Origin of the sequence: Geodermatophilus africanus, from assembly GCF_900107105.1 — a bacterium.
In the GTDB taxonomy this organism is placed as follows: Bacteria; Actinomycetota; Actinomycetes; order Mycobacteriales; family Geodermatophilaceae; genus Geodermatophilus; species Geodermatophilus africanus.
The window spans coordinates 115344-227952 of the sequence record NZ_FNOT01000006.1; the positions used below are offsets into that span (position 1 = coordinate 115344).

118 protein-coding genes and 5 tRNA genes (2 of these 123 only partly in view) are annotated in these 112609 nt (G+C 72.9%); 23 read left to right on the forward strand and 100 right to left on the reverse strand.

Going from position 1 to position 112609, the window contains the following annotated elements:
• The 3 genes in view from guaA to guaB are tightly spaced (at most 3 nt apart) and all read right to left on the reverse strand, a layout consistent with a single transcriptional unit that may run on beyond the window.
• On the reverse strand, positions 1-874 hold the 5' portion of the coding sequence (gene guaA / locus BLW63_RS12855) for a glutamine-hydrolyzing GMP synthase (protein ID WP_091156576.1). The gene continues 689 nt to the left of window position 1, outside the view; 874 of the gene's 1563 nt are visible here — the first part of the coding sequence; it begins with the start codon at positions 872-874; its stop codon lies beyond the left edge, outside the window.
• On the reverse strand, positions 874-2049 hold the full coding sequence (locus BLW63_RS12860) for a GuaB3 family IMP dehydrogenase-related protein (protein ID WP_091156578.1): 1176 nt from the start codon (positions 2047-2049) through the stop codon (positions 874-876). Before BLW63_RS12860 ends, guaA begins: the two co-directional genes overlap by 1 nt.
• A 3-nt stretch (positions 2050-2052) precedes the next feature.
• Positions 2053-3558, reverse strand: a complete 1506-nt coding sequence (guaB, locus tag BLW63_RS12865) for an IMP dehydrogenase (RefSeq protein ID WP_091156582.1) — start codon at positions 3556-3558, stop codon at positions 2053-2055.
• A gap of 122 nt (positions 3559-3680) precedes the next feature.
• Here guaB and BLW63_RS12870 point away from each other — a divergent pair, with 122 nt between their 5' ends.
• Positions 3681-4085, forward strand: coding sequence for a DUF5319 family protein (locus BLW63_RS12870; protein ID WP_091156586.1), 405 nt, complete (start codon positions 3681-3683; stop codon positions 4083-4085).
• A 201-nt stretch (positions 4086-4286) separates the two neighbouring features.
• On the opposite strand, the gene BLW63_RS12875 is transcribed toward BLW63_RS12870, so the two are convergent.
• Positions 4287-5048: a response regulator transcription factor gene (locus tag BLW63_RS12875; protein ID WP_091156589.1), complete on the reverse strand. Its 762-nt coding sequence runs from the start codon at positions 5046-5048 to the stop codon at positions 4287-4289.
• 342 nt (positions 5049-5390) lie between these two features.
• Between BLW63_RS12875 and BLW63_RS12880 the strand changes: the two genes are divergently transcribed.
• The gene (locus BLW63_RS12880) at positions 5391-5690 is read left to right on the forward strand and encodes a WhiB family transcriptional regulator (protein WP_091156592.1); all 300 of its coding nucleotides are present in this window, start codon (positions 5391-5393) and stop codon (positions 5688-5690) included.
• Positions 5691-5856: 166 nt separating this feature from the next.
• On the opposite strand, the gene groL is transcribed toward BLW63_RS12880, so the two are convergent.
• A complete protein-coding gene (groL, locus tag BLW63_RS12885; protein WP_091156595.1) occupies positions 5857-7500 on the reverse strand; it encodes a chaperonin GroEL in 1644 nt (547 codons plus the stop codon).
• Positions 7501-7654: 154 nt separating this feature from the next.
• Positions 7655-7963 carry a co-chaperone GroES gene (gene groES, locus BLW63_RS12890; protein ID WP_089303764.1) on the reverse strand — a complete coding sequence of 103 codons (309 nt, stop codon included), beginning with the start codon at positions 7961-7963 and terminating at the stop codon, positions 7655-7657.
• A gap of 190 nt (positions 7964-8153) precedes the next feature.
• Here groES and BLW63_RS12895 point away from each other — a divergent pair, with 190 nt between their 5' ends.
• Entirely contained in the window at positions 8154-9371 is a 1218-nt protein-coding gene (locus BLW63_RS12895; RefSeq protein ID WP_091156599.1) for a THUMP-like domain-containing protein, read from the forward strand.
• Positions 9372-9426: 55 nt separating this feature from the next.
• A complete protein-coding gene (locus BLW63_RS12900; protein WP_091156602.1) occupies positions 9427-9840 on the forward strand; it encodes a DUF1761 domain-containing protein in 414 nt (137 codons plus the stop codon).
• Positions 9841-9863: 23 nt separating this feature from the next.
• On the opposite strand, the gene tsaD is transcribed toward BLW63_RS12900, so the two are convergent.
• The 15 genes from tsaD to BLW63_RS12980 form a co-directional block, all read right to left on the reverse strand.
• The gene (gene tsaD / locus BLW63_RS12905) at positions 9864-10898 is read right to left on the reverse strand and encodes a tRNA (adenosine(37)-N6)-threonylcarbamoyltransferase complex transferase subunit TsaD (protein ID WP_091156605.1); all 1035 of its coding nucleotides are present in this window, start codon (positions 10896-10898) and stop codon (positions 9864-9866) included.
• Complete coding sequence (gene rimI / locus BLW63_RS12910) at positions 10895-11341, reverse strand: ribosomal protein S18-alanine N-acetyltransferase (protein WP_211517107.1); 447 nt, start codon at positions 11339-11341, stop codon at positions 10895-10897. Before rimI ends, tsaD begins: the two co-directional genes overlap by 4 nt.
• A gap of 73 nt (positions 11342-11414) precedes the next feature.
• Positions 11415-12053, reverse strand: coding sequence for a tRNA (adenosine(37)-N6)-threonylcarbamoyltransferase complex dimerization subunit type 1 TsaB (tsaB, locus tag BLW63_RS12915; protein WP_091156608.1), 639 nt, complete (start codon positions 12051-12053; stop codon positions 11415-11417).
• A 541-nt stretch (positions 12054-12594) separates the two neighbouring features.
• Entirely contained in the window at positions 12595-13014 is a 420-nt protein-coding gene (locus BLW63_RS12925) for an NUDIX domain-containing protein (protein ID WP_091156612.1), read from the reverse strand.
• Positions 13011-13466 (reverse strand): tRNA (adenosine(37)-N6)-threonylcarbamoyltransferase complex ATPase subunit type 1 TsaE, encoded by a 456-nt coding sequence (tsaE, locus tag BLW63_RS12930; RefSeq protein WP_091156615.1) that lies wholly within the window; start codon positions 13464-13466, stop codon positions 13011-13013. The genes BLW63_RS12925 and tsaE overlap by 4 nt, the downstream gene beginning before the upstream one ends.
• On the reverse strand, positions 13463-14086 hold the full coding sequence (locus BLW63_RS12935; protein ID WP_091156622.1) for a uracil-DNA glycosylase: 624 nt from the start codon (positions 14084-14086) through the stop codon (positions 13463-13465). Before BLW63_RS12935 ends, tsaE begins: the two co-directional genes overlap by 4 nt.
• Positions 14083-15288: an alpha/beta fold hydrolase gene (locus tag BLW63_RS12940; protein WP_244522546.1), complete on the reverse strand. Its 1206-nt coding sequence runs from the start codon at positions 15286-15288 to the stop codon at positions 14083-14085. Before BLW63_RS12940 ends, BLW63_RS12935 begins: the two co-directional genes overlap by 4 nt.
• On the reverse strand, positions 15288-16424 hold the full coding sequence (alr, locus tag BLW63_RS12945) for an alanine racemase (RefSeq protein WP_091156628.1): 1137 nt from the start codon (positions 16422-16424) through the stop codon (positions 15288-15290). Before alr ends, BLW63_RS12940 begins: the two co-directional genes overlap by 1 nt.
• Positions 16421-17950 carry an NAD(P)H-hydrate dehydratase gene (locus tag BLW63_RS12950; RefSeq protein WP_244522547.1) on the reverse strand — a complete coding sequence of 510 codons (1530 nt, stop codon included), beginning with the start codon at positions 17948-17950 and terminating at the stop codon, positions 16421-16423. Before BLW63_RS12950 ends, alr begins: the two co-directional genes overlap by 4 nt.
• Positions 17947-18339: a holo-ACP synthase gene (locus tag BLW63_RS12955; protein ID WP_091157190.1), complete on the reverse strand. Its 393-nt coding sequence runs from the start codon at positions 18337-18339 to the stop codon at positions 17947-17949. The genes BLW63_RS12950 and BLW63_RS12955 overlap by 4 nt, the downstream gene beginning before the upstream one ends.
• Before the next feature lie 269 nt (positions 18340-18608).
• Positions 18609-20468 (reverse strand): glutamine--fructose-6-phosphate transaminase (isomerizing), encoded by a 1860-nt coding sequence (gene glmS, locus BLW63_RS12960; RefSeq protein ID WP_091156632.1) that lies wholly within the window; start codon positions 20466-20468, stop codon positions 18609-18611.
• A gap of 310 nt (positions 20469-20778) precedes the next feature.
• The gene (glmM, locus tag BLW63_RS12965) at positions 20779-22122 is read right to left on the reverse strand and encodes a phosphoglucosamine mutase (protein ID WP_091156636.1); all 1344 of its coding nucleotides are present in this window, start codon (positions 22120-22122) and stop codon (positions 20779-20781) included.
• Positions 22123-22133: 11 nt separating this feature from the next.
• Positions 22134-22553 carry a 30S ribosomal protein S9 gene (gene rpsI, locus BLW63_RS12970; protein WP_091156639.1) on the reverse strand — a complete coding sequence of 140 codons (420 nt, stop codon included), beginning with the start codon at positions 22551-22553 and terminating at the stop codon, positions 22134-22136.
• On the reverse strand, positions 22550-22993 hold the full coding sequence (gene rplM / locus BLW63_RS12975; protein ID WP_091156643.1) for a 50S ribosomal protein L13: 444 nt from the start codon (positions 22991-22993) through the stop codon (positions 22550-22552). Before rplM ends, rpsI begins: the two co-directional genes overlap by 4 nt.
• 150 nt (positions 22994-23143) lie before the next feature.
• Positions 23144-23638 carry a beta-class carbonic anhydrase gene (locus BLW63_RS12980; RefSeq protein ID WP_091157193.1) on the reverse strand — a complete coding sequence of 165 codons (495 nt, stop codon included), beginning with the start codon at positions 23636-23638 and terminating at the stop codon, positions 23144-23146.
• A gap of 153 nt (positions 23639-23791) precedes the next feature.
• Between BLW63_RS12980 and moeA the strand changes: the two genes are divergently transcribed.
• The 3 genes from moeA to BLW63_RS12995 are packed head-to-tail and all read left to right on the forward strand — an operon-like array spanning position 23792 to position 25946.
• Positions 23792-24985 (forward strand): molybdopterin molybdotransferase MoeA, encoded by a 1194-nt coding sequence (gene moeA / locus BLW63_RS12985; RefSeq protein WP_091156646.1) that lies wholly within the window; start codon positions 23792-23794, stop codon positions 24983-24985.
• A complete protein-coding gene (moaC, locus tag BLW63_RS12990; RefSeq protein ID WP_091156652.1) occupies positions 24982-25452 on the forward strand; it encodes a cyclic pyranopterin monophosphate synthase MoaC in 471 nt (156 codons plus the stop codon). Before moeA ends, moaC begins: the two co-directional genes overlap by 4 nt.
• Complete coding sequence (locus BLW63_RS12995; RefSeq protein WP_091157197.1) at positions 25449-25946, forward strand: MogA/MoaB family molybdenum cofactor biosynthesis protein; 498 nt, start codon at positions 25449-25451, stop codon at positions 25944-25946. Before moaC ends, BLW63_RS12995 begins: the two co-directional genes overlap by 4 nt.
• A gap of 144 nt (positions 25947-26090) precedes the next feature.
• Here the strand turns inward: BLW63_RS12995 and fdhD are convergent, their stop codons facing one another.
• Positions 26091-26921 (reverse strand): formate dehydrogenase accessory sulfurtransferase FdhD, encoded by an 831-nt coding sequence (gene fdhD, locus BLW63_RS13000; protein ID WP_091156655.1) that lies wholly within the window; start codon positions 26919-26921, stop codon positions 26091-26093.
• 41 nt (positions 26922-26962) lie between these two features.
• On the opposite strand from fdhD, the gene mobA reads away from it, so the two are divergent.
• Together mobA and BLW63_RS13010 are read left to right on the forward strand one after the other, a co-directional pair.
• Positions 26963-27568, forward strand: coding sequence for a molybdenum cofactor guanylyltransferase (gene mobA / locus BLW63_RS13005; RefSeq protein WP_091156658.1), 606 nt, complete (start codon positions 26963-26965; stop codon positions 27566-27568).
• Between the two features lie 9 nt (positions 27569-27577).
• Positions 27578-28240: an SDR family oxidoreductase gene (locus BLW63_RS13010; RefSeq protein WP_091156661.1), complete on the forward strand. Its 663-nt coding sequence runs from the start codon at positions 27578-27580 to the stop codon at positions 28238-28240.
• Positions 28241-28316: 76 nt separating this feature from the next.
• Here BLW63_RS13010 and truA read toward each other — a convergent pair whose 3' ends face one another.
• The 37 genes from truA to rpsL form a co-directional block, all read right to left on the reverse strand.
• Positions 28317-29165: a tRNA pseudouridine(38-40) synthase TruA gene (gene truA / locus BLW63_RS13015; protein ID WP_091156664.1), complete on the reverse strand. Its 849-nt coding sequence runs from the start codon at positions 29163-29165 to the stop codon at positions 28317-28319.
• 7 nt (positions 29166-29172) lie between these two features.
• Positions 29173-29556 carry a hypothetical protein gene (locus tag BLW63_RS13020; protein WP_091156668.1) on the reverse strand — a complete coding sequence of 128 codons (384 nt, stop codon included), beginning with the start codon at positions 29554-29556 and terminating at the stop codon, positions 29173-29175.
• Positions 29553-30254, reverse strand: a complete 702-nt coding sequence (gene rplQ, locus BLW63_RS28935) for a 50S ribosomal protein L17 (RefSeq protein WP_091156671.1) — start codon at positions 30252-30254, stop codon at positions 29553-29555. The genes BLW63_RS13020 and rplQ overlap by 4 nt, the downstream gene beginning before the upstream one ends.
• Positions 30255-30514: 260 nt before the next feature.
• Positions 30515-31591, reverse strand: coding sequence for a DNA-directed RNA polymerase subunit alpha (locus tag BLW63_RS13030; protein ID WP_091156674.1), 1077 nt, complete (start codon positions 31589-31591; stop codon positions 30515-30517).
• A gap of 207 nt (positions 31592-31798) precedes the next feature.
• Positions 31799-32425 (reverse strand): 30S ribosomal protein S4, encoded by a 627-nt coding sequence (gene rpsD / locus BLW63_RS13035; protein ID WP_091156677.1) that lies wholly within the window; start codon positions 32423-32425, stop codon positions 31799-31801.
• A 35-nt stretch (positions 32426-32460) separates the two neighbouring features.
• Positions 32461-32868 (reverse strand): 30S ribosomal protein S11, encoded by a 408-nt coding sequence (gene rpsK, locus BLW63_RS13040; protein WP_014377968.1) that lies wholly within the window; start codon positions 32866-32868, stop codon positions 32461-32463.
• 100 nt (positions 32869-32968) lie between these two features.
• On the reverse strand, positions 32969-33349 hold the full coding sequence (gene rpsM / locus BLW63_RS13045) for a 30S ribosomal protein S13 (protein WP_091156680.1): 381 nt from the start codon (positions 33347-33349) through the stop codon (positions 32969-32971).
• A 14-nt stretch (positions 33350-33363) separates the two neighbouring features.
• Complete coding sequence (gene rpmJ, locus BLW63_RS13050) at positions 33364-33477, reverse strand: 50S ribosomal protein L36 (RefSeq protein ID WP_012950458.1); 114 nt, start codon at positions 33475-33477, stop codon at positions 33364-33366.
• A 71-nt stretch (positions 33478-33548) separates the two neighbouring features.
• Positions 33549-33770 carry a translation initiation factor IF-1 gene (gene infA, locus BLW63_RS13055; RefSeq protein ID WP_012950459.1) on the reverse strand — a complete coding sequence of 74 codons (222 nt, stop codon included), beginning with the start codon at positions 33768-33770 and terminating at the stop codon, positions 33549-33551.
• A 278-nt stretch (positions 33771-34048) separates the two neighbouring features.
• Complete coding sequence (gene map / locus BLW63_RS13060; RefSeq protein ID WP_244522548.1) at positions 34049-34909, reverse strand: type I methionyl aminopeptidase; 861 nt, start codon at positions 34907-34909, stop codon at positions 34049-34051.
• 16 nt (positions 34910-34925) lie between these two features.
• Positions 34926-35540, reverse strand: a complete 615-nt coding sequence (locus tag BLW63_RS13065) for an adenylate kinase (RefSeq protein WP_091156683.1) — start codon at positions 35538-35540, stop codon at positions 34926-34928.
• Positions 35540-36850 (reverse strand): preprotein translocase subunit SecY, encoded by a 1311-nt coding sequence (gene secY / locus BLW63_RS13070; protein ID WP_091156687.1) that lies wholly within the window; start codon positions 36848-36850, stop codon positions 35540-35542. The genes BLW63_RS13065 and secY overlap by 1 nt, the downstream gene beginning before the upstream one ends.
• Before the next feature lie 112 nt (positions 36851-36962).
• Positions 36963-37406: a 50S ribosomal protein L15 gene (rplO, locus tag BLW63_RS13075; protein ID WP_091156689.1), complete on the reverse strand. Its 444-nt coding sequence runs from the start codon at positions 37404-37406 to the stop codon at positions 36963-36965.
• Positions 37407-37419: 13 nt separating this feature from the next.
• The gene (rpmD, locus tag BLW63_RS13080) at positions 37420-37602 is read right to left on the reverse strand and encodes a 50S ribosomal protein L30 (protein ID WP_072919085.1); all 183 of its coding nucleotides are present in this window, start codon (positions 37600-37602) and stop codon (positions 37420-37422) included.
• Between the two features lies 1 nt (position 37603).
• Entirely contained in the window at positions 37604-38218 is a 615-nt protein-coding gene (gene rpsE / locus BLW63_RS13085; RefSeq protein WP_072919083.1) for a 30S ribosomal protein S5, read from the reverse strand.
• A 73-nt stretch (positions 38219-38291) separates the two neighbouring features.
• Positions 38292-38702: a 50S ribosomal protein L18 gene (gene rplR / locus BLW63_RS13090; RefSeq protein WP_091157203.1), complete on the reverse strand. Its 411-nt coding sequence runs from the start codon at positions 38700-38702 to the stop codon at positions 38292-38294.
• Positions 38702-39241 carry a 50S ribosomal protein L6 gene (gene rplF, locus BLW63_RS13095; RefSeq protein ID WP_091156698.1) on the reverse strand — a complete coding sequence of 180 codons (540 nt, stop codon included), beginning with the start codon at positions 39239-39241 and terminating at the stop codon, positions 38702-38704. Before rplF ends, rplR begins: the two co-directional genes overlap by 1 nt.
• Before the next feature lie 12 nt (positions 39242-39253).
• On the reverse strand, positions 39254-39658 hold the full coding sequence (rpsH, locus tag BLW63_RS13100) for a 30S ribosomal protein S8 (protein WP_425284243.1): 405 nt from the start codon (positions 39656-39658) through the stop codon (positions 39254-39256).
• Between the two features lie 162 nt (positions 39659-39820).
• Positions 39821-40006 (reverse strand): type Z 30S ribosomal protein S14, encoded by a 186-nt coding sequence (locus BLW63_RS13105; protein WP_012950469.1) that lies wholly within the window; start codon positions 40004-40006, stop codon positions 39821-39823.
• Positions 40007-40027: 21 nt separating this feature from the next.
• Complete coding sequence (rplE, locus tag BLW63_RS13110; protein ID WP_091156705.1) at positions 40028-40612, reverse strand: 50S ribosomal protein L5; 585 nt, start codon at positions 40610-40612, stop codon at positions 40028-40030.
• 4 nt (positions 40613-40616) lie between these two features.
• Complete coding sequence (gene rplX / locus BLW63_RS13115) at positions 40617-40970, reverse strand: 50S ribosomal protein L24 (RefSeq protein WP_425284244.1); 354 nt, start codon at positions 40968-40970, stop codon at positions 40617-40619.
• 2 nt (positions 40971-40972) lie between these two features.
• Positions 40973-41341 (reverse strand): 50S ribosomal protein L14, encoded by a 369-nt coding sequence (rplN, locus tag BLW63_RS13120; RefSeq protein ID WP_012950472.1) that lies wholly within the window; start codon positions 41339-41341, stop codon positions 40973-40975.
• 221 nt (positions 41342-41562) lie between these two features.
• A complete protein-coding gene (rpsQ, locus tag BLW63_RS13125) occupies positions 41563-41877 on the reverse strand; it encodes a 30S ribosomal protein S17 (protein ID WP_342028711.1) in 315 nt (104 codons plus the stop codon).
• Positions 41874-42107: a 50S ribosomal protein L29 gene (rpmC, locus tag BLW63_RS13130; RefSeq protein WP_040338545.1), complete on the reverse strand. Its 234-nt coding sequence runs from the start codon at positions 42105-42107 to the stop codon at positions 41874-41876. The genes rpsQ and rpmC overlap by 4 nt, the downstream gene beginning before the upstream one ends.
• Positions 42107-42523 (reverse strand): 50S ribosomal protein L16, encoded by a 417-nt coding sequence (rplP, locus tag BLW63_RS13135; RefSeq protein WP_091156708.1) that lies wholly within the window; start codon positions 42521-42523, stop codon positions 42107-42109. The genes rpmC and rplP overlap by 1 nt, the downstream gene beginning before the upstream one ends.
• A 4-nt stretch (positions 42524-42527) precedes the next feature.
• On the reverse strand, positions 42528-43457 hold the full coding sequence (rpsC, locus tag BLW63_RS13140) for a 30S ribosomal protein S3 (RefSeq protein ID WP_091156711.1): 930 nt from the start codon (positions 43455-43457) through the stop codon (positions 42528-42530).
• Positions 43457-43933 carry a 50S ribosomal protein L22 gene (gene rplV, locus BLW63_RS13145; RefSeq protein ID WP_091156714.1) on the reverse strand — a complete coding sequence of 159 codons (477 nt, stop codon included), beginning with the start codon at positions 43931-43933 and terminating at the stop codon, positions 43457-43459. The genes rpsC and rplV overlap by 1 nt, the downstream gene beginning before the upstream one ends.
• Before the next feature lie 20 nt (positions 43934-43953).
• Positions 43954-44235: a 30S ribosomal protein S19 gene (gene rpsS, locus BLW63_RS13150; protein WP_012950478.1), complete on the reverse strand. Its 282-nt coding sequence runs from the start codon at positions 44233-44235 to the stop codon at positions 43954-43956.
• Positions 44236-44258: 23 nt separating this feature from the next.
• Positions 44259-45092 (reverse strand): 50S ribosomal protein L2, encoded by an 834-nt coding sequence (gene rplB, locus BLW63_RS13155; protein ID WP_091156717.1) that lies wholly within the window; start codon positions 45090-45092, stop codon positions 44259-44261.
• A 44-nt stretch (positions 45093-45136) separates the two neighbouring features.
• Positions 45137-45439, reverse strand: a complete 303-nt coding sequence (gene rplW / locus BLW63_RS13160) for a 50S ribosomal protein L23 (RefSeq protein ID WP_091156721.1) — start codon at positions 45437-45439, stop codon at positions 45137-45139.
• Entirely contained in the window at positions 45436-46413 is a 978-nt protein-coding gene (gene rplD / locus BLW63_RS13165) for a 50S ribosomal protein L4 (protein WP_170856751.1), read from the reverse strand. Before rplD ends, rplW begins: the two co-directional genes overlap by 4 nt.
• The gene (gene rplC / locus BLW63_RS13170) at positions 46410-47075 is read right to left on the reverse strand and encodes a 50S ribosomal protein L3 (RefSeq protein WP_091156726.1); all 666 of its coding nucleotides are present in this window, start codon (positions 47073-47075) and stop codon (positions 46410-46412) included. Before rplC ends, rplD begins: the two co-directional genes overlap by 4 nt.
• 15 nt (positions 47076-47090) lie before the next feature.
• On the reverse strand, positions 47091-47396 hold the full coding sequence (gene rpsJ, locus BLW63_RS13175; RefSeq protein WP_012950483.1) for a 30S ribosomal protein S10: 306 nt from the start codon (positions 47394-47396) through the stop codon (positions 47091-47093).
• A 165-nt stretch (positions 47397-47561) separates the two neighbouring features.
• The gene (gene tuf / locus BLW63_RS13180) at positions 47562-48755 is read right to left on the reverse strand and encodes an elongation factor Tu (RefSeq protein WP_091156729.1); all 1194 of its coding nucleotides are present in this window, start codon (positions 48753-48755) and stop codon (positions 47562-47564) included.
• Between the two features lie 173 nt (positions 48756-48928).
• Positions 48929-51028: an elongation factor G gene (fusA, locus tag BLW63_RS13185; RefSeq protein ID WP_091156733.1), complete on the reverse strand. Its 2100-nt coding sequence runs from the start codon at positions 51026-51028 to the stop codon at positions 48929-48931.
• A gap of 99 nt (positions 51029-51127) precedes the next feature.
• A complete protein-coding gene (gene rpsG, locus BLW63_RS13190) occupies positions 51128-51598 on the reverse strand; it encodes a 30S ribosomal protein S7 (RefSeq protein WP_012950486.1) in 471 nt (156 codons plus the stop codon).
• A gap of 1 nt (position 51599) precedes the next feature.
• The gene (gene rpsL, locus BLW63_RS13195; protein WP_012950487.1) at positions 51600-51974 is read right to left on the reverse strand and encodes a 30S ribosomal protein S12; all 375 of its coding nucleotides are present in this window, start codon (positions 51972-51974) and stop codon (positions 51600-51602) included.
• Between the two features lie 534 nt (positions 51975-52508).
• On the opposite strand from rpsL, the gene BLW63_RS13200 reads away from it, so the two are divergent.
• The 3 genes from BLW63_RS13200 (at position 52509) to BLW63_RS13210 (ending at position 54953) form a co-directional block, all read left to right on the forward strand.
• A complete protein-coding gene (locus tag BLW63_RS13200) occupies positions 52509-53483 on the forward strand; it encodes a chymotrypsin family serine protease (RefSeq protein ID WP_091156736.1) in 975 nt (324 codons plus the stop codon).
• A 153-nt stretch (positions 53484-53636) separates the two neighbouring features.
• Positions 53637-53852, forward strand: coding sequence for a hypothetical protein (locus BLW63_RS13205; protein WP_091156739.1), 216 nt, complete (start codon positions 53637-53639; stop codon positions 53850-53852).
• A gap of 60 nt (positions 53853-53912) precedes the next feature.
• On the forward strand, positions 53913-54953 hold the full coding sequence (locus tag BLW63_RS13210) for an LLM class F420-dependent oxidoreductase (protein WP_091157213.1): 1041 nt from the start codon (positions 53913-53915) through the stop codon (positions 54951-54953).
• A 269-nt stretch (positions 54954-55222) separates the two neighbouring features.
• Here BLW63_RS13210 and BLW63_RS13215 read toward each other — a convergent pair whose 3' ends face one another.
• The 9 genes from BLW63_RS13215 to BLW63_RS13260 all read right to left on the reverse strand — a co-directional run bounded on the left by BLW63_RS13215 (position 55223) and on the right by BLW63_RS13260 (position 67884).
• Complete coding sequence (locus BLW63_RS13215; RefSeq protein ID WP_091156743.1) at positions 55223-59128, reverse strand: DNA-directed RNA polymerase subunit beta'; 3906 nt, start codon at positions 59126-59128, stop codon at positions 55223-55225.
• A gap of 99 nt (positions 59129-59227) precedes the next feature.
• A complete protein-coding gene (gene rpoB / locus BLW63_RS13220) occupies positions 59228-62737 on the reverse strand; it encodes a DNA-directed RNA polymerase subunit beta (RefSeq protein WP_091156746.1) in 3510 nt (1169 codons plus the stop codon).
• Between the two features lie 609 nt (positions 62738-63346).
• Positions 63347-63742, reverse strand: coding sequence for a 50S ribosomal protein L7/L12 (gene rplL, locus BLW63_RS13230; protein ID WP_091156753.1), 396 nt, complete (start codon positions 63740-63742; stop codon positions 63347-63349).
• Between the two features lie 17 nt (positions 63743-63759).
• Positions 63760-64383, reverse strand: a complete 624-nt coding sequence (gene rplJ / locus BLW63_RS13235; protein ID WP_091156757.1) for a 50S ribosomal protein L10 — start codon at positions 64381-64383, stop codon at positions 63760-63762.
• A gap of 471 nt (positions 64384-64854) precedes the next feature.
• Positions 64855-65574, reverse strand: a complete 720-nt coding sequence (gene rplA, locus BLW63_RS13240) for a 50S ribosomal protein L1 (RefSeq protein WP_091156762.1) — start codon at positions 65572-65574, stop codon at positions 64855-64857.
• 154 nt (positions 65575-65728) lie between these two features.
• The gene (rplK, locus tag BLW63_RS13245; protein ID WP_012950499.1) at positions 65729-66157 is read right to left on the reverse strand and encodes a 50S ribosomal protein L11; all 429 of its coding nucleotides are present in this window, start codon (positions 66155-66157) and stop codon (positions 65729-65731) included.
• 79 nt (positions 66158-66236) lie between these two features.
• Positions 66237-67127, reverse strand: a complete 891-nt coding sequence (nusG, locus tag BLW63_RS13250; protein WP_170856752.1) for a transcription termination/antitermination protein NusG — start codon at positions 67125-67127, stop codon at positions 66237-66239.
• A 39-nt stretch (positions 67128-67166) separates the two neighbouring features.
• Complete coding sequence (secE, locus tag BLW63_RS13255) at positions 67167-67703, reverse strand: preprotein translocase subunit SecE (protein ID WP_244522549.1); 537 nt, start codon at positions 67701-67703, stop codon at positions 67167-67169.
• 108 nt (positions 67704-67811) lie between these two features.
• Positions 67812-67884: transfer RNA gene (locus BLW63_RS13260), tRNA-Trp, on the reverse strand.
• Positions 67885-68172: 288 nt separating this feature from the next.
• Between BLW63_RS13260 and BLW63_RS13265 the strand changes: the two genes are divergently transcribed.
• Positions 68173-69429, forward strand: coding sequence for a pyridoxal phosphate-dependent aminotransferase (locus tag BLW63_RS13265; RefSeq protein ID WP_091156766.1), 1257 nt, complete (start codon positions 68173-68175; stop codon positions 69427-69429).
• Positions 69430-69534: 105 nt separating this feature from the next.
• Here the strand turns inward: BLW63_RS13265 and BLW63_RS13270 are convergent, their stop codons facing one another.
• The 8 genes from BLW63_RS13270 to BLW63_RS26125 form a co-directional block, all read right to left on the reverse strand.
• Positions 69535-70950 (reverse strand): M1 family aminopeptidase, encoded by a 1416-nt coding sequence (locus BLW63_RS13270; protein WP_244522550.1) that lies wholly within the window; start codon positions 70948-70950, stop codon positions 69535-69537.
• Positions 70947-71375, reverse strand: a complete 429-nt coding sequence (locus tag BLW63_RS13275; RefSeq protein WP_091156770.1) for a MaoC family dehydratase — start codon at positions 71373-71375, stop codon at positions 70947-70949. Before BLW63_RS13275 ends, BLW63_RS13270 begins: the two co-directional genes overlap by 4 nt.
• Positions 71376-71454: 79 nt before the next feature.
• A complete protein-coding gene (locus BLW63_RS13280) occupies positions 71455-71901 on the reverse strand; it encodes an FAS1-like dehydratase domain-containing protein (RefSeq protein ID WP_091156774.1) in 447 nt (148 codons plus the stop codon).
• A gap of 32 nt (positions 71902-71933) precedes the next feature.
• Positions 71934-72098: a 50S ribosomal protein L33 gene (gene rpmG, locus BLW63_RS13285; RefSeq protein ID WP_091156778.1), complete on the reverse strand. Its 165-nt coding sequence runs from the start codon at positions 72096-72098 to the stop codon at positions 71934-71936.
• A gap of 81 nt (positions 72099-72179) precedes the next feature.
• Positions 72180-72253, reverse strand: a tRNA-Met gene (locus tag BLW63_RS13290).
• Between the two features lie 60 nt (positions 72254-72313).
• Positions 72314-72386, reverse strand: a tRNA-Thr gene (locus BLW63_RS13295).
• Positions 72387-72454: 68 nt separating this feature from the next.
• Positions 72455-74995, reverse strand: coding sequence for a putative bifunctional diguanylate cyclase/phosphodiesterase (locus BLW63_RS13300; RefSeq protein WP_091156782.1), 2541 nt, complete (start codon positions 74993-74995; stop codon positions 72455-72457).
• Positions 74996-75691: 696 nt separating this feature from the next.
• The gene (locus BLW63_RS26125; RefSeq protein ID WP_139263535.1) at positions 75692-75904 is read right to left on the reverse strand and encodes a hypothetical protein; all 213 of its coding nucleotides are present in this window, start codon (positions 75902-75904) and stop codon (positions 75692-75694) included.
• A 383-nt stretch (positions 75905-76287) separates the two neighbouring features.
• On the opposite strand from BLW63_RS26125, the gene BLW63_RS13305 reads away from it, so the two are divergent.
• Entirely contained in the window at positions 76288-76719 is a 432-nt protein-coding gene (locus BLW63_RS13305) for a pilus assembly protein TadG-related protein (protein WP_091156785.1), read from the forward strand.
• Between the two features lie 55 nt (positions 76720-76774).
• Here the strand turns inward: BLW63_RS13305 and BLW63_RS13310 are convergent.
• A tRNA-Tyr gene (locus BLW63_RS13310) sits at positions 76775-76856 on the reverse strand.
• Positions 76857-76959: 103 nt separating this feature from the next.
• Between BLW63_RS13310 and BLW63_RS13315 the strand changes: the two genes are divergently transcribed.
• Entirely contained in the window at positions 76960-77451 is a 492-nt protein-coding gene (locus tag BLW63_RS13315) for a YajQ family cyclic di-GMP-binding protein (protein WP_091156789.1), read from the forward strand.
• 19 nt (positions 77452-77470) lie between these two features.
• Here the strand turns inward: BLW63_RS13315 and BLW63_RS27965 are convergent, their stop codons facing one another.
• Positions 77471-78022 carry an ANTAR domain-containing protein gene (locus BLW63_RS27965; RefSeq protein ID WP_170856768.1) on the reverse strand — a complete coding sequence of 184 codons (552 nt, stop codon included), beginning with the start codon at positions 78020-78022 and terminating at the stop codon, positions 77471-77473.
• Positions 78023-78601: 579 nt separating this feature from the next.
• Between BLW63_RS27965 and BLW63_RS13325 the strand changes: the two genes are divergently transcribed.
• From BLW63_RS13325 to BLW63_RS13340, 4 genes are all read left to right on the forward strand, one after another.
• Complete coding sequence (locus BLW63_RS13325) at positions 78602-79351, forward strand: GAF and ANTAR domain-containing protein (protein WP_091156793.1); 750 nt, start codon at positions 78602-78604, stop codon at positions 79349-79351.
• Positions 79352-79705: 354 nt separating this feature from the next.
• The gene (locus BLW63_RS27970) at positions 79706-80401 is read left to right on the forward strand and encodes a recombinase family protein (protein ID WP_244522551.1); all 696 of its coding nucleotides are present in this window, start codon (positions 79706-79708) and stop codon (positions 80399-80401) included.
• A gap of 197 nt (positions 80402-80598) precedes the next feature.
• A complete protein-coding gene (locus tag BLW63_RS13335; RefSeq protein ID WP_091156797.1) occupies positions 80599-81249 on the forward strand; it encodes a hypothetical protein in 651 nt (216 codons plus the stop codon).
• Positions 81249-81671 carry a hypothetical protein gene (locus tag BLW63_RS13340; RefSeq protein ID WP_091156801.1) on the forward strand — a complete coding sequence of 141 codons (423 nt, stop codon included), beginning with the start codon at positions 81249-81251 and terminating at the stop codon, positions 81669-81671. The genes BLW63_RS13335 and BLW63_RS13340 overlap by 1 nt, the downstream gene beginning before the upstream one ends.
• A 330-nt stretch (positions 81672-82001) precedes the next feature.
• Here BLW63_RS13340 and BLW63_RS13345 read toward each other — a convergent pair.
• Together BLW63_RS13345 and BLW63_RS26810 are read right to left on the reverse strand one after the other, a co-directional pair.
• Positions 82002-82074: transfer RNA gene (locus tag BLW63_RS13345), tRNA-Trp, on the reverse strand.
• 287 nt (positions 82075-82361) lie between these two features.
• Positions 82362-82691, reverse strand: coding sequence for a serine integrase family protein (locus BLW63_RS26810; protein ID WP_170856753.1), 330 nt, complete (start codon positions 82689-82691; stop codon positions 82362-82364).
• Positions 82692-83294: 603 nt separating this feature from the next.
• On the opposite strand from BLW63_RS26810, the gene BLW63_RS13360 reads away from it, so the two are divergent.
• A complete protein-coding gene (locus tag BLW63_RS13360; RefSeq protein WP_139263536.1) occupies positions 83295-83792 on the forward strand; it encodes a hypothetical protein in 498 nt (165 codons plus the stop codon).
• A 218-nt stretch (positions 83793-84010) separates the two neighbouring features.
• Here BLW63_RS13360 and BLW63_RS13365 read toward each other — a convergent pair whose 3' ends face one another.
• Positions 84011-85372, reverse strand: coding sequence for an aminotransferase class V-fold PLP-dependent enzyme (locus BLW63_RS13365; protein WP_170856754.1), 1362 nt, complete (start codon positions 85370-85372; stop codon positions 84011-84013).
• Positions 85373-85500: 128 nt separating this feature from the next.
• Between BLW63_RS13365 and BLW63_RS13370 the strand changes: the two genes are divergently transcribed.
• Positions 85501-87285 (forward strand): putative bifunctional diguanylate cyclase/phosphodiesterase, encoded by a 1785-nt coding sequence (locus tag BLW63_RS13370; RefSeq protein WP_091156812.1) that lies wholly within the window; start codon positions 85501-85503, stop codon positions 87283-87285.
• Between the two features lie 188 nt (positions 87286-87473).
• Here BLW63_RS13370 and htpX read toward each other — a convergent pair whose 3' ends face one another.
• A complete protein-coding gene (gene htpX / locus BLW63_RS13375) occupies positions 87474-88346 on the reverse strand; it encodes a zinc metalloprotease HtpX (RefSeq protein ID WP_091156816.1) in 873 nt (290 codons plus the stop codon).
• A 202-nt stretch (positions 88347-88548) separates the two neighbouring features.
• On the opposite strand from htpX, the gene BLW63_RS13380 reads away from it, so the two are divergent.
• Both BLW63_RS13380 and BLW63_RS13385 read left to right on the forward strand, forming a co-directional pair.
• Complete coding sequence (locus BLW63_RS13380; RefSeq protein ID WP_091156820.1) at positions 88549-90507, forward strand: 2-oxoacid:acceptor oxidoreductase subunit alpha; 1959 nt, start codon at positions 88549-88551, stop codon at positions 90505-90507.
• Positions 90504-91595 carry a 2-oxoacid:ferredoxin oxidoreductase subunit beta gene (locus tag BLW63_RS13385; protein ID WP_091156823.1) on the forward strand — a complete coding sequence of 364 codons (1092 nt, stop codon included), beginning with the start codon at positions 90504-90506 and terminating at the stop codon, positions 91593-91595. Before BLW63_RS13380 ends, BLW63_RS13385 begins: the two co-directional genes overlap by 4 nt.
• A 51-nt stretch (positions 91596-91646) precedes the next feature.
• Here the strand turns inward: BLW63_RS13385 and BLW63_RS13390 are convergent, their stop codons facing one another.
• The 18 genes from BLW63_RS13390 to BLW63_RS13475 all read right to left on the reverse strand — a co-directional run.
• A complete protein-coding gene (locus BLW63_RS13390; RefSeq protein WP_091156827.1) occupies positions 91647-92870 on the reverse strand; it encodes a PQQ-dependent sugar dehydrogenase in 1224 nt (407 codons plus the stop codon).
• Between the two features lie 50 nt (positions 92871-92920).
• Positions 92921-93979 (reverse strand): polyprenyl synthetase family protein, encoded by a 1059-nt coding sequence (locus tag BLW63_RS13395; protein WP_091156831.1) that lies wholly within the window; start codon positions 93977-93979, stop codon positions 92921-92923.
• Positions 93979-95526 (reverse strand): NADH-quinone oxidoreductase subunit NuoN, encoded by a 1548-nt coding sequence (gene nuoN / locus BLW63_RS13400; RefSeq protein ID WP_091156834.1) that lies wholly within the window; start codon positions 95524-95526, stop codon positions 93979-93981. Before nuoN ends, BLW63_RS13395 begins: the two co-directional genes overlap by 1 nt.
• Entirely contained in the window at positions 95526-97163 is a 1638-nt protein-coding gene (locus BLW63_RS13405; RefSeq protein ID WP_091156838.1) for an NADH-quinone oxidoreductase subunit M, read from the reverse strand. Before BLW63_RS13405 ends, nuoN begins: the two co-directional genes overlap by 1 nt.
• A 34-nt stretch (positions 97164-97197) precedes the next feature.
• Positions 97198-99093: an NADH-quinone oxidoreductase subunit L gene (gene nuoL, locus BLW63_RS13410; protein WP_170856755.1), complete on the reverse strand. Its 1896-nt coding sequence runs from the start codon at positions 99091-99093 to the stop codon at positions 97198-97200.
• Positions 99094-99106: 13 nt separating this feature from the next.
• Positions 99107-99406, reverse strand: a complete 300-nt coding sequence (gene nuoK / locus BLW63_RS13415; RefSeq protein WP_091156841.1) for an NADH-quinone oxidoreductase subunit NuoK — start codon at positions 99404-99406, stop codon at positions 99107-99109.
• Positions 99407-99479: 73 nt separating this feature from the next.
• Entirely contained in the window at positions 99480-100304 is an 825-nt protein-coding gene (locus BLW63_RS13420; protein ID WP_091156845.1) for an NADH-quinone oxidoreductase subunit J, read from the reverse strand.
• Positions 100301-101008, reverse strand: a complete 708-nt coding sequence (gene nuoI, locus BLW63_RS13425) for an NADH-quinone oxidoreductase subunit NuoI (protein ID WP_280140520.1) — start codon at positions 101006-101008, stop codon at positions 100301-100303. The genes BLW63_RS13420 and nuoI overlap by 4 nt, the downstream gene beginning before the upstream one ends.
• The gene (gene nuoH, locus BLW63_RS13430) at positions 101001-102476 is read right to left on the reverse strand and encodes an NADH-quinone oxidoreductase subunit NuoH (RefSeq protein WP_091156849.1); all 1476 of its coding nucleotides are present in this window, start codon (positions 102474-102476) and stop codon (positions 101001-101003) included. The genes nuoI and nuoH overlap by 8 nt, the downstream gene beginning before the upstream one ends.
• The gene (locus BLW63_RS13435) at positions 102473-104992 is read right to left on the reverse strand and encodes an NADH-quinone oxidoreductase subunit G (RefSeq protein ID WP_244522552.1); all 2520 of its coding nucleotides are present in this window, start codon (positions 104990-104992) and stop codon (positions 102473-102475) included. The genes nuoH and BLW63_RS13435 overlap by 4 nt, the downstream gene beginning before the upstream one ends.
• Positions 104993-105065: 73 nt before the next feature.
• The gene (gene nuoF / locus BLW63_RS13440) at positions 105066-106394 is read right to left on the reverse strand and encodes an NADH-quinone oxidoreductase subunit NuoF (RefSeq protein ID WP_091156853.1); all 1329 of its coding nucleotides are present in this window, start codon (positions 106392-106394) and stop codon (positions 105066-105068) included.
• Position 106395: 1 nt separating this feature from the next.
• Positions 106396-107451 (reverse strand): NADH-quinone oxidoreductase subunit NuoE, encoded by a 1056-nt coding sequence (nuoE, locus tag BLW63_RS13445; protein ID WP_091156856.1) that lies wholly within the window; start codon positions 107449-107451, stop codon positions 106396-106398.
• Between the two features lie 73 nt (positions 107452-107524).
• Positions 107525-108856: an NADH-quinone oxidoreductase subunit D gene (locus BLW63_RS13450; RefSeq protein ID WP_091156859.1), complete on the reverse strand. Its 1332-nt coding sequence runs from the start codon at positions 108854-108856 to the stop codon at positions 107525-107527.
• Positions 108853-109590 carry an NADH-quinone oxidoreductase subunit C gene (locus tag BLW63_RS13455; protein WP_091156862.1) on the reverse strand — a complete coding sequence of 246 codons (738 nt, stop codon included), beginning with the start codon at positions 109588-109590 and terminating at the stop codon, positions 108853-108855. Before BLW63_RS13455 ends, BLW63_RS13450 begins: the two co-directional genes overlap by 4 nt.
• Complete coding sequence (locus tag BLW63_RS13460; RefSeq protein WP_091156866.1) at positions 109587-110267, reverse strand: NuoB/complex I 20 kDa subunit family protein; 681 nt, start codon at positions 110265-110267, stop codon at positions 109587-109589. The genes BLW63_RS13455 and BLW63_RS13460 overlap by 4 nt, the downstream gene beginning before the upstream one ends.
• A 10-nt stretch (positions 110268-110277) precedes the next feature.
• The gene (locus BLW63_RS13465) at positions 110278-110640 is read right to left on the reverse strand and encodes an NADH-quinone oxidoreductase subunit A (RefSeq protein ID WP_211517108.1); all 363 of its coding nucleotides are present in this window, start codon (positions 110638-110640) and stop codon (positions 110278-110280) included.
• A gap of 46 nt (positions 110641-110686) precedes the next feature.
• Positions 110687-111946, reverse strand: coding sequence for a geranylgeranyl reductase family protein (locus BLW63_RS13470; protein WP_091156875.1), 1260 nt, complete (start codon positions 111944-111946; stop codon positions 110687-110689).
• Positions 111947-112117: 171 nt separating this feature from the next.
• A protein-coding gene (locus BLW63_RS13475; RefSeq protein WP_091156877.1) for a demethylmenaquinone methyltransferase crosses the window boundary here: on the reverse strand, positions 112118-112609 show its 3' portion. Its footprint extends 234 nt past the window's final position; only the last 492 of its 726 coding nucleotides appear in the window; the start codon falls outside the window, past its right edge — the gene reads right to left on this strand; it ends in the stop codon at positions 112118-112120.

The following is a 112609-nucleotide window of genomic DNA, read 5'->3' on the forward strand; positions in this document are numbered from 1 at the left end:
GGTCGCTGATCCCGGCCAGCGCGCCGAGGAACTGCTCGCGGGCGTCGACGACCCGCAGGTCGGCGCCGGTGACGGCGACGAAGTCCCGCTCGATCTGCTCGGTCTCGCCCTCGCGCATCAGGCCGTGGTCGACGTAGACGCAGGTCAGCCGGTCGCCGATGGCGCGCTGCACCAGCGCCGCGGCGACCGCGGAGTCGACCCCGCCGGACAGCGCGCACAGCGCCCGCCGGTCACCCACCTGGGCGCGGATCCGCTCGACCTGTTCCTCGACGACGTTGGCCATCGTCCAGGTCGGCTCCAGCCCGGCGATGTCGAACAGGAAGTGCTCGAGCACCGTCTGCCCGTGCGCGGTGTGCCGGACCTCGGGGTGGAACTGCACGCCGGCGAGCTTGCGGTCGACGTCCTCGAACGCGGCCACCGGCGCACCGGTGGAGGTGGCGGTGACGGTGAAGCCGGGCGGGGCGGCGCTGACGGCGTCCCCGTGGCTCATCCACACCGACTGCTCGACCGGCAGCGCGCCGAACAGCCGGCCCTGCGTGGTGACCGTCAGGGGCGTGCCGCCGTACTCGCGGTCGCCGGTGCGCGCGACGGTGCCGCCGAGCGAGGCGGCCATCGCCTGGAAGCCGTAGCAGATGCCGAACGCCGGGACGCCGGCCCCGAACAGCGTGGGGTCGACCTGCGGGGCGTCCTCGGCGTAGACGCTGGACGGGCCGCCGGACAGGACGATCGCCGCCGGCTTGCGGGCGACGATCTCCTCGGCCGGGACGTCGGAGGGGACGATCTCGGAGTAGACCCCCGCCTCCCGGATCCGCCGCGCGATGAGCTGGGCGTACTGGGCGCCGAAGTCGACGACGAGGACGGTCGGGAAGTCCATCACGACCCGCCGATGCCCTGCTGCCCGGGGGTCCCCTCCCGGGGGGTCCCTCCCCCTATCACGAGGTCGACCCGCTGGAACTCCTTGAGGTCGCGGTAGCCGGTCTTGGCCATCGTCCGCCGCAGCGCGCCAAAGAGGTTGGTGCGGCCGTCGGCGGCCCGCGCGTCGCCCAGGAGGACGTCGTGCAGCGAGCCGGCGGGGGAAACCGGAGCCGACGTCCCGCCGCGGGGCAGCCGGGGGTGCGCGGCCACGGAGTCCCACCACACGCCGCCACCCGGGGCCTCGGCCGCGGCCCGCAGCGGCTCGCCGAGCTGCACGGCGTCCGCGCCGCAGGCCAGCGCACGGGCGATGGCCCCGCTGGTCTCGATCCGGCCGTTGGCGATGACGTGCACGTAGCGGCCGCCGGTCTCGTCGAGGTAGTCGCGGCGAGCGGCCGCGGCGTCGGCGATCGCGCTGGCCAGCGGCAGCCGGATGCCCATGACAGCGTCGGTGGTCGAGTAGCTGTCGGCACCCACGCCGACGATCACGCCGGCCGCACCGGTGCGCATCAGGTGCAGCGCGGTCTGGTAGTTCGCCGCGCCGCCCACGATCACCGGGACGTCGAGGTCGGCGATGAACTCCTTGAGGTTGAGCGCGTCGCCCTGGGCCGTGACGTGCTCCGCGGACACGATGGTGCCCTGGATGACCAGCAGGTCGACCCCCGCGGCGAGCACCGTCGGCGCCAGTGCGACGGTGTGCTGCGGCGAGACGCGGACGGCGGTGGTCACCCCGGCGTCACGCACCTCCTTGATGCGCGCGGTGACCAGGTCGGGCTCGACCGGTCGGCAGTAGACCTCCTGCAGCAGGCCCACGGGGGGCGGGCCGTCGCCGGCCGCCTCACGCAGCCGGCGGTAGAGCGGCGTGGGGTCGTCGTAGCGCGTCCACAGCCCCTCAGCGTTGAGCACCCCCAGACCGCCGGCCTGGCCGACGGCGATGGCGGTCGCCGGGCTGACGACGGCGTCCGAGGGGCTGGTGACCAGCGGGATGTCGAAGCGGAAGGCGTCGATCTGCCAGGCGGTCGAGACGTCGTCCATGTCTCGCGTGCGCCGGGACGGCACGATCGAGACCTCGTCGAGGTCGTACCCCCGGCGGGCGAAGCGGTTGAGGCCGATCTCCACGGTGTCGCGCGCGCTCATGGCTCAGCGCCCCCGGTAGTTGGGGGCCTCGACGGTCATCTGGATGTCGTGCGGGTGGCTCTCCACGAGCCCCGCCGAGGTGATCCGGGTCAGCTGGCCGCGCTCCTGCAGCTCGGCGATGGTCTGCGCCCCCGCGTACCCCATCGAGGCGCGCAGGCCGCCGACGAGCTGGTGGGCCACGCCCGCGAGCGGGCCGCGGTAGGGCACCTGCCCCTCGATGCCCTCGGGGACCAGCTTGTCGTCGGAGAGGACGTCGTCGGCGAAGTAGCGGTCCCGGCTGAAGGACTGGTTGCCGCGCTTCTGCATCGCGCTGAGCGACCCCATGCCGCGGTAGGTCTTGTACTGCTTGCCGTTGACGAAGACGAGCTCGCCCGGCGCCTCCTCGACGCCGGCGAACAGCCCGCCGATCATCACCGTGTCGGCGCCGGCGACCAGCGCCTTGGCGATGTCGCCGGAGTACTGCAGCCCGCCGTCGGCGATCACCGGGACGCCGGCCGGCCTGGCCGCCAGCGCCGCCTCGTAGATCGCGGTGACCTGCGGGACGCCGACACCGGCCACCACCCGGGTGGTGCAGATGGAGCCCGGGCCCACGCCCACCTTGACCGCGTCCACCCCGGCGTCGACGAGCGCCTGCGCGCCGGCGCGGGTGGCGACGTTGCCGCCGACGACCTGCACGCCGAAGTCGCCCCTGACCCGCGCCACCATCTCCAGCACGGCCCGCTGGTGGCCGTGCGCGGTGTCGACGACGAGCACGTCCACGCCGGCGTCCACCAGCAGGCCGGCGCGCTTGTAGGCGTCGTCGCCGACGCCGAGGGCCGCGCCCACCACGAGGCGGCCGTCGGCGTCCTTGGTGGAGTCGGGGTACTGGTCCCGCTTGACGAAGTCCTTGACGGTGATCAGTCCGCGCAGCCGGCCGGCGCCGTCGACCAGCGGCAGCTTCTCGACCTTGTGCCTGCTCAGCAGCTGCAGCGCGGTGTCGGCGTCCACACCGACCGGTGCGGTGACCAGCGGCATCGGCGTCATGACGTCGCGGACGAGGCGGTTCTTGTCGGTCTCGAACCGCATGTCGCGGTTGGTGCAGATGCCGACCAGGACGCCGTCGGCGTCCACCACCGGAGCGCCGGAGATGCGGTAGCGGGCCGACAGCGCGTCGAGCTCGGCGAGGGTGTTGTCCGGGGAGGCGGTCACCGGGTTGGTGACCATGCCGGCCTCGGAGCGCTTGACCAGGTCGACCTGGCCGGCCTGCTCCTCGGCGGCGAGGTTGCGGTGCAGGACGCCGACGCCGCCGACGCGGGCCATCGCGATCGCCATGCGGGCCTCGGTGACGGTGTCCATCGCGCTGGAGAGCAGCGGCACGGCCAGCCGGATGCCGCGGGTCAGCCGGCTGCTGGTGTCCACCTCGGCCGGCACGACGTCGGACGCGCCCGGGATGAGCAGGACGTCGTCGTAGGTCAGTCCGAGCGGCGCGAACTTCGCCGGCAGCTCGGGGACGAACTCATCGGGCTGCATCGGTTGCCGCCACCCCTCCGGTCGGCCGGCGCCCTCCTGGGCGCGCGGGGAGCCGCACCCGATCGTAGGCGGCACCCCGCGGGGCTCTGTGTGATGCCCGTCCGGCCACTACCGTGGCACCCGTGAGTTCTTGGGACGACGCCTCCGGGCCCGACTTCGGGTCCGCCGACCAGCCAGGTCCGCCGCCGCTGACCATGGAGGAACGGGCCGGCGTCCTGGACGACCTCGCCGAACTGGAGGTGTTCCGGACGCTGCTCGAACCGACCGGCATCAAGGGCATCGTCGTCGACTGCCCGGACTGCGACGAGGAGCACCACGTCGACTGGGCCCTGATGCAGGCCAACCTCCGCCAACTGCTCGAGGAGGGGCAGACCGGCCGCCACGAGCCGCCGTTCGACCCCGACCCCGACGACTACGTCAGCTGGGACTACGCCAGCGGCTACGCCGACGGGATCGCCGCGATGGCCGAGCGCGAGGAGCCCGGCGGGGACGGCGGCCGCGCCGGCAAGCACGCCCGCGACGACTGAGACGCGGCCGCTCGGGTCGAACACACGCTGAGCGCCCCCTCCCGCTGCGGGAGGGGGCGCTCGACGTGTGTTCAGCACGGCACCCGAGCCGCGTGTCCTGAGGAGCGAGGGCCCGGAGGGTCCCCCGACGAAGGACGGGCCGGGCTCAGCGCCGGTCGGGTACGGCACCTGGCCGCGGTGCGGTCCGGTAGGACCGCAATGTCACTGCATCATGCCGCGGCGGAAGCCGGTGGCCACCGCCTCGGCGCGGTCCTTGGCGCCCAGCTTGCGGAACAGCCGCCGGGCGTGGGTTTTGATGGTGTCCTCGGACAGGTACAGCTCGCGGCCGATCTGGGCGTTGCTCTTGCCCTGGCTCATGCCGGTGAGCACCTGCATCTCCCGCATCGAGAGGCTCACCGGCGCGGGCTCGCGGACCGTCGAGCGCACCGTGGCCGGCGCGGCGCCGGTCAGCGGGGAGGCGCCGTTCCACGCCGGCGTCCCGTTGGGGTGGCCCGCGTGCGCGCCGACCGAGGCCAGCGGCACCGGCTGCGGCGGGATGGCCGGCGCGGGACCGCGGCCGTCGACCCGCAGGCCGACTCGCGACAGCCCCAGGCCCATCTCCAGCGCGGTCGCGTCCCAGCGCAGGTAGCCGCGCGCACCGGCCGCGACCGCCGCCCGGACGGTCTCACCGTCGTCGGGGGCGCCGAGGACCAGCACCGGCAGCCGCGGGTTCGCCCGCAGCGCCTGGGTGGCCACGGTGAGCCCTGAGTCCGTGGCGCGCTGGGTGCCGATGAGCAGGACGTCGGGCTGGCGCGTGGCCAGCCGGGCCATGAGAGCGGCGGCGTCCCCGACGACCTCGACCCGTCCCACGAACGGCAGTGCCACCAGGCGGCCCGCGATGTCGTCGCGGACCCGCCGGCGCTCGTCGTAGACCCACACGCACGTCGTGCCGTGGCCGGGTCCGCGCATCCTGTCGTCGATCACGCCTGCTCCTCGCTCGCCGACCCCACGTCGTGAGGCCGGGTCCCACCGCCCGGGTGCCCCGGCCGGGTGTCGCTCGGACGTGCGGTCCCCGTCCGGGGACCTGTCGTCGTCGCTCCGGCCGGAACCGGCACCACCGACGGGTGTCCCGCGGCGGTGTTCGGCACGGCCTGCAGCCACCTTGATCGACTACGGGGGGCGGCGACACCCGCTCTCACCCAGCGGGGGGAGAGCGGAGCCGACAAAATGCAGGGTCGCCGCGGGTTTGACCCACAGAGGCCTCGGGCACCGGCCCCCATGCAGCCGGACCGCCCCCTCCGGCTCGCACCGAGCCGAGGAGGACGAATGGCCGACATCCGCCGCCTGCCCACCCCCGTCGCCGAGGTCTGGGACTGGCAGCTGCACGGCGCCTGCCGCGGGGAGAGCACGGCTCTCTTCTTCCACCCGGACGGCGAGCGTGGTCCGGCCCGAGCCCGTCGCCAGGCGGCCGCCAAGGCGGTCTGCGCCCGCTGCCCCGTCGTCGAGTCCTGCCTGAAGCACGCACTGTCGGTACGCGAGCCCTACGGGGTGTGGGGCGGCATGAGCGAGGAGGAGCGGGCCCGGCTGATCGCCGCGGAACCCGCCGCCGTCGCCGCGGGGGTCTAGCGTCACGACGCCGAGAGGGCCGGTCCAGCAGCTGCTGGACCGGCCCTCTCGCGTGTGCGGGGTGAGTGGACGGCGTCCTGGCTCACGGCCGCGGCTCCTGGCTCACGACCAGTGGTGAGCCAGGAGCCGCGGTGATCAGCTCAGCTGATCACCGAGCGGGTCAGCGTCAGTGGCTGTGCCCGTGGCCGTGCGAGTGGCCGTGCGTGTGGTGCCCGGCGCCGGCGTGGTCGTGCTCCTCCTCGGGAGCCTCGACGACGGCGGAGTCGGTGGTCAGCACCATCGCGGCGATCGAGACGGCGTTGCCCAGCGCGGCCTTGGTGACCTTGACCGGGTCGATGACGCCCTGCGCGGCCAGGTCGCCGTACTCGCCGGTCTCGGCGTTGAAGCCCTGACCGGCGCCGGCCTCCCGGACCCGGGCCACGACGACCTGGCCCTCGAAACCGGCGTTGGCGGCGATCCGGACCAGCGGGGCGTCCAGCGCCCGCCGGACCACGCGGGCACCGGTCAGCTCGTCACCGGAGAGATTCAGCGCGTCGACCGCCGCGGCCGCGTGGACCAGCGCCGAGCCACCACCGGGGACGACGCCCTCCTCCACCGCGGCGCGGGTGGCGGCGATGGCGTCCTCGATCCGGTGCTTCTTCTCCTTCATCTCGACCTCGGTGGCCGCGCCGACGCGGATGACGCCGATGCCGCCGGCGAGCTTGGCCAGCCGCTCCTGCAGCTTCTCGCGGTCCCAGTCGGAGTCGGTGGCCTCGATCTCGCGGCGGATCTGCGCGACCCGGTCGCCGATGGCCTCACCGGTGCCGCCGCCGTCGACGATCGTCGTGTCGTCCTTGGTGACGGTGACCCGGCGCGCGGTGCCGAGCACCTCGAGGCCGACCTGGTCGAGCTTGAGGCCGACGTCCTCGCTGACGACCTGGCCGCCGGTGACGACGGCGAGGTCGGTCATGAAGGCCTTGCGGCGGTCGCCGAAGTACGGCGACTTCACCGCGACGACCTTGATCGTTTTGCGGATCGAGTTGACGACGAGGGTGGACAGCGCCTCGCCCTCGACGTCCTCGGCGACGATCAGCAGCGGGCGGCCGCCGGTCGAGAGCACCTTCTCCAGCAGCGGGAGCAGGTCGGCCAGGGCGCTGATCTTGCCGCTGACCAGGAGCACGAGGGCGTCCTCGAGGACGGCCTCCATCGCCTCCTGGTCAGTGACGAAGTACGGCGAGAGGTAGCCCTTGTCGAACTGCACGCCCTCGGTGACGTCGAGCTCGGTGGAGAGGGTGGTGCTCTCCTCGACGGTGATGACGCCGTCCTTGCCGACCTTCTCCATGGCCTGACCGATGAGCTCGCCGACCTCGGCGTCCTGTGCGGAGACGGTCGCGACGCCGGCGATGGCGGCCTGGTCGGCGACCGGGATGGCGACCTCGTCGAGGGCCGTGGCGACCGCGTCGGCGGCGGCGCGCATGCCGGCGCCCAGCGCCGTCGGGCTGGCGCCCGCGGCGACGTTGCGCATGCCCTCGTGCACCAGGGCCTGGGCCAGCACGGTCGCGGTGGTGGTGCCGTCGCCGGCGACGTCATTGGTCTTGGTGGCGACGTTCTTGGCCAGCTGGGCGCCGAGGTTCTCGTACGGGTCCCCGAGCTCGACCTCACGGGCGATGGTCACGCCGTCGTTGGTGATGGTCGGGGCGCCGAACTTCTTGTCGAGGACGACGTTGCGCCCGCGCGGGCCGAGGGTCACCTTGACCGCGTCGGCGAGCTTGTCCACACCGCGCTCGAGCGCGCGGCGGGCGTCCTCGTTGAACTTGATGATCTTGGCCATGGGGCCCTTTCCGATCCGGGAACGACAGGTGGGACGACGACCGCCCCGGGACCCGGTCAGTTCGGGTCGCCGGGGCGGTCGCGTCAGGCTGGGCGGTGCGGCCCCCTGCAGGGGCCCGCGGCGAGCGGGCGAGCCGTGGGGGCAGGGGGTCCTTCTACTTCTCCACGACGGCGAGCAGGTCGCGGGCGGAGAGCACCAGGTACTCCTCGCCGGCGTACTTGACCTCGGTGCCGCCGTACTTCGAGTAGATGACCACGTCGCCGACGGAGACGTCGAGCGGGACGCGGTTGCCGTTGTCGTCGACGCGACCAGGGCCCACGGCCACGACCGTGCCCTCCTGCGGCTTCTCCTTGGCGGTGTCCGGGATGACCAGACCGGAGGCGGTGGTGGTCTCGGCCTCGTTGGCCTGGACCACGACGCGGTCCTCCAGCGGCTTGATGTTGACCTTGGTAGCGGTCGTCACGTCGGTGACGCCCCCTTCGGGATCGGACGGCTGGTGGGTCTTGCTCTGATGCTGTGGCACGGTGCCGGTGCCTGCCGTCGCGGGGGTCAGGCGCCCGTGCCCGTGTCGATTGGCACTCTACCTATGAGAGTGCCAGCCACTCAACCGGGTCCCCGGGGAGGGCGCCGCACCCGTGCGCCACCCTGGTCCCGTGTCCGACGACGCCCTCGCGCAGCTCCACCGGCTACGGACGCCCGAGGGGGTGGCCGCCACCGCGCTCGCCGCCGAGCTGATGGCCCAGGGCCTCGACGTCCTCCCCGCGCTGGCCCGGCTGCGGAGTCGGGTCGGAGCGGAGCACGCCGGCCCGGCCTGGGAGCTGGCGCGGCTGCGGGCGCGGGCCCGACCGGTGTTCGGCGCCGACGCCGACGTCCTGTTCCTCACCGCCGACACCCTCGAGCAGGCCGGCCGTCCGGCGCTGGCCGCGCGGCGGGCGCGGCGACTGCTGTCCGGGGAGGTCGACTCCGCGGCCGACCTCGGCTGCGCCTCGGGCACCGACACGATCGCGCTGGCGCGGGCCGGGGCCACCGTGCTCGCCGTCGACACCGACCCGCTGGCCCGCGAGCTGACCGCCGCGAACGCCGAGGCCCTCGAGGTGGCCGACCGGGTGTGGGTGGTCGCCGGGGACGCCGTCGACCTGGTGGCCGCGGCGCGCGGCGGCGAGGTGGCCGGCTGCGGCGCCGCCGTCCTGGACCCGGCCCGACGGGCCGGTGGACGACGGCAGCTGGACCCCGACCGGTGGTCGCCGCCCTGGTCGACGGTCGCCACCCTGCTGGACCGGGTGCCCCACGCGGTGGTCAAGGTGGCGCCGGGCCTGGACCACGAGCGGGTGCCCGCCGGCGTCGAGGCGGAGTGGGTGTCGGCCGGCGGCTCGATCGTCGAGGCGCTGCTGTGGGGCCGGGCGGTGTCTGTGGCCTGGCGGCGGGCGTCCCTGGTGCGTGGGGACGACGTCCTGGAGCTGACCGCCGACGCCGACCCCGGGCCGGCACCACCCGGGCCGGTGCGTGGTTGGCTGCACGAACCGGACCCGGCGGTGATCCGCTCGGGGCTGGTGTCGCTGGTCGCCGCCGACGTCGGCGCCACGCTGGTCGACCCGACGATCGCCTACCTGACCTCGGACGCGCCGACCGGCTCCCCGTGGGTGTCCTCGTACCGCGTCGACGAGGTGCTGCCCTTCAACCTCAAGAGGCTCAAGGCGCTGCTGCGGACCCGCGGCGTCGGCCGGGTGGTGGTCAAGAAGCGCGGCTCGGCGATCGAACCGGAGACCCTCGCCGGCCGGCTGCGCGGCCCGGGCGCGGGGACGGCGACCGTCGTCGTCACCCGCGTCGCCGGGGCCCCGACCGCCCTGGTGTGCGACCTCTCCGACCGATGAGTCCGTACGGCCGCCCGGGTCCACACCCCCGAGGACCCGGATCCGAGGAGGACGCATGGACGGACGAGGCACGCACGTCGACCTGCGGAGGATCGGCCTCGCGGCCGGCGGATCCGTGCTGGCCAGCGCCGCCTGGTACACGGCCTGGGGCGACCGGCTCGCGGAGCTGGACGAGGCCTACGCCGACGGCGGAGCAGCCGCGGCGTGGGTGCTGCCAGTGGAGCTCGCCCGCAGCGGGGCGGTGGCCACCGCCGTGGCTCTCCTGTTCGAGTCCACCGGGGCGCGGAACCCGGCCAGCGCGGCACGCCTGGGGCTGGGCCTCTGGGGAGCGTTCCCCATCGTGCTGCTCACCGGCTCGGTCGTGCACGAGAAGGTGCCCTGGCAACAGGCCGCGATCCACGCCGGCGACTGGCTGGTCAAGCTCCTGCTGATCTCCGTCACGGTCGGCCGCGGGCCGAAGCGGCGCTGACCCACCTCGCGCGGAGGCGCCGCTCAGCGGGTGACGACGTCGATCGGCAGCGAGCTGTCCGCGCCGACGTCCGGGGACGAGGGCGCGACCCCTGACGAGACCAGCCGCGACCCCAGCGCCGCGACCATCGCGCCGTTGTCGGTGCACAGCCGCGGGCTGGGCACGCGGAGCACGATCCCCGCGGCGGCGCAGCGCTCCTCGGCCAGCGCGCGCAGCCGCGAGTTGGCCGCCACGCCACCGCCAAGCACCAGGTGGTCGACGCCGTGGTCGCGGCAGGCGCGCACGGCCTTGGCGGTGAGCACGTCGGCGACGGCCTCCTGGAAGGACGCCGCGACGTCGGCCACCGGCACCGGCTCCCCCGCCCGCTGCCGGGCCTCGACCCACCGGGCGACGGCGGTCTTCAGGCCGGAGAACGAGAAATCGTACGGCGCGTCGCGGGGGCCGGTGAGCCCGCGCGGGAAGCCGATCGCCTGCGGGTCGCCCTCGCGCGCGGCCCTGTCGATGGGCGGGCCGCCAGGGAAGGGCAGGCCGAGCACGCGGGCCACCTTGTCGAAGGCCTCCCCCGCCGCGTCGTCGATGGTGCGGCCCAGCGACTGCACCTCGCGGGCGAGGTCGGGCACCAGCAGCAGCGAGCTGTGCCCGCCGGACACCAGCAGCGCCAGCGACGGCTCGGCCAGCGTCCCGTGCTGCAGCTCGTCGACGGCGACGTGCGCGGCCAGGTGGTTGACGCCGTACAGCGGCGTGTCCAGCGCCAGCGCGTAGGCCTTCGCCGCGGCCAGGCCGACCAGCAGCGCGCCGGTGAGCCCGGGCCCCGCGGTGACCGCGACCGCGTCGACGTCCGAGGCGCGCACCCCGGCCTCGGCCAGCGCCCGGTGCACGGTCGGCACCATCGCCTCCAGGTGCGCCCGCGAGGCGATCTCGGGGACCACCCCGCCGAAGCGCTCGTGCTCGGCCACCGACGTGGCCAGGGCGTCCGACAGCAGCGTCTGCCCGCGCACCAGGCCGACACCCGTCTCGTCGCACGAGGTCTCGAACCCCAGTACCAGCGGCTCGCTCACAGCTTCTCTCTCCTCATCACGACGGCGTCCGTGCCGCTCGGCTGGTAGTACCGCGGCCGCCGGCCGATCTCGGTGAAGCCGCGCCGCCGGTAGAGCCCCTGGGCGACCTCGTTGTCGGCGCGCACCTCGAGCAGCACCACGGGGCTGCGCCGGTCGGCCTCGGCGAGCAGCGCGTCGAGCAGCTGGGCACCGATCCCCTCGCCCTGCCGGTCCGCGGCGACCCCGATGGTGGCCACGTGCGCCTCGTCGTCGTAGGCGATCAGCCCGGCGTAGCCGATGACCCGGTCGCCGTCCTCGGCCACCAGGTAGAAGCGGGTGTCGGTGCGCGAGAGCTCGTCGCGGTACATCGCCCGGGTCCAGGTGTCCGGGGCGAACAGCTGCTCCTCGAGCTCGAGGACGGCGTCCAGGTCGGCCAGGCGCATCGGCCGCAGCCGGGCGCTCACCTGCCTTCCTCGCTGGCGCTCGTCAGCCGGGTGCGCGCCGCTGCCCTGCTCGTGCGTGAGCTCGCACGCTCGCTCACGAGGTGGTCACCGGCTTGAACGACGTGGGCGGGACGGCGTCCGGGCGGCGCAGGTACAGGGGCACGAGCGGGGCGGCGGACGACGGGTCGGCCAGCTGCGGCGCCGCGGCCCGGACCAGCCCCGCCGTCGTCACCTCGGCCGGGGTGACCTCGACGCCCAGCCGCTCGGCGAACCGGGCGTCGCCGACGACCGGCCCGGTCACGGCCAGCTCCTCGGGGCGCACCACGCCCGGGCCGTCGGTGCGCGCACCGGCGGCGTCGTAGGCGGCCCAGTAGACCTCCTTGCGGCGGGCGTCGGTGACCACCGTGCGGACGCCGGAGCCGACGGCGTCCAGCGAGCAGACGCCGACCACGGGCAGCCCTCGGGCGTCGCCGATCGCCGCTGCCGTGACCACCCCGACGCGCAGCCCGGTGAAGGGCCCGGGGCCGAGTCCGGTCACCACGGCCGTGACGTCGGCGAGCGCCAGCCCGGCGTCGCGCAGCACGTCGGTGACGGCGACGGTGAGCAGCTCGGCGTGCCGGTTGCCCGAGGGCACCGCCCGCTCGGCGAGCACCTCGGTCGCGCCGTCCGGGGACCACCGGGCGAGGCCGGCGACCAGCGTCGGCGTGGCCGTGTCGAGGGCGAGGACGAGCACGACCGCCCAGGGTAGTGGCCCCAGCGCCTCCTCCTGGACGAGCGTCCGTCGATGCGGTGGCATCACCTCGTTCCCGCCACCCTGGACCTGGATGACGAGGTCGTGGCGGCCGCCCGCGAGCTGGCCGCGGAACAGCGTCGCTCGCTCGGCTCGGTGGTGTCCGAGCTCGCCCGGCGAGGGCTCACCCCGGCGCGGGTGGGGACGGGGGGGACGGCCTCCCGGTCATCCGCGTCCCCTCCGGGAGTCCCCCCTTGTCCGCCGCGATGGTCCGCCGGGCGCGACGACGACTGACTGCGAGACGCCGCGGCCCTGCTGGACGTGCACGCCCTCGTCGCCATCCGCTCTGGTTCGCCGCCCATGCTGCCGACGGGTGGGCGACGCGCCCGGCCACCGGGAGCGGTCCCGTCCGGGCGTCGTCCGACCCGAAGGTGCTGCCCCACGCCATCGCCACGTCGACCGCCCGCGAGGTCCTCGCAGCCCTGCGCCGGGCACCGGCCACCGGGACGTCAAACTGCTCATGGCCCTGTAGTCGCGGGAGCGCTCACTCGCCGGGGGGCGCTGCGTTCCCGAACTCGACCAGCCGGTGGACGACCTCGACGTAGGCCGGGTGGGCCAGGCGCAGTCCGGACAGGTCCGCGGCGCCCACCCAGCGCAGCGCGTCGTGCTCGTGCGGCTGCCGGTTGCGCGGCTCGCCGTCCCACGCCCGGACCACCCACAGGGACAGCACCAGCTCGTCGCCCTCGAACCGGGTCAGCAGCACCGGGTCCCGGGGGACGACGCCGACCTCCTCCTGCAGCTCCCGGGCCAGCGCGGCCGGCTCGTCCTCCCCCGGCTCGACGTGGCCGCCGGGGAGGTCCCACACGTCGGGGCACCAGCGCCGGTCCGGCGACCGGTGGCCCAGCAGCACCGTGGCCCCGCGGACGAGGACCCCCGCGACGACGTGGTGCCGGCCGGGCGTCACGCGGCGCCGTCGAGGCGCTGCTCCCAGCCGAGACCGTGCGGCACAAGCTCCGCCGTCCGGACGTCGTCGTCACGCCGGTCCAGCCGCACCTCGAGGTGCTCGTCGGCCAGCCGCTCGACCAGGCCCTGCCCCCACTCGACGACGGTCACCGACTCCTCGGTGGACGCGTCGAGGTCGAGGTCGTCGACGTCGGCGACCCCGCCGAGGCGGTAGGCGTCGACGTGCACCAGCGGCAGCCGGCCGCCGCGGTGCACGCGGGAGATGACGAACGTCGGGGAGGTGACGGGCTCGCGGACCCCGAGCGCCTCGCCCAGCCCCTGGGTCAGCGCCGTCTTGCCCGCGCCGAGCGGGCCGACCAGCACGACGAGGTCGCCGGCGCGCACCAGGCCCGCGAGCGCGGCGCCCAGCGCCCGGGTGTCCGCCGGGGTCGGCAGCACGTGCTCGCGCCTCACGCCAGGGTCCCCGCGACCGCGGTGAGGTCGGCCAACAGCCCGGCCCGCGGCGCCCCGTTCGGGCCGAACCGGATCGCCGCCGACGGGTGGTAGGTGGCCCAGACCGCCCGGCCGTCGACGTCGTGCGCCCGGCCGCGCGCCTCGGCCAGCACGGTGCGCGGGCCGAGGAACCACTTGGCCGACGACAGCCCCAGTGCGACGACGACCGGCGGGTCCAGCAGCTCCAGCTGGCGCCGCAGCCAGCCGCTGCAGCGGGCCACCTCGGGGGCCTTCGGCGTCCGGTTGCCCGGCGGGCGGCACTTCACGATGTTCAACACGGCGGCCTCGGCGCGGGCCAGCCCGGCCTCGGCCAGCAGCTGGTCGAGCAGCTGACCGCTCTTCCCCACGAACGGCCGGCCGGTCTGGTCCTCATTCGCCCCCGGCGCCTCCCCGACCAGCGCGAAGCGCGGCCGCCCGCCGGCCGGGGCGTCGCCCACCACCACGTGCTGCCGGGTGGCCGCCAGCTCGGGACAGGCCACGCAGGGGCGGGCCGCGGCGGCCAGGGCGTCCCAGTCGAGCGCGGCCGCGGCGACGCGGGCGACCTCCTCGGCGGCGGCGTCGAACCGGGGCGGCCGGGTCACCCGTCCACCCCTGCGGAGAGGTCCGCGCACACCCGGCGCAGCAGCGCCGACAGCGCCGCGGTCACCTCGCCGGGCTTCTCCAGCGGCACCATGTGCCCGGCCTCGGCGACGACGACGTACTCGACGTCGAGCGCGTCCGTCCCGCCGAGCAGCTGCACGAGCATGTCGCTGTGCCGCGGCGGGATCAGCGTGTCCTCGTCCCCGGTGAGCACCAGCGTCGGGACGGCGCGCAGCGGCTCCAGCGACGCAGTCCCGTCCAGACCGGCGAGGGCCGGGTAGAACTCCGCGATCACCTCGACCGGCGTGCCGGCGATCATCGAGTCGACGTAGCGGCCGAGCGCCGGGTCGACGTCGGTCGAGGCGAACGACAGCGACCAGGTGACGTGCGAGATGAGGTCGGCGGCCAGCCGGCGGGTGCGCTCGGCGAAGCCGGGACGGCGGCGCATGGTGAACGCCGCGACCGGCAGGAGCGCCGCGCGCACCCGGGTGAGGAACTCCGGCATGCCGAAGTCGAGCTCGGCCAGGTTGCCGCTGGAGGTGCTCAACAGGGCCGCGCCGACGACCCGCGTCCCGAACAGCTCCGGTCGCAGCCCGGCCAGGGACATGACGGTCATGCCGCCCATGGAGTGACCGACCAGCACCACCGGCCCGGACGGCACCCGCGCCCGCAGCACCGCGTCCAGGTCGCGGCCGAGCTGCTGCATCGTCGAGTGCTCGCCCGGCCCGCGCGCGGAGGCGCCGTGCCCGCGCTGGTCGTAGAAGACCAACCGCGCCTTGGGGCGCGAGCCGTTGGCGGTGGCCAGCTCGGCGCCGAGGGCCAGCCGCTGAAAGGTCCACGACGCCATCGACAGGCAGTAGCCGTGCGCGAAGACCACCGTGAGCGGGGCGTCGGTGGGGCCGACCTCCTCCACCGCCAGCAGCACGCCGTCGTCGGCGGCCACCAGCGCGGTCCGGTCGGCGCGCCGGGAGGCCGGGCCGAGCGGGTCGTCCTCGCGCAGCTCGGCGTCCGTGGCGCCCGCCGGCAGCCCGGCCGCCGAGCCCAGCCGCTCGGCACCCACCCGCCGGGCGGCGGCCCGGCTGACGGCGACGCCGACGGCGGTGCCGGCCGCGGCCAGGCCGAGGACCGCGCCGAGCAGACCGGCCTTGTGGTGCGGCCGGCGGACGCCCATCCCCGGGCGCGGCCTCGGGTGCCGGTGCGCCATCAGACCGCCCCCGCCGAGCCGACGTACCGGCGGGTGAAGCGGCCGCCGATCCGGGTGACCAGCTCGTAGTGGATGGTGTCGACCGCGTCCGCCCAGTCCTGCGCCGTCGGCTCCCCGCCGTCCCCCGGCCCCCAGAGCACGACCTCGTCACCCGCGCGGACCTCGGCGTCGCCGACGTCCAGCACGAACTGGTCCATGCAGACGCGCCCGGCGATCCTGCGCTGCACCCCGGCGGCCAGGACCGGCGCGCGGTTGCCCGCCGCCCGCGGCACCCCGTCGGCGTAGCCGACCGGCACCAGCAGCAGCGTCGTCTCGGCCTCCGGGAAGTAGGTGTGGCCGTAGGAGACGCCGACGCCGGCAGGCACCCGCTTGGTCAGCGCGGCGCGGGCCCGCACCGTCATCGCCGGCCGCAGACCGTGCGCGGCCGGGTCCCCACCGAGCGGGTCCAGGCCGTAGACGGCGATCCCCGGGCGGACCATGTCGTACCAGGTATCCGGCAGCGCGACCGTCGCCGCGGAGTTCGCCAGGTGCAGCCGGGCGTCGGTCAGCCCGGCCGCCCGGGCCACCGCGACCGCCGCCTCGAACACCCGCACCTGCACGCCGATCGTCGGGTGGGTCGGGGCGTCGGCGTAGGCCATGTGGCTCCACAGCCCCACCACGGCCACCTCGCCGTCGGCCTGCGCCCGCGCCGCCGCGGCGACCAGGTCCGGCCAGTCGGCCTCGGTGGCGCCCTCCCGGGAGAGCCCGGTGTCGGCGAACAGGTGGACACGGGCGGTGCCGCCGGTCGCGCGGGCCGCGGCGACGACCTCGGCGAGGGCCCACTCCGCGTTGACCGACACCTCGACGTCGGCGGCCAGCGCGGCGGCGTAGTCGCTGCCGGGGGTGTGCAGCCAGGCCAGCAGCGGCGCGGCGACGCCGGCCGCGCGCAGCGCCAGCGCCTCCTCCAGCACCGCGACGCCCAGCGCGTCGGCTCCCCCGGCCAGCGCCGCACGCGCGGCCGGGACCAGGCCGTGGCCATAGCCGTCGGCCTTCACCACCGCCATCAGCGGCCGGTCGACGCGCTCGCGCAGCGCGGCGGTGTTGGCGGCGATGGCGTCGAGGTCGACCACCACCTCGGCCCGGGCTCGATCGCTCACGTCCCCTCCTCGCTGGCGCTCGTCGGGAACGTGCCCGTCGCTGCTCTGCCCACGCGTGACCTCGCAAGCTCGGTCCCCGAGTCTCCCAGCCGCTCCGCGGGCGCCCGACGCAGGCGGGCCAGCGTGGCCGGCAGACAGCGGACGAGGTCGCTGGCGATCAGCGGCCCCTCCTCCGCGGCGAGCTGCCCGGCGCGCCCGTGCACGTGCGCCCCCACCGCCGCGGCCTCCGCGGCCGGCAGTCCGGTGGCCAGCAGCGCGCCGGTGAGGCCGGAGAGGACGTCGCCGGTGCCGGCCGTGGCCAGCCACGGTGTGCCGGTGGCGTTGACGTAGGCGGTCCCCTCCGGGGCGGCCACCACGGTCGCATCGCCCTTGAGCAGGACGACGGCGCCCAGGTCGGCGGCCAGCCGGCGGGCCGCGCCGACCCGGTCCCCGCCCACCTCGGCCCCGAACCGCGCGAACTCGCGGTCGTGCGGGGTCAGCACGGTCGGCGCCGCCCGCCGCCGCACCAGGTCCGGCTGCTGCGCGGCCATCGTCAGCGCGTCCGCGTCCACGAGCACCGGCAGGTCCGTGGCCAGCACCTCGGCCAGCACGCTGCGGGCGTCGTCGTCGGTGCCCAAGCCGGGGCCTACCACCCACGCCTGCACCCGCCCCGCGTCGGCGGGCCGCCCCTCGGTGACGATCGTCTCCGGCCAGGCGGCCCGCACGCCCGCGGCCGCCGTCCCCGCGTAGCGGACCAGCCCCGGCCGGGCGCGCAGCGCGGCGCCCGTGCACAGCACGGCCGCCCCGGGGTAGGTCGAGGACCCGGCGACGACCCCCACCACGCCCTGCGTGTACTTGTCGTCGCCGCTGCCCGGAGGGCGGAGGCGCGCCGCGACGTCGGCGTCGGTGAGCTGGTGCACCCCGGCCGCCGGCAGGTCGAGCCCGATGTCGACCAGGTGGACCCGGCCCGCGTAGCCGCGGCCCTCCCCCACGACCAGGCCGGTCTTGAGCGCGCCGAACGTGACCGTGTGCAGCGCCGGGAACGCCGCCCCGGGAACCGCGCCGGTGTCGGCGTCCACCCCGCTGGGGACGTCGACGGCGACCGTCAGCCCCGGCCCGGTGGCGGCCCGCTCGACCAGCGCGGCAGCCGCCGGACGCAGGCCCCCGTGAACGCCGATGCCGACGATCCCGTCGAGCACGAGGTCGGCGCGCTCCAGCCCGGTCGGCCCGTCGGGTCCGGTGACCCAGCCCCCCGCGGCGCGCAACGCGGCCAGCCCGGCGACGTGCGCCCGCTCCGGGTCGAGCAGGACGGCGGTCACCCGGGCGCCGCGGCGGGCCAGGTGCGCGCCGGCGAAGAGCGCGTCCCCGCCGTTGTTGCCGGCGCCGACGAGGGCGGTGACGCGGCTGCCGTGCGCCCGGCCGAGCAGACCCAGGCAGACGGTGGCCAGGCCGGTCGCCGCCCGCTGCATCAGCGTGCCCTCCGGCGTGGCGGCCAGCAGCGGCTCCTCGGCGGCACGCACCTCCGCCGCCGTGTACAGCCCGATCACGTCTCCACCTCCCCACGCAGCACGCCCTCGGCGACCACCACCGCCGAGGCGATGCCGCCGTCGTGGCTCAGCGAGACGTGCCAGGAGGTGACCCCGAGCTGGGCCGCGCGGCCGGCCACCGTGCCGCGGACCGTCAGGTGCGGCCGCCCGTGGTCGCCGACGGTGACCTCGGCGTCGTGCCAGCGCAGGTCGCCGGGCGCGCCCAGGGCCTTGGCGACGGCCTCCTTGGCGGCGAACCGGGCGGCCAGCGACTCGCCGGTCCGGACGCCGCCGCGGGGCGTGCGCTGCTCCTCGGCGGTGAAGAGCCGGTCGCGCAGGCCCGGGGTGCGGATCAGGGACTCGGCGAAGCGGTCGACGGGCACGACGTCGATCCCGACCCCGATGATCACCGGGCCAGTCTGCCGTGCCACGGTCTGCCGCGCCGTCCGGCGGGGGGTCCTCGGCAGGCCGGCCGGAACGGTCGCGGGTCACCGGTCCCGGTCCTGGCTCACCGTCCCCAGTCCTGGCTCACCGTCCCGGGTCCTGGCTCACCTCCGGAGGTGAGCCAGGGCCTACGACGACCAGCTCAGCTGATCATCGCGGCGACTCACTCGACGGTGACCCTGCGTCGGTTCTGCTCCCGCTTCGCTCCCCGCTCGCTGCGGTGCTCACGGGAGCGTCACTCGACGGTGACGCTCTTGGCCAGGTTTCGCGGCTGGTCGACGTCGAACCCGCGGCTGTCCGCGATCTCGCACGCCAGCACCTGCAGCGGCACGGTCGTGACGACGGGTGCCAGCAGGGTCGGCGTCCGGGGCACGCGGATGACGTGGTCGGCGTACGGGACGACGTCCTCGTCCCCCTCCTCGGCGATCACGATCGTGCGGGCACCGCGGGCGCGGACCTCCTGGATGTTCGAGACGACCTTGCCGTGCAGCAGGTCGCGAGCCCGTGGCGGGACGACCACGACCACCGGAGTGCCCTCGTCGACGACCGCGATCGGGCCGTGCTTGAGCTCGCCGGCGGCGAACCCCTCGGCGTGGATGTACGCGAGCTCCTTCAGCTTCAGCGCACCCTCGAGCGCCACCGGGAAGCTCACGTGCCGACCCAGGAACAGCATGCGGTCCGCCTCGGCCATCGAGCGGCCGAGCTCGCGGACCGGCTCCATCTGCTCGAGCACCTGGGCGACGGCCTCGGGGAGCCGGTGCAGCTCGGCGACGACCGCCGCCACCTCGTCCTCGTACTTGATGCCGCGGATCTGGGCGAGGAACAGGCCGACCAGGTAACAGGCCACGAGCTGGGTGAGGAAGCCCTTGGTCGAGGCGACCGCGACCTCCGGGCCGGCGTGCGTGTACAGGACGGCGTCGGACTCGCGCGGGATGGTCGATCCGTTGGCGTTGCAGATCGCCAGCACGCGGGCCTTCTGGTCCTTGGCGTGCCGGAGCGCCATGAGGGTGTCCATCGTCTCGCCGGATTGGCTGATGACGACGACCAGCGTCGAGCGGTCGAGCACCGGGTCGCGGTAGCGGAACTCGCTGGCGACCTCCACCTCGACCGGGATGCGGGTCCAGTGCTCGATGGCGTACTTCGCGATGAGGCCGGCGTGGTAGGCGGTGCCGCAGGCCACGACGAAGATCTTGTCGACGTCGCGCAGGTCCTGGTCGGTCAGCCGCACCTCGTCGAGGACGAGCTTCCCCTGCCCGTCGGTGCGCCCCAGCAGGGTGTCGGCGATCGCCCGCGGCTGCTCGGCGATCTCCTTGAGCATGAACCAGTCGAAGCCGCCCTTCTCGGCGGCGGCGGCGTCCCAGTCGACCGTGTACGCCTTCGGCTCGGCCGGGGCGCCGTCGAAGGTCGTGACCGTGACCCCGCGCTGCCGGTGGATCTCGACGACCTGGTCCTGGCCGAGCTCGCGAGCCTCACGGGTGTGCGCGATGAAGGCGGCGACGTCGGAACCCAGGAAGTACTCGCCGTCGCCGACGCCCACGACCAGCGGGCTGTTGCGGCGGGAGGCGACGAGGGTGTCGGGCTCGTCGGCGTGCGAGGCGACCAGCGTGAAGGCGCCCTCCAGCCGGCGGCTGACCGTGCGCATCGCCTCGGCCAGGCGTCCGGGGCCCTCCGGCGTCCCCTGGTAGGTCGCCGCCAGCAGGTGCGCGGCGACCTCGGTGTCGGTCTCGGAGGCGAACTCGACGCCGGCCGCCTCGCACTCGGCGCGCAGCGTGGCGAAGTTCTCGATGATGCCGTTGTGGATGACCGCGACCCGGCCGTCCGCGGACAGGTGCGGGTGCGCGTTGCGGTCGGTCGGCCCGCCGTGGGTCGCCCAGCGCGTGTGCCCGATGCCGATCGTCGACTCGGGGAGCGGCGAGTCGGCGAGGACCTTCTCCAGGTTCGCCAGCTTGCCGGCCTTCTTCGCCGTCGACTGCCCGCCGTCGGCGAGGACGGCGACGCCCGCCGAGTCGTACCCCCGGTACTCCAGCCGGCGCAGGCCCTCCAGGACGACGCCCAGGGCGCTCTGCGGGCCGACGTATCCCACGATGCCGCACATTCCTCCGAGGCTACCGGGGGGACCCGCCGGACCCCTCCCTCACACGAGTGGGAGGGACGAATCACGCCCCAGCAGTCGACGCCCGTCACACCGTCGTCCTGCCGACGCCCCCGCGCCCAGGCGCCGCCCCCGCCGCGAGCCCGGTGACGTCCTGGAACGGCCACCCTCCAGGGGCCGGCGCCGAGCCCGGTGACGTGCTGGAACGGCCCCCTTGCAGGGTCCCGCCGCGAGCCCGGTGACGTCCTGGAACGGCCACCCTTCAGGGGCCCGCGCCGAGCCTGCGAGGCGTGGGGGGAAGGGTGGTCCTTCCTCAGTCGACGGCGGCGACCACGTCGGCGAGGCGCCTGGCGATGGCGTCGGCCCGCTCCTGGGTGGGCGCCTCGACCATCACGCGCACGAGCTGCTCGGTGCCCGACGGCCGCAGCAGCACCCGGCCGTCGTCCCCGAGGTCGGCCTCGCACCGGTTGACCGCGGCGGCGACCTCGTCGCTCTCCACGACCGCCAGCCGGTCGCGCACCGGCACGTTGACCAGGGTCTGCGGCAGCCGGTGGACCACCGAGGCGAGCTCGGCCAGCGACGAGCCGGTCTCCGCCATCCGGGACAGCAACGACAGGCCGGTGAGCAACCCGTCGCCGGTCGTCGCGTGGTCGAGGAACACCAGGTGGCCGCTCTGCTCGCCACCCAGGCTCAGGCCCTGCGTCCGCAGCGCCTCGAGCACGTACCGGTCGCCGACGGCGGTGGTGTGCACGGCGATGCCGGCGTGGCGCATCGTGTGGTGGAAGCCGAGGTTGCTCATGACCGTCGCGACGACGGTGTCGCCGGTGAGCCGGCCGTGCTCGTGCAGCCCCAGCGCGCAGATCGCGAGGATCGCGTCGCCGTCGACGACGTGGCCCTCGGCGGTGACGGCCAGGCAGCGGTCGGCGTCGCCGTCGTGGGCGATGCCGAGGTCGGCCCCGTGCGCGCGCACGGCCTCGGTCAGTGGGCCGAGGTGGGTGGAGCCGATGCCGTCGTTGATGTTCCAGCCGTCGGGCTCGCCACCGATGACGTGCACGGTGGCCCCGGCCCGCCGGTAGACCTCGGGCGCGCACACCGCGGCCGCGCCGTGGGCGCAGTCGACGACGAGGGTGAGGCCGGACAGCGGCCGCTCGACGGTCGCGAGCAGGTGCTCGACGTATGCCGCCCCGGCGTCGGCGAGGTCGGAGACCCGGCCGATCTCGGCGCCGGTGGGGCGTGGGCCGTCGGTCTGGCCGGCGGTCACGGCCTGCTCGATGGCGGCCTCGACCGCGTCGGGCAGCTTGTGGCCGCCGCGGCTGAACAGCTTGATGCCGTTGTCGGGCATCGGGTTGTGGCTGGCGGAGATCATCACGCCGAGGTCCGCGCCGGTGTGCGCGGTGAGGTGCGCGATCGCCGGGGTGGGCAGCACCCCGGCCCGCAGCACCTGCGCCCCGGCGCTCGCGAGGCCCGCCACGACGGCGGCCTCGAGCATCTCCCCGCTGGCGCGGGGGTCGCGGCCGACGACCGCGACGGGACGCTGGGTCCCGTCGCGGTCGGCGAGCACGCCGGCGGCAGCACGTGCCACCGAGAGGGCCAACTCCGGCGTGAGGTCGGCGTTGGCCCGACCCCGGACGCCGTCGGTCCCGAAGAGGCGACCCACGGACGTACCGGTCAGCGCTTCGAGTACTGAGGCGCCTTGCGGGCCTTCTTGAGCCCGTACTTCTTGCGCTCGGTGACGCGGGGGTCGCGGGTGAGGAAGCCGGCCTTCTTGAGGGCCGGACGGTCCTCGGCCTCGACCTGGATCAGCGCGCGGGCGATCGCCAGGCGCAGCGCGCCGGCCTGACCGCTGACGCCGCCGCCCCTGAGGATGCCGACGACGTCGTACTGCTCGGTCCGCTCGACGGTCACGAACGGCTCACGGATGAGCTGCTGGTGCACCTTGTTCGGGAAGTACTCCTCGATGGTGCGGCCGTTGAGGCGGAACTGACCGGTGCCCGGCAGCAGGCGCACCCGGACGATGGCCTCCTTGCGCCGGCCGACGGTCTGCACCGGACGCCCCTCGGCGTCGGTCACGTTGAGGGCGGTCGTCACTGGGCCACCTGCTTGATCTCGAAGGGCTGGGGCTGCTGAGCGGCGTGCGGGTGCTCGGGCCCGGCGTACACCTTCAGCTTCTTGAGCATCTGACGACCCAGGCTGTTGTGCGGCAGCATGCCCTTGATCGCGCGCTCGATGACGCGGTCGGGGTGGGTGCGCAGCTGGTCGCCGACGGGGATCCGCTTGAGGCCACCCGGGTAGCCGGAGTGGCGGTAGGCGACCTTCTCGTCCCGCTTGGAGCCGGTCAGGGCCACCTTGCCGGCGTTGACGATGACGACGAAGTCGCCGACGTCCACGTGCGGGGCGTACTGGGGCTTGTGCTTCCCGCGGAGCAGGACCGCGGTCTGGCTGGCGAGTCGACCGAGCACCACGTCGGTGGCGTCGATGACGTGCCAGGCCCGGCTGATGTCGCCGGGCTTGGGGGTGTACGTGCGCACGGCGCTCGTGTCCTCCGTCGTCGTCGGATCGGCTGGTGGGATCGCCTCACCGAGCACGGGAGACAGGGCAGGACACGCGGGCACCAGCCGGCCGCGCGCGCCAGCCGACCACGATACCAGCCGGACCTCGGGCCTCTCCCCGGCCGGAGGTCAGCCCTCGACTGCGACCTCACGCAGCAGCCCGGTGTGGACGTCGTAGACGGTCCCGCGCACCTCCGTGGCGACCAGGTACGGGGACGCCCGCAGTCGCCGGACCGACTCCCGCACGTCCTCGTCGACGTCCGCGAAGCCCTGCACGGCCCACTCGGGCCGGGCCCCCGTGGCCTGCTCGACCTGGTCCAGGACGGCGGTCTCGTCGGCGTCCTGCATGCCGCAGCGGGTGTGGTGGACGAGCAGCACCTCCCGGGTGCCGAGCAGGTGCTGTGAGATCGCGAGCGAGCGCAGGGTGTCCTCGGTGACGACGCCGCCGGCGTTGCGGATGACGTGGGCGTCGCCGGGTGCCAGGCCGAGGATCCGGTAGAGGTCCATCCGCGCGTCCATGCAGGCCACCACGGCGACCCCTCGAGCCGGCCGCGCCGGGAGTTCCCCGGGCGACTGCGACGCCCCCTGCGCGTTCGCCGCCAACATCCGGTCGATCTCGCTCATGCCCACCCCTCGGTCACCTCGTCGGGTCCGCACGGACCCTAACCGGGCGGGTCAACCGGTCCGGCCCGCGCGGAGCGCCGGCGCCGGGCGCACGTCGCCCCCCCCCGCTCGCCCTCCCCGGTGCACAGCGGGTCGATCGGTCAGGATGGCCCCGTGCGCACGGTCGAGGAACACCAGGCGGTCGTCGCGGCGCTCCTCGCCCCGCTGGGCGAGGAGGAGGTGCCGCTGGCGGCCGGGCACAACCGGGTGCTCGCCCGGGACGTGACCGCGCAGGTGTCGCTGCCCGGCTTCGACAACTCCGCGATGGACGGGTACGCCGCGCGCTCGGTGGAGGTCGCCGGCCTCCCGGTGCGGCTGCCGGTCGCCGATGACATCCCGGCCGGACGCACCGACGTCCATCCGCTGGGGCCGGGCACCGTCCAGCGGATCATGACCGGTGCGCCGCTCCCCGCGGGCGCGGACGTCGTCGTCCCGGTCGAGCTCACCGACGGCGCCACCGACGTCGTGGAGATCCGCGACGCGCCCGCTCCCGGGACGCACCTGCGGCGGGCCGGCGAGGACATCACCGCCGGCACCGTCGCCCTCACCGCCGGCACCCCGCTGGGCGCCGCACAGCTCGGTCTGGCCGCCGCCGTCGGCGCGCGGACGCTGTGGGTCCGCCGCCGGCCGCGCGTGCTGGTGCTCTCCACCGGCAGCGAGCTGGTCGAGCCCGGCGAGCCGCTGCGGCCCGGCCAGATCTACGAGTCCAACTCCGCGCTGCTGGTCGCCGCCGTGGAGGACGCCGGCGGGACGGCCCGGCGGCTGCACTTCGTGCCCGACGACGTCGACCAGTTCCTGGCCACCGTCCGCGCCGAACTGGCCGGCGCCGACCTGCTGGTCACCAGCGGCGGGGTCAGCGCCGGCGCCTACGAGGTGGTCAAGGACGCCTTCCGGGCGCTGGGCACCGTCGAGTTCGTCAAGGTCGCGATGCAGCCCGGCGGTCCGCAGGGGGCCGGCACGGTGGACGGCGTCCCGGTGGTCACGCTGCCCGGCAACCCGGTGAGCTCGTTCGTCTCCTTCGAGGTGTTCGTCCGGCCGGCGCTGCGCCGGGCGCTGGGCCACGCCGCCCCCGGCCGGTTGCGCGCTCCGGCGACGCTCACCGCCCCGCTGCGCTCCCCCGCCGGGCGCCGCCAGTTCCTGCGCGGCCGCTACGACGACGGCACCGTCTCGCAGGTCGGCGGCCCCGGGTCGCACCTGGTGGCGCACCTGGCCCGCGCCAACTGCCTGGTCGTCGTCCCCGAGGACGTCACCGAGCTGCCCGCCGGCGCCCCGGTGGACGTCGTGCTGATCGAAGGAGCGCTGCAATGAGGGACAGGCTCACGCACGTCGACGAGGCCGGCGCCGCCCGCATGGTCGACGTCTCGGCCAAGCCGGTCACCGCCCGGGAAGCGACCGCGGCCGGCCGGGTGCTGGTCAGCCCCGAGGTGGTCGCCCTGCTGCGCGGCGAGGGGGTCCCCAAGGGCGACGCCGTCGCGGTCGCCCGCATCGCGGGCATCGCCGGGGCCAAGCGGACGCCGGACCTCGTCCCCCTGTGCCACCCCATCGCCCTGCACGGCGTCACCGTGGACGTGACCGTGGCCGACGACGCCGTCGAGATCACCGCCACCGCCCGGACCGCGGACCGCACCGGCGTGGAGATGGAGGCGCTCACGTCCGTGGCCGTCGCCGGGCTGACCGTGATCGACATGGTCAAGGCCGTGGACCCGCGCGCCGCGATCACCGACGTCCGGCTCCTGGCCAAGTCCGGCGGGAAGAGCGGGGAGTGGCGGCGGTGAACGCCGCGCTGCCCGGCGACGCGCGGGCCGTCGTCGTCACCGCCTCCAACCGGGCGTCGGCCGGGGTCTACGAGGACCGCAGCGGACAGGCCCTCGCCGAGGGGCTGCGCGCGCTGGGGTTCGCCGTCGAGGGGCCGCACGTGCGGCCGGACGACGTCGCGGAGCTGGAGGTGGTGCTGCTGGCGGCCATCGGCTCCGGCGCGGACGTCGTCCTCACGACCGGCGGCACCGGGCTCTCCCCCACCGACGTGACCCCCGAGGCGACCCGCCGGGTGCTCGAGCGCGAGGCGCCCGGCATCGCCGAGGCGGTCCGCCGGTACGGGGAGGGGAAGGTGCCGACCTCGGTGCTGTCCCGCGGGATCGCCGGCACCGCCGGGCGGACGCTGGTGGTGAACCTGCCCGGGTCGACCGGTGGGGTGAGGGACGGCCTGGCGGTGCTGGGCCCGCTGCTCCCCCACGTCGTCAGCCAGCTGCGCGGCGGCGACCATGCCTGATGTCGCGCTACCGCGCTCCGACCGCGGTCAGGTGCCGTCCCCCCGTGGCGCTGAGCCCTGCCTGACGGCTCGTCGCGGGAGCCTCCGGCCCCCACTCCTCGCGTCACCTGCGCAGGGCGGCTCCCGTGACCGAGTAGCCCGGCATCACTCCGGCAGGGCGATCCGCTCGGTGCGGGTGTAGACGTTGCAGCCGTCGCCGCGGAGGAAGCCGACGAGGGTGATGCCGACGTCGGCGGCCAGCTCCACCGCCAGGGACGACGGCGCCGACACCGCGGCCAGCACCGGGATGCCGGCCATCGCGGCCTTCTGGGTGAGCTCGAAGCTCGCCCGCCCGCTGACCATGAGCACGTGGCCGCTCAGCGGGAGCCGCCCCCCACGCACCGCGTCGCCGACCACCTTGTCGACGGCGTTGTGCCGGCCGACGTCCTCCCGCAGGGCCACCAGCTCGCCGTCGGCCGTGAACAGGCCGGCCGCGTGCAGCCCACCGGTCTTGTCGAACACCTGCTGGGCCGCGCGCAGCCGGTCGGGCAGCGCGAGCAGCGTCGGCAGCGGCAGCCGGACGTCGTCTCCCGCGACGTCGTGCCGCGTCTTCGTGCGGATGGCGTCGATGCTGGCCTTGCCGCACACCCCGCAGGAGCTCGACGTGTAGAAGTTCCGGTCCAGCGCGGTGTCCGGGGGCTCCACGCCGGGCGCGAGGTCGACGTCGACGACGTTGTACGTGTTGCGGCCGTCCTCGTCGACGGAGTTGCAGTAGCGCAGCCCGGCGACGTCGTCGGCCGACCCGATGACCGCCTCGGTGGCGAGGAAGCCGTGCACCAGGTCGAAGTCGTCGCCGGGGGTGCGCATCGTGACCGCCAGCGGCGTGCCCGCCAGCCGAATCTCCAGCGGCTCCTCGGCCGCCACGGTGTCCGGGCGGGTGCTGTGCACCGCGCCACGGATGCGCAGCACCGGTGTCCGGCTCGTCACTCGTCCCACGGACGGCGACGGTACCCACGTCCGGGCCCTACGGTCGCAGCGTGCCCGCGCTGCCGCCCTACGCCGCCGTCGTCCTCGCCGGCGGTCGCGCGGCGCGGATGGGCGGGCAGGCCAAGCCACAGCTCGAGGTGGGCGGCCGCGCCATCCTCGAGCGGGTCCTGGCCGCCGTGCCCGACGCCGCCCCGCGGATCGTCGTCGGCCCCCCGCAGCCGGTGCCGCCGGACGTCCTCGTCGTCCGGGAGGACCCGCCCCGGGGCGGCCCCGTGGCCGCCATCAAGGCGGGGCTCGGGCACGTCCCCGGCGAGGTGGTCGCCCTGCTCGCCGGCGACCTGCCGTTCCTCACCGCCGGGCTGGTCCGGGCACTGCGGGACCGGCTGACCGGTGACGGCGTGCTGGTCGTCGACGACACCGGCCGCGACCAGCTGCTGCTGGGGGTGTGGCGGACGGCGGCGCTGCGGGCGGCGGTCGCCGACGTCGACGGGCCCACCTCGGTGCGCCGGGTGCTCGCCCCGCTGGCGGTCCGGCGGCTGCACCCGGAGGTCGCGCCCGGTCAGCCGCCGCCGTGGATCGACTGCGACACCCCGGCCGACCTCGCCCGGGCCCGGGCGGCCGCCGTGCGCCGGGTTCCCCGCCGACCCGGGGGGTAGGGCTGCTCAATGCGCATCGTCATCGCCGGGGCCCACGGGCAGGTCGCCCGTCGCCTCGGCCGCCTGCTGTCCGGCCGGGGCGACACGGTCGCCGGGATCGTCCGCAACCCCGCGCACGCCGACGACCTGCGCGCCGACGGGGTGGAGCCGGTCGTCCTCGACCTCGAGCAGGCCGGCGTGGACCAGGTCGCCGAGGTGGTGTCCGGGGCCGACGCCGTGGTCTTCGCGGCGGGGGCCGGCCCGGGCAGCGGCGGGGCCCGCAAGCACACCGTCGACAAGGGCGCGGCCCTGCTGCTCGCCGACGCGGCCGAGCGGGCGGGCGTCCGGCGGTACCTGCTGGTGTCCTCGATGGGGGTCGAGCAGGCCCGCCAGGGGACGCCGCAGGGCATGGACCCGGTCTTCGCCGCCTACCTGCAGGCCAAGCTCGCCGCCGAGGACGCGATCCTGCCCCGGCCCGCCCTGGACACGGTGATCCTGCGGCCCGGCCGGCTCACCGACGAGCCCGGCACCGGCCGGGTCACCCTCGCCCACGGCGTGGCCTTCGGCGACGTGCCGCGGGACGACGTCGCCGCGGTGCTGCTCGCGCTGCTGGACGCCGGGAAGACCGACGAGGTCGTCGAGCTCGTCAGCGGCGACACCCCGATCGACGAGGCCGTCGCCGCGCTCCCCTGAGAAGGGACCCCGTCCTCCCCACCCTTTGCGACGGCAGCGCGGTGCCCGGGACGGGGCCACACCGGGGCGTCGTCCCTCAAGAGCGGAGGCCCCGCGTGACCACCGCCCGGGCGGCCAGCTCGTCGTCGGGCGGGTAGTCGACCGCCAGCAGCGTCAGCCCGCCGGGCGGGACGACCGGCACCTCGCTGGAGCGGGCGCCGGCACCGAGCAGCGCCGCCGGCCACTCCGGCGGACGCCGCCCCTCCCCCACCGCGGTGAGCGCACCGACCAGGCTGCGCACCATCGAGTGGCAGAAGGCGTCGGCCGAGGCCCGCACGGTCACCAGGTCGCCGTCGCGCGCCACGTCGAGGGCGAGCAGGGTGCGGATGGTCGTCGCGCCCTCCCGGCGACGGCAGAACGCGGCGAAGTCGTGCAGGCCCAGCAACGACCCCGCGGCGGCCGCCATCGCCGCGGCGTCCAGCTGCCGGGGCCAACCGACCGTGTCGGCGCGGCGCAGGGGCGGCGGCCCGCTGTCGGCGTCGGTCAGCCGGTAGACGTAGTGCCGGCGTAGCGCCCCGAAGCGGGCCTCGAACTCCGGCGGCGCCTCCTCGACCGCGTGGACGGCGATGTCGGGGGGCAGCACGCCGCGCAGCCGGCGCACCAGCCTGGCGCGCTGCCCCTCCCACACCGCCCGGGGGACGTCGGCGTGGGCGACCTGGCCGGTGGCGTGCACCCCGGCGTCGGTGCGCCCGGCGACGGTCAGCGCGACCGGTTGCCGCAGCACCCGTGCCAGGGCCTCCTCGAGGTCTCCCTGCACGGTGCGCTGGGCGGGCTGCCGGGCCCAGCCGTGCAGCGCGGTCCCGTCGTAGGCGATCCCGAGCCGGAGACGGACGAGCCCGCCACCGGGCGGGGTGACGGGCTCGTCGGTACGGCGTGGAGTGGTCAGCGACCGCTCACCGGGGGTCGGGAGCGGCCTCGCCCCCGGGCGCGTGCGTGCCGGCGGTCGCGGCGTCGCCCAGCTCGGCGGCCTCGACCTCGGCGGCAGCCGCGCGGGCCACGTCCGGGGACAGCGCCGGGTCGTCGACCACGGCGACGTTCTCGGCGGTCGGCTCCGGGGTCACGTCGGCGTCGTCCTGGCGCTCACCGTCGGGGGTGAACACGTCGGTGACGACCTGCTGGGCCTGCGCGTCGACGTTCCCGGAGGTCACGGCCGGCGAGGTGTCCCCGCCGGGGCCGGTGGTCTCCCCCACGAAGGTCGCCCCCTGGTCGCCGCCGCTGGCAGGGACCCCGGCCGCGCCGGCCTTGGCGCCCTCGCCCGGGTTCTCCCGGTCGCTCACCGGGCGCCGTCCGTGCCCTCGGCGTCGTCCGAGGACGTGTCGGCGTCCGCGGTCACCTCGGTGTCCACGGCGTCGCCACTGGTGTTGCTGCCGGCCTCGGTCGCACCCTCGTCGGACGCGGTGTCGTCGGACGCGGTGTCGGCGTCCGCGGTCACCTCGGCGTCCACGGCGTCGCCACTGGTGTTGCTGCCGGCCTCGGTGTCCTCGGCGACCTCGGCGCTCTCCAGCGCGTCGGCGGTGACCTCACCGGCGGCGGCAGCGGCGCCCGCGCCCGAGGCGGCACCGGCGAAGCGGGTGCCACGGGCGCGCTCGGCCTCGCCGACGGCCTGCTGGGCCACGGTCTGACCCTCGACCAGCTCGATGACCGCCATGGGGGCGTTGTCACCCTTGCGCGGCCCCACCTTGGTGATGCGGGTGTAGCCGCCCGGACGGTCCGCGAAGCGCGGCCCGATCTCGGCGAACAGCGTGTGCACGACGTCCTTGTCCCGGATCGTCGTCATCACCTGACGGCGGGCGTGCAGGTCACCGCGCTTGGCGAAGGTCACCAGCTTCTCGGCCAGGGGACGCAGCCGCTTGGCCTTCGCCGCGGTGGTCGTGATCCGCCCGTGCTCGAACAGCGACGTGGCCAGGTTGGCCAGCATCAGCCGCTCGTGCGAAGGGGAACCGCCGAGACGGGGGCCCTTGGTGGGGGTGGGCATGTCGGTCCTTCCTCAGGCTGCCGGGCCGCGGTGCCGGCTGCGTTCCATGGTGATGCTGACGTCTCGTGAGCGAGAGCGCGGGTGGTGCCTCCGGGCCAGTGTGGCGGGCCCGGGAGCGGTGCCGGACGGCGGGTCGCCCCGCCGTCCGGGCCGGCCCCGCTGCAGGGTCCCGCCGCCGGCCCCGTCCCGGATCCCGCCCTGAGCGTGCGAAGGGTGGGGAGGACGGGGTCCTGCCACGGCGGGGGCAGCGGGCTCCTTCGTCAGAGCTGCTCGGTCTCCTGGTAGGAGCCGTCGTCGTACTGCGCCTGGTCGTAGCCGGCGGCGAACTCGCCGTGGCCCTGGTAGGCGTCGGTCTCGTAGCCCTCGTCGTAGCTCTCGATCGAGGTGGGGATGAACCCGGGCGGGCTGTCCTTGAGGGCCAGACCCATGGCCGCGAGCTTCATCTTGACCTCGTCGATCGACTTGGCCCCGAAGTTGCGGATGTCCAGCAGGTCGGCCTCGGAGCGGGTGACGAGCTCCCCGACGGTGTGGACGCCCTCGCGCTTGAGGCAGTTGTAGGACCGCACGGTGAGGTCCATGTCCTCGATCGGCATCGAGAAGTTCGCGATGTCGGCGGCCTCGGCCGGGCTCGGCCCGACCTCGATGCCCTCGGCGTCGATGTTGAGCTCGCGCAGCAGGCCGAACAGCTCGACGAGGGTGGAGCCGGCACTGGCGATCGCGTCGCGCGGGGCGATCGACGGCTTGGTCTCCACGTCGACGACCAGGCGGTCGAAGTCGGTCCGCTGCTCGACACGGGTGGCCTCGACGGCGTAGGTCACCTTGAGGACGGGCGAGTAGATCGAGTCGACCGGGATGCGGCCGATCTCCTGGCCGGGCTGCTTGTTCTGCGGCGCCGGCACGTAGCCGCGGCCCCGCTCGACGACCAGCTCGATCTCAAGCCGGCCCTTGCCGTTCAGCGTGGCGATGTGCAGCTCGGGGTTGTGCACCTCGACACCGGCCGGCGGCGCGATGTCGGCGGCGGTGACCTCACCGGGGCCCTGCTTCCGCAGGTACATGGTCACCGGCTCGTCGGAGTCGGAGCTGACGACCAGGCCCTTGAGGTTGAGGATGATCTCGGTGACGTCCTCCTTGACCCCCGGCACGGTGGTGAACTCGTGCAAGGTGCCCTCGATCCGGATGCTGGTGACGGCCGCACCGGGGATCGAGCTGAGGAGCGTGCGCCGCAGGGAATTGCCGAGGGTGTAGCCGAAGCCGGGCTCGAGCGGCTCGATGACGAACCGCGAGCGCTGCTCGGAGATGGTCTCCTCGGTCAGCGTCGGACGCTGTGCGATGAGCATGGTGGTGTTCTCCTCGAGGTCCTCCGGCGCCCGCCATATGACGCCGTGAGGGGGTGGTGCGGGCCCCGGCGGACATCTGTCCGACCGCCGGAGCCGTTGGCCCCCCTGCAGGGTCCCGCCGCCGGCCCCGTCCCGGGTCCCGCCCCGACGTGCGAGGGGTGGGGAGGACGGGGTCCTTCTACGGTGGGGGCAGGGGGGCCCTCCTGCTTACTTCGAGTAGAGCTCGACGATCAACTGCTCCTGGACCGGGGTGTCGATCACCTGACGGGCCGGGACACTGTGGACCAGCACGCGCAGCTGGCTGCTGATGACCTCCAGCCACGGCGGCACGGGGCGCTCGCCGGCGCGGGCCTGGGCGACCTCGAAGGGCAGCATGCGCCGCGACTTCTCGGCGACCTCGATGATGTCGTTGGAGCTGACCCGGTACGACGGGATGTCGACCTTGCGGCCGTTGACCCGGATGTGACCGTGGCGCACCAGCTGACGGGCCATGTCACGGGACTCGGCGAAGCCGGCCCGGTACACGACGTTGTCGAGACGCGACTCGAGGATCTGCAGCAGGACCTCACCGGTCTTGCCCGACTTCTTGTTGGCCTCTTCGTAGTAGCCGCGGAACTGCTTCTCCAGGACGCCGTAGATGCGGCGCGCCTTCTGCTTCTCTCGCAGCTGCAGCAGGTATTCGCTGTCCTTACTGCGGCCCCGGCCGTGCTCGCCCGGCGGGTAGGGCCGGATCTCGATCGGGCACTTCGGGGACTCGCACTTGCTGCCCTTGAGGAACAGCTTCATCTTCTCGCGCCGGCACATGCGGCAGTCGGCTCCGGTGTAACGGGCCACGTCAGGTACTCCTCGTCAGTCTCGTCCGTGGCCGGTCAGACCCGGCGACGCTTCTTCGGGCGGCAGCCGTTGTGCGGCTGCGGGGTCACGTCCTGGATCTGGCCGACCTCGAGGCCGGTGGCCTGGAGGGACCGGATGGCGGTCTCGCGGCCGGAGCCGGGGCCCTTGACGAAGACGTCGACCTTGCGCATGCCGTGCTCCTGCGCCTTGCGCGCGGCGTTCTCGGCGGCCATCTGCGCGGCGAACGGCGTGGACTTGCGCGAGCCCTTGAAGCCGACGTGGCCGGCGGAGGCCCAGCTGATCACGTTGCCGTTGGGGTCGGTGATCGACACGATCGTGTTGTTGAACGTGCTCTTGATGTGCGCGGCGCCGTGGGCGACGTTCTTCTTCTCCTTGCGGCGGACCTTCTTGGCACCAGCCGCGGCGCGAGCCCTGGGAGGCATGTCTCTCCGGTTTCCTTCTGAACGATCAGTGGCCAGATGAGCACGAGCGGCGCGCCGTCGCTCCCGCCCTCACGGGTCGTGCGACGACGCGCCTCACGGCTTACTTCTTGCCGGCCTTCTTCTTGCCGGCGATGGTCTTGCGCGGGCCCTTGCTCGAGCGCGCGTTGGTGCGGGTGCGCTGCCCGTGGACGGGCAGGCCGCGGCGGTGACGCAGGCCCTGGTAGCAGCCGATCTCCACCTTGCGGCGGATGTCGGCGGCCACCTCGCGGCGCAGGTCACCCTCGACGCGGAAGTGCTCGTCGATGTAGTCGCGCAGCTTGAGCAGGTCCTCGTCCGTGAGGTCCCGGGCGCGCAGGTCGGGGCTGACGCCCGTCGCGGCCAGGGTCTCCTTGGCGTGGGTCTTGCCGATGCCGTAGATGTAGGTGAGCGCGATCTCCATCCGCTTCTCGCGGGGCAGGTCGACGCCGGCCAGTCGTGCCATGTCCAGGTACTCCCTCAGCCCTGCCGCTGCTTGTGGCGGGCGTTGTCGCAGATGACCATGACCCGGCCGTGCCGGCGGATCACCTTGCACTTGTCGCAGATCTTCTTCACCGACGGCTGGACCTTCACCGGTGCCGCCCCTCATTCCTGTCGATCGTGCGCCGAGCGCGCCCGCCCCTCGGGGCTGCGCGCGGCGGCGGTTACTTGTACCGGTAGACGATGCGACCGCGGGTCAGGTCGTAGGGCGAGAGCTCCACGACCACGCGGTCCTCGGGCAGGATGCGGATGTAGTGCTGGCGCATCTTGCCGCTGATGTGGGCGAGCACCCGGTGCCCGTTCTGCAGCTCGACCCGGAACATCGCGTTGGGCAGCGGCTCGACGACGCGACCCTCGACCTCGATGGCCCCGTCCTTCTTCGCCATGCCCGACACGGCCTCCCTGACTCGGTGGTGCTGGTGTCCCTCGCGCGCCCAGGCCGGGACCCGGCGGACGCACTCGGAGGTGTACAGAACGGGTGGTTCAGGCGCTCCCGCGAGGGCGCCCCGGGTCGTACGGCCACAGCACGACAGCAGGGCGGCGCGAACGCCGTCGGCCACTGTACCCCGCTCCGGCGCGCCGCTCCAACCCGCCCGCGGTGACCGCGCTCATGGCCTCGTCCCGAGGCCTGCCCTGAGCTCGCGAAGGGTGGGGACGGGGTCCTTCACGTACGGGGGGTGATCCCGAAGGGGGCCAGCCCCGCGACGCCGCCGTCCTCCGCCGTGAGGACCCACGGGCCCTCCGGGGTGATGGCGACGGTGTGCTCGAAGTGGGCCGCGCGCGATCCGTCCTTGGTGACCACGGTCCAGCCGTCCTCGAGTTCGACGGTGGCCGGGTCGCCCACGGTCACCATCGGCTCGATGGCCAGTGCCAGCCCCGGGACCAGCCGCGGCCCGCGCCCCGCCCGGCCGTAGTTCAGCACGTGCGGGTCCTGGTGCATCTCGGTGCCGATGCCGTGCCCGCCGTAGTGGTCGACGATCCCGTACGGGTGCCGCTCGGCGGTGATCGACTGCTCGACGGCGTGGCTGATGTCGGTGAGCCGCCCGCCGGCCAGCGCCTTGGCCAGGCCCGCCCACATCGACCGCTCGGTGACGCCGATCAGCGCCGCGTCCTCGGCCGACGGCGGCCCGACGGTGACGGTGACCGCGGAGTCGCCGTGCCAACCGTGCAGGATCGCGCCGCAGTCGATGGAGATGTTGTCGCCCTCGGCGAGCGCCCGGCCGCGGTCGGGGATGCCGTGGACGATCTCGTCGTTGATGGACGCGCAGATGCTGCCGGTGAAGCCGTGGTAGCCCAGGAAGGACGGCACCGCGCCGGCGCTGCGGATGTGGTCCTCGGCGATGGCGTCCAGCTCACCGGTGGTGACACCGGGGCGGACGGCGGCGCGGACGGCGGCGATCGCACCCGCCACGACGAGGCCCGCACCGCGCATGAGCTCGAGCTCGTGCGGCGTCTTGATCTGGATCATCCGTCCACTCCACTTCGCCAGCAGCGGGAGCCGGCCGAGGATCCCCGCGGCCGTCATCTGCGCCCGCCTGCCCTCAGCCCGCGTCCGGCCCGTCGGGACGCGTGCCCCCGCAGGCCGCCAGCGCGTCCATCGCCCGCTCGGTGACCTCCTCGACCGCGCCGATGGCGTCGATGCGCGTGAGCAGACCCTCGGTCTCGTACCAACCCGACAGCGGGGCGGTCTGTTCCCGGTACACCTGCAGCCGGTGCCGCACGGTCTCGGGCTTGTCGTCGTCCCGCTGCGCCCACTCACCGTCGACGAGCACCCGGCGGCCGGAGAGCCGGCGCACCAGCTCGTCCTCGTCCACGACCATCTCGAGCACGCAGTCGAGGCCGTGGCCCAGCTCGCGCAGCGAGTCCCGCAGCTGCTCGGCCTGGGCGATCGTCCGGGGGAAGCCGTCGAGCAGGAACCCGCCCTTGGCGTCGGTCTGGGCCAGCCGGTCCTTGACCATGGCCACGGTGATCTCGTCGGGGACGAGGTCGCCGGCGTCCATGTAGCTCTTGGCCTGCAGGCCGAGCTCGGTCTTGCCGCTCACGTTCGCGCGGAAGATGTCACCGGTCGAGATGGCCGGGGCGCCGAGCCGGCCGGCGATGATCTGCGCCTGGGTCCCCTTGCCCGCACCGGGAGGGCCCAGCAGCACGACGCGCACTACTTCAGGAACCCTTCATAGTTGCGCTGGTTGAGTTGCGTCTCGATCTGCTTCACCGTCTCCAACCCCACTCCGACCATGATCAGCACCGCGGTGCCACCGAACGGGAAGTTCTGGTTCTGCCCCTCCTGCGTGATGGAGAGGAACAGGTTGGGCAACACTGCCACCAGACCCAGGTAGATCGACCCCGGCAGGGTGATCCGGGACAGCACGTACTGCAGGTACTCGGCGGTGGGTCGGCCGGGGCGGATGCCCGGGATGAAGCCGCCGTAGCGCTTCATGTCCTCGGCCCGCTCCTCCGGGTTGAACGTGATCGACACGTAGAAGTACGTGAAGAAGACGATCAGGCCGAAGTAGATCGCGATGTGCACCGGGCTGCTCTGGTCGATGACGTAGTTCTCGACGAACTGGCGCACCGGGCCGGTCTCGTCCCCCTGCAGCTGGGTGATCAGCTGCGGGAGGTAGAGCAGCGAGGAGGCGAAGATGACCGGGATGACGCCGGCCTGGTTGACCTTCAGCGGCAGGTAGGTCGACGTCCCGCCGTACATCCGGCGGCCGACCATGCGCTTGGCGTACTGCACCGGGATGCGGCGCTGGGCCTGCTCGACGTAGACGACCGAGCCGATGACCACCAGCGCCAGCAGGCAGACCAGCGTGAACACGACGCCACCGCGGGTCTGCAGGATCGCGCCGCCCTCGGCGGGGATCCGGGCGGCGATCGAGGTGAAGATCAGCACGGACATGCCGTTGCCGATCCCCTTCTCGGTCAGCAGCTCGCCCAGCCACATGATCACGGCGGTTCCGGCGGTGAGCGCGACGACCAGGACGACCGTCGTCCAGATGGAGTCCGACGGGATGATGTCCTGCGAACAGCCCGGGAACAGCTGGCCGCTGCGGGCCAGGGCGATGATGCCGGTGCTCTGCAGGACCGCGAGCGCGATCGTCAGGTAGCGGGTGTACTGGGTCAGCTTGGCCTGACCCGACTGCCCTTCCTTCTTCAGCTGCTCGAAGCGCGGGATGACCACGACGAGCAGCTGGACGATGATGCTCGCGGTGATGTACGGCATGATGCCGAGCGCGAAGACCGACAGCCGCAGCAACGCACCGCCGGAGAACAGGTTCACCAGCGAGTAGAGGTCCCGCTGGTCGGATGCCTGCGCCTGCTCCAGACAGCTGTTGATGGCCTCGACCGAGACGCCCGGTCCCGGGATGGCGGCCCCCAGGCGGTACACGGCGATGATTGCCAGGGAGAACAGCAGCTTGCGCCGGAGGTCTGGCGTCCGGAACGCCGCGGCGAACGCCTGCAGCACGTGCCCTCCCCTGCTCGGTCGGATGAGATTAGCAACGAGCCCGGCCGCTCGACGGGAGGACCGGGCAGCAGATGACCCCGGGGCGCCGTGGGCGCCCCGGGGTCATCTGCCTTCAGATGCGGGTGGTGCTGCCCCCGGCCGCGCCGATCTTCTCGGCGGCCGACGCCGAGAAGGCGTGCGCGTGCACGTGCACCTGGACACCGCCCAGGTCGCCGGTGCCGAGGACCTTCACCGGCTGGCCGCGGCGTACGGCGCCGGCCTCGGCGAGGCTGTCGGGGTTCACCGAGCCGCCCTGGGGGAACAGGGCCGCGATCCGGTCGAGGTTGACGACCTGGAAGACGACCTTGTTCCGGTTCTTGAAGCCCGCGAGCTTGGGCAGCCGCATGTGCAGCGGCGTCTGCCCGCCCTCGAAGCGCGCGGAGGTGTTCCCGCGCGCGCCGGTGCCCTTGGTGCCGCGACCGGCGGTCTTGCCCTTGGAGCCCTCTCCGCGACCCACGCGGGTCTTGGGGGTGTGGGCGCCGGGGGCCGGACGCAGGTGGTGGACCTTCAGAGTCATGTGGTGTCCCTGCTCAGCTGATCTCTTCGACGGTGACCAGGTGCGGCACCGTCGCGACCATCCCGCGGATCTCGGGACGGTCCTCCTGGACGACCGAGTCGTTGATCCGCTTCAGGCCCAGCGAGCGCAGCGTCTGCCGCTGGTTGGGCTTGGTGCCGATGACCGACCGGATCTGGGTGACCTTCAGCTGCGCCATCTCAGACCCCCTGGCCCGCGCGCGCCCGCAGCATGGCGGCGGGAGCGACGTCCTCGAGCGGCAGGCCGCGGCGGGCCGCGATCTCCTCCGGACGGACGAGGTCCTTCAGCGCCTGCATGGTGGCGTGCACGATGTTGATCGGGTTGGACGACCCGAGGCTCTTGGAGAGCACGTCGTGGATGCCGGCGCACTCGAGCACGGCACGCACCGGGCCACCGGCGATGACACCGGTACCGGGGCTGGCCGGCTTGAGCAGCACCACGCCGGCCGCCGCCTCACCCTGCACGGGGTGCGGGATGGTGCTGGCGATCCGCGGCACCTTGTAGAAGTGCTTCTTGGCCTCCTCGACGCCCTTGGCGATCGCCGCGGGCACCTCCTTGGCCTTGCCGTAGCCGACGCCCACGGTGCCGTCGCCGTCGCCCACGATGACCAGGGCGGTGAAGCTGAAGCGCCGACCGCCCTTGACGACCTTGGACACGCGGTTGATGGCCACCACGCGCTCGATGAAGTTGCTCTTCTCGGCAGGCGCGCCGCCGGGCCCCCGCCCGCCGTCACGACGGTCGCGGCGGTCGTTGCCGCCGCCGGCGCCGCCGCCGCGTCGCTGTGGTCCTGGCATCAGACGTCCCTCTCGATCTGCTCTGTCTTCTCGTGGAGCTCGCTCAAGCCGGTGGGCCTGCGGTCCCTTGCCATCAGAAGTCCAGCCCACCCTCGCGGGCGCCGTCGGCCAGCGCCGCGATGCGGCCCTGGTACCGGTTGCCGCCCCGGTCGAAGACGACCGCGGTGATGCCGGCGGCCTGGGCGCGCTCGGCCACCAGGGCGCCGACCCGGCGGGCCAGCGTGGACTTGTCGCCCTCGGCGCTGCGCAGGCTGGCGTCCAGCGTCGAGGCACTGACCAGGGTGCGGCCGACGGTGTCGTCGACGACCTGGACGTGGATGTGCCGCGAGCTGCGCTTGACCACCAGGCGCGGCCGCTCCGGGGTCCCCGCCACGCGCTTGCGCAGACGGGTGTGCCGGCGCAGGCGGGAGACCCGCCGCGCGGTGCTGACGTCGGTGCCCACGGGCTTGTGCACCCGAGCACCGCTCTTCTCGGTCTGTGCCATCACTTACCCGTCTTCCCGACCTTGCGCTTGACGACCTCGCCCTGGTACCGCACGCCCTTGCCCTTGTAGGGGTCCGGACGGCGCAGCCCACGGATGTTGGCCGCGACCTGGCCCACCAGCTGCTTGTCGATCCCGGTCACCCGCAGGCGGGTCGGGGACTCGACCGTGAAGGTGATGCCCTCGGGGGCCCTCACCGGCACCGGGTGGCTGTAGCCCAGGGCGAACTCGAGGTCCGACCCGCGGGCCTGCACGCGGTACCCGACGCCGACGATCTCGAGGGTCTTGGTGTAGCCCTCGGTGACGCCGGTGATCATGTTGGCGATGAGCGTGCGCGACAGCCCGTGCAGGGCCCGGCTCTCACGCTCGTCGTCGGGGCGCTGCACCTGCAGCACGCCGTCCTCGCCGCGCTCGACGATGATCGGCGAGGCGACGGTGTGGCTCAGCGTGCCCTTGGGGCCCTGGACGCTCAGCGTCTGGCCGTCGATGGTGACGTCCACGCCACCGGGCACGGGAATCGGCAGTCGTCCGATCCGCGACATGTCACTCGCTCCTCACCAGACGTAGGCGAGGACTTCCCCACCCACGCCCTTCTTGTTCGCCTGGCGGTCGGTCAGCAGCCCGGTCGAGGTGGAGATGATGGCCACCCCGAGGCCGCCGAGCACCTTCGGCAGCGCGGTGGACTTGGCGTACACCCGCAGACCGGGCTTGGAGACGCGCCGGACGCCGGCGATGCTCCGCTCACGGTTGGGGCCGTACTTGAGGTCCACCACCAGCTCCTTGCGGGTGGCGCCGTCCCGCTCGACCTCGTTGACGGCCCAGCCGGCGATGTAGCCCTCCTGCTGGAGGATCTCGGCGATGTGCGTCTTCAGCTTGGACGACGGCATGGTCGTGGAGTCGTGGTACGCCTGGTTGGCGTTCCGGATCCGCGTCAGCATGTCCGCGATCGGGTCGGTCATCGTCATGTCGGGTGTTGCCTCTCTCGCCGCGGTTCCTCGTGCGCCGGGTCGCGGGGACTTGGCGCCGGGCCTCTCGGCGATCAGTGGTGAGGGGATGGAACGGCCCTGCTGCAGGGTCCCGAGCCGAGCTCGCGAGGCGTGGGGGGCAGCGGGGACCTTCTCTTACCAGGAACTCTTGCTGACGCCCGGCAGCTCGCCGGCGTGCGCCATCTCCCGCAGGCAGATCCGGCACAGGCCGAACTTGCGGAAGACCGAGTGCGGGCGACCGCACCGCTGGCACCGGGTGTAGCCGCGGACCGCGAACTTGGGCTTGCGGGCCGCCTTGTTGATCAGCGCCTTCTTGGCCATGTGGGTGTCTCCTCCCCCGGCTCAGCGGGTGGTGGTGACGACGGGCTGGCCGGCGAACGGGAAGCCCAGCAGGCGGAGGAGCTCGCGACCCTCCTCGTCGTTCGTGGCGGTGGTGACCAGCGTGATGTCCATGCCGCGCGGACGGTCGATCTTGTCCACGTCGATCTCGCGGAACATCGACTGCTCGGTCAGGCCGAACGTGTAGTTGCCGTGACCGTCGAACTGCTTGGCGTTGAGACCGCGGAAGTCACGGATGCGAGGCAGGGCCAGCGACAGCAGCCGGTCCAGGAACTCCCACATGCGGTCGCCGCGGAGGGTGACCTTCGCGCCGATCGGCATGCCCTCGCGCAGCTTGAACTGGGCGATGGACTTGCGGGCCCGCACGACGGCCGGCTTCTGGCCGGTGATGGCGGTCAGGTCGCGGACCGCGCCGTCCATCAGCTTGGCGTCGCGGGTGGCCTCGCCGACGCCCATGTTGACGACGATCTTGGTCAGCCGCGGGATCTGCATGACGTTCTCGTAGCCGAACTCGCCCTGCAGGGCCGGGACGATCTCGTCGCGGTAGCGGGCGAGCATGCGGGGCAGCTCACGGGTGGGTGCACTCATGGCGTCAGAGGTCCTTACCGGTGCGCCGCGAGACCCGGATGCTGCGGCCTTCCTCGTCCTTGCGGTAGCCGACCCGGGTCGGCTTGTCCTCGGAGTCGATCACCATCACGTTGCTCACGTGGATGGGAGCCTCCTGCGTGACGATCCCGCCCGACTGGGCACCACGCTGGTTCGAGCTGATCCGGGTGTGCTTCTTGACCCGGCCCACGCCCTCGACGAGGACCTTCTGCAGCTTCGGGTAGGCGGCGATCACCCGGCCCTTGGCGCCCTTGTCCTTGCCGGACAGCACCACGACGGTGTCGCCCTTCTTCACCTTCATCGACGGCGCCTTGGCCGTCGTGTCCTTCTTGGCAGCCATGGTCACAGCACCTCCGGAGCGAGCGAGATGATCCGCATGAAGCGCTTGTCGCGGAGCTCACGGCCGACCGGGCCGAAGATGCGCGTACCGCGCGGGTCGCCGCTGTCGCGGATGATGACGGCGGCGTTCTCGTCGAAGCGGATGTAGGAGCCGTCCGGACGACGGCGCTCCTTCACCGTGCGGACGACGACGGCCTTGACGACGTCGCCGCGCTTGACCCCCGCACCGGGCAGCGCGTCCTTGACGGTGGCGACGATGACGTCGCCGATGCCCGCGTAGCGTCGCCCGGAACCGCCGAGCACCCGGATGCAGAGGATCTCCTTCGCACCGGTGTTGTCGGCGACCCGCAGTCGCGACTCCTGCTGGATCACGTCCTACTCCCTGATCTCAGTTGTGACAGCCGGGCCGGAACGGTGAACCGGCTGTCCGGCACCCACGTGCGGACGCACCGGCAGCGTTCGCCGCCGGTGCGTCCGAGCACGGGTACCGGGATGGGCGCACCCGCGAGGGCGCGCCAGTCGTCCAGGGTACTCGCTCCTGGACCTGCCCCGGAGGGCGCCTCCGACGGGGGCCGGTGGGCCCCCACGAGGACCTACTTGGCCTTCTCGACGACCTCGACCAGCCGCCACCGCTTGGTGGCCGACGTCGGCCGGGTCTCCATGATCTGCACCCGGTCACCGATGCCGGCGACCTGCTGCTCGTCGTGCGCCTTCAGCTTGCTGGTGCGACGGATGACCTTGCCGTAGAGGCCGTGCTTCACGCGGTCCTCGACCTCGACGACGATGGTCTTGTTCATCTTGTCGCTGACCACGAGGCCCTCGCGGACCTTGCGGTAGCCACGGCCGGCCAGGCCGGGGCCCGACGCGGCGGCAGCGTTCGGCGTCTCCGCCGACTGGGGCTCACTCATGCCACACCCTCGTTCGGGGCGACCGAGAGGCCCAGCTCGCGCTCGCGCATGATCGTGTAGATCCGCGCGATGTCGCGGCGGACGGTCTGCAGCCGCCGGTTGTTGTCCAGCTGGCCGGTGGCCACCTGGAACCGCAGGTTGAACAGTTCTTCCTTGGACTCGCGCAGCCGCGTGGCGAGCTCGTCGGCGGAGAGCTCACGCAGCTCGGGAGCGGTCAGACCGGCGGCCATCACACCTCTCCTTCACGAGTGATGAAGCGGCACTTCATCGGCAGCTTGTGGATCGCGCGGCGCATCGCCTCGCGGGCCACGGGCTCGGCCACGCCCGACAGCTCGAACATGATCCGGCCCGGCTTGACGTTGGCCACCCACCACTCGGGCGAGCCCTTGCCGGAGCCCATGCGGGTCTCGGCAGGCTTCTTGGTGAGCGGGCGGTCCGGGTAGATGGAGATCCAGACCTTGCCGCCACGACGGATGTGGCGGGTCATGGCGATACGAGCGGACTCGATCTGCCGGTTGGTCACGTACGCCGGCTCGAGCGCCTGGATGGCGTAGTCACCGAAGTTGATCTCGGTGCCGCCCTTGGCACGACCCGAACGGCTCGGGTGGTGCTGCTTGCGGTGCTTGACGCGCCGTGGGATCAGCACGGTGTCAGACCCCCTGCTCAGTCGACGTGGTGGTGTTCTGCGCGGCCGTGTTCTCGGCCGCGGCGGTGGCCTCCGCGCCCGCACTCTCGGCGACGGTCTGCTCGGCCGCGACCTCGCCCGAGGTCGCGGCCACCGAGCTCTCCGTGGTGTCGACGGCCGGGCCGGTCGAGGACGCGGCGGCGCGGCCGGCCTCGGTGCCGCCGGCGGTGGTGCCGGACGAGCCGGAGCGGCGCTGCGGCCGCTGAGCCCGCTCGCGGCGCTGCTGACGCGCGGCGAGGGCCTCGAGGGCCTCCCGCTCGGCACGCGAGCCGCTGACGTCGCCCTTGTAGATCCAGACCTTCACGCCGATGCGGCCGAAGGTGGTCCGGGCCTCGTAGATGCCGTAGTCGATGTTCGCCCGGAGGGTGTGCAGCGGCACCCGGCCCTCGCGGTAGAACTCCGACCGGCTCATCTCGGTGCCGCCCAGGCGACCGGAGCACTGCACCCGGATGCCCTTGACCTGCGGGCTGCGCTGGGCCGACTGCATGGCCTTGCGCATGGCGCGGCGGAAGCTGACCCGGCTGGAGAGCTGCTCGGCGACGCCCTGGGCGACCAGCTGCGCGTCGGCCTCGGGGTTCTTCACCTCGAGGATGTTCAGCTGCACCTGCTTGCCGGTGAGCTTCTCCAGCTCCCCGCGGATGCGGTCGGCCTCCGCGCCGCGGCGGCCGATGACGATGCCCGGCCGGGCGGTGTGGATGTCGACGCGGACCCGGTCACGGGTGCGCTCGATCTCCACCTTGGAGATGCCGGCCCGCTCCATGCCCTTGGACATGAGCTTGCGGATCGCGACGTCTTCCTTGACGTAGTCCTTGTAGAGCTTGTCGGCGTACCACCGGGACTTGTAGTCGGTGGTGATGCCCAGCCGGAACCCGTGCGGGTTGACCTTCTGCCCCACTAGCGGGTCCCTCCCCTCGTGTTGCTCTTCTGCTGCCCTGTCTGCTGCGTCGCCGGGCCGGACTGCCCGGTGCGGCGGCGGGCCGTGCGCGACTTGCCGGCGAGCTCGGTGCTGGAGGAGACCTCCGCGACCTCGACGGTGATGTGGCAGGTCCGCTTGTTGATGCGGTAGGCGCGGCCCTGGGCGCGCGGACGGATCCGCTTGAGCGTCGGGCCCTCGTCGACGTACGCCGCGCTGACGACCAGCGCCGCGGGGTCGAGCCGCAGGTTGTGCTCGGCGTTGGCGACCGCGCTGGCGACCACCTTGAGGACCGGCTCGCTGGCGGCCTGCGGCGCGTAGCGCAGCAGTGCCAGGGCCTCGTCGGTCGGCAGGTAGCGGACGAGGTCCACCACCCGGCGTGCCTTCATGGGCGTGACGCGGACGAACCGGGCGGTGGCCCGGGCGGTCGGCGTCTCCTCTCCCAGCTGGGAAGTCATCGGTATCTCTCTCTACCTGGTCAGCCGCGCCGGGACCGGCGGTCGTCCTTCACGTGCCCACGGAAGGTGCGGGTGGGCGCGAACTCGCCGAGCTTGTGCCCGACCATCGCCTCGGTCACGAAGACCGGCACGTGTTTGCGGCCGTCGTGGACGGCGATCGTGTGGCCAAGCATGTCCGGGATGATCGTCGAACGGCGCGACCATGTCCGGATCACATTCTTGGTGCCCTTGTCGTTCTGCGCGTCCACCTTCTTGAGCAGGTGGTCGTCGACGAACGGGCCCTTCTTCAGGCTGCGTGGCATGTCTGTCGGACTCCTCTACCCGCTCAGCGCTTCTTGTTGGTGCGCCGGCGGCGCACGATCAGGGCGTCACTGGCCTTGCGCTTGCGCGTGCGGCCCTCCGGCTTGCCCTTCGGGTTCACCGGGTGGCGACCACCGGAGGTCTTGCCCTCACCACCACCGTGCGGGTGGTCCACCGGGTTCATGGCGACACCGCGGACGGTCGGGCGCTTGCCCTTCCACCGCATGCGGCCGGCCTTGCCCCAGTTGATGTTCGACTGCTCGGCGTTGCCCACCTCGCCGACGGTCGCGCGGCAGCGGACGTCGACGTTGCGGATCTCGCCCGACGGCATGCGCAGCTGCGCCAGCCGGCCCTCGCGGGCGACCAGCTGGACGCTGGTGCCGGCCGAGCGGGCGATCTTGGCGCCGCCGCCGGGCCGCAGCTCGATGGCGTGGACCACCGTGCCGACGGGGATGTTGCGCAGCGGCAGGTTGTTGCCCGGCTTGATGTCGGCCGCGGGGCCGCACTCCACCGTGTCGCCCTGCTTGAGACGGGCCGGCGCGATGATGTAGCGCTTCTCCCCGTCGGCAAAGTGCAGCAGCGCGATGCGCGAAGTGCGGTTCGGGTCGTACTCGATGTGCGCGACCTTGGCCGGCACGCCGTCCTTGTCGGCCCGGCGGAAGTCGATCACCCGGTAGGCGCGCTTGTGCCCGCCGCCCTGGTGCCGCGCCGTGACCTTCCCGTGGACGTTGCGCCCGCCGCGACCGTGCAGCGGCCGGACCAGCGACTTCTCGGGATGGTCGCGGGTGACCTCGGCGAAGTCGGCGACGCTCGAGCCGCGGCGGCCCGGCGTCGTCGGCTTGTACTTGCGGATAGCCATTGCTGACTCAGTTCCTCTGTCTCTGGTCCGATCGGTCGCGGCGCTCAGGCGCCGGGACCACCGAAGATCTCGATGCGGTCGCCGGGTGCCAGCGAGACGATGGCGCGCTTGGTGTCCTTGCGCTTGCCGAGCTTGTTGCCCCGGCTGCGCTTCCGCTTGCCCTGGCGGTTGACCGTGTTCACGCCGAGGACCTTGACGTTGAAGATCTGCTCGACCGCGATCTTGATCTGCGTCTTGTTGGCCTCGGGCAGGACGACGAACGTGTACTGGTTCTCGTCGAGCAGGCCGTAGCTCTTCTCCGAGATGACCGGGGACAGCAGGACGTCCCGGGGGTCGCGGACGCTCACTTGGTCTCCTCGGGGGTCGCGTCGGTGGTGCCGTCCTCGGTGGGCGGCGTGGCGTCGACACCGGCGTTGGCGGCCTCGGCCTGCGCGACCGGAGCTGCGGCGGCCTCGGCGGCAGTGGCCGGGGCGGCCTCCTGCGGCGTGGTGGCCGTGGGCGCGGCCGTCCTCGCGGCGGACGTCGTCTCCGGGGCCGGCTCGGCCGGGCTCTCGCCCAGGTCGAGGTCGGTGGTGCCCTCGACCGGCTGGATCGACGGGATGGCGCCCGGCACGTCCGGCGTCGTCAGGTCGGGCTTGGCGACCTGACGGCCCCGGGCCGAACCGGCGACGAACTCGGCGAGCGCGGCCTCGGTGAAGACGACCTCGTCGGCGACCAGCACGTCGTAGGTGTTGAGCTGGCCGGCCTCGAGCAGGTGCACCTGCGGCACGTTGCGCAGGCTCACCCAGTTGAGCGTGTCGTCCCGGTCGAGGACCACGAGCACCCGCTTGGCCTGGGTGATCGACTGGAGGGTCGCCAGCGCCGCCTTGGTCCTGGGGGCGTCGCCGTCGACGAAGGTGCTCACCACGTGCACGCGGTCCTCGCGGGCCCGGTCGGAGAGGGCGCCGCGCAGCGCGGCGGCCTTCATCTTCTTCGGGGTCTTCTGCGAGTAGTCGCGCGGCTGGGGGCCGTGGACGGTGCCACCGCCCTCGAACTGCGGCGCGCGGGTCGAGCCCTGCCGGGCGCGGCCGGTGCCCTTCTGGCGGTAGGGCTTGGCGCCACCACCGCTGACCTGACCACGGGTCTTCGTCGCGTGCGTGCCCTGGCGCGCGGCGGCCAGCTGGGCCACCACGACCTGGTGCATGAGCGAGACGTTGGCCGACGCGTCGAAGATCTCACCGGGCAGCGTGACGCTGCCGAAGGTCTCTCCCGCCGGGGTCCGGACGTCGACCTGCCGGTCGCTCCGAGTCTCGGTCGCCCCGCCGTTGATGGACGTGGTCACTGGTTCTCACTCCCCACGGGGCCACCCTTGACGGCCGAGCGGACGAGCACGAGGCCGCCCTTCGGGCCGGGGATCGCGCCCTTGATCAGCAGCAGCCCGCGCTCGGCGTCCACCTTGTGGACGGTGAGCGACAGGGTCGTCGTCTTGACCGCGCCCATGCGGCCGGCCATGCGCAGGCCCTTGAAGACGCGGCCGGGGGTCGAGGCCCCGCCGATGGAACCGGGCGACCGGTGCTTGCGCTGGGTGCCGTGCGCGGCGCCCAGCCCACGGAAGCCGTGCCGCTTCATGACACCGGCCGTGCCCTTGCCCTTGCTGGTGCCGATGACGTCGACCTTGGCCACGCCGTCGAAGACCTCGGCGGTCAGCTCCTGGCCGACCGTGTAGTCCGACGCGTCCTTCGTGCGCAGCTCGACCAGGTGCCGGCGCGGCGTCACGCCCGCCTTGGCGAAGTGCCCGCCCTCGGGCTTGTTCACCTTGCGCGGGTCGATCTCACCGAAGCCGAGCTGGACGGCGCTGTAGCCGTCGACCTCGGGGGTGCGCACCTGGGTCACCACACACGGGCCCGCCTTGACGACGGTCACCGGCACGATGCGGTTGTTCTCGTCGAAGACCTGGGTCATGCCCAGCTTCTCGCCGAGGAGACCACGGAATGTGCTCGCCATGTCTGCTGACTGCCCTTACTGGATGTTGACGTCGACCGAGGCCGGCAGGTCGATGCGCATCAGCGCGTCGACCGTCTTCGGCGTCGGGTCGAGGATGTCGATGAGGCGCTTGTGCGTGCGCATCTCGAAGTGCTCGCGCGAGTCCTTGTACTTGTGCGGCGAGCGGATGACGCAGTACACGTTCTTCTCCGTCGGCAGCGGCACCGGGCCGACGACGCGCGCACCGGTCTTGGTCACCGTCTCGACGATGCGCCGCGCCGAGGCGTCGATCGCCTCGTGGTCGTAGGCCTTCAGCCGGATGCGGATCTTCTGTCCCGCCATCGCTGTCTTCTGCTCCTGCCGATCGGTGTCAGTTCTTGCTGGGAACGCCGGGTCGTCCGGACCTCATCCGGTCTGGCCCAGCGTGCTGGGTGGCCGTGCACACAGGCAGGGCCACCCTGGGACGGGCGGCGGCGCAGGGGCGCGCCACCGCCCGTCAGGGAGGTGTTACTTGACGATCTTGGTGACGCGACCGGCGCCGACGGTCCGGCCACCCTCACGGATGGCGAACCGCAGGCCCTCCTCCATGGCGATCGGCTGGATGAGCTCGACCGTCATCTCGGTGTTGTCGCCCGGCATGACCATCTCGGTGCCGGCCGGCAGGGTCACGACGCCCGTGACGTCCGTGGTCCGGAAGTAGAACTGCGGACGGTAGTTGTTGAAGAAGGGCGTGTGACGGCCACCCTCGTCCTTCGAGAGGATGTAGACCGAACCCTCGAAGTTGGTGTGCGGGGTGATCGAACCCGGCTTCACGACGACCTGACCGCGCTCGACGTCCTCGCGCTTGATGCCGCGGAGCAGCAGACCGACGTTGTCGCCGGCCTGGCCCTGGTCGAGCAGCTTGCGGAACATCTCGACGCCGGTGACGGTCGTCTTGGTCGAGTTCGGACGGATGCCGACGATCTCGATCTCCTCGGACACCTTGACGATGCCGCGCTCCACGCGACCGGTGACGACGGTGCCGCGACCGGTGATGGTGAAGACGTCCTCGACGGGCATGAGGAAGGGCTTGTCGATCTCACGCTGCGGCTCGGGGATCGCGGTGTCGACCGCGTTCATGAGCTCCATCAGCTTGTCGCCCCATTCGGCGTCGCCCTCGAGGGCCTTCAGCGCCGAGACGCGGACCACGGGGACGTCGTCGCCCGGGAACTCGTACTCGGACAGCAGCTCACGGACCTCGAGCTCGACGAGCTCGAGGATCTCCTCGTCGTCGACCATGTCGGCCTTGTTGAGCGCCACGACGATGTAGGGGACGCCGACCTGGCGGGCCAGGAGGACGTGCTCCTTGGTCTGCGGCATCGGGCCGTCGGTCGCGGCGACCACCAGGATGGCGCCGTCCATCTGCGCCGCACCGGTGATCATGTTCTTGATGTAGTCGGCGTGCCCGGGGCAGTCGACGTGCGCGTAGTGACGGTTCTCCGTCTGGTACTCGACGTGGGCGATCGAGATCGTGATGCCGCGGGCCTTCTCCTCGGGCGCCTTGTCGATCTGGTCGAAGGCCGACGCCTCGTTGAGGTCCGGGTACTTGTCGTGCAGCACCTTGGTGATCGCCGCGGTCAGCGTGGTCTTGCCGTGGTCGATGTGCCCGATGGTGCCGATGTTGACGTGCGGCTTGGTCCGCTCGAACTTGGCCTTGGCCACTGGGTTCCTCTCCTCGTGGTGTCGCAGTCGTGCGCGAACTCTGGGGTGGGCTTGCTGGGGGCCGGGCGGGGACGTACCCCGCCCGGCGGGTCACTCGCCGGTCGCCGTGGCGATGTCCATGGCTCGGCCCCGGGACGCTTGAGCTCCTCGGGCCGTGGACGGCCCTGCGATGCTCACTCTCCCGTCGCCTTCGCGATGATCTCCTTGGCGACGTTCTGCGGGACCTCGGCGTACGAGTCGAACACCATGGTGTAGCTCGCCCGCCCCTGGGTGCGGCTGCGCAGGTCGCCCACGTAGCCGAACATCTCCGAGAGCGGGACCAGGGCCCGGACGACACGAGCGCCGGAGCGCTCCTCCATCGCCTGGATCATCCCGCGCCGGGAGTTGAGGTCGCCGATGACGTCACCCATGTAGTCCTCGGGCGTGACGACCTCGACGGCCATCATCGGCTCGAGCAGGGCCGGGTTGGCCTTGCGCGCGGCCTCCTTGAAGACCATCGAGCCGGCGATCTTGAAGGCCATCTCCGAGGAGTCGACCTCGTGGTACTGGCCGTCGATCAGGGTCGCCTTGACGCCCACCACCGGATAGCCGGCGAGGATGCCGTACTGCATGGCGTCCTGCATGCCCTGGTCGACCGAGGGGATGTACTCCCTGGGGATGCGACCACCGGTGACGGCGTTGACGAACTCGTAGGTGGCGGAGTCACCGCTGATCTCCAGCGGCTCCAGCGTCACCTGGACCTTCGCGAACTGACCGGACCCACCGGTCTGCTTCTTGTGGGTGTAGTCGTACTTCTCGACGGCCTTGCGGATCGTCTCGCGGTAGGCCACCTGCGGCTTGCCGACGTTGGCCTCGACCTTGAACTCGCGCCGCATGCGGTCGACGAGGATCTCCAGGTGCAGCTCGCCCATGCCGGAGATGACCGTCTGGCCGGTCTCCTCGTCGAGGCGCACCTGGAAGGTCGGGTCCTCCTCGGCCAGCTTCTGGATGGCCGTGCCCAGCTTCTCCTGGTCGCTCTTGGTCTTCGGCTCGATGGCGACCGAGATGACCGGCGCGGGGAAGGTCATCGACTCCAGGATGACCGGGTTCTGCGGGTCGCTGAGCGTGTCACCCGTGGTGGTCTGCTTCAGCCCGACGACGGCGACGATCTGGCCGGCGCCCACGCCCTCGCGCTCCTCGCGCTTGTTGGCGTGCATCTGGTAGATCTTGCCGATCCGCTCCTTGCGGTCCTTGGTGCTGTTGAGCACCGGGGACCCGGAGGAGAGCCGACCCGAGTACACGCGGATGTAGGTCAGCTTGCCCAGGTGCTGGTCGGTCTGGATCTTGAAGGCCAGCGACGAGAACGGCTCGCTCTCGTCGGCGTGCCGGAGCACCTCGGTCTCGCCGTCGAGGGCGGTGCCGACGATCGCCTCGACGTCCAGCGGGCTGGGCAGGTAGTCGGTGACCGCGTCGAGCAGCGGCTGGACGCCCTTGTTCTTGAAGGCCGTCCCGGTGAGGACCGGGTTGACCTGTGCGGCGATGGTCGCCTTGCGGATCGCGGCCTTCAGCATCTCGACGGAGATGTCCTCACCGCCGAGGTAGGTCTCCATGAACGCGTCGTCGGTCTCGGCGACGGTCTCCAGCAGCTTCTCGCGGTACTCGGCGGCCTGGTCGGCCAGCTCGGCGGGGATCTCCTCGATGGCGTAGTCCTCGCCCATCTGCGTCTCGCCGCGCCAGGTGAGCGCGCGCATCTGGACCAGGTCCACGACGCCGATGAAGTCGGCCTCGGCACCGATCGGCAGCTGCAGCACCAGCGGGTTGGCACCGAGCCGCTCGACCATCATGTCGATGCAGCGGAAGAAGTTCGCCCCGGTGCGGTCCAGCTTGTTGACGAAGCACATGCGCGGGACGCCGTACTTCTCCGCCTGCCGCCACACCTGCTCGGTCTGCGGCTCCACGCCGGCGACACCGTCGTACACCGCGACCGCACCGTCGAGCACCCGCAGCGACCGCTCCACCTCGACGGTGAAGTCGACGTGCCCGGGGGTGTCGATGATGTTGATGTCGTAGCCGTTCCAGGAGCACTTCGTCGCCGCGGACGTGATGGTGATGCCGCGCTCCTGCTCCTGCTCCATCCAGTCCATCGTGGCCGCGCCGTCGTGGACCTCACCGATCTTGTAGTTGATACCGGTGTAGAAGAGGATGCGCTCGGTCGTCGTGGTCTTGCCGGCGTCGATGTGCGCCATGATCCCGATGTTGCGGGTCTTGGCGAGGGTGGCCTGGGTGTCGGCCATGGATCTCTCCTCCGTGGATCGGGTCCGCGTGCGGGCTCCGGGGGGTGGCCCGGGTTCCCCGCCGGCCGCGGGGGCTGGCAGAGCCAGCCGGGGTGGCACCTACCAGCGGTAGTGCGCGAAGGCCTTGTTCGACTCGGCCATCTTGTGGGTGTCCTCGCGGCGCTTGACCGCGGCGCCCAGACCGTTGCTCGCGTCGAGCAGCTCGTTCATCAGGCGCTCGGTCATCGTCTTCTCGCGACGGGCGCGGCTGTACTGGATCAGCCAGCGCAGGCCGAGCGTGGTGCTGCGCGAGGCGCGGACCTCGACCGGGACCTGGTAGGTCGCACCACCGACGCGGCGGCTGCGGACCTCGAGAGCCGGCTTGACGTTGTCCAGCGCGCGCTTGAGCGTGACCACCGGGTCGGTGTCGGTCTTGGTGCGGCAGCCCTCGAGGGCGCCGTAGACGATCGCCTCGGCGACCGAGCGCTTGCCGTCGACGAGCACCTTGTTGACCAACTGGGTCACCAGCGGCGACTGGTACACCGGGTCGGCGACCAGCGGGCGGCGCGGTGCGGGGCCCTTGCGCGGCATGTCAGCTCTTCTCCTTCTTCGCGCCGTACCGGCTGCGAGCCTGCTTGCGGTTGCGGACACCCTGGGTGTCGAGCGAGCCGCGAATGATCTTGTAACGCACGCCGGGGAGGTCCTTCACACGGCCGCCGCGCACGAGCACCATCGAGTGCTCCTGCAGGTTGTGGCCGACGCCCGGGATGTAGGCGGTCACCTCGATGCCACTGGTGAGGCGGACGCGAGCGACCTTGCGCAGCGCCGAGTTCGGCTTCTTCGGCGTCGTCGTGTACACGCGGGTGCACACGCCTCGACGCTGAGGGGAGCCCTTCAGCGCCGGGGTCTTGGTCTTCTCGACCTTGTCCTCGCGGCCCTTGCGGACCAGCTGGTTGATCGTGGGCATGGGTGGCCTGGATCTCCTACCTGCGCTGGGTCGTGCTGCGGACGGTGCTCTGCTGTGCCGGGTGCCGGTCCTGCCGGGGCCGTACCCACCTCCGGCCGCGGTCCACCACCGGTCCCCGCGGTCGGGCGTGTCGCCCTCCCCAGGACCGGCCGGCGAGTCGAACCGGATCGGTCGCCCCCCGCGAGTCGGCGCCACCACCTGCCGGCAGGCGCACCGCGAACGGGAGCAGGCCCAGGGCACCCTGGGCACGGCTGACCACGATACCCGCGTGCCGGAGACCGGTCAAAGCCGGGTCCACCACAGCTCGGCGGGCAGGGTCGAGCCTCTCCACCGGGGTACGCGGGGTCAACGCCGTCCGAGCACCCGGATGTTCCCGGGGCGGCGGAACCGGTGCGGCCCGGTGGTGGCGCGACTGTAGCGGCCGGGACGGGCGTGGAGGCCGCGTCGCCGGGCCGACACCCCGGACCACACGACTGTCGTACCCCGGCCCTACGGTCGGTGTCAGGACGCCCACCCACCGCCACCGGAGGATCCGTGCACGTCGACCTCGCACGCGAGCTCAAGGCCCACCTGTCGGCACAGCTGGACCGGTCGACCGGGCCGGTCACGGCCAGCGACGCCGGCGGCCGCCGGTGGGCGCGCCCGGCCCTCGGCCTGGCGCCCGTCGGCCCGGACCGGGCCCACCTGGCCATCCGGCTGGCCGTGAAGGAGGACGCCGACGTCCTGCTGTCCGGTCTGGACGACGCGGTGCTCGGCGAGGTCGACGTCCGCGTCATCGGCCCCGTCCGGGCACTGGCCTCCCTCACGTCGGAAGCACTGCAGCAGCGCACCCGGCCGCTGGCCCCGGGCCTGTCCGTGGGCCACCCGGCGGTCTCCGCCGGGACGCTCGGCGGCTTCGTCCGGGTCGGCGGGAGGCTGGCCATCCTGTCCAACAACCACGTGCTCGCCGCCAGCGACACCGCCGCGGTGGGTGACCCGGTGCTGCAGCCCGGACCGTTCGACGGCGGGGACCCGGCGACCGACCGGGTCGCGACCCTGGCCGCCTTCGAGCGCTTCACCGCCGACGGACGGGCCAACCGGGTCGACGCCGCGGTCGCCGTCGTCGACGCCGAGGTCCCGCTGGAGCCGGGCCGGTTCCCCGGCGGGCCGCTGGGCGACGACCCGCTCGAGGTGGACGACGTCGACCCCGACGAGCGGGTGGAGAAGGTGGGGCGGACCACCGGGCACACGGTCGGCCGGGTGAGCGCCGTGGAGGTCGACGGCGTGGCCGTCCAGTACGACCAGGGCGTCTACACCTTCGACGACCAGATCGAGATCGACGGCGTCGCGGGTGGTTTCAGCGCCGGCGGCGACAGCGGCTCGGTGATCTGGCGCAGCGCCGACCGGGCGCCGCTGGGGCTGCTCTTCGCCGGCAGCGAGACCGGTGGGCGCGTCGGAGGCGGGGTCACCTTCGCCAACCCCCTGGCGACCGTGCTGTCGGTCCTCGACCTCCGCTGGGTCGCCTCTTAGCGGGAGGACTCCCCTGCCCCCACCACTCGCGAGCTCGCGGCGGGGTCCTGCAGGGGAGCCGCCCGTCCTCCCCACCCCCCGCGAGCTCGGGGCGGTGCCCCGGACGGGGCCTACGGCCTGTTCTCCGGCCACTCGACAGGGCACCATGGGTGCATGACCGACCGTGCGTCCGCCCGAGCCGCCAAGAGCGCCCTCAGCCAGCGGCTCGCGGCCGACCCGGACGTCGTCGGCGTCGGGCTGGCTCGCCGGGACAGCGGCTACGTCGTGAAGGTCGACCTCGCCGACGCACACGCCGTCGCGCGGGTGCCCGGCGACGTGGACGGCGTCCGCGTGGTCACCGAGGTCATCGGGGTCGTCCGTCCCCTCTGAGCGCGGCCGATAGCGTGCACGCGGCGCCGACGAGGGCGCCGCGGGACGACGGGAGTGCACGTGCGCATCGGCATCCAGGCCAGCTACAGCGGGGGTTTCCAGGAGACCGCAGCGGAGGTCCGTGACCTCGAGGCGGCCGGCCTCGACGTGGCCATGGTGGCCGAGGTCTACACCTTCGACGCGGTGTCCCAGCTGGGCTACCTCGCCGCGGTGACCGAGCGGGTGGAGCTGATGAGCGCCATCCTGCCGATCTACAGCCGCACCCCCACGCTGACCGCGATGACCGCCGCAGGGCTGGACTTCGTCTCCGGTGGCCGGTTCACCCTGGGCCTGGGCGCGTCCGGCCCCCAGGTGATCGAGGGCTGGCACGGCGTCCCCTACGACGCCCCGCTGCAGCGCACCCGTGAGGTCGTGGAGATCTGCCGCAAGGTGTGGCGCCGCGAGCGCCTCGAGCACGAGGGCACGAAGTACCGGCTGCCCCTGCCGGCCGACCAGGGCACCGGCCTGGGCAAGCCGCTCAAGCTCATCAACACGCCGGTGCGGGACCGCATCCCGGTGATGCTCGCGGCGCTCGGGCCGAAGAACGTCGAGCTGGCCGCGGAGATCGCCGAGGTGTGGGAGCCGATCTGGTTCCACCCGGAGAAGGCGCAGGACGTGTGGGGCGACTCGCTGGCCGCCGGCAGGGCGAAGCGGGATCCGGCGCTGGGCGACCTCGACGTCATCGTCGGCGTCCCGGTGGCCATCGGGGACGACGTGGACGCGATGCACGACCGGGTGCGGCCGGCGCTGGCGCTGTACGTGGGCGGCATGGGTGCCAAGGGCAAGAACTTCTACAACGACCTCGCCCGCCGGTACGGGTTCGAGGCCGAGGCCGAGCTGGTGCAGGACCTCTACCTGGACGGCAGGAAGGACGAGGCCGCGGCGGCGCTGCCCGAGGAGCTGGTGCGGGCGGTCTCGCTGATCGGGCCGGAGTCCCACGTCGCCGAGCGGATCGCCGCCTTCGCCGAGGCGGGTGTCACCATCCTGGCGCTGCAGCCGCTCGACGACAGCCGGGAGAGCCGGCTGCGCACGGTGGAGACGATGAAGAGGCTGGCCGGCTGATGACACCGTCGTCCTCCGGACGACACCGCGGCCAGGTGCCGTCCCCGAACGCCATGGGGCCACAGCCCGGGTCCCGATCGGGGACCCTGCGGGCCCCACGATCGGTCCACCCCGGCTCCCCAGCAGATCCCGGCTGACGCTGACCCGTCACCGGATGCGAGAGGGCCCCGCAGGCGGCGTGCCTGCGGGGCCCTCCTCACGTTGCTGGAACGGCCTCCCTCAGGGGCCCACCGCGAGCGTCCGAGCGGTGGGGGAAGGGAGGTCCTTCCTCAACCCCGCCAGTCGTACTCCTCCAGGCGCACGGCCTCGCCGCTGCCCTGACCGAAGACGTCCGGGCTGTAGTACTGCCCGTCGTCGTACCCGGCCATCGTGTAGACGGCGGCGCGGGCCTCCTCGGTCGGCTCGACCGTGATGTTCCGGTAGCGGCTGATGCCGGTGCCGGCCGGGATCAGCTTCCCGATGATCACGTTCTCCTTGAGGCCGAGCAGGCTGTCGCTCTTCCCCTGGATGGCGGCGTCGGTCAACACCTTGGTCGTCTCCTGGAAGGAGGCGGCCGACAGCCACGACTCGGTCGCGAGCGAGGCCTTGGTGATGCCCATGAGCACCGGGCGGGCCGAGGCCGGCTCGTTGCCCTCGGCGACGACCCGACGGTTCTCGGTCTCGAACAGCGTCCGCTCGACCAGGGCACCGGGCAGGAACTCCGTGGCGCCCGAGTCGATGATGGTTACCCGCTTGAGCATCTGGCGGATGATCACCTCGATGTGCTTGTCGTGGATCGACACGCCCTGGCTGCGGTAGACCTCCTGGACCTCGCGCACCAGGTGCAGCTGCACCTCGCGCGGGCCCATGATCCGCAGCACCTCGTGCGGGTCCACCGCACCCTCGGTGAGCTGCTCGCCGACCTCGACGTGGGCGCCGTCCTCGACCCGCAGCCGCGACCGGCGCGACAGCTTGTCGTAGACGACCTCGTCGGAGCCGTCGTCCGGGGTGATCGTGAGCTTGCGGAACTGCTCGCCGTCCTCGATGCGGACGGTGCCGGCCAGCTCGGCGATCGGGGCCTTGCCCTTGGGGACACGGGCCTCGAAGAGCTCCACCACACGCGGCAGACCGTGGGTGATGTCCTCACCCGCGACGCCACCGGTGTGGAAGGTGCGCATCGTCAGCTGGGTGCCGGGCTCACCGATCGACTGGGCGGCGATGATGCCGACCGCCTCGCCGACGTCCACCAGCTTGCCGGTCGCCAGCGACCGGCCGTAACAGGTGGCGCAGGTGCCGAGCAGCGACTCGCAGGTCAGGACGCAGCGGACCTTGACCTCCGAGACGCCGGCCTCGACCAGCTGACTGATCAGCACGTCGCCGAGGTCCGACCCGGCCTGGGCGATCAGCGTGCCGTCCTCGGCCGTCACGTCGGTGGCCAGCGCACGGGCGTAGACGCTGGTCTCCGCGTGCGGGTCACGGGTGAGCACGCCGTCCACCGCGGTGGCGATCGGCATGAACACGCCGCGCTCGGTGCCGCAGTCCTCCTCGCGGATGATGACGTCCTGGGAGACGTCGACCAGCCGGCGGGTGAGGTACCCGGAGTCCGCGGTGCGCAGCGCCGTGTCGGCCAGACCCTTGCGGGCACCGTGCGTGGAGATGAAGTACTCCAGCACGGACAGACCCTCCCGGAAGTTGGCCTTGATCGGCCGGGGGATGATCTCGCCCTTCGGGTTCGCGACCAGACCACGCATGCCGGCGATCTGGCTGATCTGCATCATGTTGCCTCGGGCACCCGAGTTGACCATGACCCAGACCGGGTTGGTGGTCGGGAAGTTGTCCACCATCGCCTGGCTGACCTCGGCCCGCGCGCGGGTCCAAATCTCGATCAGCTCGCCACGACGCTCGGCGTCGGTGATGACACCGCGCTCGTACTGGCGCTCGATCTGCCGGGCCTCGGCCTCGTGCCGGTCGAGGATCTCCTGCTTGGCCGGTGGGGTGACGACGTCGTCGATGGCGATCGTGACGCCCGAGCGGGTGGCCCAGCGGAAGCCGGCCGACTTGAGGGCGTCCAGCGTCGCCGCGACCTGCACCTTGGGGTAGCGCTCGGCGAGGTCGTTGACGATCGCCCCGAGCTCCTTCTTCGGCACCTGGTAGTTGACGAAGCGGTAGTCCTCGGGCAGGGCCTCGTTGAACAGCACCCGGCCCAGGCTGGTCTCGACCAGCGCCGGGGCGCCCGGAGCCCAGTCCGCGGGCTGCTCCCACGCGGGGTTGACCTTGCCGTTGTCGACGCCGAACACCTCGTCGAGGCGGATCAGCGCCCGCTCCTGCAGACCCAGCGCACCCTTGTCGAAGGCCATGATCGCCTCGGCGGTCGAGCCGTAGGCGGCCGGCCGGCCGCCGTCGGCCTCGTGCTGGCTCGGCACCAGGGTGGTCAGGTGGTACAGGCCCAGCACCATGTCCTGGGTCGGCGCGGTGATCGGGCGACCGTCGGCCGGGCTCAGGATGTTGTTGCTCGACAGCATCAGGATGCGGGCCTCGGCCTGCGCCTCGGCCGACAGCGGCAGGTGCACCGCCATCTGGTCACCGTCGAAGTCCGCGTTGAACGCGGTGCAGACCAGCGGGTGGATCTGGATGGCCTTGCCCTCGACCAGCTGCGGCTCGAAGGCCTGGATGCCGAGGCGGTGCAGCGTCGGTGCGCGGTTCAGCAGCACCGGGTGCTCGGTGATGACCTCCTCGAGCACGTCCCAGACGACCGGCCGCGCGCGCTCCACCATCCGCTTGGCGGACTTGATGTTCTGCGCGTGGTTGAGGTCGACCAGCCGCTTCATGACGAAGGGCTTGAACAGCTCCAGCGCCATCTGCTTGGGCAGGCCGCACTGGTGCAGCTTCAGCTGCGGGCCGACGACGATGACCGAGCGGCCGGAGTAGTCGACGCGCTTGCCGAGCAGGTTCTGGCGGAACCGGCCCTGCTTGCCCTTGAGCAGGTCCGACAGCGACTTGAGCGGGCGGTTGCCCGGGCCGGTGACCGGCCGGCCGCGGCGGCCGTTGTCGAACAGCGCGTCCACGGACTCCTGCAGCATCCGCTTCTCGTTGTTCACGATGATCTCGGGAGCGCCGAGGTCGAGCAGCCGCTTGAGCCGGTTGTTCCGGTTGATCACGCGGCGGTACAGGTCGTTCATGTCGCTGGTCGCGAAGCGCCCACCGTCGAGCTGCACCATCGGGCGCAGGTCCGGCGGGATGACCGGCACGCAGTCGAGCACCATGCCCATGGGCGAGTTGCGCGTCTGCTGGAACGCCGCGACGACCTTGAGCCGCTTGAGGGCCCGCAGCTTGCGCTGGCCCTTGCCGCTGCGGATGGTCTCGCGCAGCGAGGCGGCCTCGGCGTCGAGGTCGAAGTCGGTGAGCAGCTTCTGCAGCGCCGCGGCACCCATGCCGCCCTCGAAGTACTCACCGAAGCGGTCGCGCAGCTCGCGGTAGAGGCCCTCGTCGGCGATGAGCTGCTTGACCTCGAGCTTGCGGAAGGTGTCGAGCACCTCCTCGAGGCGGTCGATCTCGCGCTGGGCGCGGTCGCGCAGCTGGCGCATCTCGCGCTCGCCGCCCTCGCGCACCTTGCGGCGGACGTCGGACTTGGCACCCTCGGCCTCGAGCTCGGCGAGGTCGGCCTCCAGCTTCTGCTGGCGGGCCTCCACGTCGGCGTCGCGGCGGCTCTCGAGGTTGTGCTTCTCCGCGCTGATCTCGGCCTCGATGGTCGGGAGGTCGCGGTGGCGCGTCTCGTCGTCGACCGAGGTGATCAGGTAGGCAGCGAAGTAGATGATCTTCTCGAGGTCCTTGGGCGCCAGGTCGAGCAGGTAGCCCAGGCGCGAGGGGACGCCCTTGAAGAACCAGATGTGGGTGACCGGCGCGGCCAGCTCGATGTGGCCCATCCGCTCACGGCGCACCTTGGCGCGGGTGACCTCGACGCCGCAGCGCTCGCAGATGATGCCCTTGAAGCGGACCCGCTTGTACTTGCCGCAGTAGCACTCCCAGTCCCGGGTGGGACCGAAGATCTTCTCGCAGAAGAGACCGTCCTTCTCCGGGCGGAGGGTGCGGTAGTTGATGGTCTCGGGCTTCTTCACCTCACCGTGCGACCACTGGCGGATGTCGTCGCCGCTGGCCAGACCGATGCGGAGCTCGTCGAAGAAGTTGACGTCGAGCACTGAGTGGACCCCTTTCCCGGGGCTCGGTTACTGCACTTCTTGCTGATGGTCGTGGGGGGCGCCGGCCGGCCCCGGTGACCGGGGCCGGCCGGCGGCCGATCAGACGTCCTCGACGCTGGAGGGCTCGCGGCGGGACAGGTCGATGCCCAGCTCCTCCGCGGCCCGGAAGACCTCGTCGTCGGTGTCGCGCAGCTCGATCGCCTGGCCGTCGCCGGAGAGGACCTCCACGTTCAGGCAGAGCGACTGCAGCTCCTTGAGCAACACCTTGAACGACTCCGGGATGCCCGGCTCGGGGATGTTCTCGCCCTTGACGATCGCCTCGTACACCTTGACGCGGCCGAGGATGTCGTCGGACTTGATGGTGAGCAGCTCCTGCAGCGCGTAGGCCGCGCCGTAGGCCTGCATCGCCCAGCACTCCATCTCACCGAAGCGCTGGCCACCGAACTGCGCCTTACCACCCAGCGGCTGCTGCGTGATCATCGAGTAGGGGCCGGTCGACCGAGCGTGGATCTTGTCGTCGACCAGGTGCAGCAACTTGAGGATGTAGACGTACCCCACCGAGATCGCCTCGGGGAAGGGCTCCCCGGAGCGGCCGTCGAACAGCCGCGCCTTGCCGGTGGGCTGCACCATCCGGTTGCCGTCGCGGTTCGGGACCGTCGAGCTGAGCAGGCCGACGATCTCCTCCTCGCGGGCGCCGTCGAACACCGGCGTCGCCGTCCGGGTGCCCGGGGCGGCCGAGCGGGCGGCGTCGGGCAGGTTGGTCGCCCACCCCGGGCTGCCCTCGACCTGCCAGCCGGACTTGGCGACCCACCCGAGGTGGGTCTCCAGGACCTGGCCGACGTTCATCCGGCCGGGGACGCCCAGCGGGTTGAGCACGATGTCGACCGGGGTGCCGTCCTCGAGGAACGGCATGTCCTCCTGCGGCAGGATCTTCGCGATGACGCCCTTGTTGCCGTGGCGGCCGGCGAGCTTGTCACCGTCGGAGATCTTGCGCATCTGGGCGACGTAGACCCGGATCAGCTCGTTGACGCCGGCGGGCAGCTCGTCGCCGTCCTCGCGCGAGAACACGCGGACGCCGATGACCTTGCCGGACTCACCGTGCTTGACCTTCAGCGACGTGTCGCGGACCTCGCGGGCCTTCTCGCCGAAGATGGCCCGCAGCAGCCGCTCCTCGGGGGTCAGCTCGGTCTCGCCCTTGGGCGTGACCTTGCCGACGAGGATGTCGCCGGGGACGACCTCGGCACCGATGCGGATGATGCCGCGCTCGTCGAGGTCGGCGAGGACCTCCTCGGAGACGTTCGGGATGTCCCGGGTGATCTCCTCGGCACCGAGCTTGGTGTCACGCGCGTCGACCTCGAACTCCTCGATGTGGATCGAGGACAGGACGTCGTCCTGCACGAGGCGCTGCGACAGGATGATCGCGTCCTCGTAGTTGTGGCCCTCCCACGGCATGAAGGCGACGAGCAGGTTCTTGCCCAGCGCCATCTCGCCCTGGTCGGTGCACGGGCCGTCGGCGATGACCTGGCCGACCTCGACGCGCTGCCCCTCCTCGACCACCGGGGACTGGTTGATCGAGGTGCCCTGGTTCGAGCGGCGGAACTTCAGCAGCCGGTAGGTCTGCCGGGTGCCGTCGTCGGCCATGACGGTGACGTAGTCGGCGGTGGAGTCCTCGACCACACCGGCCTTCTCCGCCACGACGACGTCGCCGGCGTCGACGGCGGCCCGCAGCTCCATGCCGGTGCCGACCAGCGGGGCCTCGCTGCGCAGCAGCGGGACGGCCTGACGCTGCATGTTGGCGCCCATGAGCGCGCGGTTGGCGTCGTCGTGCTCGAGGAACGGGATCATCGCCGTCGCGACCGAGGTCATCTGCCGCGGGGAGACGTCCATGTAGTCGACCTGCTCGGGCGAGAGGTAGTCGACCTCGCTGCCATGGGTGCGGACGAGGACGCGCTCCTCGGCGAACCGGCCCTGGGCGTCCAGCGGCGAGTTGGCCTGGGCGACGACGAAGCGGTCCTCCTCGTCGGCGGTCAGGTAGTCGATCTGGTCGGTGACCACACCGTTCTCGACCTTGCGGTACGGCGTCTCGATGAAGCCGAACGGGTTGACCCGGCCGTAGGCCGACAGCGAACCGATCAGGCCGATGTTCGGGCCTTCCGGCGTCTCGATCGGGCACATCCGGCCGTAGTGGCTCGGGTGCACGTCGCGGACCTCCATGCCGGCCCGCTCACGGGACAGACCACCCGGGCCCAGCGCCGAGAGACGGCGCTTGTGGGTCAGGCCCGCGAGCGGGTTGGTCTGGTCCATGAACTGGGACAGCTGGCTGGTGCCGAAGAACTCCTTGATGGAGGCGACGACGGGCCGGATGTTGATCAGGGTCTGCGGCGTGATCGCCTCGACGTCCTGGGTCGTCATCCGCTCGCGGACGACGCGCTCCATGCGGGAGAGGCCGACCCGGATCTGGTTTTGGATCAGCTCGCCGACGGTGCGCAGCCGCCGGTTGCCGAAGTGGTCGATGTCGTCGACACCGTGCTCGGGCTCGCCGGCGTGCAGGCGCACCACGTACTCGATGGTGGCGACGATGTCGTCCTCGGTCAGCGTCAGCGTGCCCTGGGGGACGTCGACGCCGAGCTTCTTGTTGACCTTGTAGCGGCCGACCTTGGCCAGGTCGTAGCGCTTGGAGTTGAAGAACAGGTTCTCCAGCAGCGCCTGGGCGCTCTCCCGCGTCGGCGGCTCGCCCGGCCGCAGCTTGCGGTAGATGTCGAGCAGCGCCTCGTCCTGACCGGCGATGTGGTCCTTCTCGAGGGTGGCCAGCACCGTGGGCGACCACTGGAAGTGCTCGCGGATGCGGTCCTCGGTCCAGCCGAGCGCCTTGAGCAGCACGGTGACCGGCTGGCGGCGCTTGCGGTCGATGCGGACGCCGACGGTGTCGCGCTTGTCGACGTCGAACTCCAGCCACGCACCACGGCTGGGGATGACCTTGGCGCTGAAGACGTCCTTGTCGGAGGTCTTGTCCAGCGTCTTGTCGAAGTAGACGCCCGGGCTGCGGACGAGCTGGGAGACCACGACGCGCTCGGTCCCGTTGATGACGAACGTGCCCTTGTTCGTCATGATCGGGAAGTCGCCCATGAACACCGTCTGCGACTTGATCTCGCCGGTGGTGTTGTTCATGAACTCGGCGGTGACGAACAGCGGCGCCGCGTAGGTCATGTCCTTGTCCTTGCACTCCTCGAGGGACGCCTTGACGTCCTCGAAGCGCGGGTTGGAAAAGGACAGCGACATCGAGCCGCTGAAGTCCTCGATCGGGGAGATCTCCTCGAGGATCTCGGCCAGGCCGCCGACGGCGTCGGCCTGCTCCTCGGGGGCGAGGGTGGCCCGCCACTCGGGGCTGCCGATGAGCCAGTCGAAGGAGGCGGTCTGCAGCGCCAGGAGGTCCGGCACCTCGAGCGGCTCGGAGATCTTGGCGAACGAGACGCGCAGCGGCGCGCCCGGGATCTTCTGCTGGTCGGCCTCGCCGGTGCGGGGGCCGGACTGGGGGGCCTGCTGGATCTTGCCGGTGGTGCCTGACTCAGTGGTGCCGGGGTTGATGCTGGTGGGGCGAGAGCCTGCCAAGATGCGTCCTTCCAAGGACCTCACGACGTGCGGGCGGTGGGTGCTTGTTCGTCCTGGGTCGTCGTCGGTAATGGCGGGGCTGTCCGCATTCGTCCTGCCCGGACGGTCGACGGGCGTCCGGAGGACCGGTCCCCCGGGCACCCCAGGCGACCCGTCTCGGCGGGCAGGAAGTCAGGGGGCAGCGCAACAGATAACCCTACCCCTGCTGGAGCGGGCTGTCCACGTCGGGGTCCGCACGCGACGGGGACCACACCCGGGAGGAGCAGCCGGCCGGCGGGGCCGGGGTCGGGCCGTCCGGTGACGGCCCGACCATGATGCCAGCCGAAGGGCGGTCGTGGGGCCGCCACGCCGCGCGGACTCCCCCGGGTCCCGCCCGGAGGTGCGAGGGGTCCGTCGTCAGCCGGTGGATCGCGGCGTCGGCTCGCCGGTCCCCCGGGTACCGCGGACGACGGCCGGCGCTGACCTCGGCGAGCAGCCGGCGGACCTCCCGCTCGCCGGGCCACCCGGACGGCGGACGCACGGACGACGCAGGGGCCGCCCTCCGGCTGAGGACGGCCCCTGCGGGTCGTGCGGGTGGCGCGTTCCCCGGTCAGCGGACCGGGGAGGGGGTCACTTGACGGTGACGGTGGCGCCGGCGCCCTCGAGGGCGGCCTTGGCCTTCTCGGCGGCGTCCTTGTCGACCTTCTCCAGGACCGGCTTGGGCGCGCCGTCGACCAGGTCCTTGGCCTCCTTGAGGCCGAGCGAGGTCAGGCTGCGCACCTCCTTGATGACCTGGATCTTCTTGTCGCCGGCGCTCTCGAGGACGACGTCGAACTCGTCCTGCTCCTCGGCGGCGGGGGCGCCACCGTCGCCGGCACCACCGGCGGCCGGGGCGGCCGCGACGGCGACCGGGGCGGCAGCGGTGACCTCGAAGGTCTCCTCGAACTGCTTCACGAACTCGGACAGCTCGAGCAGCGTCATCTCCTTGAACGCGTCGAGCAGCTCCGCGGTGGACAGCTTGGCCATGATCTCTCCTTCTGGGGTCAGTCGGTGCTGGCCGCGGCGTCCGCAGCGGCCGATTCGTCGGTGGCCTGGGCGGCCGTGGTGGTGTCAGCAGCAGCAGCGGTGTCGTCCGCGGCGGAGTCGGCGCCCTCGGCGGGCTTCTTCTCCTGCAGCGCGGCGGCCAGCCGGGCGACCTGCGAGAGCGGGGCCTGGAACAGACCCGCGGCCTTGCTCAGGTTGCCCAGCATCGCGCCGGCCAGCTTGGCCAGCAGGACCTCGCGCGGCTCGACGTCGGCGAGGGCGGTGACCTCGGCGGCGCCGACCGTGCGGCCCTCGACCACGCCGCCCTTGACGACGAGCAGCGGGTTGGCGCGCGCGAAGTCACGGATGGCCTTGGCCGCGGTGACCGGGTCGCCCTCGATGAAGGCGATCGCGGTCGGGCCGTTGAGCAGCGGCGCCAGGTCGGCGTGGCCGACCTGCTCCGCGGCCCGCTTCGTCAGGGTGTTCTTGACGACGGCGTAGCTGCTGCCCTCACCGAGGGAACGGCGCAGCTGGGTCAGCTGGGCCACGGTCAGCCCGCGGTACTCGGTGAGCACCGCCGCGCTGGACGACTGGAACCGGTCGGTGATCTCGTCGATCACCGCGGCCTTCGCCTGCGTGGGCATGGGCCTCCTCTCGTCTGTCGGGCGGACCACCGGCCGGTGCACGACGGCGGGCGATCGACCGGGCCCGGAGACGAGGAACGCCCCGGCGCAGGCGCACGGGGCGAGGGACGCGGGCACACGGCACCGCGCCGATCGGACCGTCCTCCTGCGCGGGCCGCCCGGGTCTCCGGGACCTTCGATCGCACGCGGACGTGCGACGACCAGCGGTCTTGGGGGAACGAGAACGAGCATACGTCATGCGGCGAGGTCGCCGTCTGTCGCCGTCCTCACCCCGGCGAGATCGGCGGTCTCGCCCACCCGGCAGGCCGGAACCGTGCGAGATCGGCGATCTCGCCGGGGAGGGCGGCCCTGGCAGACGAAGGAGGCCCCGTCGCGCAGTGCGCGACGGGGCCCCGGGACCGTCCGTGGGTGGCCCCCTCGCAGGGCTCCACCGCGAGCGTCAGCGAGCGGAGGGGGCGAGGGGGTCCTCTTTCAGGCGGTGGTCTCGTCCACCGTCAGGTTGCGGGTGCGGTTCGGGTCGACCGGGATGCCCGGGCCCATGGTGGTGGAGATGGTGACCTTCTTCAGGTACCGGCCCTTGGCGGCGGCCGGCTTGGCGCGCAGCACCTCGTCGAGGGCCGCGGCGTAGTTCTCCACCAGCTTGGTCTCGTCGAACGAGGCCTTGCCGATCACCAGGTGCAGGTTGGCCTGCTTGTCGACGCGGAAGTTGATCTTCCCGCCCTTGATGTCGTTGACCGCCTTGGTGACGTCGGGGGTCACCGTGCCGGTCTTCGGGTTCGGCATCAGGCCGCGGGGACCGAGGATGCGCGCGATCCGGCCGACCTTGGCCATCTGGTCCGGGGTGGCGATCGCGGCGTCGAAGTCCAGGAAGCCGCCCTGGATGCGCTCGATCAGGTCGTCCGAGCCGACGACGTCGGCGCCGGCGGCCTCAGCCTCGGCGGCCTTGTCGCCGGTCGCGAACACGATGACGCGGGCGGTCTTGCCGGTGCCGTGCGGCAGGTTGACCGTGCCGCGCACCATCTGGTCGGCCTTGCGCGGGTCGACGCCCAGGCGCATCGCCACCTCGACGGTGGCGTCGTAGGTCGTCGGCGACGTCTCCTTGGCCAGGTTGGCCGCCTGCAGCGGGGTGTAGAGGTTGTCGCGGTCGACCTTCGCCGCGGCCTCGCGGTACTTCTTGCCGTGCTTCGCCATGGTGGTGTCCTCTCCCCCGGCACCTGGGCCGGGAGTCGTGTGGTGTGCGGGCCTGGCGTGGCCCTCCCACGAAGGACCCCGCTGCCCCCCACACCTCGCAAGCTCGGCGCGGGTCCCTGCAGCGGGGCCACAGGGGTTGCTTGTCCTCGTTGTTTTACTGGACGGTGATGCCCATCGACCGGGCGGTGCCGGCGATGATCTTCTCCGCCTCGTCGAGCGAGTTGGCGTTGAGGTCGGCCATCTTGGTCTGGGCGATCTCGCGGACCTGGTCGCGGGTGACGGTGGCGACCTTGGTCTTGTGCGGCTCGCCGGAGCCCTTCTCCACGCCGGCCGCCTTGAGCAGCATGCGGGCCGCCGGTGGCGTCTTGGTGACGAAGGTGAACGAGCGGTCCTCGTAGACCGAGATCTCGACCGGGATCACGTTGCCGCGCTGCGACTCCGTGGCGGCGTTGTACGCCTTGCAGAACTCCATGATGTTGACGCCGTGCTGGCCCAGCGCCGGACCGACGGGCGGCGCGGGAGTGGCCGCACCGGCGTTGATCTGGAGCTTGATGACCGCGGTCAACCGCTTCCTGGGGGGCATGACTTCCTTCTGGTGAGGTGGTGGAACGGCCTCGGTGCAGGGCCCCGGACCGAGCGGAGCGAGGGCCGAGGCCCTTCTACTACAGCTTCTGGACCTGGTTGAACGAGAGCTCGACCGGCGTCTCCCGGCCGAAGATGGAGACCAGCACCTGCAGCTTCTGCTGCTCGGCGTTGATCTCGTTGATCGTGGCCGGGAGGGTCGCGAACGGGCCGTCCATGACGGTGACCGACTCGCCGACCTCGAAGTCGACGACGGCGGTCGGTGCGGCGGCCGCGGCGGCGCTGGTCGTCTCCGCCGCGCGGGTCGTCTGCGGGCCGGCCGCGGGCGCGAGCAGGCCGACGACCTCGTCGATGCTCAGCGGCGAGGGGCGCGACGTCGCCCCGACGAACCCGGTGACCCCGGGGGTGTTGCGCACCGCGCCCCAGGACTCGTCGTTGAGGTCCATGCGGACGAGCAGGTAGCCGGGCAGCTTCTTGCGGTTGACCTGGGTGCGCTTGCCGTTCTTGATCTCGGTGACCTCCTCGGTGGGCACCTCGATCTGGAAGATGTAGTCCTCCATGTCCAGCGACTGGATGCGCGACTCCAGGTTGGTCTTCACCTTGTTCTCGTAGCCGGCGTACGAGTGGATGACGTACCAGTCGCCGAACTGGCTGCGCAGCACCTTGCGCATCGCCTCGGCGGGGTCGGTCTCCTCCTCGTCCTCGGCCTGGTCGAGGTCGGAGGACGCCGCGGGGGCGGCCAGCGGGTCGGTGATCAGGCTGTCGGGGTCGCCGCTCTCGACCTCGGGCACCACGTCGGCCACGCCGGTGAGGGCGTCCTGGTCGGCGGTGTCGACGGAGCCCTCAGCGGCGCCGGTCTCGCCGGCGCCGGTCTCGACGTCCGTCGTGCCGCGCACGTCGAAGCGGTCGTCGTCGAGCTCGGTTGTCTCGACCGCGCTGTCGGTCTCGAAGGGCTCGCGGGGGTCGGTCACGGTGTCTCTTCCTTGTCGGTGGTGCAGGCGCGGGTGGGCTCAGCCGAAGACGGCGAGCACGCCCTGGGCGAAGAGGAGGTCCAGGCCGGCCACCAGCGCGACGATGAAGGCCACGAACACGATGACGACGGTCGTGTACGTGATCAGCTCACGACGTCCGGGCCAGATGACCTTGCGCAGCTCGGCGACGACCTCGCGGAGGAAGCGCCGGAGGCTGCGGCGCTCCCGCGCCTCGGCGGCGCGGTCGCGCTCCGCGGCGGTCCGCGACCGGGTCGGCCCGCCCTCGGCGTGCCGGCCGGCCGGACGGGACGGCGTGCGCTCGCGGGCGGCCCGGCGGGAGCGGGGAGCCGTCTCGTCGTCCTCGTCGTCCCCGGCGGTGATCCGGCCACCCCGGCGGGCGCCCGTCGGCCGAGCGGCCACGACCTTGTCCTCGTCGCTCTCGGCCTCGGCGGCGACCTCGGCCTCGGCGGCCTCCAGCTCTGCGGCGTCGTCGACGCCCGGCGCCTCGCGGTCGAGCTGCTCGTCGGTCGGCTCGGCGCGGGGGTCGCCCTCGCGTGCCGGCTTCTCGTCGCTCACTGCGCCTCGCTCGCCTCGCTGGTGGTGGCCGTCGTCCTCAGGCCGGTGGTCGGTGGTGGTGCTGTCGTACGGGTCGTGCACGTCACCGGTGGGGGCCGGCGGCACGGGCAGGGGTGACAGGACTTGAACCTGCAGCCTGCGGTTTTGGAGACCGCTGCTCTGCCAATTGAGCTACACCCCTTGGAGGACCCCCTCCTCACCCACCCCTCGCCCGCTCGGGGCGGGGCTCGGGACGGGGCCGCCCGGGACCGCGTGGCCCGCTCCGGTCGGCACCGTTCCCGCGAGGGGTTCCGGGGCACGCCGGTGGCGGGGTCAGTGGGCCCCAGGGCAGCCAGTGTACGGGACCGCGGAGGGCGCCGACCAACATCCCGGGTGAGGGGCGCCGCCGTGCCGGCGCGGACGGCGGCCACCGACGTCCCGGTCGGGATCGGAGGCGACCGCCCGTGACCTCCTCCGACATGATGGGGGCATGACCGCCGTCTCCCCCCCGGAGTCCGCTGCCCCGTCCCCCGGCCCGCCGCCCGTCGACCGGCGCGTGTCCCGCCGCATCGCCGCCATCACCGAGTCGGCGACACTGGCGGTGGACGCGAAGGCCAAGGCGCTCAAGGCCGCGGGCAAGCCGGTGATCGGCTTCGGCGCCGGCGAGCCGGACTTCCCGACGCCGGACTACATCGTCGAGGCCGCCGTCGCCGCCTGCCGTCAGCCCGCGATGCACCGGTACACCCCCGCCGGCGGGCTCCCGGCGCTCAAGGAGGCGATCGTCGCCAAGACCGCGCGCGACTCGGGCCTGCAGGTCACCCCGGCCAACGTGCTGGTGACCAACGGCGGCAAGCAGGCCGTGTACGAGGCCTTCGCCACGATGCTCGACCCGGGCGACGAGGTCCTGCTGCCCGCCCCGTACTGGACCACCTACCCCGAGGCGATCGCCCTGGCCGGCGGCGTGCCGGTGCCCGTCGTGGCCGACGAGGAGAGCGGCTACCTGGTGTCGGTGGCCCAGCTCGAGGCCGCCCGGACGCCGCGCACCAAGGTGCTGCTGTTCTGCTCGCCGTCCAACCCGACCGGCGCGGTGTACCCGCCCGAGCTGGTCGAGGAGATCGGCCGCTGGGCGTACGAGCACGGCCTGTGGGTGCTCACCGACGAGATCTACGAGCACCTCACCTACGACGGGGCGACCGCGCCGTCGATGCCGGTCGTCGTCCCCGAGCTCACCGACCGCTGCGTCGTCGTCAACGGGGTCGCGAAGACCTACGCGATGACCGGCTGGCGGGTCGGCTGGGTGGTGGGGCCGGCCGACGTCGTCAAGGCCGCCACCAACCTGCAGTCGCACGCCACCTCCAACGTGGCGAACGTGTCGCAGGCGGCCGCGGTCGCCGCGCTGAGCGGCGACCTGTCGGCCGCCGCCGCGATGCGGGAGGCCTTCGACCGGCGGCGGCGCACGATCGTGTCGATGCTGCGGGAGATCCCCGGGGTCGCCTGCCCGGAGCCGCGCGGCGCGTTCTACGTCTACCCGTCGGTCAAGGCGCTGCTGGGCCGGCCGATCGGTGGGCGGACGGCGGCCGACAGCGTGCAGCTCGCCGAGATCGTCCTCGAGGAGGCGGAGGTCGCCGTCGTCCCCGGCGAGGCCTTCGGCACGCCGGGCTACCTGCGGATGTCCTACGCCCTGGGCGACGACGACCTCGTCGAGGGCGTGACCCGGATGCAGCGCCTCCTCGGCTCGGCCGGCTGAGCGCGGACCCCGGCCTCGTCCACAGGCTCGGCGAGGCCCCGTCCCGGGCCGGCCTCGTCCAGAGGCTCACCGCGAGCTCGCCAGCGGTGAGGAGGACGGGGTCCTTCACTCGTCGAGGGCGCCCGCCTCGATGAGGACGTCGAGTGCCGCCGGCAGGTCCTGCAGCGCCCGGGCGACGTCGTCCGGGGTGGCGATCGTCCAGGCGTTGGCGTCGACGTAGCAGCGCAGCGCGGCGTCGAACGCCTCGGCGCCGGCGGCCTCGCGGGCGGCCAGGAGCGCGGCGCCACCCTTGGCGTACACGCGGCGGAAGTAGCCCCCGGCGGTGTCGAACTCGTCCATCCCCGCGCCGACCTCGCCGGGGGTGTCCAGCGCCTGCCCCGCCGTCTCCTCGGACACCGGGAAGACGATCGACTCGGCGTAGGTGGCGAAGGCCTCGTCCAGCCACGGGTCGCGGAACTGCGAGTCGCCGACCATCCCGTAGAACCACATGTGCGCGACCTCGTGCACCAGCACGAGCCGGTCGGCTCCGGCCAGCAGGATCGAGCTGGGGTACTCGATGCCGCCTCCGTCGTCGGGCAGCAGCGGCACGGTGAGCGTCGCGTACGGGAAGCGGCCGAATCGGGCCTCGAGCTCGTCGATCGCCGCCAGCGTCCACGCGGTGAGCTCGCGGGCCGGGACGTCCGCACCGGGGAGCACGCCGGTCGTCACCTCGACCCCGCCGTCGCTGGTGGCGCTCGCGGTGTCGAACCCGCCCACCGCGACGCTGACGTCCCGGGCGACCGGCTCGACCGACGTCCAGGTGCGGCGGCCGTCCCGCGGCGCGGAGGGCTCGGCCTGGTCGCCGGTCATGAGGACGCTGAGCGCCTCGGGCGCCGAGACGCGGATGGTGGTGTCGGCGGCAGGGCTGGTCGCGGTCTCGCCGGGGAGGTCGACGAACGGGTCGCGGGCCCAGCCGACCCCGGGCTCCCACGCCAGCAGCGGCGCGCCGCTGGCCCACCAGTAGACGCCGCCGGCCGCACCCACCCGCTCGAACCCGCCCTGGCCGAGCGTGAGCGTGAAGTCGAGGGCCACCTCGGTCGCCTCGCCGGCGGCGAGCCGGTCGGCCAGCCGGACGACGTACAGACCCCCGGGATCCTCGGCTCCCGCGTCCTCGTAGCCGCTGCCGGCCACGTCGTCCCCACGCGCGGCGTCCACGACCAGGCGGTTGCCGGCGGTGGCAGGGTCGGGGCCGTTGGGCACCAGCCGGAAGACCAGCTCGCCGGTGGGCAGGTCGGGCGTGAAGACGACCGTCTCGGTGCCGGTGACGGTGCGCAGGTCGTCGGCCAGCCGGACGTCGAGCTCGACGACGGGCCGGTCGGGGTCGGGCTCGGCGCGCCCGGCGCAGTCGCCGTCGGACGGCGTCGCGGGAGGCTGCTGCGGGGCGGGTGAGCGCTCGGCGGCCAGGGTGTCGACGAAGGAGGTGCCACAAGCGGGGAGCAGCAGGACGGCACCGAGCAGCAGCCCGGCCCGCCGCGACCTCACGCCAGCTGGACGGTGGCGCGGGCCAGCGAGAGCACCTTCTCGCCGCCGCTGGTGACCGTGAGGTCGACCCGGGCGCGGCCGTCCTCGCCCAGCGCGCCCACCTTCCCGCGGACGGTCACCTGCGCGCCCGTGCCGTCGTCGGGCACGACGACCGGCCGGCCGAACCGCACGTGGTACTCGACCAGTGCGCCCGGGTCACAGGCCCAGGCGGTGACGGCGCGCGCAGCCAGGGCCATGGTGAGCATCCCGTGCGCGATCACGCCGGGCAGGCCGACCTCGGTGGCCACCCGCTCGTTCCAGTGGATCGGGTTGAAGTCGCCGGAGGCACCGGCGTAGCGGACCAGGTCGGCGCGGGTGACCGGGTAGGTCTGCTCGGGCAGCTCGGTGCCGACGGCGACGTCGGCGGCCCGCACCGTGGGGCTCACGATGCTCTCCGTTCGCTCCCGGGGGCCGCTCCGCTCCTCGCTCGCTGGCGCTCGCTGCGATGCTCACGCCCCTGTCCGCTCACGCGGTCCCCCGGGCGACGAGCATGGAGGTGGCCGAGCAGACCGGTTCGCCGTCCTCGGTGGCGACGTCCACCCGCGTGGTGAGCAGGTCGTTGCCGCCGACGCTGCGCACGGCCTCGATGGTGGGCGTGGCGACCAGCCGGTCACCGGCGCGGATGGGCCGGTGGTGGGTGAAGCGCTGCTCGCCGTGGACGACGCGGCTGTAGTCCAGGGCGACGTCGGGGTCCTCGACGACGACGCCGGCCGCCGACAGCGTGAGGGCGATGGCGAAGGTGGGCGGCGCGATCACGTCGGGGTACCCGGCCGCGCGGGCCGCATCGGCGTCCCGGTGCACCGCGTCGGGCGCACCGATCGCGTCGGCGAACTCGGCGATCTTCTGCCGGCCGACCTCGTAGACGGCGGAGGGCGGGTAGCCGCGCCCGACCAGTGCCGGATCGAGCGCCATGCTCCCGCCCTCCCTCTCGCTGGACCGCTGGGTCAGCGCGTCTCGCGGTGCACCGTGTGCTTGCGGTCCTTGGGGCAGAACTTCTTCAGCTCGAGCCGGTCGGGGTCGTTGCGCCGGTTCTTGCGGGTGATGTAGTTCCGGCTCTTGCACTCCTGGCAGGCCAGGGTGATCTTCGGACGGATGTCGGTGGCTGCCACGGGGCGCTCCTCGCCTTGTCGGTCCGGGACCGGCGGACGCCGGACACGGCGACGGACCCCACAGGTGGGGTCCGTCGGGAGTAGCGGTGACCGGATTTGAACCGGTGACACAGCGATTATGAGCCGCTTGCTCTGCCTGGCTGAGCTACACCGCCGGACGTGGCCGTGCGACCCGGTCTCGGCGACCGGGCCGAGCGGCCACTGTGTTGTTCCAGAGCCCCTTTACGGAATCGAACCGTAGACCTTCTCCTTACCATGGAGACGCTCTGCCGACTGAGCTAAAGGGGCGGGCTTCGAGCCGCCAGGAACTGTACCCGACGCCTCCGGTGGTCCGTCGCAGGGGGTCCCCGGGGCGCTCAGGAGCGCACGAACAGGCGCCGGTGCGGCGTCCCGGGCACGGCCGAGCGGACGCCGGTGCGGGCCAGGATCCACTTCTCCAGCCGCTCGTCGGGCAGCGGCCGGCTGACCAGGAAGCCCTGCAGCTTGTCGCAGCCCATCTCGGCCAGCAGGTTGCGCGTCAGCTCGTCCTCGACGCCCTCGGCGACCACGCGCAGGCCCAGGTTGTGCGCCAGCTCGATGATCGAGCGGGCGATGAACGACTCGCTCTGGCTGGTCGACATCCCCAGCACGAAGGACTTGTCGATCTTCACCTCGTCGATGGGCAGGTGGCGCAGCTGGGACAGCGAGGAGTAGCCGGTGCCGAAGTCGTCCATCGACAGCCGCAGGCCCAGGGCGTGCAGGTCGGTCAGGACGCTGCTGCTGCGCACCGAGTCGTCGACGACGCTGCCCTCGGTGAGCTCCAGCGTCAGCAGCTCGCCGGGGACGGCGTGACGGCGCAGCGCGCGCCGCACCCGGTCCACGAGGTCCGGCTCGGTGAGGCAGCGGGCGGAGAGGTTGACGGCGACCGACAGCGCGATGTCCTGGTCCAGCCACCGCCGGCAGCGGGCCAGCGCCAGGTCGAGCACGTGGTCGGTCAGCGGGCCGATCCGGCCGATCTGCTCGGCCAGGTGGATGAACTCGTCCGGCGCGACCGCCCCGTACCGGGGGTGCGCCCAGCGCACCAGCGTCTCGACCGAGACGATGTCGGAGGTGCGGGCGTCGATGATCGGCTGGAAGACCACGCTGATGTCGCCGTCCGCCATCGCCTGCTCCAGCTCGGTGCCCAGCTGCAGGCGGCGCAGGCTCTGCTGGTCGAGCACCGGGTGGTAGCTGGCCACGCCGCTCTTGCCGGCGCCGGCCAGGAGGGCGACGTCGGCCCGCTGCATGAGCGTGCCGGCGTCCGCGCCGTGCGCCGGGGCGGCAGCGACGCCGATGGTGAGCGTCACCTCGAGGTCCAGGCCGGCGACCCGGGCCCGCGTGGAGGTCGCCTCGCGCAGCCGGCGCGCGGCCCGCTCGGTCGCCGGCAGCGACAGACCGGGCAGCAGGACGGCGAACTGCTCGCCCTCCATGCGGGCCACGAGGGCCTGCGGCGGCGCGTGCTCGCGGAGCAGGCCGGCGGTGACCAGCAGCAGCTCGTCGCTGGCCGCGTGGCCGAGCGTGTCGGTGACCTCGGTGTAGTTGTCCAGCGAGGCCAGGATGAGCCCTGCTCGCCCCGCGAGGGGGTCGGCCTCGAGCAGCTGGTCGATCTCCACCGCCAGACGCTGCCGGTTGGGCAGCCCGGTCAGCCGGTCGTGGTCGGCGTCGTACCGGATCTGGGTCAGCAGCTGCTGCTGCCGGATGGCGGCGTTGACGTGGGTCAGCATCGAGTCCAGCGCGGCCCGGTCACCGTCGGCGAACGTGACGATGTCGTGGCGCCGGTCACACACCTCGAGGTAGCCCGGCTCCCCGGCGGCGGTGGCCACCGGCGCGGCGAGCAGGTCGTGGGCACCGCGGCGGGAGAGGGCGACCGCCTCGGCCTCGGTGGCGCGAGTGAGTGACACCAGCAGCGGCCCCTGGACCGCTCCCTCGGTGGCCCGCCGCCGGAAGAGGTCGTCGGGGTCACTCGGGCCGTCGTACCAGCTCCGACCGTCGTCCGACGCGACGACGAGCCGCGGCTCCTCGTCGAGGTACGGCGGCAGCCACAACGCCACGCGTTCGGCGTTGAAGAGCTCACGGATGGCCTCGACCAACCGTCGCGGCCCGTCCTCGTCGGCGAGGATCTGCTCCACCTGCCGGGCGAAGGCGTAGACCTTCTCCAGGTCCTGCCGCTCGCGCGAGACGGCGGCGAACCGGCGGTAGAGGAGGACGAGGCCCATCGTGAGCGGTGCGATGAGCAGCAGCGACCACACCGTGGCGTCGACCAGGAGCAGCACCGACAGCCCGACGAGGACCGCCATGGGCGTGACCGTCGCGGTGGCGAGCAACAGGCTGGTCCACAGGGCGCGGCCGGGATACCCCTGCGTGGCCACGATCGCGAAGCGGATGAGCACGCCGCCGACGAGCGTGGCGAGGGCGACCGCGACCAGGTAGGACAGCCACGTGACCGGCTCGGTCACCTCTCCGACCGGCAGCAGCTGCAGCACGCCGAAGGCGACGGCCACCTCGACGACCGCCACTGCGGTGTTGGCGATGACCTTGGCGGGACTGAAGCGCTGCGCGATGCAGACGGCGCCGACCGCCAGGGCTCGGGTGAGGGCGGTCCAGGTGGGACCCACCTCCACGAGGGCCACGACGAAGACCAGCTCGGTGGCCGAGATCGACACACCCTGTCGACGGAACTCGACGTGGAGGTTGTAGCACTCGGCCACGACGAGGCCGGCCAGGATGGCGACCACGACCACCGGGTTCACCAGCAGGAAGCCGGTCGACCCCACCCACAGGGCCGCCGGCAGCGCGATGACGAGACTCAGCCAGCCGATCGCAGAGGGCCCCAACAGGGCAGTCCGCGGGCGCTGCTCGACTGCGTCCTGCTCGGCCACTGACACCTGTCTTCGCCGGGGGGAGGTGGGCGGGGCCGAGGCTAACAGCGGGACGCTACTCCTCCGCGGTCTCTCCAACGCCCTCCCCTCGGTCGAGTGAGAGGAAGGCCGGCGAGGCGTCACGTGCACCCGCAGCCGCCGCGACGAGTGCCGGTCGGTCGACGAGGTGTCGCGTCGGCGGCGGGTGCGTCAGGAGGTCAGGCCGCCTGCCGGCTCCACTTGTGCCCACGGCTCCACTTGTGACCCCGGCTCCACTTGTGACCACGGGTGCTGACGAGCTTGACGGTGCTGCTCATGACGCCTCCTCAGGCATGAAGGACTGCTGTGTGGGGAACTGGGCAGTCGTCCAGGCGCGGGGGCAGAGCGATGGGTACGGACCGCGCCGGAGAGATTGCTGCCCGTCACCCGTTAGAGGCAAGCACCGCCGAACGTCGCGCCCCAGACAGGCGTCATGGCGTTACTCAGCGTCACAGAACGTGACCGCGTGTACTCCATCAGTAGTACGCGTGGCGTCCGCTGTGTCAGCAGGGACTCCGGCGCCGGGTGGGAGCCGGCCGCCCGGCGTGTCGTGGCAGGACCAGGTCCCGAAGCCGGCGTCACGGCTGCGAGGCTCCACCACGGGGCGCCCCGTCCGAGGGCGGGGACCGGCGCCGCCCGGGGAGGTGCCTTCCGGACGGGAGCTGGCTCCGACGTGGGTCAGCGGCGGCTCCACAGGCCCAGGCCCAGCAGGGCGAGCACCACGGCCACCGCGGCGACAACCGTCCACACCCCGCTGACGGATCCGGTTTCGACGACGACCACCGCCATCAACGCCGCCACGACGGCGACGACCACGACGGCCGGCCACCTGCTGGGCGGGACGTCCCGCCCCGTCCTTCTCCGCTTCTTCGAACGTGCCCGCTTGCTCATGAGACCTCCACAGGGACTCTGGGACTGGCATGTGCGGTGGTCGTCCAGGCGCGGGGGCAGAGCGATGGGTACGGACCGCGCCGGAGAGATTGCTGCCCGTCACCCGTTCCGCGCAGGCACCGCTGATCACCACGGCAGCAGGAGGCGTCATGCCGTCACTCACGATCACGACACGTGACCGTCGGTACCCTGATCGGGTGACAGGCGCGACCCGCACGGGGCGTGGGACCCGACGGTCCGCCCGGCGAGCGGCCGGCCGGCGTGTTGCGGGCGGTCCACAGCCCCGCGCGCGGCTGACCGTGGGTCCCCCGATCGGGTCCACAGCCGTCCACAGCCCCGTCCGCAGCCCGTGGACGGGCACTGCGGTCGCCTAGGGTGCCCGCGTGCGACGGGACGAGGACGACGCCGAGGGCGGCTCGACGCTGCCGCTCGTCCTGGTCTGCTGGCTGGTCGCCGCGCTGATGGCCTTCGGCGCCATCGCGGCGTCCGACGCCTTCCTGGAGCAGCAGGCGGTGCAGTCGGTCTGCGACGGCGCTGCGCTGGCGGCGGCCAACGCCACCGACGAGGCAGCCCTCTACGCGACCGGCGTGGGGACGGCGCTGCCGCTGACCCGCGCGAGCACGCAGACGGCCGTGGCCGACCAGCTCGCCGACGGCGGGACGGCGTTGGACGCCTGGTCCACCGGGACCGACGGGGTCGAGGTCACGGTCCGGTGCACCCGCCAGGTGGAGATCGCCTTCGGCTGGCTGTTCCTCGGCGGGCAGCCGCTGGAGCGCACCGCCGTCGCAGGCGCCCGCGCCCCCACGACCCCCTGAGACGCGCAGCGGCCCCCGACCTCTGCGGAGGTCGGGGGCCGCTGCGCACCGGGTGTGGCGGGTGAAGGATTCGAACCTTCGTAGGCTAAGCCGACGGATTTACAGTCCGCTCCCATTGGCCACTCGGGCAACCCGCCGTGGTGGTACCGGGAGATCGTACAAGACACCGGAGACCGGCTCCGGCGGTGCCCCGAGGCGCGCCGTGGCGGGTCGACGACAGATCGAAGGAGCAACCGACACATGGCCGACTCGTCGTTCGACGTGGTGAGCAAGGTCGACCGCCAGGAGGTCGACAACGCCCTCAACCAGGCCGCCAAGGAACTGTCGCAGCGCTTCGACTTCCGCGGCACCAACGCCACCATCGCCTGGGCGGGCGAGGAGGGCGTCACGCTCCAGGCCGACACCGAGGAGCGGGTCTCGGCCGCGCTCGAGGTGTTCAAGGAGAAGCTGGTCAAGCGGAACATCTCGCTGAAGTCGCTCGACGCCGGCGAGCCGCAGTCCTCCGGGAAGTCGTACAAGATCGGCGCTCGCATCAAGCAGGGCATCGAGTCCGACACGGCCAAGAGGATCGCCAAGATCATCCGGGACGAGGGTCCCAAGGGCGTCCAGGCGCAGATCCAGGGCGACCAGCTCCGGGTCAGCGGCAAGAAGCGGGACGACCTGCAGGCGGTCCAGCAGCTGCTGCGCGGCAAGGACCTCGACGTCGCCCTGCAGTTCGACAACTACCGCTGACCTGCGGCATACCCGCAGGTTATCGCGGTGTCGGGGTGGTCGGGTCCGCACGGAGTCCGCAAATGAGCGGACCACCACGGCCGTGACCACGCAGTGATGGCGGCCGCTGAGGGTCGGCCGCTGCGGTGTGGTCAGGCATCCCCGAAGGGACTCCGGAGGCTGGTCGACACCGGCTGACGGCCGCCGCGCGTCCGCACACCTCCCTCCGTCGGAGGACGGGGAACGGGACGCTCGCCCGTGCCGTTGGGCGGAGTGTCGCCGGTCCGCCAGGGTGGTGACACAGCCCCTCACACGCCTTGGTGTGTGAGCGCAGGGCCCGCCTCCGGCGGGCCCTTGCATCTTCCCGGGCCCACGAGCCGGGCGGCCGCCTGATGGTGTGCCCGTCGGCGTCGGTCAGCCTGACCGACAGCTGACACTGCGCCAGGGCGCTCCTGCGGATCTGCTTGAAGAACGCTTTGCGGTTGTATCGCATCGACGCCTCTCGCAGGACCTCGAAGGCCTGTTCGGCGGTTACGTGCCGCTGCGACATAATCAGACCCTTGGCCTGCTCGATGACCGCCCGCGACTCCATGGCGAGGCGCAGATTGGCCGCTTCCACCGCGAGTCGGCCATGCGCCTGGGTGTTTGACCATCGCGACCGCGACGATCTCGGCGACGATCAGCGTCGCGTCCAGAGCCGCGGGTGTGGCGAAGGTCGCCGGCTTGCTCGACTACGCGTTCAGGGCGCCGATGACCGTCCCCTGGTAGGGGCACCGGGACCGACAGTGAGCTGCGTACGCCGTGCTGGAGGACCTGGGCGGTGTAGTCCGGCCACCACTGCTCGGTCCGCATGTCGTCGATGCGCAGGACCACCGCCCCTCGGCCGGCGTCCAGTTGTGGGCCAGGCGCCTGTCCGGGCCTGGGGCCTGCCCTGGCGGTCTTGTCGTTCGACTGCGTGTGGTCCTGTTCGGGCCGCCCTACGCCCAGTCGGCCTCGAGCCGGGCTGGTCCCTGTGAACGCGCGCCGCGCGCCGGTGTGTTGTGCTGAACGCAGCCCGCTGTCGCGCCATTGCACGGCAGCGGGTCGGGCCGCGCGTGTGTAGAAGCCGCACGCGGGGCCGCCTGGCGCACGGGGGACTGCCCGGGCTGGCTGGTCCGTGTCAGGGTGCGGTGTGAGCACTCCGGGCGGTGAGAATCTGAAACAGCCGGGGCAGCCCTCGGCGCAGGACACCGGCACGACGGCCGCTCTGGACGAGCTGGCCCGGCGACTGGCCGAGGCCGCGCGTGGCATGCAGCAGCTCGATCCTCAGCAGGTGTTGGACCGCGTCGTGAGCCTGGCGGTGGCGATGGTGCCCGGCGCCGACCAGGCCACGATCACCATGGTCCGCGCACGCCGCCACGTCTACTCAGCCGCCGCCACGGGAGACCTGGCCGCCTGGTTCGATGCCCTCCAGAACGAGACCGGTCAGGGGCCGTGCCTGGACGCCATGTGGCAACAGCAGACGGTCCGGGTCGACGACCTGGCCGCCGACCCCCGTTGGCCCGTCCTCGGCCCCCGCGCCGCAGCGCGGGGAGTGGGCAGCATGTTGTGCCTGCAACTGTTCGTCCACGAGGACACGTTGGGCGCGCTGGACCTGCTCGCCCATGAGAAGGCGGCCTTCACCGACGAGTCTGAGCACATCGGGTTGCTGCTGGCCAGCCACGCCGCCATCGCCGTCGCGGACGCCCAGAAGCTGGAACACGCAGCCATCGCCCTGGTGAACCGGGACATCATCGGGCAGGCCAAGGGCATCCTGATGGAGCGGTTCAAGATCACCGCGGATCAGGCATTCGATGTACTAGCCAAGCTCAGCCAGGACACCAACCGAAAGCTGCACGCGATCGCGGAAGACCTCACACACGCAGGGACGCTCGACCGCTGACTTCCCGTCGGTCAAGATTGCAAGGACACGCCGTAGCCGGTCCGGACGGACCTGACCCGAGGTCCCAGCAGGGAATCACAGCCGCCGAGCAACCCCGGCCGACCGTCAAGTGAGCGGATCAAGCCCGGTGTGTCCCGTGGGCCGCCTCTAGGGACAGGTCCGAGGCCTCGGTCCGCCGTCCCCGCACAGGGGTCCCCTCGCGGGCACCGGGTTTTCACCTGCTCGGGTGATCAATGTGTGCAAAGGCAGGCAGCGCATGTCCGCGGTGATCACCGTCCGCCCGTAGCGGCTGCGGCCGTCGCCGGTGACCGACGCACCGGAGCGCCGGCTGCGGCCTGCCTGTGGAGGTGCGCCATGACGGCGCTGTCGATCGGCTACGCCCGGGTATCCACCGACGCCCAGGACCTCACCGCCCAACGCGACGGGCTGCCCGCCCTCGGCGTCGACTCAGGTCGGATCTACGTCGACCACGGCCTGACCGGCACCAACCGCGAGCGCCCCGGGCTGCGCGAGGCGCTGGCCGCTTGCCGGGAGGGCGACACCTTGGTGGTGACCAAGCTCGACCGGCTGGCCCGCTCCCTGCCTGACGCACGCGCCATCGCCGAGGAGCTGACCCGGCGTCAGGTCCGGCTGAGCCTGGGCGGGTCGGTGTACGACCCGCACAATCCGGTGGGGCGGCTGCTGTGCAACGTGCTGGCGAAGGTCGCCGAGTTCGAGGCCGACCTGATCCGCCTGCGCACCCGCGAGGGCATGCGGGTGGCCAACGCGGTGAGCTTCACCGCGGGCGAGCGTATGACTGTCCCGCAAACCGAGAAACTCCCGGTGCGTGATCACGATGGTGATCGACTCGCACATCGGGTGGCCCGCCACGGCGCCCTGTCGCGCCGCCGGTTCACCGCTGCTGCCCTCGCACGCAGGCGCCGGTCCGTCGCTCTGTGTAGATCGTCCCGAGCCATAAGCGCAGCCCAGGACGCCGCGCGCTGCTACCGAAGCGGACGACGCCTAAGCCGACAAGTCGGCTCGTGTCATGGCGCGGACCAGCCGCACTGACCCCGTGAACGGGCACCTGCGGGTCGTAACGACTGGCGGGTCGACGACGACGGTGACCTGGATGTTTGCTGCAAGACCTATGGACATGCGCTGTGGCGCAATTCACAGTCCTGCCCGGGGTCAGGGGGAGGCTCATCAGGGCCCTACGCAGGTCAAACGACCGACTGCAGGTTGAAATCTCTCAGCGAGGAGCCCCCATGAACCGTTTCGCACGCGCCAGCCTGGTTATCGTCGCAGGCGCCGGTCTGAGCCTCACGGCATCGCCGGCGCTGGCGCACGACGATCCCAGCTTGCCCGAGGGCAGCGGCGACTGGACTCCGATGGAGGAGCTGGACCCCGCCTACTACGACCCGATCGACATCGAGGCGTGCGGCACGACCGTCACGCTGTCCGCCGGTGACGTGACCGAGGTGGAGGGCCGGGAGACGGCACTGCCCGACGGTGACATGCTGCTCGAGCTGCGCGGCGGGTTCACCATCGACCTCACACGTCAGGACACGGGCGAGGTGATCGATGAGCTCGACATTTCCGGCCCGACAACGGAGCTGTTCAGCGCTGACGGCACGCACATCATCGGGGTCTACCACGGACCGTCGATCCTGTTCCCGTTCCCCGAGCTCGGACCGGTGGACGCCGCGGCCTTCGAGGCGGCGGGGATCCCGGACCTGGCGTACTTCAAGAAGGGCGTCGTCACGTTCGACCTGGTCATCAACCCGGAGACCGGTGAGGCCGTCTCCGAGGAGGCTGACGTGGACGCACGCCTGCACGACTTGTGCACGTGGTTCGACGGGAACCGCGGGCACGGGAACGACCGCCACCACCACAACTCCTGGGATGACGGCCGCTGATGCGCACGCTGACCAGCGCCGCACTGACCGACGCGGCCACCGTCGCACTCGCCTTCACGGCCAGCCCCGCCCTCGCCGCTCCACCGGACGAGCCGGGCAACGGCCAGGGCGCCACGGTCGACCGCTACGCCGAGTGCTTCGAGGGGGCGTGTCTCGAGACGCAGTCCGTCACGAGCACCGACGGCGACCGCGTCGTTCAGAACCGCAAGGGCTCGACGGAGTTCGAGGAGCCGGTCGGCAGCAACGACATCGTCTCCAACAAGGGGCGGGACCACATCGTGCAGACGGGCAACGTCTCGCAGCAGTCCAGCAGCGCCCAGTACACAACTGCCGACGGAACCACCTGCCGCTACGGATACAGCTCGACCCAGGCCAACGGGGAGACCCGCCAGTCCCGGGTCAACGAGCCCACGTGCATGTGAGGAGCCAGCCATGAACGCACAACACTGCGCCGCCTGGTCGTCGCCGGCGTCACGGCCGGCATCGTCCTGACGGGCACGCCCGCCCTCGCCGGCCACGGAGGCGACCACCGTCCGCGTTCAGGAACGCCTCCGGAGCCGCGCGGGCTGTACCAGACCGGGCAGATCGAGTGCACCGCCACGTACCCCGGACGGCCCGAATGCACCGCCCGTGTTCGTGTGCTCGGAGGACGAGCGCCCGGAGGACGAGCGCCCGGAGCAGGCCACCTTCCCCGACACAGGAGTGCAGAACCGGGAGAACAGCTACGAGAACAACAACCCGAACGACTGACGCAGGCCCTGAGGGACTCGAACCCCCAACCACCCGCTTTGGAGACGGGTGCTCTACCAGTTGAGCTAAGGACCCATGCCCGGCGGCGCCGCCCTGGCTCCCCCGACTGTTGGGTAGTTGTGGCAGCGGCACTTCCTTGACCGTCGGAATAAGCTCTCCCGACGAAAGCGGGGCGCGTCGGGGATGACCAGTCCGGGTGTCGGCATCGGCGGGTGATGCACGCTTTCCCAAGATCAGCGGTGCAGTTCGGCGTCACCGGCTGAGATGGCCTGGAAGCTGCGCGGCAACGCCGACTGCTCGTTCCGATCGCAGTCGGCGTCGTCGTGGGCCTGGACGGGCGCTCGCCGTCCTGGCGGGCGGGCTCAACCGATATCGGCGCGTCGGCCGACCTTCGCCGGCCCGGCGGCCGTCCATGCGTCGGCCTTGCGAGGCCGGTAGGCAGCACCGCCGGCGTTGAGCCGGTCGGCGACGTCCCGCCAGCGCAGCCCGTCGGCGCGCAGGTCACGGACGGCGACCAGCACGCGCTGCTCGCGGGCGACCTCGCCGTCCTTGGACCAGCCGAACGGGTAGCGCCCGACGGCCTTCCCGCCCTGTGCGGCCTTGGCGCGTCGGCCGTCGCGCAGGCGCTTGATGATCAGCGGTCGATCCAGCTCCGCGAAGACGCCGGCCATCTGCCGCACGGCCGTGTGCATCGCGCGGGACGGTGGGAGGCCGGCTTCACCCTGGACATCGCGCACAAGGCGGTGTCACGGGCGGATACCGCCTACGTGGCCGGCTGCGTGTTCCGTGCGGTGCTCCTGTGCGCGCACGCCCTGCACGGGTGGGCCGGGCGGTGGCTGGTCAACGAGAAGGGCGCGATCGCCTCGGCCGGGCGCCTGCCTGCGGCGCCACCGGGCTTCACCGTCCGGGCCCACGGCGTCCTGGCCCATCTCGGGACCAGCCCGAGCAGCTGCAGGCAGCGATCACTGCCGCTCAGGCGCTGCTCGACGACGTCCGCGCCATCTGCACACCGCCCCACTAGCCGATCGACTAGTGGAACGGGGCCGATAGGCGCGGTCAACTCCCCCGTCCGCTGACCTCCCGTACCCGGTGCCCGGTGCCCGCGTCCCCGTCAGCGGCGTTGGCCGTTGCCGCCGTAGGTGGCGCGGCGAGAACCCCGACACCAGCCTGGACCGGCTGGCCACCGCGGCCACCGGACGGCGGTGACCTTCCCTGCGCCCTCGGACACCGGCCGCCTCGACCAGCACCGCGCCGTCCGCCGCGTGCCATGGCAGGTTGTGCGGCAGGCTGGCCGGGTGAGCGAAGCGGAGCTGCGCGGCCTGGTCAAGTGGAGCGTTCAGGACGCGCCGCCCGAGGCCCGCGCAGGGCGGGTGCTCGGCACCGTGCTGCATGCCGTCTCCGCCGTGGTCACCCTGGGCGCGGACGCTGCCGTCGGCGCCCGCCGCCCGACCTGGACGGTGCCCGCGGACCCGGCCGCCTACCTGGACCTCGGCGTCGTCCGGCTGCACTGGCCGGCATCCGGCCCGGGCGAGTTGGTAGCGGCCTCACGGGAGGGCGTCTGGGCGGTCGCGCCGGGACGCCCGCCTCGGGCGCTGCCGGTCGGGTCGTGGCAGGTGGTCCGCGCCGTGCCGGACACCGGCTCCCGGCGGCCACGGCAGGCCGGTGCGCCGTGGCAGCTCGAGGTCACCGACGGCACGAGCACTGGGACGCTCGCCGGTGCCTGGCTCGCGCTGGCCTGGATCGGCTCCGTCGCCGGCTGGCCCGTGCCGGCCGACCCCGGGGCCGGCACGTGAACGACTGCTCGTTCGACGCCTCCGTCGCCGAGCGCTCCCACGCGCGGCCGCAGCCCGGCGTCAGTGCGCCAGTGAGGTCGCGCAGGGTGCTGTGAGCGGCCGGGGATCGAGGCCACGTCATTGACCGCACACAACCGTGTACCTCAGGTCAGTTCGACAACTACCGCTGACCTCCGCGCCGGTCCTCGGCCGGCGGGCCGGGCACCAGCCGAGGACCGCTACACCGACGCCATCGCGCGCGGTCGGACCCGCGGGACGTAGTCGCCGCGCTCGTCGAGCACGTACCGCTCGGCGCCCGCCGGATCGGCGGCGATCTCCCGCAGGGCCTGACCCAGGAGCGGGATGTCGGTGAGGTAGGTCTGCCGGTTCGCGCTGACCCGCACCGCCCCGGGGAGCCGGTGGCGGGCCCCGGCGCGGACGTCGGCGTGGAACCGGTCGACCTCGGCGTCGGACAGGCCGAGCAGCCGGCCCATGTACGGGTGCGCGCAGAAGCAGCCGCTGCGCGTGCCGATCGCGTACTCGTTGGCCAACCGGGCGGCCAGCAGCCCGTGCGGCACACCCTCCAGGTTGAAGGCGGCGACCGGCAGCCGGTCCCCGGTCACCGGGCCCAGGCGGTGCAGCCCGGGCACGGAGCGCAGCTCGGAGTCGAGCGCCCGCACCAGGTGGTCCTCGTGCGCGCGCACCGACGACCAGCCGTCGCTGCGGAGCTCGTCGGCGGCCGCGGTGAGGGCGACGACGCCGACGACGTTGGGAGAGCCGGCGTCGTCGCGGTCGGGGCCGTCCGCCCAGACGACGTCGTCGAACGAGACTGCGCCCACCGCTCCCCCTCCGACGAGGAAGGGCTCCCCGTCGGCGAGGAGGGCGCGCGGCGCGACCAGCGCGCCGGCGCCGAAGGGCGCGTACATCTTGTGGCCCGAGAACGCGATGACGTCGATGCCCAGGGCGGTGATGTCCACCGGGCGGTGCGGCACCAGCTGAGCGCCGTCGACCACGACCAGGACGCCGCGCTGGCGTGCCGCGGCGGCGATGGCGCGCAGGTCCGGCAACCAGCCGGTGACGTTGGAACCGCCGGTGACGGCCAGCACGCGGGGCCTCGGGTGCTGGTCCAGCGCGGCCTCGACGGCGGCGACGTCGAAGGTCCCGCTCGTGTCGACGTCGACGACCCGCAGCCGGGCGTGCCGCCGCCACGGCAGCAGGTTGGCGTGGTGCTCCACTGCCGTGGTCACGACGACGTCGTCCTTGGTCAGCCCGAGCCGGAAGGCCAGCAGGTTGAGCGCCTCGGTGGTGTTGCGCGGGAAGAGCGCCAGGTGCGTGCGCGGGTCGCCGCCGACGAAGCGCACCATGATCTCCCGCGCCTCCTCGTACCGCTTGCTCGTGAGCTGCGACCGGATGCCGGCGCCGCGGTGGACGCTCGCGTACCAGGGCAGGAACTCCTGGACCGCTTGCGCGACGGCCACCGACGCCGAGCTCGTGGCAGCGGTGTCGAGGTCGACGTACTGGCGCGGCCCGCCGTCCAGCACGGACACCCACAGGTCGTCGCCCACGTGCTGGCCGGCGGTGAAGGACAGGGGGATCTCCATGGCAACCTGATCGACACCCCACCGCAGAACTTGAACGACCGGGCGGACATCCCCCCGAAGGGTCATGGGCGCGACCGCCGTCACACGGACCGCTCAAGCCGGGGCGCGTCGCCCCCGATCTGACCGGCATGAGCGTGCACTCCGACAGCGGCCGGCCCCAGCCGCGTCTCCGCGGCGGCTTCCGGCTGACCTCGCGGGTGTTCTGGGACATGGCCATCTACATGGTGGGGCTGGGCCTGGTCGTCGGGCTCATCTTCCCGCCGTTCGCCGTGCTCCTCGGTGTGCCCGAGGCGATCACCGAACGGCCGGTCTTCCAGAGCGCGTGTCTGCTCGCCGGCTTCCTCGTCGGTGCGATGAACTACGCGCTCTGCCGCGGGGTCGTCGGCGGGCGCATGGAGGTGCTCGGCGGACACCTCCGGTCGGCGACGAGCGTCATCACCTCCGCGACCCGCTCGGGGGACTGGTCCGAGGCGGTGTTCGAGCGGATCGCCGTCGACTCGGACGACCAGATCGGCGAGGCCGGGCGGGCGTTCAACAGCCTGCTCGGCGCGGTCGAGGGCCGCAAGGACCTCGAGAACCGGCTGCGCTTCCAGGCCTTCCACGACACGCTCACCGGCCTGCCCAACCGCGCCCTGTTCATCGAGCGGCTCGCCGAGGCCGACGCGCTCCGCCAGCGGGCCGGCACGCCGTCCGCGGTGCTCTTCCTCGACGTGGACAACCTGAAGGCGGTCAACGACAACCTCGGCCACGAGGGCGGTGACGCACTCATCAGGCTCCTCGCCGACCGCATGGTGGCCAGCGTCCGGGACACCGACACGGTGGCCCGCCTCTCGGGTGACGAGTTCGCGATCCTGATCACGGGCCCGGGCAGCGCCCACCAGGCCGAGCGCGTCGCCCACCGCGTCCTCGACTCCCTGCGCGCCCCCGTGCAGATCGGTGACCAGCGGATCCGCACCGGGTTGAGCGTCGGCCTGGCGACGTCGGACACCTGCGCCACGAGCGGGATCGGAATGCTGCGCGCCGCCGACCTGGCGATGTACGCGGCCAAGACGGGCGGGAAGGGCCGGCTGGAGGTCTTCCAGCCCAGTCACCACACGGCCCAGGTGCAGCGCGACGCGGTCCGGGCCGAGTTGTCCGGCGCCCTCGACGCCGGGCAGCTGGAACTGCACTACCAGCCGATCGTGGACGTCTCGTCGCAGCAGACCGTCGGGTTCGAGGCCCTGCTGCGGTGGCGGCACCCCGAGCGGGGCCTGGTGTCCCCGCTGGAGTTCATCCCGCTGGCCGAGGAGACCGGCCTGATCGTGCCGATCGGCCGGTGGGTGCTGCAGGAGGCCACCCGGCAGGCGGCCGCGTGGCAGAACCGCTCGCCACTGGGCCGGCTACGGATGAGCGTCAACGTCTCCGTGCGGCAGTTCCAGCACCCGGACCTCGTCGGCGACGTGGCCGACGCGCTGCACCGGTCGGGGCTGGCCGCGTCGCTGCTCACCCTCGAGATCACCGAGTCGCTGTTCGCCCAGGACATCGAGGAGACGACCCGCAAGATCGCGCTGCTCAAGGACCTGGGCGTCCGCCTGGCCCTCGACGACTTCGGCACGGGGTACTCGTCGCTCAGCTACCTGCGACGCTTCCCGATCGACAGCCTGAAGATCGACAAGTCCTTCATCGACGGCGTGACGACCAGCTCCGAGGGGCACGCCGTGGTTGCGGCGATCACCCAGCTGGGTCACGACCTCAACCTCGAGGTGGTCGCCGAGGGGCTGGAGACCGGCGACCAGCTCGAGGCGCTCCGGTCCCTCGCCTGCCCGCTGGGCCAGGGCTACCACTTCTCCCGCCCGCTGTCCGCGGGGGACGCCGTCAAGCTGCTCCTCACCGGGCGCAAGCCGGCGGCTCCCGCCATGCTCGTCCCAGCCTGAGCCGGCCCGGCGGGGTCCTCGCGGCCCGTCCGAGCTCCGGCTCCCTGCAGGGGCCCGCCACGGCCCCGTCCAGAGGCGCGCCGCGTGGCCCCGTCCCGGGTCCCGCCCCGAGCCTGCGGAGGGCGGGGAGGACGGGATCCTCCCACGGTGCGGGCAGGCGCCCCCCACGGTGAGGAGGACGGGGTCCCTCAGCCGAGGTCCCGGGCCATCCGCTCCAGGCGGGCGATGCGCTCGGGCATGGGCGGGTGGGTGGCGAACATCGACGCCAGCCCCTGGCCGCGGAACGGGTTGGCGATCATCAGGTGGCTCTGGGTCACCAGCCGGTCCTCCTGGGGCAGCGGCCGGGCGGCCGCACCGGAGGCGATCTTGCGCAGCGCGGAGGCCAGCGCGAGCGGGTCCTGCGACAGCGCCGCGCCGGAGGCGTCGGCCTGGTACTCGCGGCTGCGGCTGACCGCCATCTGCACCAGCCCGGCCGCCAGCGGACCGAGGAACACCAGCAGCAGGCTGCCGAGCGCGTTGCCGCCGCCGCGGTCGTCCTCCGACCGGCCCCCGAACAGCGAGGCGAGCATCGCCATGTGCGCCAGGTAGGTGATCACCGTGGCCATGGCGCCGGCGACCGAGCTGATCAGGATGTCGCGGTTGTAGACGTGCGAGAGCTCGTGGGCGAGCACCCCTCGCAGCTCCCGGCGGTCGAGCAGCTCGAGGATGCCCTGGGTGACGCAGACGGCCGCGTTGCGCGGGTTGCGCCCCGTCGCGAAGGCGTTGGGCTGGTCGGTCGGGCTCACGTAGAGGCGCGGCATCGGCTGCCGGGCCTCGGTGGCCAGGTCGCGCACCATCGCGTACAGCTGCGGCGCCTGCGTCTCGGTCACCGGGAACGCCCGCATGGCCCGCAGGGCCAGCTTGTCGGAGTTGAGGTAGGCGTAGCCGTTGACCGCCAGGGCGACGACCAGGGCGACGAGCAGTCCGCCCCGGCCACCGACCAGGGCACCGACGGCGAGGATCAGCCCGCCCATGAGGCCGAGGAGCACCGCGGTCTTGAGTCCGTTGCTCCAGCGCTGCACGTCCGACCAACGCCGTCCCCGAGGAGGCCGTTCCCCGGGCGGCCCCCCGCCGGGGTGCGACCGCGCTCACGGAATGGGCCCGCTGCGGCGGGGGTTGGCCCAGGCAGGTGCCGGGGTCCCCGGCCGTCCCGACTGTCACTCGCGTTCCAGGTCCGCGCGCCGTGACGGACACGTAACCTCGGCCGGTGGAGGTGCACCACTGATGACCACGACAGACCCGTCCGTCGCCGCCAGCACGGCGGGGAGCTCGGTGCCGTTCGTCAAGAGCGTCGTCGAGCTCGACCGCGTCGTCATCCGGCTCGCCGGCGACTCCGGCGACGGCATGCAGCTCACCGGCAACCGCTTCACCAGCGAGACGGCGTCCTTCGGCAACGACCTCTCGACGCTGCCCAACTTCCCCGCCGAGATCCGCGCGCCGACGGGGACCCTGCCGGGTGTCAGCTCCTTCCAGTTGCACTTCGCCGACCACGACATCATGACCCCGGGCGACGCCCCGGACGTGCTGGTCGCGATGAACCCGGCCGCGCTCAAGGCCAACCTCTCCGACCTGCCCGGCGGCGGGCTGCTGATCGTCGACTCCGACGAGTTCACCCCGCGCAACCTGGCCAAGGTCGGCTACGCCAGTAGCCCGCTCGAGGACCACTCCCTCGACGGCTGGCAGCTGGTCAGCGTGCCGCTGACCAGCATGACCCTCGACGCGCTCGCCGACTCCGGCCTCGGCAAGAAGGAGGCCGAGCGCTCGAAGAACATGTTCACCCTCGGCCTGCTGAGCTGGATGTACCACCGGCCCACCGAGGGCACCGTCCGCTTCCTCGAGCGCCAGTTCCGCCGCAAGCCCGAGATCGCCGCGGCCAACATCGCCGCCTTCCGGGCCGGCTACTACTACGGCGAGACGACGGAGGCCTTCGCGGTCTCCTACGAGATCAAGCCCGCCCCCATGGCGCCGGGCCGCTACCGCAACATCTCCGGCAACCAGGCGCTGGCCCTGGGCGTCGTCGCGGCCGGGCAGCGCTCGGGCCTGCCGGTGTTCCTCGGCGCCTACCCGATCACCCCGGCGTCGGACATCCTCCACGAGCTGTCCCGGCACAAGAACTTCGGCGTCCGCACGTTCCAGGCCGAGGACGAGATAGCCGGCATCGCCTCGGCGATCGGCGCCTCCTTCGGCGGCGCCCTCGGCGTGACGACGACGTCCGGGCCGGGCGTCTCGCTGAAGTCCGAGGCGCTGGGCCTGGCCGTCATGACCGAGCTGCCGCTGGTCGTCGTCGACGTGCAGCGCGGCGGGCCCTCGACGGGGCTGCCCACCAAGACCGAGCAGTCGGACCTGCTGCAGGCGATGTTCGGCCGCAACGGCGAGGCCCCCGTGCCGGTCGTCGCGCCGCGCTCCCCCGCCGACTGCTTCGACGCCGCGCTCGAGGCCGCGCGGATCGCGCTGACCTACCGCACGCCGGTGATGCTGCTCTCCGACGGCTACCTGGCCAACGGCGCCGAGCCGTGGCAGATCCCGTCGATCGAGGAGCTGCCCGACCTGCGCGTCGAGTTCGCCAGCGAGCCCAACAGCGCCACCCCGGACGGGACGCCGGAGTTCCTGCCCTACCTGCGCGACCCGGAGACCCTGGCCCGCCCCTGGGCCATCCCGGGCACGTCGGGGATGCAGCACCGCATCGGTGGGCTGGAGAAGGCCGACAAGACCGGGAACATCTCCTACGACCCGGCCAACCACGACCTGATGACCCGGCTGCGCCAGGCCAAGGTCGACGGCATCGCGGCGACCATCCCGCCCACCGACGTCGACGACCCGGACGGCGACGCGCGGGTCGCCGTCATCGGCTGGGGCTCGACCTACGGGCCCATCGGCGCCGCGTGCCGGCGGATCCGGCGCTCGGGACGGTCGGTCGCGCAGATCCACCTGCGGCACCTCAACCCGTTCCCGGCCGACCTGGGTGACGTGCTGCGCCGCTACGACCGGGTGATCTGCCCGGAGATGAACCTCGGGCAGCTGTCGATGCTGCTGCGCGCCAAGTACCTCGTCGACGTCGAGAGCCACACGCAGGTGCGCGGGCTGCCCTTCCGGAGCGCCGAGCTCGCCGCCGTCGTGCAGGACGTCATCGACTCCACCAGCGGCGCCCCGCTCGCCGCCGACCCCACGGGAGGGGCGGAATGACCACCGTCGACCTCGGCATGCCGGCCGAAGGGCCCATCGCCGACGCCATCGCCCGGTCCCTCGAGACGCAGGGCGCGAAGCAGACCCAGCTCAAGGCCAAGGACCTCAAGACCGACCAGGAGGTGCGCTGGTGCCCCGGCTGCGGTGACTACGTCATCCTCAACGCGGTCCAGAGCTTCCTGCCCAGCCTCGGCATCGCGCGCGAGGACATGGTCATCGTCTCGGGCATCGGCTGCTCGTCGCGCTTCCCGTACTACATGAACACCTACGGGATGCACTCGATCCACGGCCGCGCGCCGGCGATCGCCACCGGCCTGGCCGCGTCCCGCCCGGACCTGTCGGTGTGGGTCGTCACCGGGGACGGCGACGCGCTGTCCATCGGCGGCAACCACCTGATCCATACCCTGCGCCGCAACGTGAACCTCACGATCCTGCTGTTCAACAACCGGATCTACGGGCTCACCAAGGGCCAGTACTCGCCCACCAGCGAGGTCGGCAAGGTCACCAAGTCGACCCCGATGGGCTCGCTGGACCACCCGTTCAACCCGGTGTCGCTGGCGCTGGGCGCGGACGCCACGTTCGTCGGCCGGGCGATGGACTCCGACCGCAAGGGCCTCACCGAGGTGCTGCGGCAGGCCGCCGAGCACCAGGGCACCGCGCTGGTGGAGATTTACCAGAACTGCAACATCTTCAACGACGGCGCGTTCGACCTGCTCAAGGACTCGACCACCGGCGTGCAGTGGTCGATCCCGCTGGTCCACGGGCAGCCGCTGGTCTTCGGCCCGGACGGCGCCTCGTGCGTGGTCCGCGACGAGTCCGGCGGTCTGCGGATCGCCGAGACCGACCAGGTCGACGCGGGCGAGATCGTCGTGCACGACGCCACCCGCCAGGACCCGTCCTACGCGTTCGCGCTGTCGCGGCTGTCCAGCCAGGACCTCCGCTACACCCCGATGGGCGTCTTCCGGTCGGTGCGCAAGCCGACCTACGACCGGATGATGGCCGACCAGGTCGAGGAGGCCCGCACCTCCACCCCGGCGGACCTCGGCGCGCTGCTCGCCGGCGGCGACACCTGGACCGTCGACGCCTGAGAGGGCACACCAGCGGGGCCCCGTCTCGGCGAGACGGGGCCCCGCTGCGTCTCAGGGGCGCGGGGTGACGCGCAGGAGCACGTCGCTCCCGTCGCCGTTGTCGGTGGTGACGTAGAGGGCGCCGTCGCCGCCCAGCTGCACGGTCCTGATGCGGCCGTACGTGCCCTCCAGCTCGGGGAGCCGGAACTGGTCGAGCAGCGTGCCGTCGTCGGCCACGCGCAGCGCCAGGACGCCCCGGTTCTTGAGGACGCCGAGCAGCAGCAGCCCCTCGTAGCCCCGCCACTGCTCCCCCGCCAGGAAGGTGGCGCCCGAGGAGGCGATGGTGGGCTCGCCGGACGCCCAGGTGGCCGGCATGGCGCCGGGCAGGGAGAGGTCGGTCATCGGCACGAACTCGCCGTAGCCGGGGCCCTGGGGGGCGAAGGCGCCGTTGCCGCCGGGGCGCAGCAGCGTCACCTCGTCGTCCCGCCGGGGGCCGTGCTCGGCGGCGTACACCTGCCCCGAGCCAGGGCGGACGGCGAGGCCCTGCACGTTGCGGTGGCCGTGGGTCCACACCCGCGGGTCGACGTCCGGACGGCCCAGGTGGGGGTTGCCGGCGGCCGCCTCCCCGGTGGCCGGGTCGACCCGCAGCACCTTGCCCGCGACCGTGCCGAGGTCCTGGGCGTTGCTCGTGACGGCGTTGTCGCCGGTGCCCACGAGCAGGGCGCCGGTGTCGTCGAAGCGCAGCCGGCAGCCGCCGTGCCGGCCGGTGCGCTCGTTGACCGGGATGTCGTCGATGAGCGGGTCGGCCACGCGGGTCGCCGCCGTCCAGCCCGGGTCGACGGTCCAGGCGGTCACCTGGATCTCGGCGCCGCCGTCCTCCGTCACGCCCTGGCAGGTGTAGAAGCGGCGGCTCTTCTCGAAGCCGGGGTCGAGCACCAGGCCCATCAGCCCGGTCTCCCCGGTGGCGAACAGGTCGCCGAAGTCGGCCGCCAGCTCGCGCACCGTCCCATCGGGGAGCACGGCGGTCAGCCCGCCACCCCGCTCGTCGAGCAGCAGGGTGCCGTCGGGGGTCTGGGCGACGTCCCACGGGTGGTCCAGCCCGTCGGCGAGGACGGTCACGTCGAGCGCGGGGCGGGGCTCGGACGCCGGGTCGGGCTCCGGGGGCGGGGGCTGGGACGTCGTCGGGGCGGGCACGGCGTCCTGCGTCGGTGCGGCCCCGGCGTCCTCCCCGGCCGTCGCGGAGCACGCGGACAGCGCCAGGACGGCCCCTAGGCAGGGACCCACTGCGGCCCTCATGCAGGGTCCCACCGCGAGCTTGCGAGTGGTGGGGGGCATGAGGGTCCTTTTCAGCTGGTGCGCGTGACGACGTAGTCGCACAGCGCCGAGAGCGCCTCGCGGACCGGCCCCTCCGGGACGGCGGACAGTTGCGCCTGCGCCCGGTCGGCGTACTGGCGGAGCACCTCGGTGGCGCGCTGCAGCGCCGCCGACGAGCGCAGCCGCTCCAGCGCCTCGGTGTGCTCGCCGTCGTCGGCGATCGGGCCGCCGACGAGCTCGCGCAGCCGCTGCTCGGCCGGGTCGTCGCCGGCCAGCGCGATGAGGGCCGGCAGCGTCGCGACGCCCTCCCGCAGGTCGGTGCCCGGCGACTTCCCGGAGGCGCCGTCCCGGCTGACGATGTCGAGCAGGTCGTCGGAGAGCTGGAAGGCGACCCCGACCTCCTCCCCGAACGCGGTCAGCGCGGCGACCAGGTCGGCGTCCACCCCGGCGAAGGAGGCACCGAAGCGCGCCGAGGTGGCGACCAGGGAGCCGGTCTTGTCGGCCAGCACCTCGAGGTAGTGGGCGACCGGGTCATCACCGGGCTGCGCGCCGACGGTCTCCCGGATCTGCCCGGTGACCAGCCGCTCGAAGGTCCGCGCCTGGATGCGCACCGCCTCGGGGCCGAGGTCGGCGAGCAGGTCCGACGCGCGGGCGAAGAGAAAGTCGCCGGTGAGGATCGCGATGCTGTTCGACCACCGGCTGTTGGCGCTTGGCGCCCCGCGGCGCACAGCGGCCTCGTCCATGACGTCGTCGTGGTACAGCGTCGCCAGGTGAGTGAGCTCGCAGACCACCGCGGCCTCGGTGACCCCCGGAGCGCGCGGGTCGCCGAGCTCGGCGGCGAGCAGCGCCAGCAGCGGGCGGAACCGCTTGCCGCCGGCGGCGACCAGGTGCCCGGCCGTCTCCCGGACGAACGCGTGCTCGCTGCCGACGGCGGTGCGCAGCGCCTCCTCGACCCGTCCCAGGCCCTCGGCGAGGCGGGCACCGAGGTCGCCCTCGGGCAGCCACGGACCGACCGTCGAAGCGGGGGTCGAGATCCGCTGCCAGGTGTCGGTCGGGGTGTCCCCGCCGACGGCGGCGCTGGCTCCGGTCATCAACCGACGAATCTAGCCGCCCCCTCGGCCAGATCGAGCACCGCCCCGGGGACGACGCCGAGCACCACGGTCGCGGTGACCGTCACCGCCAGCACCAGCGTCGTCGGCAGCCCGGGGACGCCGACGGTCGGCCCGTCGACGGCCGGCTCGGAGAAGTACATGAGCACGATGACCCGCAGGTAGAAGAACGCCGCCACGGCGCTGGCCAGCAGGGCCACGAGCACTAGCGGCCACGCGCCGTCGTCGATCGCGGCCCGGAAGACGGCGAACTTGCCGGTGAAGCCACTGGTGAGCGGGATGCCCGCGAGCGCCAGCAGGAACAGCGCCATGACCGCCGCGGTGAGCGTCGACCGGCGGCCCAGGCCGGCCCACTGGGACAGGTGCGTGGCCTCGCCGTCGCCGTCGCGCACCAGCGTCAGCACCGCGAAGGCGCCGATGGTCGTGAGGCCGTAGGCCAGCAGGTAGAACATCGTCGGGCCGAGCCCGGAACCGGTGCCGTCGGGGCCGCTGCCGTACCCGAGGACGCCGGTGAGCAGGAAGCCGGCGTGCGCGATCGAGGAGTAGGCGAGCATCCGCTTCAGGTCGGTCTGGGTGAGGCCCAGGACCGCACCGACGACCATCGAGACGATCGCGATGCCGTAGACCAGCGGCCGCCACGTCCACTCGCTGGTGCCGAAGGCGACGTAGAGCAGCCGGAGGATCGCCCCGAACGCCGCGACCTTGGTGCAGGCGGCCATGAACGCGGTGACCGGCGTCGGCGCGCCCTGGTAGACGTCCGGCGTCCAGGCGTGGAAGGGCGCCACGCTCGCCTTGAACAGCAGCCCGACCACGAGCAGGGCCAGGCCGAGCACCAGCAGGACGCCGCCCCCGGCCTCGCCGGCGGACGCCTCGCGGATGGCCGACAGCCGGATGCTGCCGGTGGCGCCGTAGACCAGCGCCAGGCCGTACAGGAAGAACGCGGAGGCGAAGGCGCCGAGCAGGAAGTACTTGACGGCCGCCTCCTGCGACAGCAGTCGCCGGCGGCGGGCCAGCCCGCTGATGAGGTACAGCGGCAGGCTGAGCACCTCGAGCGCGACGAACATGACCAGCAGGTCGTTGGCCGCGACGAACAGCATCATGCCGCCGATGGCGAACGTGGCCAGCGGGTAGACCTCGGTCTGCACCCGCGGGGCGGTCATCAGCTCGCGGTCGCGCGGGCTGCCCGCCGGCACTGCGGCGGCGGCCACGAACGCCGAGCGGGCCGGGTCCAGCGAGCGCTCGGCGAACAGCAGCAGCGACAGCGCCCCCAGACCGGCGATGGTCGCCTCCAGGAAGACCGCGGGGCCGTCGACGGCGAGCGCGCCGCCCGCGGTGACCTGCCGCTCCCCCGCCAGCAGCAGGCTGGTGACCAGCCCGCCGAGGGTGCCGACCAGGGCGATGGCGACCTGCACCGGGTGGCGCACGTCCCGCGGCGCGAAGGCCTCGACCAGGACGCCGACGCACGCGGCGCCGAAGACGAACAGCAGCGGTGCCAGCGCGGCCAGGGAGAGGTCCGGGGCCTCGATCATCAGTCCGTCCCCTCGACGGGAGCCTCGGGCGAGACGCCGGCCGGGTCGGCCCCGACGTCGCTCATGGTGGCGGCGACCGCCGGCTCGATCAGGTCGATCAGCGGCTGCGGGTAGACCCCGAGCGCGATGACCAGCGCGACCATCGGCGCGGCGACGGCCAGCTCGCGCCGGGAGAGGTCACGCACCCGCAGCCGGGCCGGCGCAGCCGCCGGGGCCTCGAGGGTCGCGGTGGCCGCGGTGGCCCCTCCCCCGCCGCCCGTCGTCGGCGCGGGGGCCTCCGGCGCCGGCTCCAGCAGCACGCCGCGCGGCGGGCCGTGCATGGTCCGTTGGTAGAGCAGCAGCACGTACAGCGCGGCCAGCACGATGCCGACGGTGGCCAGCACGGTGAACACCGGCCGGGTCGGGAACGAGCCGATCAGCACGAGGAACTCGCTGACGAAGCTGTTCGTGCCCGGCAGCGCCAGCGAGGCCAGCCCCGCGACGAGGAAGACTCCCGCCAGCAGCGGCGCCTGGGCGGCCACGCCGCCGTAGTCGCCGACCAGCCGGGAGCCGCCGCGGGCGATGAGCATGCCGACGACGAGGAACAGCAGGCCGGTGGCGATGCCGTGGTTGACCATGTAGAGCACCGCGCCCGTGGTCGCCTCCGTCGTGAAGGCGAAGATCCCCAGCGCGATGAAGCCGAAGTGCGCGATCGAGGTGTAGGACACCAGGCGCTTCATGTCGCTCTGCCCCATCGCGAGCAGCGCGGCGTAGAGGATGCCCGCCACGGCCAGCACCAGGACGTAGGGCGCGAGCTCGCGCGAGGCGTCGGGGAACAACGGCAGGCAGTAGCGGATGAACCCGAAGGTGCCGACCTTGTCCAGGACGCCGACCAGCAGCACCGCCCCGCCGATCGGCGCCTCGGCACCGGAGTCGGGCAGCCAGGTGTGGAACGGCACCAGCGGCGCCTTGATCGCGAAGGCGACGAAGAAGCCGAGGAACAGCAGCTTCTGCACCCCCGGGTCGATCTCGACCTGCCGCAGCGCGTCGAAGGCGAACGTCCCCTCGCCCAGCTCGTTGGCGCTGACCACGTACAGCCCGATGACGGCGGCGAGCATGACCAGCCCGCCGACCAGGCTGTAGAGGAAGAACTTGACCGCCGCGTACTGCCGTCGCGGCCCGCCGAAGCTGCCGATCAGGAAGTACATCGGGACGAGCATCGCCTCGAAGAAGACGTAGAAGAGGAAGACGTCGGTCGCGGCGAAGACGCCGACCATCAGCGACTCGAGCAGCAGCAGCCAGGCCCAGAAGGCCCGCATCGAGCGCCGTCCGGTGGGCTCCTCCCGCCACGAGGCGACCACGACCACCGGCACCAGCACGCCGATGAGCAGCAGCATCACCAGCGCGATGCCGTCGACGCCGAGGGCGAAGTCGACGCCGAAGTCGGGGATCCAGGAGACCGACGTCGTCAGCTGGAACCGCTCCCCGCCGACGTCGAAGGCGATCGTCGCCAGCACCGCGAGCAGCAGCACGACCAGGCTGACGCCGAGGCTGAGCTGCCGGGCGGTCTGCTCGCGCCCCTTCGGCAGCGCGGTGACGGCGGCCGCCCCGACCGCCGGGACGGCGATCATGGCGAGCAGGAACGGGAAGTCACTCACGGTGTGGGCCCTCCGAAGGTCCGGTACCTGCTGCTCATCCCGCCGTCACCGCCAGCAGCGCGCCCGCCACGACGACCGCGCCGCCGAGCATCGAGAGCGCGTAGGAGCGGACGAACCCGGTCTGCGTGCGGCCCAGCCGGGACGACGAGCCGCCCAGCGTCGCGGCCAGTCCGTTGACCGCGCCGTCCACGCCGCGGTTGTCGACGAAGACCAGCGCGCGGGTCAGCCACTGCCCCGGCCGCATGAACACCGACTCGTTGACCGCGTCGGCGTAGAGGGCGCGGCGGGCGGCGCGGGTCACCGGCGACACTCGCACCGGCGCGGTCACCGGCACCTCGCGGCGGCCCACGAACAGCCAGGCGGTGAGCACGCCGAGCGCCATGACGACGGTGACCAGGACGCTGACCACGAGCGGCGCGACGACGTGCTCGGCCTCCTCGGGCTCGCCGAACACCGGGGTCAGCCACGACTCCAGCGGGAAGGCGACGACCAGCAGGAACCCGGCCAGCACCGAGCCGACCGCGAGCAGCACCATCGGTGCGGTCATCACCGTCGGCGACTCGTGCGGGTGGACGCCAGGCTCCCACCGGGGGCGGCCGGAGAAGGTCATGAGCATCAGCCGGGTCATGTAGAAGGCGGTCAGCCCCGCGGCGAGGATCGCGACCCCGCCGAGCAGGTAGCCCCAGCCGTCGCCGCGGTCGAACGCGGCCTCGATGATCGCGTCCTTGGTGTAGAAGCCCGACAGGAACGGGAAGCCGATCAGCGCCAGGTAGCCCAGGCCGAACGTCACGAAGGTGACCTTCATCTTCGACGCCAGGCCGCCGAAGCGCCGCATGTCGACGGCGTCGTCCATCGCGTGCATGACCGAGCCGGCGCCGAGGAACAGGCCGGCCTTGAAGAAGCCGTGGGTGAGCAGGTGCGCCAGCCCGGCGACGTAGCCGACCGGGCCGAGACCGACGGCCAGGAACATGTAGCCGATCTGGCTGACGGTGGAGTAGGCCAGCACCTTCTTGATGTCGTCCTGGGCGCAGCCGGCGATCGCCCCGATCAGCAGCGTGATCGCCCCGACGGCGAGGACGGCGGCCCGCGCGGTCGGCGTCTCGTCGTAGATCGGTGCGCTCCGGGCGATCAGGTAGACGCCTGCGGTGACCATGGTCGCCGCGTGGATCAGGGCCGACACCGGGGTCGGACCCTCCATGGCGTCGGGCAGCCACGCCTGCAGGGGGAACTGGCCGGACTTGCCGCAGGCGCCGAGCAGGAGCAGCAGCCCGATGGCGGTGACCGTCCCCGCGGCCAGGGTGCCGACCGCGCCGAAGACGCCGTCGTAGGAGACGGTGCCCAGTTGGGCGAACATCAGGAAGATCGCCAGCGCCAGCCCGACGTCGCCGACCCGGTTCATGATGAACGCCTTCTTCGCCGCGGTGGCCGCGGACGGGCGCTCGTGCCAGAAGGCGATGAGCAGGTAGGACGCCAGGCCCACGCCCTCCCAGCCGACGTAGAGGGCCACGAAGTTGTCGCCGAGGACCAGCAGCAGCATCGCCGCGACGAACAGGTTGAGGTAGGCGAAGAACCGCCGGCGGCGCGGGTCGTGCGCCATGTAGCCGATCGAGTAGACGTGGATGAGCGCGCCCACGCCGGTGATCAGCAGCACGAACACCGCCGACAGCGGGTCGAACAGCAGGCCGGCCTGCACGTCCAGCGACCCGGTCGACACGAAGGTGAACAGGTCGACGTCGACCCGGCGGCCGTCCAGCTGCAGCGTGCAGAGCAGGCCGACCAGGAAGGCCGCGACCACCGTGCCGGTGCCCAGCAGGTGCCCCCACCGGTCGGTGCGCCGCCCTCCGAGCAGCAGGACGGCGGCGCCGGCCAGCGGCAGGGCGATGAGCAGCCAGGACGCGGCGATCAGCCCGTCGGCGGGCACGGTCTCCATCTGCCGGCTCCCGTCAGTACTTCAGCAGGTTGGCGTCGTCGACCGACGCCGAACGGCGGGTCCGGAAGAGCGACATGATGATGGCGAGGCCGACGACGACCTCGGCGGCCGCGACGACCATGACGAAGAACGCCATGACCTGGCCGTCGACGGTGCCGCTGGCGCGGGCGAAGGTGACCAACGTCAGGTTCACCGAGTTGAGCATCAGCTCGACGCACATGAACACGACGATCGCGTTGCGCCGCACGAGCACGCCGACCGCGCCGATGGTGAACAGGATCGCGGCGAGCACCAGGTAGTGCGTCAGGCTCACGACTCCTCCTCGCCGGCGCTCGTCGGCCGCGTTCGCGGCGCTGCTGTGCTCATCGGTGAGGTCGCACGCTCCCTCACCTGTCCCGTCCCCCCGGGGTGTCGCTGGGCGCCGGGTCGAGGGTTCCGAGTGCGGCGTCGGGGCTTCCCAACTCGGCCCGGCCGGTGGGACGCGGCATCTGCTCGATCTCCTGGGGTTCGATCCCGGTGGCGAAGCTGTCCTCGGCCAGCCGGCCGTCGGGCAGCAGCGCGGGCGCGGCGACGGAGTTGCCGCGGGCGTAGACACCGGGACCGGGCAGCGTCTGCGGCCGGTCGGTGAGGAAGCGGGCCCGCGACAGCTCCTTCTGGGTGGGCCGGGTGCCGGCGTCGCGCTCGATGTGGGCCAGCACCATGGCGCCGACGGCGGCGGTGATCAGCAGCGCGCTGGTCACCTCGAACGCCAGCAGGTAGCGGGTGAAGAGCACCTCGGCGATGGCCTCGATGTTGCTGGTCTCGCCGCCCTGCACGCCCGCGAGGCCGGTGACGGGGAGGTCCTGGGTGGCCCGGGCGACGCCGGCGCCGACCAGCCCGGCGAAGCCGAGGCCGAGCACGATCGCCGCCACCCGCTGCCCGCGCAGCGTCTCCACGACCGAGTCGGAGGAGTCGCGGCCGACCAGCATGAGCACGAACAGGAAGAGGATCATGATCGCGCCGGTGTAGACGATGATCTGCACCGCGCCGAGGAACGGCGCCTCCTGGACGACGTAGAAGACGCCCAGCGCCAGCATCGTGTTGACCAGCCACAGCGCCGAGTGGACCGCGTTGCGCGAGAGCACCATGCCCAGCGCGCCGGCGAGCGCGATCGGGCCGAGCACCCAGAAGACGACGGCCTCGCCGGTGCCGATGACGACGTCGGGGTTCACGACCGGGCCTCGGTGGGATCGGCCGGCACCGGTTGGTCCTCCCGCGCCCCGGCGGCGGGGTCGGCGGGCGGGGCGGGGGTGTCGGCCGCGAGCACGTAGTAGTCCTTCTCGTCGTCCCCCAGCCGCATGGCGTGCGGCGGGGCCTCCATGCCGGGCAGCAGCGGGGCCATGAGCTGCTCCTTGGTGTAGATCAGGTCGGCCCGGTTGTCGTCGGCCAGCTCGAAGTCGTTGCTCATGGTCAGCGAGCGGGTCGGGCAGGCCTCGATGCACAGGCCGCAGAAGATGCAGCGCAGGTAGTTGATCTGGTAGACGCGGCCGTAGCGCTCACCGGGCGAGTAACGCTCGTCCTCGGTGTTGTCCCCGCCCTCGACGTAGATCGCGTCGGCCGGGCAGGCCCAGGCGCACAGCTCGCAGCCGACACACTTCTCCAGGCCGTCGGGGTGCCGGTTGAGCACGTGCCGCCCGTGGTACCGCGGCTTGGTCACCTTGGGCACCTCGGGGTACTCCTCGGTGGTCACCTTGCGGAAGATCTGCGCGAAGGTGACCCCGAAGCCCTGCCCGGGCCCGGGCAGCCAGCTCGCCCGCTTGACCGGTCCGGCGTCCCGGCTGCGGTGGGCCAGCTCGCGCTTCGTCTGCGCCACCATGTCGTGGCCGGGGTCGTGGGGGTCCGGCGAGCGACGGTCCACGTCGCCGTGCTCAGTCATCGACGTCCTCCTGGGTGCCGGCGCCGCTGCGCCGTCCGGTGCCCACGACGGCGCCGTCGGGCGCGACGGCCTCGCGGCTGCGCAGCCGGGGCGACGGCGGGACGGCGAGGTCCATCGGCGGGATGGGGAAGCCGCCCTCGGCGCGGCTGGGACCGGTGCGGCCGGCCGGCCGGCGGCGTGGCCCGGCGGGGGGCAGCACCTCCGGCTCGGCCTCGGTCGGGTGGATCGAGCCGGCCGCGGCCTTGGTCGCCGCGATCCGGGTGGCCCGGTTGCTGGCCCGGCTGACGACGAGCAGCACCGCGATCACCAGCAGCGCGATCGGGACGCCGACGAACAGCGCCACCTGACCGGTGGAGAGGTCGGCCTCGCGGGCGACGGTGCGCATGGTGGCGACGGCGAGGATCCAGACCAGTGCGGTCGGGACCAGCACCTTCCAGCCGAAGCGCATGAACTGGTCGTAGCGCAGCCGGGGCAGCGTGCCGCGCAGCCAGATGAAGACGAACAGCGCGGCGACGACCTTGAGGAAGAACCACAGCAGCGGCCACCAGCCGGAGTTGGCGCCGTCCCAGATGGAGATCGGCCACGGTGCCCGCCAGCCGCCGAGGAACAGCGTCGCGGCCAGCGCCGAGACGGTGACCATGTTGATGTACTCGGCCAGGAAGAACAGCGCGAACTTCAGCGACGAGTACTCGGTGTGGAACCCGCCGACCAGCTCGCTCTCGGCCTCGGGCAGGTCGAACGGCGCCCGGTTGGTCTCCCCGACCACGGCGATGACGTAGATGACGAAGGAGACCGGGAGCAGGACGGCGTACCAGCCGGGGCCGGTGAACGTCAGGCCGAAGAAGGAGACCTGGTTGCCGTCGGCCTGCGCGGCGACGATCTCCGAGGTGGACATCGAGCCGGCGTAGAGGAACACCGCGACGATCGACAGCCCCATCGCGATCTCGTAGCTGATCATCTGCGCCGCGCTGCGCAGCGACCCCAGCAGCGGGTAGGTCGAACCGGACGCCCACCCGCCCAGGACGATGCCGTAGATCCCCATCGCCGAGCAGGCGAGGACGACCAACACCCCGATGGGGGCGTCGGTGAGCTGCAGCGGGGTCTGCTGGCCGAAGATGCTGACCACCGGCCCCAGCGGGATGACCGAGAAGGCCAGGAACGCCGGGACGGTGGCCAGGACCGGGGCCAGGAAGTAGACCGGCTTGTCCGCGAGCGCCGGCATGATGTCTTCCTTGAACGCCAACTTGAGCCCGTCGGCGAGGCTCTGCAGGTAGCCGCGGGGGCCGACCCGGTTGGGGCCGATCCGCTGCTGCATCCGGGCGACGACCTTGCGCTCGAACACGATGGCGAACAGCGTCAGCAGCACCAGGACGACGAAGACGCCGACGATCTTGATGAGGACGATCCACCAGACGTCGGTGCCGAAGTCCGCGAGGGTCGGCTGGTCGGCGGCGGCCGCGACGGTCACTCGGCACCTCCCGCCGGGGTGGTGGGGCGGGGTGGGTGCACAGCGGTCGCCGGGGTGGGTGAGGATCCGGTCGCCAGGCGGACGACGCCGCCGGGCGGGGTGCCCAGCCGGGTGCGCAGCTCGCTGCCCGGTGAGCGCATCGGCAGCCAGACCACCTGGTCGGGCATCTCGGTGACCAGCACCGGCAGGCTGACCTCCCCCATCGCGCCGCAGACGGTGACCCGGTCGCCGTCGGCCAGCCCCAGCCGCCGGGCGGCGGCCTCGCCCAGGCGCGCGACCGGCGGGCGGGCCGTGCCGGCCAGCTCGGGCTCGTCGCGCTGGAGCGTGCCGACGTCGAGCAGTTGCCGCCAGGAGGCGAGCACCGCCTGCTCCTCGGCGAGCTCCGGGTCCCCGGGCGGGGCGACGTCCAGGCCGGTGACCCGGGGGCGCTCGGCGACCACCCCGAGGGCCGCGAGCTCGGCGCGGGCGACCTCCGGCGCGGGTAGCCGCAGGTCGACGTCCAGCTCGTCGGCCAGGCCCTGCAGCACGCGCCCGTCGGGCAGCTGACCGGTGCCGTGCAGCGTGGCGTCGAAGGGGCGCAGCCGGCCCTCCCAGTCCAGGTAGGCGCCGGCCTTCTCCGAGGCGGCGGCCACGGGCAGGACGACGTCGGCCCGCTCGGTGACCGCGCTCGGGAGCATCTCCAGGCTCACGACGAACTCGGCGTCGGCCAGCGCCGCCTCGGCCAGTCGCGGGTCGGGCAGGTCGGCCGGGTCGACGCCGCCGATCAGCAGACCCTTGAGCTGCCCGTGGGTGACGGCGGTGAGGATCCCGTCGAGGTCGCGGCCGGGGGTGGCCGGCAGCTCGGGGACGCCCCAGGCGGCGGCGACCTGCGCCCGGGCGCCGGCGTCGGTGACCGGGCGGCCGCCGGGCAGCAGCGTCGGCAGCGCGCCGGCCTCGACGGCGCCGCGCTCCCCGGCCCGCCGCGGCACCCAGGCCACCCGGGCGCCGGTGGCGCGGGCGAGCGCGACCAGTGCGGAGAGGGCGCCGGGGGACTCGGCCAGCCGCTCGCCGGCGAGCACGACCGCGCCGGGCTGCCGCAGCGCCTCGACCGCCGGGCCACCCCAGGTGCCGTCGGCGAGGGCGGCCAGCGAGCGGGCCTCCGCGCCGGGGCGGGTGGCCAGCACCGTGGCCTGCAGCTTCTCCGCGGCCGTGGTGGCGAACGGGGCGAGGTCGTAGACGGCGAGCCGGTTCTTGCGCACCGCCCGGCGCAGCCGCAGGAAGACGATCGGCGACTCCTCCTCCGGCTCGAGGCCGGCGAGCAGCACCGCGGGTGCGCTGGTCAGGTCGTCGTAGGTGACCGCCCCGTTGGCCGGGCCGGTGCCGGCGACGTGCGCCATCAGGAACGCCAGCTCCTCGGCGGAGTGGGCGCGGGCGCGGGCGTCGACGTCGTTGGTGCCCAGCGCCACCCGCGCGAACTTGGCGTAGGCGTAGGCGTCCTCGACGGTCAGCCGGCCGCCGGGCAGCACCCCGACCCCGCCGGCGTCCCGCGCGGCGCGCAGCCCCTCGGCCGCCGCCGCCCACGCCTCCGGCCAGGACGCCGGCTCCAGCACGCCGTCCCGCCGGACCAGCGGCGTGGTGAGCCGGTCGTTGGCGGTGGCGTAGCGGAAGGCCCACCGGCCCTTGTCGCAGTTCCACTCCTCGTTGACCGCCGGGTCCTCCCCCGCCAGCCGGCGCAGGACCTTGCCGCGGCGGTAGTCGGTGCGCTGCGCGCAGCCCGAGGCGCAGTGCTCGCAGACGCTGGGCTCGCTGCGCAGGTCGAACGGCCGGGAGCGGAACCGGTACTGCGCGCTGGTCAGCGCTCCGACCGGGCAGATCTGCGTGGTGTTGCCCGAGAAGTAGGAGGAGAACGGCTCGTCCTCGTAGATGGCCACCTGCTCGAGGGCGCCGCGCTCGAACAGCTCGATGAACGGATCGCCGGCGACCTGCTGGGAGAACCGGGTGCACCGGGCGCACAGCACGCAGCGCTCCCGGTCGAGCAGCACCTCGGTGCTGATGGGCAGCGGCTTGGGGTAGGTGCGCTTGACGTCGACGAACCGGCTCTCGGCGCGGCCGTTGCTCATCGCCTGGTTCTGCAGCGGGCACTCGCCGCCCTTGTCGCAGACCGGGCAGTCCAGCGGGTGGTTGATCAGCAGCAGTTCCATCGTGCCCTGCTGCGCCTTGTCGGCGACCGGGCTGGTGAGCTGCGTCTTCACCACCATCCCGTCGGTGACCGGCATGGTGCAGGAGGCCACCGGCTTGCGCTGGCCCTCCACCTCGACCAGGCACTGGCGGCAGGCGCCGACCGGCTCGAGCAGCGGGTGGTCGCAGAACCGCGGGATCTGCACGCCGATCATCTCGGCGGCCCGGATGATCAGCGTCCCCTTGGGCACCGCGACGTCGAAGCCGTCGACGGTGCAGTGGACGGCGTCCGGCGGGGTGTGCGGCCCCGGTGCGCCGGGCGGGACGGCGGGCGCCGGGGTCGGGTTGGTCAACGTCACTGGTCCTCCTCGCTGGCGCTCGTCGGGCCGGTGCCGCGGCGTGCTGTGTTCTTGCGTGCCCTCGCGAGCTCGGTCACGAGGCGACTCCGACGGGCTCGAGCCGGAGGCTGCGGCCCAGGCGGGCCTGTTCCTCCAGGGGCAGCAGCGCGACGTAGTCGTCGCGGAAGTACTTCAGCGAGCTGGCGATGCAGCTGGTCGCGCCGTCACCCAGGGCGCAGAACGAGCGGCCCAGGATGTTGTCGCAGGTGTCGGTCAGCAGGTCCAGGTCGGCCGCCGTCCCCTGCCCGTCGACCAGCCGCTGCAGGATCTGCACCAGCCAGTAGGTCCCCTCGCGGCACGGCGTGCACTTGCCGCAGCTCTCGTGCGCGTAGAACTCGGTGAACCGCAGGGTCGCCTCGACGATCGAGTCGGTCTCGTCGAAGACCATGAGCGCGGTGGTGCCGAGCATCGAGCCCGCGGCGGCCACCGAGTCGAAGTCCAGCGGGACGTCGAGGTGCTCAGGGGTGAAGTACGGCGTCGACGAGCCGCCCGGCGTCCAGAACTTCAGCTCGTGCCCGGGTCGGACGCCGCCGGCCATCTCCAGCAGCTCCCGCATCGTCGTGCCCATGGGGGCCTCGTACTGGCCCGGCCGGACGACGCGACCCGACAGCGAGTAGATCTTCGGCCCGGGCGACTTCTCCGGGCCGAACTCCTTGAACCAGTCCGACCCACCGCGGACGACGAACGGCACGCTGGCCAGCGTCTCGACGTTGTTGATCACCGTCGGGGCGCCGTAGAGGCCGGCCACGGCCGGGAACGGCGGCTTCAGGCGCGGCTGCCCGCGGTAGCCCTCCAGCGAGTCGAGCAGCGCCGTCTCCTCGCCGCAGATGTAGGCGCCGGCGCCCGCGTGCACGATCAGCTCCAGGTCGTAGCCGGAGCCCAGGATGTCGGCGCCGAGGTAGCCGGCCTCGTAGGCCTCGCGGACGGCGTTGACCAGCCGTCGGTGGGCGTGCACCGCCTCGCCGCGGACGTAGATGACCGCCAGGTGCGACCGGATCGCGTAGGCGGCGATGACCACGCCCTCCACCAGGGAGTGCGGGTCGGCCATCATCAGCGGCAGGTCCTTGCAGGTGCCCGGCTCGCCCTCGTCGGCGTTGACCACGAGGTACTTGGGCATCGCGGCCGGCCCGGTGGGCGGCTCCCCCGGCTTGGGCTGCGGGATGAAGCTCCACTTCATGCCGGTCGGGAAGCCTGCCCCGCCGCGGCCGCGCAGCCCGGAGTCCTTGACCAGGCCGACCAGCTCGTCGGGGGTCATGGACAGCGCGGTGCGCAGCGCGGTGTAGCCGTCGAGCCGCTCGTAGGTCGACAGCCGCCAGGACTGCGGCTCGGCCCAGCGGGAGGTCAGCACGGGTGCGAGGGGCATGTCAGGCCTTCCCGTCGGTGGGGCCGGGTGGACTCGGGCTGGGCGACACGGGCGGAGTCGTGCCGGTGGCCGGTTCGGCGGCCGGCGGGTTCTCGGTGCCGGCCCGCTGCCGGCCCCGCGGCTGCCCGTACTCGGCTCCCTTGTCGGGGTGGGCCTGGGCGGCGCCGGCCCGCTCGGCCGGGTTGTCGGCCGCGGCGACGCGGGCGTCGGCGGCCTCCTCGTCCGGGGTCTCCCCGGTGCGGCCCGAGGGCCGGGTCGTCTCCCGCGGCTCGGTTCCCGCCGGCCCCGCCTCGTCGACCGGCGGGCGGCCGGGCATCGGCGGGGCGGACTCGCGGCGCTCGGCGGCCAGCCGCAGCCCGGCCAGCGTCGGGCCGATCCGACCCTCGGCGTCGACCGCCGCCTGCGCGGCACCGGCGTCGGCGTGCTGGGAGAAGCCGGCCAGCTGGCGGGAGACGCCGCGGAAGTCGGTCAGCGGGGCGCCGCGGGTGGGGTGCGGCTTGTCCCCGCGCCGGAGCGCGGCGACCAGTGCCCGCGCGCTCTCGACGTCCTGCTGGTCGTAGAACTCGTAGTCGACCGTGACCACGGGCGCGTAGTCGCAGGCGGCCAGGCACTCGGCGTGCTCGAGGGTGACCGAGCCGTCGGCGGCGGTCTCGTCGTGGTGGACGCCGAGGTCGGCGCTCAGGGCGTCGAAGATCCGCTGCCCGCCCAGCACGCTGCACAGCGTGTTGGTGCAGACGCTGACGAGGTGCCGGCCGGTGGGACGGCGCTTGTACATCGTGTAGAAGGTCGCGACCGCACCGACCTCGGCCTTGGTCAGGCCCAGCTCCTCGGCGCACAGCGCCACGCCCTCGGGCGAGACGTAGCCCTGGTGGCTCTGGACCAGGTGCAGCATCGGCAGCAGCGCCGAGCGCGGCTGCGGATAGCGGGCGATGATTTCCCGCGCCTCGAGCCGGACCTGCTCGGTCAGCGGGGGCAGGTCCGCGGTGGCCGGCTCGACCGGGCTGGAGTCCAGCCCGGTGACCGCCGTCCCCTCGGCGGATCCCGGGAGCGCACTCACGTCGCCTCCTCGCCGGCGCTCGTCGACGCCGCTCGCGGCACTGCTGTGTCCCTGGCTGAGCTCGCGAGCTCGCTCATCGGTCACACCCGCCCATCACCGGGTCGAGCGAGGCGATGGCCGCGATGACGTCGGCGATCATGCCGCCCTCGCTCATCGCGGCGGTCGCCTGCAGGTTGACGAAGCTGGGGTCGCGCACGTGCACCCGCCACGGTCTGGTGCCGCCGTCGCTGACCACGTGGTAGCCCAGCTCGCCGCGGGGCGACTCGATGGGCACGTACACCTGGCCGGCCGGCACCCGGAAGCCCTCGGTGACCAGCTTGAAGTGGTGGATCAGGGCCTCCATCGACTGCCCCATGATGTGCTTGACGTGCTCGAGGGAGTTGCCCATGCCGTCGGGCCCGAGCGAGAGCTGCGCCGGCCAGGCGATCTTCTTGTCCTCGACCATGACCGGCCCCGGCTCCAGCCGGTCCAGCGCCTGCTCGATGATCTTCAGCGACTCGTTCACCTCGGCCATGCGGACCAGGTAGCGCCCCCAGGCGTCGCAGGTGTCGGCGGTCGGCACCTCGAAGTCGTAGGTCTCGTAGCCCAGGTAGGGCTCGACCTTGCGCAGGTCCCACGGCAGCCCGGCCGCGCGCAGCACCGGCCCGGTGATGCCCAGCGCCACGCAACCGGTGACGTCGAGGTAGCCGGCGTCCTTGAGCCGGGCCTGCCAGATCGGCTGGCCGGTGAGCAGCTTGTGGAAGTCGGCCACCCGGGCCGGCATGGCCTCGAGGAACTCGCGGATGTGCTCGACCGCGCCGGGCGGGAGGTCCTGCGCCAGGCCGCCGGGGCGGATGTAGGCGTGGTTCATCCGCAGGCCGGTGATCTCCTCGAGCAGGTCGAGGACCAGCTCGCGCTCGCGGAAGCCGTTCGTCATGCCGGTGAGGGCGCCCATCTCCATGCCGAAGGTGGCCAGCGCGACCAGGTGCGAGGCGATCCGGTTGAGCTCCATGACCAGCACCCGGATCGTCTGGGCGCGCGGCGGCGCCTGCACGCCGAGCAGCTTCTCGACGGCGAGGCAGTAGCCGGCCTCGTTGTAGAGCGGGGCCAGGTAGTCCATCCGCGTGACGAAGGTCGTCCCCTGCGTCCAGGTCCGGTACTCGGTGTTCTTCTCGATGCCGGTGTGCAGGTAGCCGATCACCACCCGCGCCTTGGTGACCGTCTCGCCCTCGAGGTCGAGCACCAGCCGCAGCACGCCGTGGGTGGAGGGGTGCTGCGGCCCCATGTTCACGACGAGGCGTTCCTCACCGTAGGCCTCGGTGCCCAGGGTCTGGTCCCAGTCGCCGCCGGTGACGGTGTAGACGCGGCCCTCGGTGGTCTCCCGGGAGCCGGCGTACGGGTCCGCGGGGTCGTAGGTGGTGCTCATCGGTAGCTCCGCCGGGTGTCGGGGGGCGGGATCGTGGCGTCGTGGTACTCCACGGGGACGCCGCCGAGCGGGTAGTCCTTGCGCTGGGGGTGGCCGTCCCAGTCGTCGGGCATGAGGATCCGGGTCAGCGCCGGGTGGCCGTCGAAGACGACGCCGAACATGTCCCAGGTCTCCCGCTCGTGCCAGTCCGCCGTCGGGTAGACCGACGTGACCGAGGGGACGTGCGGGTCCTCGACGGTGACCGCGACCTCCAGCCGGATCCGTCGCCGGTAGGTCATCGAGGTCAGGTGGTAGACGACGTGCAGCCGCGGCCGGCCGGGGGTGGTCGCGGGGCCGCCGCTGCCCTCGTAGTCGACGCCGGAGACGCTGCTGCACAGCTCGAAGCGCAGCGCCTCGTCGTCGCGCAGCGCCTGCACGACTGTCGACAGGTGCTCGCGGGCGACGAAGTAGGTGATCTCGCCGCGGTCGACCAGCACCCGCTGCACCGCGGCGTCGTAGGTGGCCTGCCCGACCGCCTCGATGAGCGCGTCGGTGACCTCGTCGAAGTACCCGCCGTAGGGGCGGTCGGTGGAGTGCAGGGCGACCGCGCCGCCGGGCTCGACGCGGACCAGCCCGCCGAAGCCGGAGGTGTCGCCGCTGCCGCTGACCCCGAACGCGCCCTTGCGGAACCCGCCCGAGGGCGCGGCCGCCCCTTGGCCGGCGTCCGTGCCGCTGCGGTCCCCGGGGCCGGTCACCGGTTCCCCCGCACGTACGGCTCCGGCAGCAGGACGGCGTCGCCGCCGCGCTGCTCGATGGCGAACTGGCCGGTGCGCCGCTCGGCGGCGGCCCGCTCGTAGGCCGCGCGCTTCTCCTTGTCCACGCGCACCGTCGACGGCATCTCGACGTACAGCTCCTCCGCCCGGCCCTCGGCCCGGGCCTGCTCGAGCTCCCGGGCCCGTCGGGGCCCGAGCGGCTCGTTCATGATCTTGTGGTGCAGCTTGAGGATCGCGTCGGTGAGCATCTCCGGCCGCGGCGGGCAGCCGGGCAGGTACATGTCGACGGGGACGACGTGGTCGACGCCCTGCACGATCGCGTAGTTGTTGAACATCCCGCCGGAGCTGGCGCACACGCCCATCGCCAGCACCCAGCGCGGCTCGGGCATCTGGTCGTAGATCTGGCGCAGCACCGGCGCCATCTTCTGGCTGACCCGGCCGGCCACGATCATCAGGTCGGCCTGCCGCGGCGAGGCCCGGAAGACCTCCATGCCGAAGCGGGCCAGGTCGTAGCGGCCCGCGCCGGTGGCCATCATCTCGATCGCGCAGCAGGCCAGCCCGAAGGTGGCCGGCCACAGCGACGACTTGCGGGTCCAGTTGACCAGCTTCTCCACCGTGGTCAGCAGGACGCCGCTCGGCAGCTTCTCCTCGAGTCCCATCGCCGGCCTCTCAGTCCCAGTCCAGGCCGCCGCGTCGCCACACGTACACGTAGGCGATGAACACGGTGCCGATGAAGACGACCATCTCGACCAGCCCGAAGACGCCGAGCGCGTCGTTGGCGACGGCCCACGGGTAGAGGAAGACGATCTCGATGTCGAAGACGATGAAGATCATCGCCGTCAGGTAGTACTTGATCGGGAACCGGCCGCCGGTCAGCGGCTGGTCCACCGGCTCGATGCCGCACTCGTAGGCGGCCAGCTTGGCCCGGTTGTGCCGGTGGGGGCCCACGAACGGGGCGACCGTCACCGAGAACAGCGCGAAGGCCGCGGCCAGCGCGAACAGGCCGACGATCGGGACGTACTGCGAGAGCACCAGCGTCTACCCCTCGTCGTCGCGGGTCGGATCGGGAGCGGTCACGTCAGACCGCCGGGGCCAGTCGGGTGAGGACGGCGACGGCGCGGTCGAAACGGTCGCCGTCCCGGCCGTCGGAGAGGTTGCCCATCAGCCGCAGCGCCCGGGTCACCAGCCCCGGCCGCTTGAGCCCGTGGGCGGTCGCGAAGCGGACCAGGTCCGGCCGGGCCAGCAGCGCGAGGAAGCCCGTGCCGAGCCGGTGGTGGCGCCCGTACTCCGCGCGCAGCCGCTCGGGGTACCGGCGCAGCACGGCCTCGCGGGCCGGGCCCTCCGGCGCGGTCAGGCCCTCGACGGCGGTCTCCGCGGCCATCCGCCCGGTCTCCAGCGCGTAGCTGATGCCCTCGCCGTTGAACGGGTTGACCGTGCCGGCGGCGTCCCCGGCCAGGAGCAGCCCGCGGGTGTAGGCCGGCCCGCGGTGCAGGGCCATCGGCAGGCCGGCGCCGCGCAGCGGGGTGACGGCGTGCTCCTCGCCGAGCTGCCACTCCGGCGGCAGCGTGGCCAGCCACCGGCGCAGCACCGCCCTCGGCTCCGCGCCGGTGCCGCGGCGGGTGTCGAGCAGGCCGAAGCCGACGTTGCTGGTGCCGTCGCCCATGCCGAAGGCCCAGCCGTACCCGGGCATCGAGTCCGCGCTCGGGCCGCCGGGCGCGAGGTCGAAGGAGATGTCGAGGTACTCGTCGTCCGTGCGCGGGGAGGACACGTACCGGCGGACGGCGACGCCGAGCGGCCGGTCCTCGCGCCGCAGCAGGCCCAGCGCCTTGGCCAGCCGGCCGGAGAGGCCCTCGGCGGAGACGACCAGCGACGCCCGCCAGGTGGCCGGCGTGCGGTCCGGGCCCTCCTCGGCGTGCACCCCCGCGACGCGGCCGGCGTCGTCGAGCAGCGGGCCGGTGACGGTGACCTCCTGCCGCAGCCGGGCACCGGCCGCGACCGCGTGCGCGGCCAGGCCCGCATCGAGGTCGCGGCGACCGCGGATGAGGCCGTAGGACGGCCAGCGCTGCAGGGCCGGCCAGTCGACCTCGACCACCTGGCCGCCGCCGGTGACCCGCAGCCCCCGGTGACGGACCCAGCCCGTGGTGTCGACGCCCATGTCGTCGAGGGCCTTGACGCCGCGGGGCGTCAGCCCGTCGCCGCACACCTTCTCGCGGGGCAGCCGGGACTTCTCCAGGACCGCCACGTCGAGGCCGGCGCGGGCCAGGTGCCACGCCGCGGAGGAGCCCGCCGGCCCGGCGCCGACGACGAGCACGTCGGCCCACCGGTCGCCGTCGTCCACCTCGGTCCCCTCCGTTCGCGTCCCCGGCGACTTTGTGAATTGCTTCACAAAGTCGCCCGGTCCCTACTCTAGGCCGGGGTGTGAGCTCGGTGACAAGTGGCTGCCCAGAACGACCGCGTCACGTTTGTGTCTCGCCGCGTCACACCCGCGTCGGCGGCACTCCGGGCCGGCTCAAGGGAGCGGCTTGCGGCCGCGGTGCAGCGCCACGATGCCGCCGGTGAGGTCGCGCCAGGCCACGTCGGCCCAGCCCGCGGACCGCACTCGCGCGGCGAGCGCCGCCTGGTCCGGCCAGGCCCGGATCGACTCGGCCAGGTAGACGTAGGCGTCGGGGTTGCTGCTCACCGCCCGCGCGATCCGCGGCAGCGCCCGCATCAGGTACTCGGTGTAGACGGTGCGGAACGGCGCCCAGGTGGGGCTGGAGAACTCGCAGACGACCAGCGTGCCGCCGGGGCGGGTGACCCGGGAGAACTCGCGCAGCGCGGCGTCGGGGTCGGCGACGTTGCGCAGGCCGAAGGAGATGACCACGCCGTCGACGCTCGCGTCGGCCAGCGGGAGCGCCATCGCGTCGCCGGCCACCTTGGGCACCGGCCGGGCCGCGCCCGCCCGCAGCATGCCCCGGGAGAAGTCGCAGGCGATCGCGCGCACCCCACCGGCGGCCAGCTC

Bases quoted from the DNA above. Each gene is read 5' to 3' on its own strand.
- BLW63_RS12860 (WP_091156578.1), bottom strand. From the start codon at position 2,049: ATGAGCGCGCGCGACACCGTGGAGATCGGCCTCAACCGCTTCGCCCGC.
- guaB (WP_091156582.1), bottom strand. From the start codon at position 3,558: ATGCAGCCCGATGAGTTCGTCCCCGAGCTGCCGGCGAAGTTCGCGCCG.
- BLW63_RS12880 (WP_091156592.1), top strand. From the start codon at position 5,391: ATGGCCGACATCCGCCGCCTGCCCACCCCCGTCGCCGAGGTCTGGGAC.
- groL (WP_091156595.1), bottom strand. From the start codon at position 7,500: ATGGCCAAGATCATCAAGTTCAACGAGGACGCCCGCCGCGCGCTCGAG.
- BLW63_RS12900 (WP_091156602.1), top strand. From the start codon at position 9,427: ATGGACGGACGAGGCACGCACGTCGACCTGCGGAGGATCGGCCTCGCG.
- BLW63_RS12940 (WP_244522546.1), bottom strand. From the start codon at position 15,288: ATGGCGCACCGGCACCCGAGGCCGCGCCCGGGGATGGGCGTCCGCCGG.
- glmS (WP_091156632.1), bottom strand. From the start codon at position 20,468: ATGTGCGGCATCGTGGGATACGTCGGCCCGCAGAGCGCCCTGGGCGTC.
- BLW63_RS12980 (WP_091157193.1), bottom strand. From the start codon at position 23,638: ATGAGCGAGATCGACCGGATGTTGGCGGCGAACGCGCAGGGGGCGTCG.
- moaC (WP_091156652.1), top strand. From the start codon at position 24,982: ATGAGGGACAGGCTCACGCACGTCGACGAGGCCGGCGCCGCCCGCATG.
- BLW63_RS13010 (WP_091156661.1), top strand. From the start codon at position 27,578: ATGCGCATCGTCATCGCCGGGGCCCACGGGCAGGTCGCCCGTCGCCTC.
- rplQ (WP_091156671.1), bottom strand. From the start codon at position 30,254: ATGCCCACCCCCACCAAGGGCCCCCGTCTCGGCGGTTCCCCTTCGCAC.
- BLW63_RS13030 (WP_091156674.1), bottom strand. From the start codon at position 31,591: ATGCTCATCGCACAGCGTCCGACGCTGACCGAGGAGACCATCTCCGAG.
- rpsK (WP_014377968.1), bottom strand. From the start codon at position 32,868: ATGCCTCCCAGGGCTCGCGCCGCGGCTGGTGCCAAGAAGGTCCGCCGC.
- rpsM (WP_091156680.1), bottom strand. From the start codon at position 33,349: ATGGCACGACTGGCCGGCGTCGACCTGCCCCGCGAGAAGCGGATGGAG.
- infA (WP_012950459.1), bottom strand. From the start codon at position 33,770: ATGGCGAAGAAGGACGGGGCCATCGAGGTCGAGGGTCGCGTCGTCGAG.
- map (WP_244522548.1), bottom strand. From the start codon at position 34,909: ATGACGGCCGCGGGGATCCTCGGCCGGCTCCCGCTGCTGGCGAAGTGG.
- rplO (WP_091156689.1), bottom strand. From the start codon at position 37,406: ATGACTCTGAAGGTCCACCACCTGCGTCCGGCCCCCGGCGCCCACACC.
- rpmD (WP_072919085.1), bottom strand. From the start codon at position 37,602: ATGGCGCAGCTGAAGGTCACCCAGATCCGGTCGGTCATCGGCACCAAG.
- rpsE (WP_072919083.1), bottom strand. From the start codon at position 38,218: ATGCCAGGACCACAGCGACGCGGCGGCGGCGCCGGCGGCGGCAACGAC.
- rplR (WP_091157203.1), bottom strand. From the start codon at position 38,702: ATGGCACAGACCGAGAAGAGCGGTGCTCGGGTGCACAAGCCCGTGGGC.
- rplF (WP_091156698.1), bottom strand. From the start codon at position 39,241: ATGTCGCGGATCGGACGACTGCCGATTCCCGTGCCCGGTGGCGTGGAC.
- rpsH (WP_425284243.1), bottom strand. From the start codon at position 39,658: ATGACCGACCCGATCGCGGACATGCTGACGCGGATCCGGAACGCCAAC.
- BLW63_RS13105 (WP_012950469.1), bottom strand. From the start codon at position 40,006: ATGGCCAAGAAGGCGCTGATCAACAAGGCGGCCCGCAAGCCCAAGTTC.
- rplE (WP_091156705.1), bottom strand. From the start codon at position 40,612: ATGAGTGCACCCACCCGTGAGCTGCCCCGCATGCTCGCCCGCTACCGC.
- rplX (WP_425284244.1), bottom strand. From the start codon at position 40,970: ATGGCTGCCAAGAAGGACACGACGGCCAAGGCGCCGTCGATGAAGGTG.
- rpsQ (WP_342028711.1), bottom strand. From the start codon at position 41,877: ATGAGTGAGCCCCAGTCGGCGGAGACGCCGAACGCTGCCGCCGCGTCG.
- rpmC (WP_040338545.1), bottom strand. From the start codon at position 42,107: ATGGCCGCCGGTCTGACCGCTCCCGAGCTGCGTGAGCTCTCCGCCGAC.
- rplV (WP_091156714.1), bottom strand. From the start codon at position 43,933: ATGACTTCCCAGCTGGGAGAGGAGACGCCGACCGCCCGGGCCACCGCC.
- rpsS (WP_012950478.1), bottom strand. From the start codon at position 44,235: ATGCCACGCAGCCTGAAGAAGGGCCCGTTCGTCGACGACCACCTGCTC.
- rplB (WP_091156717.1), bottom strand. From the start codon at position 45,092: ATGGCTATCCGCAAGTACAAGCCGACGACGCCGGGCCGCCGCGGCTCG.
- rplC (WP_091156726.1), bottom strand. From the start codon at position 47,075: ATGGCGAGCACATTCCGTGGTCTCCTCGGCGAGAAGCTGGGCATGACC.
- rpsJ (WP_012950483.1), bottom strand. From the start codon at position 47,396: ATGGCGGGACAGAAGATCCGCATCCGGCTGAAGGCCTACGACCACGAG.
- fusA (WP_091156733.1), bottom strand. From the start codon at position 51,028: ATGGCCGACACCCAGGCCACCCTCGCCAAGACCCGCAACATCGGGATC.
- rpsG (WP_012950486.1), bottom strand. From the start codon at position 51,598: ATGCCGCGCAAGGGCCCCGCACCGCGCCGCCCGCTGGTCGCCGACCCG.
- rpsL (WP_012950487.1), bottom strand. From the start codon at position 51,974: ATGCCCACGATCAACCAGCTGGTCCGCAAGGGCCGCGAGGACAAGGTC.
- BLW63_RS13205 (WP_091156739.1), top strand. From the start codon at position 53,637: ATGACCGACCGTGCGTCCGCCCGAGCCGCCAAGAGCGCCCTCAGCCAG.
- rplL (WP_091156753.1), bottom strand. From the start codon at position 63,742: ATGGCCAAGCTGTCCACCGCGGAGCTGCTCGACGCGTTCAAGGAGATG.
- rplJ (WP_091156757.1), bottom strand. From the start codon at position 64,383: ATGCCCACGCAGGCGAAGGCCGCGGTGATCGACGAGATCACCGACCGG.
- rplA (WP_091156762.1), bottom strand. From the start codon at position 65,574: ATGGCGAAGCACGGCAAGAAGTACCGCGAGGCCGCGGCGAAGGTCGAC.
- rplK (WP_012950499.1), bottom strand. From the start codon at position 66,157: ATGCCCCCCAGGAAGCGGTTGACCGCGGTCATCAAGCTCCAGATCAAC.
- BLW63_RS13265 (WP_091156766.1), top strand. From the start codon at position 68,173: ATGACCGCCGTCTCCCCCCCGGAGTCCGCTGCCCCGTCCCCCGGCCCG.
- BLW63_RS13280 (WP_091156774.1), bottom strand. From the start codon at position 71,901: ATGGCGCTCGATCCGGCACTGGTCGGGCGCGGCTACCCGCCCTCCGCC.
- BLW63_RS26125 (WP_139263535.1), bottom strand. From the start codon at position 75,904: ATGAGCAAGCGGGCACGTTCGAAGAAGCGGAGAAGGACGGGGCGGGAC.
- BLW63_RS13315 (WP_091156789.1), top strand. From the start codon at position 76,960: ATGGCCGACTCGTCGTTCGACGTGGTGAGCAAGGTCGACCGCCAGGAG.
- BLW63_RS27965 (WP_170856768.1), bottom strand. From the start codon at position 78,022: ATGGAGTCGCGGGCGGTCATCGAGCAGGCCAAGGGTCTGATTATGTCG.
- BLW63_RS27970 (WP_244522551.1), top strand. From the start codon at position 79,706: ATGACGGCGCTGTCGATCGGCTACGCCCGGGTATCCACCGACGCCCAG.
- BLW63_RS13335 (WP_091156797.1), top strand. From the start codon at position 80,599: ATGAACCGTTTCGCACGCGCCAGCCTGGTTATCGTCGCAGGCGCCGGT.
- BLW63_RS13340 (WP_091156801.1), top strand. From the start codon at position 81,249: ATGCGCACGCTGACCAGCGCCGCACTGACCGACGCGGCCACCGTCGCA.
- BLW63_RS26810 (WP_170856753.1), bottom strand. From the start codon at position 82,691: ATGCACACGGCCGTGCGGCAGATGGCCGGCGTCTTCGCGGAGCTGGAT.
- BLW63_RS13365 (WP_170856754.1), bottom strand. From the start codon at position 85,372: ATGGAGATCCCCCTGTCCTTCACCGCCGGCCAGCACGTGGGCGACGAC.
- BLW63_RS13370 (WP_091156812.1), top strand. From the start codon at position 85,501: ATGAGCGTGCACTCCGACAGCGGCCGGCCCCAGCCGCGTCTCCGCGGC.
- BLW63_RS13380 (WP_091156820.1), top strand. From the start codon at position 88,549: ATGACCACGACAGACCCGTCCGTCGCCGCCAGCACGGCGGGGAGCTCG.
- BLW63_RS13385 (WP_091156823.1), top strand. From the start codon at position 90,504: ATGACCACCGTCGACCTCGGCATGCCGGCCGAAGGGCCCATCGCCGAC.
- BLW63_RS13390 (WP_091156827.1), bottom strand. From the start codon at position 92,870: ATGAGGGCCGCAGTGGGTCCCTGCCTAGGGGCCGTCCTGGCGCTGTCC.
- BLW63_RS13395 (WP_091156831.1), bottom strand. From the start codon at position 93,979: ATGACCGGAGCCAGCGCCGCCGTCGGCGGGGACACCCCGACCGACACC.
- nuoN (WP_091156834.1), bottom strand. From the start codon at position 95,526: ATGATCGAGGCCCCGGACCTCTCCCTGGCCGCGCTGGCACCGCTGCTG.
- nuoL (WP_170856755.1), bottom strand. From the start codon at position 99,093: ATGGAGACCGTGCCCGCCGACGGGCTGATCGCCGCGTCCTGGCTGCTC.
- nuoI (WP_280140520.1), bottom strand. From the start codon at position 101,008: ATGACTGAGCACGGCGACGTGGACCGTCGCTCGCCGGACCCCCACGAC.
- nuoF (WP_091156853.1), bottom strand. From the start codon at position 106,394: ATGCCCCTCGCACCCGTGCTGACCTCCCGCTGGGCCGAGCCGCAGTCC.
- BLW63_RS13450 (WP_091156859.1), bottom strand. From the start codon at position 108,856: ATGAGCACCACCTACGACCCCGCGGACCCGTACGCCGGCTCCCGGGAG.
- BLW63_RS13460 (WP_091156866.1), bottom strand. From the start codon at position 110,267: ATGGGACTCGAGGAGAAGCTGCCGAGCGGCGTCCTGCTGACCACGGTG.